Source organism: Paenibacillus ferrarius (assembly GCF_002027705.1).
Taxonomy (GTDB): domain Bacteria; phylum Bacillota; class Bacilli; order Paenibacillales; family NBRC-103111; genus Paenibacillus_E; species Paenibacillus_E ferrarius.
Genome location: NZ_MBTG01000018.1, coordinates 1 through 115,343, shown reverse-complemented (window position 1 = coordinate 115,343; position 115,343 = coordinate 1). Strand labels below are relative to the sequence as shown.

Annotated in this window: 72 protein-coding genes and 4 pseudogenes (1 of these 76 running past the window's edge); 60 read left to right on the top strand and 16 right to left on the bottom strand. The window is 45.4% G+C overall.

What is annotated here, in order from left to right; genetic code table 11:
• From BC351_RS20260 to BC351_RS41675, 4 genes are all read left to right on the top strand, one after another.
• Window positions 1–541, top strand: the end of a protein-coding gene (locus BC351_RS20260) for a TULIP family P47-like protein (protein WP_079414540.1). It extends 632 nt beyond the left edge of the window; 541 of the gene's 1,173 nt are visible here — the last part of the coding sequence; its start codon lies beyond the left edge, outside the window; its stop codon occupies window positions 539–541.
• A gap of 107 nt (window positions 542–648) precedes the next feature.
• Window positions 649–948, top strand: coding sequence for a hypothetical protein (locus BC351_RS20255; RefSeq protein ID WP_079414539.1), 300 nt, complete (start codon window positions 649–651; stop codon window positions 946–948).
• 166 nt (window positions 949–1,114) lie between these two features.
• On the top strand, window positions 1,115–1,657 hold the full coding sequence (locus BC351_RS20250) for a helix-turn-helix transcriptional regulator (RefSeq protein ID WP_144028472.1): 543 nt from the start codon (window positions 1,115–1,117) through the stop codon (window positions 1,655–1,657).
• A gap of 186 nt (window positions 1,658–1,843) precedes the next feature.
• Window positions 1,844–8,674 carry a leucine-rich repeat protein gene (locus BC351_RS41675; RefSeq protein ID WP_144028471.1) on the top strand — a complete coding sequence of 2,277 codons (6,831 nt, stop codon included), beginning with the start codon at window positions 1,844–1,846 and terminating at the stop codon, window positions 8,672–8,674.
• 190 nt (window positions 8,675–8,864) lie between these two features.
• Here the strand turns inward: BC351_RS41675 and BC351_RS44380 are convergent.
• Window positions 8,865–9,038, bottom strand: a pseudogene (locus tag BC351_RS44380) (class I SAM-dependent methyltransferase); the annotation flags it as partial.
• On the opposite strand from BC351_RS44380, the pseudogene BC351_RS20205 reads away from it, so the two are divergent.
• From BC351_RS20205 to BC351_RS20140, 14 genes and pseudogenes are all read left to right on the top strand, one after another.
• Window positions 9,030–9,281: pseudogene (locus BC351_RS20205) on the top strand (YdeI/OmpD-associated family protein); the annotation flags it as partial. The pseudogenes BC351_RS44380 and BC351_RS20205 sit on opposite strands and share 9 nt — an antisense overlap.
• Before the next feature lie 206 nt (window positions 9,282–9,487).
• Window positions 9,488–9,736: a hypothetical protein gene (locus tag BC351_RS43505; protein ID WP_079414537.1), complete on the top strand. Its 249-nt coding sequence runs from the start codon at window positions 9,488–9,490 to the stop codon at window positions 9,734–9,736.
• Window positions 9,737–10,503: 767 nt separating this feature from the next.
• A complete protein-coding gene (locus BC351_RS20190) occupies window positions 10,504–10,788 on the top strand; it encodes a hypothetical protein (RefSeq protein WP_079414536.1) in 285 nt (94 codons plus the stop codon).
• Window positions 10,789–11,209: 421 nt separating this feature from the next.
• The gene (locus tag BC351_RS20185; RefSeq protein WP_079414535.1) at window positions 11,210–12,085 is read left to right on the top strand and encodes a GyrI-like domain-containing protein; all 876 of its coding nucleotides are present in this window, start codon (window positions 11,210–11,212) and stop codon (window positions 12,083–12,085) included.
• A 33-nt stretch (window positions 12,086–12,118) separates the two neighbouring features.
• Window positions 12,119–13,009, top strand: coding sequence for an alpha/beta hydrolase family protein (locus tag BC351_RS20180; protein ID WP_079414534.1), 891 nt, complete (start codon window positions 12,119–12,121; stop codon window positions 13,007–13,009).
• A gap of 160 nt (window positions 13,010–13,169) precedes the next feature.
• Entirely contained in the window at window positions 13,170–13,373 is a 204-nt protein-coding gene (locus BC351_RS41665; RefSeq protein ID WP_144028470.1) for an ATP-binding protein, read from the top strand.
• A 359-nt stretch (window positions 13,374–13,732) separates the two neighbouring features.
• Window positions 13,733–17,200: a right-handed parallel beta-helix repeat-containing protein gene (locus BC351_RS20175; RefSeq protein ID WP_079414533.1), complete on the top strand. Its 3,468-nt coding sequence runs from the start codon at window positions 13,733–13,735 to the stop codon at window positions 17,198–17,200.
• Between the two features lie 37 nt (window positions 17,201–17,237).
• Window positions 17,238–20,576, top strand: a complete 3,339-nt coding sequence (locus BC351_RS20170) for an endo-1,4-beta-xylanase (protein ID WP_079414532.1) — start codon at window positions 17,238–17,240, stop codon at window positions 20,574–20,576.
• Between the two features lie 160 nt (window positions 20,577–20,736).
• Window positions 20,737–20,835: pseudogene (locus tag BC351_RS42320) on the top strand (carbohydrate ABC transporter permease); the annotation flags it as partial.
• A gap of 258 nt (window positions 20,836–21,093) precedes the next feature.
• Window positions 21,094–22,188, top strand: a complete 1,095-nt coding sequence (locus BC351_RS20160; RefSeq protein ID WP_079414530.1) for a response regulator transcription factor — start codon at window positions 21,094–21,096, stop codon at window positions 22,186–22,188.
• Window positions 22,185–23,969, top strand: a complete 1,785-nt coding sequence (locus BC351_RS20155; protein WP_079414529.1) for a sensor histidine kinase — start codon at window positions 22,185–22,187, stop codon at window positions 23,967–23,969. The genes BC351_RS20160 and BC351_RS20155 overlap by 4 nt, the downstream gene beginning before the upstream one ends.
• A gap of 99 nt (window positions 23,970–24,068) precedes the next feature.
• Window positions 24,069–25,037 (top strand): ABC transporter permease, encoded by a 969-nt coding sequence (locus BC351_RS20150; protein WP_079414528.1) that lies wholly within the window; start codon window positions 24,069–24,071, stop codon window positions 25,035–25,037.
• 27 nt (window positions 25,038–25,064) lie between these two features.
• A complete protein-coding gene (locus BC351_RS20145) occupies window positions 25,065–25,940 on the top strand; it encodes a carbohydrate ABC transporter permease (protein WP_079414527.1) in 876 nt (291 codons plus the stop codon).
• 26 nt (window positions 25,941–25,966) lie between these two features.
• The gene (locus tag BC351_RS20140; protein WP_079414526.1) at window positions 25,967–27,589 is read left to right on the top strand and encodes an extracellular solute-binding protein; all 1,623 of its coding nucleotides are present in this window, start codon (window positions 25,967–25,969) and stop codon (window positions 27,587–27,589) included.
• A gap of 114 nt (window positions 27,590–27,703) precedes the next feature.
• Here the strand turns inward: BC351_RS20140 and BC351_RS20135 are convergent, their stop codons facing one another.
• Window positions 27,704–28,480 (bottom strand): helix-turn-helix domain-containing protein, encoded by a 777-nt coding sequence (locus BC351_RS20135; protein WP_144028469.1) that lies wholly within the window; start codon window positions 28,478–28,480, stop codon window positions 27,704–27,706.
• Window positions 28,481–28,737: 257 nt separating this feature from the next.
• On the opposite strand from BC351_RS20135, the gene BC351_RS20130 reads away from it, so the two are divergent.
• The gene (locus tag BC351_RS20130; protein ID WP_079414524.1) at window positions 28,738–29,289 is read left to right on the top strand and encodes an amidohydrolase family protein; all 552 of its coding nucleotides are present in this window, start codon (window positions 28,738–28,740) and stop codon (window positions 29,287–29,289) included.
• Between the two features lie 185 nt (window positions 29,290–29,474).
• Here the strand turns inward: BC351_RS20130 and BC351_RS44375 are convergent.
• A pseudogene (locus BC351_RS44375) lies at window positions 29,475–29,605 on the bottom strand (glycosyl hydrolase family 95 catalytic domain-containing protein); the annotation flags it as partial.
• A 1,272-nt stretch (window positions 29,606–30,877) separates the two neighbouring features.
• Here BC351_RS44375 and BC351_RS20120 point away from each other — a divergent pair.
• The 6 genes from BC351_RS20120 (at window position 30,878) to BC351_RS20095 (ending at window position 44,677) form a co-directional block, all read left to right on the top strand.
• Window positions 30,878–35,890, top strand: a complete 5,013-nt coding sequence (locus tag BC351_RS20120) for an NHL domain-containing protein (RefSeq protein ID WP_144028468.1) — start codon at window positions 30,878–30,880, stop codon at window positions 35,888–35,890.
• 746 nt (window positions 35,891–36,636) lie between these two features.
• Entirely contained in the window at window positions 36,637–40,134 is a 3,498-nt protein-coding gene (locus BC351_RS20115) for an Ig-like domain-containing protein (RefSeq protein ID WP_079414521.1), read from the top strand.
• A gap of 1,124 nt (window positions 40,135–41,258) precedes the next feature.
• Window positions 41,259–42,350 carry an NAD(P)/FAD-dependent oxidoreductase gene (locus tag BC351_RS20110; protein ID WP_208629802.1) on the top strand — a complete coding sequence of 364 codons (1,092 nt, stop codon included), beginning with the start codon at window positions 41,259–41,261 and terminating at the stop codon, window positions 42,348–42,350.
• Between the two features lie 568 nt (window positions 42,351–42,918).
• The gene (locus tag BC351_RS20105; RefSeq protein ID WP_079414520.1) at window positions 42,919–43,413 is read left to right on the top strand and encodes a hypothetical protein; all 495 of its coding nucleotides are present in this window, start codon (window positions 42,919–42,921) and stop codon (window positions 43,411–43,413) included.
• Between the two features lie 320 nt (window positions 43,414–43,733).
• Window positions 43,734–44,186: a MarR family winged helix-turn-helix transcriptional regulator gene (locus tag BC351_RS20100; RefSeq protein ID WP_079414519.1), complete on the top strand. Its 453-nt coding sequence runs from the start codon at window positions 43,734–43,736 to the stop codon at window positions 44,184–44,186.
• Between the two features lie 20 nt (window positions 44,187–44,206).
• Window positions 44,207–44,677, top strand: coding sequence for a GNAT family N-acetyltransferase (locus tag BC351_RS20095; protein ID WP_079414518.1), 471 nt, complete (start codon window positions 44,207–44,209; stop codon window positions 44,675–44,677).
• Between the two features lie 912 nt (window positions 44,678–45,589).
• Here BC351_RS20095 and BC351_RS20090 read toward each other — a convergent pair.
• On the bottom strand, window positions 45,590–46,429 hold the full coding sequence (locus BC351_RS20090; RefSeq protein WP_079414517.1) for a YitT family protein: 840 nt from the start codon (window positions 46,427–46,429) through the stop codon (window positions 45,590–45,592).
• Between the two features lie 159 nt (window positions 46,430–46,588).
• On the opposite strand from BC351_RS20090, the gene BC351_RS20085 reads away from it, so the two are divergent.
• Window positions 46,589–46,984: a copper chaperone Copz family protein gene (locus BC351_RS20085; RefSeq protein WP_079414516.1), complete on the top strand. Its 396-nt coding sequence runs from the start codon at window positions 46,589–46,591 to the stop codon at window positions 46,982–46,984.
• Window positions 46,985–47,201: 217 nt separating this feature from the next.
• On the opposite strand, the gene BC351_RS20080 is transcribed toward BC351_RS20085, so the two are convergent.
• The 8 genes from BC351_RS20080 to nikC form a co-directional block, all read right to left on the bottom strand.
• The gene (locus tag BC351_RS20080) at window positions 47,202–48,089 is read right to left on the bottom strand and encodes a DMT family transporter (protein WP_079414515.1); all 888 of its coding nucleotides are present in this window, start codon (window positions 48,087–48,089) and stop codon (window positions 47,202–47,204) included.
• A gap of 15 nt (window positions 48,090–48,104) precedes the next feature.
• Window positions 48,105–49,418: a sodium:solute symporter family transporter gene (locus tag BC351_RS20075; protein WP_079414514.1), complete on the bottom strand. Its 1,314-nt coding sequence runs from the start codon at window positions 49,416–49,418 to the stop codon at window positions 48,105–48,107.
• 3 nt (window positions 49,419–49,421) lie between these two features.
• Window positions 49,422–50,120 (bottom strand): response regulator transcription factor, encoded by a 699-nt coding sequence (locus tag BC351_RS20070; RefSeq protein WP_079414513.1) that lies wholly within the window; start codon window positions 50,118–50,120, stop codon window positions 49,422–49,424.
• Between the two features lie 11 nt (window positions 50,121–50,131).
• Window positions 50,132–50,887 carry a sensor histidine kinase gene (locus BC351_RS20065; protein ID WP_079414512.1) on the bottom strand — a complete coding sequence of 252 codons (756 nt, stop codon included), beginning with the start codon at window positions 50,885–50,887 and terminating at the stop codon, window positions 50,132–50,134.
• Between the two features lie 78 nt (window positions 50,888–50,965).
• A complete protein-coding gene (locus tag BC351_RS20060) occupies window positions 50,966–51,973 on the bottom strand; it encodes an ABC transporter ATP-binding protein (RefSeq protein ID WP_244209103.1) in 1,008 nt (335 codons plus the stop codon).
• Complete coding sequence (locus BC351_RS20055; RefSeq protein WP_079414511.1) at window positions 51,970–53,001, bottom strand: ABC transporter ATP-binding protein; 1,032 nt, start codon at window positions 52,999–53,001, stop codon at window positions 51,970–51,972. Before BC351_RS20055 ends, BC351_RS20060 begins: the two co-directional genes overlap by 4 nt.
• 14 nt (window positions 53,002–53,015) lie before the next feature.
• Entirely contained in the window at window positions 53,016–53,936 is a 921-nt protein-coding gene (locus BC351_RS20050) for an ABC transporter permease (RefSeq protein WP_079414510.1), read from the bottom strand.
• A gap of 53 nt (window positions 53,937–53,989) precedes the next feature.
• The gene (gene nikC / locus BC351_RS20045) at window positions 53,990–54,889 is read right to left on the bottom strand and encodes a nickel transporter permease (RefSeq protein WP_079414509.1); all 900 of its coding nucleotides are present in this window, start codon (window positions 54,887–54,889) and stop codon (window positions 53,990–53,992) included.
• A 192-nt stretch (window positions 54,890–55,081) separates the two neighbouring features.
• On the opposite strand from nikC, the gene BC351_RS20040 reads away from it, so the two are divergent.
• From BC351_RS20040 to BC351_RS19945, 20 genes are all read left to right on the top strand, one after another.
• Window positions 55,082–56,308 (top strand): amidohydrolase, encoded by a 1,227-nt coding sequence (locus BC351_RS20040; RefSeq protein ID WP_079414508.1) that lies wholly within the window; start codon window positions 55,082–55,084, stop codon window positions 56,306–56,308.
• The gene (locus tag BC351_RS20035) at window positions 56,305–57,789 is read left to right on the top strand and encodes an amidohydrolase family protein (protein ID WP_079414507.1); all 1,485 of its coding nucleotides are present in this window, start codon (window positions 56,305–56,307) and stop codon (window positions 57,787–57,789) included. The genes BC351_RS20040 and BC351_RS20035 overlap by 4 nt, the downstream gene beginning before the upstream one ends.
• A gap of 39 nt (window positions 57,790–57,828) precedes the next feature.
• Window positions 57,829–59,055, top strand: coding sequence for an amidohydrolase family protein (locus BC351_RS20030; protein WP_208629795.1), 1,227 nt, complete (start codon window positions 57,829–57,831; stop codon window positions 59,053–59,055).
• Window positions 59,056–59,271: 216 nt separating this feature from the next.
• On the top strand, window positions 59,272–60,828 hold the full coding sequence (locus BC351_RS20025) for a glutathione ABC transporter substrate-binding protein (protein WP_144028467.1): 1,557 nt from the start codon (window positions 59,272–59,274) through the stop codon (window positions 60,826–60,828).
• 140 nt (window positions 60,829–60,968) lie between these two features.
• The gene (locus BC351_RS20020) at window positions 60,969–62,537 is read left to right on the top strand and encodes a glutathione ABC transporter substrate-binding protein (protein ID WP_079414506.1); all 1,569 of its coding nucleotides are present in this window, start codon (window positions 60,969–60,971) and stop codon (window positions 62,535–62,537) included.
• Window positions 62,538–62,712: 175 nt separating this feature from the next.
• Window positions 62,713–65,787 carry a hybrid sensor histidine kinase/response regulator gene (locus BC351_RS20015; RefSeq protein WP_079414505.1) on the top strand — a complete coding sequence of 1,025 codons (3,075 nt, stop codon included), beginning with the start codon at window positions 62,713–62,715 and terminating at the stop codon, window positions 65,785–65,787.
• An 8-nt stretch (window positions 65,788–65,795) separates the two neighbouring features.
• Entirely contained in the window at window positions 65,796–66,962 is a 1,167-nt protein-coding gene (locus BC351_RS20010) for a response regulator (protein ID WP_079414504.1), read from the top strand.
• A 138-nt stretch (window positions 66,963–67,100) separates the two neighbouring features.
• Window positions 67,101–68,048, top strand: coding sequence for an ABC transporter permease (locus BC351_RS20005; RefSeq protein ID WP_079414503.1), 948 nt, complete (start codon window positions 67,101–67,103; stop codon window positions 68,046–68,048).
• 12 nt (window positions 68,049–68,060) lie between these two features.
• Window positions 68,061–68,930: a carbohydrate ABC transporter permease gene (locus tag BC351_RS20000; RefSeq protein WP_079414502.1), complete on the top strand. Its 870-nt coding sequence runs from the start codon at window positions 68,061–68,063 to the stop codon at window positions 68,928–68,930.
• A 76-nt stretch (window positions 68,931–69,006) separates the two neighbouring features.
• On the top strand, window positions 69,007–70,593 hold the full coding sequence (locus BC351_RS19995) for an extracellular solute-binding protein (protein ID WP_079414501.1): 1,587 nt from the start codon (window positions 69,007–69,009) through the stop codon (window positions 70,591–70,593).
• A gap of 89 nt (window positions 70,594–70,682) precedes the next feature.
• Complete coding sequence (locus BC351_RS19990; RefSeq protein ID WP_079414500.1) at window positions 70,683–72,422, top strand: sensor histidine kinase; 1,740 nt, start codon at window positions 70,683–70,685, stop codon at window positions 72,420–72,422.
• Window positions 72,419–74,044 carry a response regulator transcription factor gene (locus BC351_RS19985; protein ID WP_244209102.1) on the top strand — a complete coding sequence of 542 codons (1,626 nt, stop codon included), beginning with the start codon at window positions 72,419–72,421 and terminating at the stop codon, window positions 74,042–74,044. Before BC351_RS19990 ends, BC351_RS19985 begins: the two co-directional genes overlap by 4 nt.
• Before the next feature lie 100 nt (window positions 74,045–74,144).
• Complete coding sequence (locus tag BC351_RS19980) at window positions 74,145–76,382, top strand: FAD-dependent oxidoreductase (protein WP_079414498.1); 2,238 nt, start codon at window positions 74,145–74,147, stop codon at window positions 76,380–76,382.
• On the top strand, window positions 76,379–77,590 hold the full coding sequence (locus BC351_RS19975) for an SGNH/GDSL hydrolase family protein (protein WP_079414497.1): 1,212 nt from the start codon (window positions 76,379–76,381) through the stop codon (window positions 77,588–77,590). Before BC351_RS19980 ends, BC351_RS19975 begins: the two co-directional genes overlap by 4 nt.
• 271 nt (window positions 77,591–77,861) lie before the next feature.
• Window positions 77,862–82,949, top strand: coding sequence for a golvesin C-terminal-like domain-containing protein (locus BC351_RS19970; protein WP_079414496.1), 5,088 nt, complete (start codon window positions 77,862–77,864; stop codon window positions 82,947–82,949).
• A gap of 233 nt (window positions 82,950–83,182) precedes the next feature.
• Window positions 83,183–83,590, top strand: coding sequence for a VanZ family protein (locus BC351_RS19965; RefSeq protein ID WP_079414495.1), 408 nt, complete (start codon window positions 83,183–83,185; stop codon window positions 83,588–83,590).
• Between the two features lie 81 nt (window positions 83,591–83,671).
• A complete protein-coding gene (locus BC351_RS19960; RefSeq protein ID WP_079414570.1) occupies window positions 83,672–84,256 on the top strand; it encodes a dienelactone hydrolase family protein in 585 nt (194 codons plus the stop codon).
• A 257-nt stretch (window positions 84,257–84,513) separates the two neighbouring features.
• Complete coding sequence (locus tag BC351_RS19955; protein ID WP_079414494.1) at window positions 84,514–85,113, top strand: hypothetical protein; 600 nt, start codon at window positions 84,514–84,516, stop codon at window positions 85,111–85,113.
• 152 nt (window positions 85,114–85,265) lie between these two features.
• Window positions 85,266–85,748, top strand: a complete 483-nt coding sequence (locus BC351_RS19950) for a MarR family transcriptional regulator (RefSeq protein WP_079414493.1) — start codon at window positions 85,266–85,268, stop codon at window positions 85,746–85,748.
• Window positions 85,749–85,808: 60 nt separating this feature from the next.
• Window positions 85,809–86,840 (top strand): nitroreductase family protein, encoded by a 1,032-nt coding sequence (locus BC351_RS19945; protein ID WP_079414492.1) that lies wholly within the window; start codon window positions 85,809–85,811, stop codon window positions 86,838–86,840.
• Window positions 86,841–87,021: 181 nt separating this feature from the next.
• Here BC351_RS19945 and BC351_RS19940 read toward each other — a convergent pair whose 3' ends face one another.
• Window positions 87,022–87,396, bottom strand: coding sequence for a DUF6843 domain-containing protein (locus BC351_RS19940; RefSeq protein WP_079414491.1), 375 nt, complete (start codon window positions 87,394–87,396; stop codon window positions 87,022–87,024).
• A 495-nt stretch (window positions 87,397–87,891) separates the two neighbouring features.
• Here BC351_RS19940 and BC351_RS19935 point away from each other — a divergent pair, with 495 nt between their 5' ends.
• The gene (locus BC351_RS19935; protein ID WP_158082159.1) at window positions 87,892–93,372 is read left to right on the top strand and encodes a glycosyl hydrolase family 28-related protein; all 5,481 of its coding nucleotides are present in this window, start codon (window positions 87,892–87,894) and stop codon (window positions 93,370–93,372) included.
• A 46-nt stretch (window positions 93,373–93,418) separates the two neighbouring features.
• Here BC351_RS19935 and BC351_RS19930 read toward each other — a convergent pair whose 3' ends face one another.
• Window positions 93,419–96,169 carry an alpha-mannosidase gene (locus BC351_RS19930; protein WP_079414489.1) on the bottom strand — a complete coding sequence of 917 codons (2,751 nt, stop codon included), beginning with the start codon at window positions 96,167–96,169 and terminating at the stop codon, window positions 93,419–93,421.
• A 231-nt stretch (window positions 96,170–96,400) separates the two neighbouring features.
• Here BC351_RS19930 and BC351_RS19925 point away from each other — a divergent pair, with 231 nt between their 5' ends.
• From BC351_RS19925 to BC351_RS19890, 8 genes are all read left to right on the top strand, one after another.
• On the top strand, window positions 96,401–97,567 hold the full coding sequence (locus tag BC351_RS19925; protein ID WP_079414488.1) for a Gfo/Idh/MocA family protein: 1,167 nt from the start codon (window positions 96,401–96,403) through the stop codon (window positions 97,565–97,567).
• A 5-nt stretch (window positions 97,568–97,572) separates the two neighbouring features.
• Window positions 97,573–98,337, top strand: a complete 765-nt coding sequence (locus BC351_RS19920; protein ID WP_079414487.1) for a sugar phosphate isomerase/epimerase family protein — start codon at window positions 97,573–97,575, stop codon at window positions 98,335–98,337.
• Window positions 98,338–98,512: 175 nt separating this feature from the next.
• Complete coding sequence (locus BC351_RS19915; protein ID WP_079414486.1) at window positions 98,513–100,147, top strand: response regulator; 1,635 nt, start codon at window positions 98,513–98,515, stop codon at window positions 100,145–100,147.
• Complete coding sequence (locus BC351_RS19910; protein ID WP_079414485.1) at window positions 100,140–101,936, top strand: sensor histidine kinase; 1,797 nt, start codon at window positions 100,140–100,142, stop codon at window positions 101,934–101,936. Before BC351_RS19915 ends, BC351_RS19910 begins: the two co-directional genes overlap by 8 nt.
• A 269-nt stretch (window positions 101,937–102,205) precedes the next feature.
• Complete coding sequence (locus BC351_RS19905; protein WP_158082158.1) at window positions 102,206–103,168, top strand: ABC transporter permease; 963 nt, start codon at window positions 102,206–102,208, stop codon at window positions 103,166–103,168.
• A gap of 27 nt (window positions 103,169–103,195) precedes the next feature.
• On the top strand, window positions 103,196–104,083 hold the full coding sequence (locus BC351_RS19900; RefSeq protein WP_079414483.1) for a carbohydrate ABC transporter permease: 888 nt from the start codon (window positions 103,196–103,198) through the stop codon (window positions 104,081–104,083).
• A gap of 57 nt (window positions 104,084–104,140) precedes the next feature.
• Complete coding sequence (locus BC351_RS19895) at window positions 104,141–105,766, top strand: type 2 periplasmic-binding domain-containing protein (RefSeq protein WP_079414482.1); 1,626 nt, start codon at window positions 104,141–104,143, stop codon at window positions 105,764–105,766.
• A 197-nt stretch (window positions 105,767–105,963) separates the two neighbouring features.
• Complete coding sequence (locus tag BC351_RS19890) at window positions 105,964–107,502, top strand: DUF3502 domain-containing protein (RefSeq protein ID WP_079414481.1); 1,539 nt, start codon at window positions 105,964–105,966, stop codon at window positions 107,500–107,502.
• 85 nt (window positions 107,503–107,587) lie between these two features.
• Here BC351_RS19890 and BC351_RS19885 read toward each other — a convergent pair whose 3' ends face one another.
• Window positions 107,588–108,862: a family 43 glycosylhydrolase gene (locus BC351_RS19885; protein WP_079414480.1), complete on the bottom strand. Its 1,275-nt coding sequence runs from the start codon at window positions 108,860–108,862 to the stop codon at window positions 107,588–107,590.
• A 270-nt stretch (window positions 108,863–109,132) separates the two neighbouring features.
• On the opposite strand from BC351_RS19885, the gene BC351_RS19880 reads away from it, so the two are divergent.
• Both BC351_RS19880 and BC351_RS19870 read left to right on the top strand, forming a co-directional pair.
• The gene (locus tag BC351_RS19880) at window positions 109,133–109,681 is read left to right on the top strand and encodes a nucleoside/nucleotide kinase family protein (protein ID WP_079414479.1); all 549 of its coding nucleotides are present in this window, start codon (window positions 109,133–109,135) and stop codon (window positions 109,679–109,681) included.
• A gap of 602 nt (window positions 109,682–110,283) precedes the next feature.
• Entirely contained in the window at window positions 110,284–110,580 is a 297-nt protein-coding gene (locus tag BC351_RS19870; protein WP_079414477.1) for a hypothetical protein, read from the top strand.
• A 585-nt stretch (window positions 110,581–111,165) separates the two neighbouring features.
• On the opposite strand, the gene BC351_RS19860 is transcribed toward BC351_RS19870, so the two are convergent.
• The gene (locus tag BC351_RS19860; RefSeq protein WP_079414476.1) at window positions 111,166–111,981 is read right to left on the bottom strand and encodes a helix-turn-helix transcriptional regulator; all 816 of its coding nucleotides are present in this window, start codon (window positions 111,979–111,981) and stop codon (window positions 111,166–111,168) included.
• A 129-nt stretch (window positions 111,982–112,110) separates the two neighbouring features.
• Between BC351_RS19860 and BC351_RS19855 the strand changes: the two genes are divergently transcribed.
• From BC351_RS19855 to BC351_RS19845, 3 genes are all read left to right on the top strand, one after another.
• Complete coding sequence (locus BC351_RS19855) at window positions 112,111–112,938, top strand: phytanoyl-CoA dioxygenase family protein (RefSeq protein WP_158082157.1); 828 nt, start codon at window positions 112,111–112,113, stop codon at window positions 112,936–112,938.
• Window positions 112,939–113,561: 623 nt separating this feature from the next.
• Window positions 113,562–113,912 (top strand): transglutaminase-like domain-containing protein, encoded by a 351-nt coding sequence (locus BC351_RS44125; protein WP_341866008.1) that lies wholly within the window; start codon window positions 113,562–113,564, stop codon window positions 113,910–113,912.
• Window positions 113,913–114,731: 819 nt separating this feature from the next.
• The gene (locus tag BC351_RS19845; RefSeq protein ID WP_079414474.1) at window positions 114,732–115,256 is read left to right on the top strand and encodes a GNAT family N-acetyltransferase; all 525 of its coding nucleotides are present in this window, start codon (window positions 114,732–114,734) and stop codon (window positions 115,254–115,256) included.
• The last annotated feature ends 87 nt before the right edge of the window (window positions 115,257–115,343 follow it).

Genomic DNA, 115,343 nt, shown 5'->3' with positions numbered 1-115,343 from the left:
CAAGCCAACCTCTACAACCTGTGTTTATAAGGAAGGAGAGGATGACAGCACCAGTTATTTAGGTTTATTGTGCATGACCGAAAATAAATCTTCCGATGGCCTGAATCACAGAATACCCTTAACCGAAATTCCGGAAAACAAAAAATCTTTACTCATGCTTGGAGAGCATCAAATATTGGAGAAGGCATATTTACCTAAATTAGCAAACAGGTTTGGCATTCATTCAATAAATGATACTTCATTCAATCCGAAGGTGGCATTACTTGACTCGAAAATAGTAGCAAATGAAGTACAGACACTTGTAAGAATCAATGTTAATATACGGGAAAATATTGATGTTGATATAGATATAACTACTTATGAAGCTCTCTCTTTTGACACTGATCCTACTAAACAACAGATAAGTTTCATAGAAAGCAGGGATCCTGAAATCTCTTACGGCATCAATGCTGCCGCCGGGACTAGTATTGCAGATCAAGATGTTGATCACATTACAGCTATTGTGGACACAGTCATCCAAAAGTATATGGAGGAAGGATAATCAAGAAGCAGAATAAAAATAAATCCATAGTAATGGAGCTGTCACAAAAGTAACATTTTGGTTTTGCTTTCTACAGTCGGGCCAGATTGAGGAAGTTATTGCGGGGCATGAAGCAATGGTCCGGATACTATGGACAGAACACTTCGGTCTGCTTGCTCGTCTCGGCCGAGTTGCATAAGTTTGAAGGGAATTCGGTCGCTGCCGCCAAAGGGTACGAAGATGCGATCCGTGAAGCGCAAAGCCTAGAAGACAGGTTGATGGAGGCGATCGCTTGCGAAGGAGCTTCCATATTCTATCGGGAAGCGGGAAGCCGGAACGGAGCGGACGTGTTGATGGCGGATGCGTGCGTTGCTTATTCGGCGTGGGGGCTTCGCGAAAGGCACAAAGGTTGCGAGAGGATTACCTAGGTCTACGGTTCTCCGCCGCCCAATCGCAATCGCAAGAAGACGGAATGGTGGCTGAAGGATTAGCTGGATTTGCGAAGGAGCGCGATAGGGTACCGACAATCGCGACGATAATGTGCTCATTAAACAAATTTTGGAAGGGTCGAGTACGGGGAGTGGCGAAGATGCCATGCATCGCTTCCTGGAATCGGCGATTCGTTATTCGGGTGCGGAGAAGGGATACGTGTTAACCAGTCACGAAGAGGGCTTTACGATAGAGGAGCAAGCGGGCGATCATAAGGATGTTCGGAATGAGGCTTCATTCGTAGAGACCATCGTACGTTATGTCGCCCGGACTGGGGAACCGGTTGTGTTGGGAAATGCTTCGCGTAGCCTATTTACGACGGATGCCTATGCTCATCGCAGTCTCCCGCTATCCATCCTCTGTATGCCGATTCTTTTTCCGGGACAGATGAGAGATTCACACGATATCGTTAGTCCTCCCATATTGTCTGTCCAAGATTCGCTGCTGCTTGTCGAAACGCTGACGACCCGCGAAATGGAGATGCTGTACGCATTTGCTGATGGCTTGTCTAACAAGGAAATCGCTTATCGGTTTGGGCTAACGGAAGGTACGGTCAAGAGTTACGTATTCAACTTATACGGCAAGCTTGGGGCAAAAAGACGAGCACAGGCGATTGCGCGTGCAAGGGGCATTGGATTACTAGAGTAGGCATTCGGAAGAAATAGAACATAAGCCAACAATTGGAGCGGGTAGATGCTCTATTATTGGCTTATTTTTCTGCGTGGAACTAACTTTCGTTAGTACCGTTGTGTTACGCCTCGGATTTATACTTAATCTTCAGATGTACTATTTTGTAATTGTGCGGTTGAAATTAATGAGGAGGTTGAAGGGAATATGTTACGAAGGCGGTTGTTGGAAACTAAGAAGTTTATGATTTCTTTACTTGTAATATCTTTGGTTTCGCTTGGTACATGGTCAGTAGGTAGTGTTCGGGAAGCGCAAGCTCTATCATTCGAAGGTTTTGATTATTCTCTAGATGGATCATCATTTGCACATATTGTGAATTATTCCGGATTCAATAAAGAGATTACGATTCCTGCTGAAATAGATGGGCATGTTGTCATCGGAATAGGTCTTCAAGCATTTTATCAAGAATATTTAACAAGTGTGACGATTCCAGAAAGTGTAACAAGTATAGGTGAGTATGCATTTGCTGGTAACCTATTAACGAGTGTGACGATCCCGAACAGTGTAAAGACTATAGGAGCATTTGCATTTTTTGAAAACAGACTTACGAGTGTCACGATTCCAGAGGGTGTAACGAGCATAGAGAAAAGCGCATTTCAGTACAACCAGTTAACGAGTGTGACGATTCCAGAGGGCGTGACGAGCATAGAGGAAAGAGCATTTCAGTACAACAAATTAGCGAGTGCAACGATTCCGAACAGTGTAACGAGTATAGGCGATCGTGCATTTGAGTATAACCCATTAACGAGCGTGACGATTCCGAACAATGTAACGAGTATAGGCTATGAAGCATTTTCGAATTGCAAATTAGCGAGTGTGACGATCCCGAACAGTGTAACGAGTATAGGGGCAAATGCGTTTAGTCATAACGAATTAGCGAGTGTGACGATTCCGGAGCGTGTTAAGAGCATAGAGGATAATGTATTTTCGTATAATCAATTAACGAGTGTGACAATTCCGAACGCTGTGACGAGTATAGGCGAAAATGCATTTAGTCATAACCAATTAACGAGTGTGACAATTCCGAACGGCGTGACGAGTATAGGAAAATATGCATTTCAATATAACCTATTAAAGAGTGTGACAATTCCGGTTGGTGTAACAAGTATAGGAGAATATGCATTTCAGAATAACCAATTGACGAGTGCGACGATTCCGGTTGGTGTAACGAGTATAGGAGAATATGCATTTCAATATAACCAACTAAAGAGTGTGACAATTCCGGTTGGTGTAACAAGTATAGGAGAATATGCATTTCAGTATAACCAATTGACGAGTGCGACGATTCCGGTTGGTGTAACGAGCATAGGCAATCATGCCTTTTCTTTTAACCGATTAACGAGTGTGACGATTCCGAATAGCGTGACGAATATAGGGAAATTTTCATTTCATCATAACCAATTAACGAATGTGTCGATTCCGAAGAATGTAACGAGCATAGGAGAATATACATTTAGTACGAACCTATTAACAAGTATTATTGTTGAAGGGGATTCAACCACAATAGGAGATACAGCGTTCGGTGGTAATCCAAACAGTACGATAATAGCGTTTGATCCTTCCCCCGCGAAGGACAATGCGAATAATTTTGGGTATCCATACCTCAATATTTTGTCTGCGGGAGTCAGCTATTCTCCTAACGGTGAATCCGTGGGTAAGCAATCGATGTCAACAAAGGTAACGGTAGCTATTCCTGATTCCATACCATCAGCCCATACGTATTACCAATGGTCATCAACGGAAACGGTACCAGAAGGGCCGAACGCAGGATGGGTAGCGTTCACGAGCGAGGATTCCATTACTACGCCTCCTGCTGCAGGTACGTGGTATCTGTATGTTCGAGTAGACGATCAGAATGAGAATCATATAGTCGGTTATTCCCATTCCAAAGCGTTTAAAGTTACTGGTGCCTTGCTGCTGAGCGCACCGACGAATGTAATTGCGACCGCAGGTAATGGAACGGCGACGATTAGCTTCAATGCCCCGGAGAGTGATGGCGGTAGCGCGATCACGGGCTATACGGTTACGTCCAATCCGGGGGGATTCACAGGAACCTCTGCAACTGCGAGTCCGATCACAGTCACGGGACTGACGAATGGAACGGCGTATACGTTCACGGTAGTCGCGAAGAATGGTGTAGGCGATTCGGCGGCATCAGCAGCATCGGCTAGCGTCACACCCAATACGAAGGTAGTGCCAGGCGCGCCGACGAATGTAAAAGCGATCGCAGGTAAAGAAGCAGCAACGGTTAGCTTCAATGCCCCAGTGAGCGATGGCGGTAGCGCGATCACGGGCTATACGGTTACGTCCAAACCGGGAGGTTTCACAGGAACCTCTACAACGGCGAGTCCGATCATAGTCAGAGGACTGGAGTTTGGAACGGCATATACGTTCACGGTAGTTGCGACGAATGCTGTAGGCGATTCGGCGGCATCAGTAGCATCGGCTAGCGTGACAGCCAATTCGAAGACATGGCCAAGCGCGCCGTGGGATGTAAGAGCGACCGCAGGTAAAGGAACGGCGACGGTTAGCTTCGAAGTCCCAGAAGATGATGGCGGGAGTGCGATCACGGGCTATACGGTTACGTCTAATCCGGGGGGATTCACAGGGACCTCTGTAACTGCGGGTCCGATCACAGTCACGGGACTGACGAATGGAACGACGTATACGTTCACGGTAGTCGCGAAGAATGCGATAGGAACCTCGGCGGCATCGGTCCCATCAGAACGTGTGATCCCTAGCGCAAATGAGGATTATACGTATGTATTAAATGCGATGCTAATGGCGACGATTACAGGTTATCGCGGAGTAGATAAAGTGGTTAATATCCCTGCTGAATTAGATGGGCATGCTGTAGTCGCATTAGGCCGGCAAGTATTTATGGGTAAAGATGTATCGAAGGTCACGATTCCGGTGGGTATAACGAGTATAGGAGAATTTGCATTTTATAACTCCCAATTAACGAGTGTGACAATTCCGGTGGGTGTAACGAGTATAGAGCAATTTTCATTTTATGGCACCCAATTAACGAATGTAACGATTCCGGGAAGTGTAACGAGTATAGGAAAACTTGCATTTGCTAACTCCCATTTAACGAGTGTGACGCTTTCGGAGGGTGTTACTAGTATAGGAGAGAGTGCATTTTCTGATAACCAATTAACAAGCGTCACGATCCCGAACAGTGTAACGAGTATAGGCAATAGTGCATTCATTACTAATAAATTAACAAGCGTCACAATCCCGAACAGCGTAACGAGTATAGGACAATCTGTTTTTAAATATAATCGATTAACGAGTGTGACGCTTTCGGAGGGTGTAACGAGTATAGGCAAGGAAGCATTTTCTAATAACCAATTAACGAGTGTCACGTTCCCAAGCAGTGTAAAGAGTATAGGTCTTAGTGCATTTGAGTACAACCGTTTTACAAGCGTGAGAATTCCAAAAACTGTAGAGAGCGTAGGTATTTATGCTTTTGAAAATAATAGCCTATTAACAAGTGTTATTGTTGAAGGAGATTTAACTGCAATAGGGGCTCTAGCATTCGGAATGAATTCAGACAGAAAAGGTACGATAATAGGGTTTAATCCTTCTACCGCGAAGGATTATGCTAATAATACTCGGTATCTTTTCGTTAATATTTTGTCTGCGGGAGTCAGCTTTTCTCCAAACGGTGAATCCGTGGGAAAACAATCTGTGTCAACAAAGGTAACGGTAGACATTCCTGATTCCGCACAATCCGCCAAAACGTATTACCAATGGTCACCAACGGAAACGGTACTAGCGTGGCCGAACGCGGGATGGGTAGCGTTCACGAGCGAAGATTCCATTACTACACCTTCTACTGGAGGTACGTGGTATTTGCACGTTCTTGTTGACGACCAGAATGCAAGTCATGTAGCAGGATATTCTTATTCAAAAGCGTTTAAAGTGATTGCAGTGCCGAGCGCTCCAACGAATGTAACGGCGAACGCAGGGAACGGAGTAGCAACAGTTAGCTTCGACGCCCCAGCGAGTAATGGAGGAAATGCGATCACAGGCTATACGGTCACGTCCAGTCCGGGAGGATTCACAGGAACCTCTGCATCCGTGAGTCCGATCACAGTGACGGGACTGACGAATGGAACAGCGTATACGTTCACGGTAGTCGCGAAGAATGGTGCAGGCGATTCCGCGTCATCGGAGGCGTCATCGAGCGTTACACCGACTGCGCCGATTGTTGTCGTGCCAGATGCTCCAACGAATGTAACAGCGATTTCAGGTGATGGAGAAGCGACAGTTAGCTTTGACGCCCCAGCGAGTGATGGAGGAAGTGCGATCACGCAATATACGGTCACGTCCAGTCCGGGAGGATTTACAGGAACCTCTGAAACCGCGGGTTCGATCACAATCACGGGACTGACGAATGGAACGGCGTATACGTTCACGGTAGTCGCGAGGAATATTATAGGCGACTCCGCTGCATCGGCGAGTGAGACGCCCGTTGTGCCGAGCGGTGCGCCAAGCGCCCCAAGGAATGTAAGGGTGAGTGCAGGGAATGGAGAAGCGACAGTCAGCTTTGACGCCCCAGTCAGTGATGGCGGTAGTGAGATCTTCTACTATAAAGTCGCATCCGATCCGGGAAGATTCATAGGAACTTCTATGACCGCGAGTCCGATCACAGTGACAGGACTGACGAATGGAACTTCATATACATTCGTAGTATACGTGGAGAATTATGCGGGCTTTTCGGCAATATCGGAGGCGTCAGCGAGTGTTACACCGACTGCACCGATTGTTGTGCCGATTGCACCAGGCACGCCAATGAATGTAACAGCTACTGCAGGTAACGGAACGGCAACGGTTAGCTTCGACGCCCCGGCGAATGATGGCGGGAGTGCGATTACGCTTTACACGGTTACGTCCAGTCCAGGGGGATTCACGAAAACTTCTGTAATCGCAAGTCCCGTTACGTTTACGGGACTGACGAATGGAACGGCGTATACGTTCAAGGTAGTCGCGAAGAACGGTGTAGGCGATTCGGCGGCATCGGTGGCGTCAGCGAGTGTTACACCGACTGCGGCGATTGTTGTGCCGAGTGCACCAGGCATGCCAACGAATGTAACGGCGACCGCAGGTAACGGAACGGCAACGGTTAGCTTCGACGCCCCAGCGAGTGATGGCGGGAATGCGATTACGCTTTACACGGTTACGTCCAATCCGGGAGGATTCACGGGAACTTCTGCAACCGCGAGTCCGATCACGGTCAGGGGACTGACGAATGGAACGGCGTATACGTTCACAGTAGTTGCGACGAATGGTGTAGGCGACTCCGCGGCATCATTGGCATCAGTGAGTGTGACGCCGATTAGTGTGCCAGGTGTGCCAGGAGCGCCAACGAATGTAACAGCGACCGCAGGGAATGGAGCAGCGACCGTCAGCTTTGACGCACCGGTCAGTGATGGCGGTAGTGCGATCATGCTGTATACAGCCAAGTCAAGTCCGGGAGGATTTACAGGAACCTCAGCAACTGCGAGTCCGATTACAGTCACGGGACTGACGTATGGCACGGCATATACGTTCATGGTAATTGCGACAAATGTAGTAGGCGACTCCGCGGCATCGGTAGCATCGGCGAGTGTGACACCCGTTGCGCCGATCGGTGTCGGTGTGCCGAGCGCTCCGAGGAATGTAACGGCGAGCGCAGGTAATGGCAAGGCAACGGTTAGCTTCGACGCACCGTTGAACGATGGCGGTAGTGCAATCACGGGGTATACGGTCACGTCCAATCCGGGAGGATTCACAGGAACCTCAGCAACCGCGAGTTCGATCACAGTCACGGGACTGACGAACGGCACGGAATATACGTTCACGGTAGTTGCGAAGAATGGGGTCGGATCAAGCGCAGCGTCCGCTCCGTCCAAGGCTGTTATGCCAAGAGGCAGTGGAGGTAGCGGCGGGTCGGGCGGTTCTGGTGGAAGCGGTGGAAATGGCGGAAGCTCCAACATTGACCCGATTCGCTCAACAAACGGGATTCTTACGCTTCCGTTAGGAAAACTTGGCGAGATGAGCTTGGATGGCAAGATCCTCATTACTGTTCCAGCTAATGCTTCAGACAAAGAATTGAAGATAACGATAGAAGAATTAAGTGAGATTCCTGGCCTGCTGGCGAATCATGAGGTGCTGGCAAGCTCTATATTCGAGATTCTAAAGAATTACTCGGGCAATTTTAGTAAACCGGTGACATTGACTTTTACCTTTGACCCGACCAAGGTAAAGGATAATCAAACAATAGCCTTGTTCTATTATGATGAAGGAAAGAAGGCTTGGGTAGAAGTTCCTGGAGGCAAGATCGACGGGAACCAGATCCGCGTAGAGGTTAACCATTTTACGAAGTTCGCGGTGCTTGTAGTGGATAAAAAGTCGGGCTTGCCCGTCGTAGCGACTGAGTCCACGGAAGTTAACTTTAGCGACATCGCCGGTCATTGGGCGGAAGAGACAATCAAACAAGCGGTGCGGCAGGGAATCGTTAATGGCTACACGGATGGCAACTTTAAACCGGACGCAACGATTACGCGTGCAGAATTCGTTACGATGCTAATGAATGCATGGAAGCCTTCAAATGGAAACACAACGTTAAGCTTCACCGATACGAATGAGATTCCTACTTGGGCGAAGAAAGCGATCACTCAAGCTGTAGAATCCGGCATCTTGTCAGGCTACACAGATGGTAGCTTCCGCCCGGACGGGAACATTGCGCGGATGGAAATGGCGATGATGATTGCTAAGGCGTATGGCGCGAAGATCCCAACGGATGTCGCGACTGGCTTCTCCGATGAAAGCGAGATTCCAGAGTGGGCCAAGGGAGCGGTGTTCATGATTAAACAGATAGGCATCGTCAAAGGACGCGACGGTAACCAGTTCGCACCTAAAGAAACGGTAACACGTGCCGAAGCTGTGACGGTGATCATGAACCTGCTTCATGTGAAGAAAATCGAATAGGATTCGAGATATGGAGACCTCTAGGCATAGGGGTCTTCTTTATTTTGGCTTTTTAGATGATACGGTGATGGTTAACCGCTCTGCAAGCTCTAACGTTCGGCATGGGTGAAGATCAAGGAAGTGATTGAGTTGTCAGACGTTTTTATTTCTAGGAAGTATCCAAGACACAGCACTCAACACATGTGGAGTGTTGCTCACTGTTGGACAGGAAAATCCAATGAGGTTCAAATGTAATCACTTTTCCTATATCAACAACACAATCAATCATCTTCTTCAGTATAACCATTGGGTTCGGTACATGAAGTAAAAAGGCATGGCATATTGCAATATCGTACTTTCTTTCCAAAGCAATCTCCTGAATGTTGAGGAAGCTTTGTGCTTTGGATGGATCGATGGAGTCAAAAAGAAAATTTCTGAAACGGAGCTGGCTCAGAGGTTGTCACCTAGATGTAAGAAAAGCTCATGGACTGAATTAAATAAAGAACGTGTCCGCCACCTCGAAAAGTTGGGGTTAATGAGAGACGAAGGAAGAAGGGTTCTTCCTATTATGGATCACAATTCTCTTAGGATAGATGAAGATATTGAACTAAGGCTAAAGGAGGAAAAGAATGCATCGCTTGCGGTTTTGATTTCAAGGTTTTCTATGGACAAGTTGGACATGGTTTTATTCAAGTACACCATTTGGTGCCTTTGCATTCTATTAGAAAAACATATAAATTACACCCTATTAAAGACTTGAGACCCGTATGTGCTAATTGTCATGCTATCATTCACAAGCATAAGCCGGAGCTTAGTATTGAAGAGTTAAGTAACATGGGAAAACCGAAAAAGGTAGATATCGATAAAATGCACGCTTATCGAGATTCAATTCGCGATGGAATGAATAATCCAGTCATTCAATACGTGGCAATCCGTTATCCAGGAAAAACTGTCAATTACACGGCTGGATTAACTGCAGTTAGGGCATATCCAAATGAAGACGAGAAATTAGGGATGACTTTAATTGAAGTATTGAAAATGGAGATTAATCGTTGTATAAGTTCTGCAATTTCGCAGGGCTGATGAAGAAATATAAACTGTTATATGGCAATTTTAACTTATGACTAAGACATTCTTAGGAGGATTGGCTAATGGAGTTTTTCTCAAAAATATGGAATTTAGTAGATACAAAGAATTTTCAATTCAAGGATAATCGAGGTAATTTTTTTAAAGAATATGGGGATGTAGATGAAGAAACGTAGCTATTAGCTCGATTGATTGCCATATTTATTCCTATTTTGATAATGTTGCAGGCAATTGATGATAGAGATGAAAAGTTGGTTGATGAAGCAAAAGCGAACATAAAACGTGCTCTCGCTGATTAAGAAATGTCATTACGCTAACGGATACGTTTGTTGATAGGGATCTCTTTATAAATAGTTTGTTAGAAGTACTTCAAATCTTATTTGTAAATCGGGATTTCTACTCTAAAACACCACTTCAAAACTTAATTTGTAAATCGATTTTATATGAAAAACCAGCAAACCCTTATGTTTGCTGGTTTCTTGCACTTCAAAACTTATTTGTCACCCAACATGACGGCTGTTGGGTGACAAATAAGTTTTGAAGTAGACAAATAAGTTTTGAAGTAGACAATAAAGTTTTGAAGTAGACAATAAAGTTTTGAAGTAGACAATAAAGTTTTGAAGTGACAAATAAAGTTATGAAGTATAGAAAATAATATTTTTGCGAGATTTGATAGTACCAAGATATACAGGACATATGTCCTTAGTTAACAGCTGCGTTCACTCCATAGGGTGAACGCATATTTTATTTTAGGGGGAAGAAAGATGACTAGAGGTAGTGCCATTCACAAAACGCAGATGAATAGACTAAAGGACGGTAGAGGCCAAGGATATGGGAAGGATTATAAGCCTTTCATTCAAGCTAGTGATAATAAAGCTCCTTCAGAAGGATACCTTATTAGGGAATTAGGATGGAAGTCAGGTAGAATACATGTTAAAGCTATGGAAGAATTGATTAAAGAGGTTCAAGGAAATATTCTCAAGATAAAAGCAAATATCACCAGAAATAAAAAGTATCATGATTATTGTTTCCGAATAATAAAGTTGTAGACTGAACACGAGCGGTGGTCGGCTGGAGCAGCCTGCCGCTCACGCTCCTGTTTCTTCCGGATGAGGCTCGGGTTTGCGATCGGCGCGCCGGCAGCGGCCGGCTGGTGTAGAAAGAAAATAAAGTAATAGACTGGAAGATAAAGTTGTAGACTAAGAAAATAAAGATGTAGACCAGGAAAATAAAGTCTTAGACTAACGATGCATCATTAACCGAGGGACGGGCAGATTTGTTTAAAACCAGCGAGACTGAGCAATTTCCAGAGATCGCTCTTTTGGCGAACCGAAGAGTGTGGCTGATCAGGAAACTATCTGCTGTTGGAAAGTAATGTTAGCTGTTGAGTAAAGTAAAATTCCGCAAAAAATATCAAAACAGAGCGTTCCATCTGTCGTAAAGTGAGTATATCGATATGGAGGCATTACAGTGAATTATAAGGATTTGGTAATCAAGGCCATTACCTATATTGAGGATCATCTGACCGATGAGAGATTAAGCACCAAGGTTATGGAGGCTGCGGGCTATTCGCAGTACCATTTTCACCGGATCTTCCTATCGGTTACGAGAAACTCCGTCTCGGAGTACATACGCAAGCGGAGATTGACACAAGCAGCATACGATTTATTTTATTCCAACCAAAGGATCATAGATATTGCCATCCTGTACCGGTTCGAGTCTCAGGAATCCTTCGCCCGAGCCTTTGGGAAAATGTTCTCCATCTCGCCTGGACAATTTCGAAAGCAAAGGGACATGAAGGACACGCTGTTCCGGGCAATGGAGAAGCTTCCTTTGGATGAAGTGGGGCTACAGCATTTGAGTAAGAGCGTCTCCCTCGTGCCAGCTATTGTCTGCCTGAATAAGATGCATCTGGTCGGCATGTCGATACCGGGTGTCAATTCGGACGAAGTCGGAAAACTATGGCGGAGCTTTAGGCAGCGTTTGTTTGAAATTGAGCGAAAGCCGGATACGGAAGACATATTTTATGCGGTCATTGAACTTACAGGTAGGCAATGGGAAGTCACGTATATCGCTTGTGTCGAGGTGGCTAGCGAGGAGAGTGTAGTTCCCTTGGGAATGGTCGCTAAGCTGCTCCCAGTTGTAACTTATGCGGTTTTTACTCATAAGGGGACATTATCGAGACTCAACGATACGTTCCAGTACATTTATGAAATCTGGTTACCCCAGTCAGGCAGCATTCGTACGAATTGGCCGGAGTTTGTGCGTTACGACCATCGATATCTAGGACCGATGAACGAGGATTCGGTATTAGACATATATATTCCCGTTGGCTCGCCATATTAGGAGCATGTAGCTCAAGGAGAGGAAGAAATCAAGATGAACAAAATAGAAGACATTGTTGAAGGATATGCAGGTTGCTGTGAGGTACAAATTACCGACAACGCATTGAAGGTGACCGTTCCCATGATCGTGATGTATCCGACAGATGCACCGGAACAGACTGATAAGTTAGGGCCGTACTCGTTGGAGGTGGCCAGAGACGCAGCGCCGCTAGAGGGAAAATTTAGACTAGTCCTCATTTCACACGGTACAGGCGGTTCACCGCTTGTGTACCGGTCGCTCGCTCGGCATTTAGCGCGCAGCGGCTTTATCGTTGGCCTTCTCGAACATCCATTTAATAACCGCAATGATAATAGTTTGGAAGGTACTGTCCAAAACCTCACCTATCGCCCCCGGCACCTTCGCATGGCAGCCGACTGGTTTTTTGAAGATGAGAGGTTTAAGGGGCTTCTACAGCCGGGAGGCCATTCGGTCATCGGGCATTCCATGGGGGGCTACACCGCGCTTGCAGCAGCTGGCGGTATCCCGACCTCCTTCCCTAATGAGAGCCCGGATGGGAAGCCGCAGCAGATCGATGTTCCTCATGATTCACGCATCCGGTCCCTGATTTTGCTAGCCCCGGCGTCCGTTTGGTTCCGTAATGAGGGAGCATTAAACAACGTTCGGCTCCCCATTCTCATGTTGGATGCCGAGCGAGACCCTTACGCACTTCCTTTTCACGCGCAGATCATCATGAATAGTGTTGCTGAACCTCAAATGATTCGCTATCGTACGGTGGAGAATGCCGGACATTATTCCTTCCTGACTCCTTTCCCAGCTGAGATGATTTCACCAGCCTTTCCCCCCTCGCAAGACCCGCCCGGCTTTGATCGCGTGCAATTTCAAGAAACGCTGAAGGCTGAAGTAGTAGAGTTTCTGTTGACTTAACATTAGGAACAATCACTTTCCGTCGAAATCAAATGTTAACTGAGTATTCGATTAACTAATCGTTACGCTAACTGGGGAATGTTAGTTCAATATCAGGCTGAAATAGCAGTGGCAGTCTAAGACTTTATTTTCACGTCTTAGTCCGCCGCTGCTTACTTTATTGGAACAGTCTAAAACTTATTTTGCGAAGGCTGCCAAATTAATAATTGCGATCATTACTATAAACTTAATCAATTGCATAAACATCGTGATCCGCGCCTGGAGGGAGGGCGGCGGCGATCTGCTGCTTCAGGTGGCCGATAACGGGGCCGGTATGGATTCGGATCGGCTTGCCTCGGTGCTCGAGCGGTACAGTGACGGTTAGAGAGCGCCCCGGGTCAAGGCTGTCGAGTTATGGCGAGGCTCAAGTCGGGACGATTCAAAGAACAATAATCGGATATGCGTTAGGTCAGGCTCTCTTGCCGGCAACAGGCGAATGTATCGCCACGGTTGCTGGAAGACGAGTCTTTTTTCTTGGCAGTCAGCGCAGCAAAACACCGTGCGATTCTCAGTAAAATCGGATATTTGTCTGGTTGTAACGACTTCATGCCGCAGGTAGTATGGAAGAAACACTTGGAAAGGGGGCGGACGACCGGTCGGCAAAGGAAAGAAGGCGGTTATGTAAGGGTTACGGCTTGAGAGAATCGTTTACTTTTAATGGAGCTAAAGGAGGTTTGAAAATTGATGGCAACACCTATCTTCAGGTGGCTGCGATCCCAAACGCTGAAGCTGGCGGTGAGCGCGGTCGTGCTCCTGTCGGCCGCGTCGCTATGGGAGAATCTCGAAAATCCCAGTGTGGTTTCCGCAGCGGGCAACGTTTATTACGTGGATGCAACGGCAGGTCTGGATAAGAGAGACGGAAAAAGCCCGGAAACGGCCTGGCAATCTATCGGTAAAGTGAGCGGCGCTGCTTTGCAGCCCGGCGACAAAGTATTGTTTAAACGCGGTGAAATATGGCGGGGGGGATTGTTTGCCCCAGGGGCATCAGGTACTGCGGACAACCCGATCGTGTTCGGTAGTTACGGACCGACGAACTTGCCACTTCCCCGCATCAGCGGAGGCAGGCTTGCGACCGATTGGCAGGGGCCTGGTGCTAACGGCGAATATTATTGGCGAGCAGTCTCTTTCGGCCAGAATGGGCAGATCGTTGTACTTGAGGACGGGCGAAGGTTGACTGGCAATAACACCGAGGCGAAACTTCCTGCGCCGCAAAAAGGTTCGCTTGCGTCTGGCGAATGGGCATGGGATTCGGTGACAACAAGCGTTTATTATAAGCCTACGTCCGGCTTGCCTTCGGGCCACGAGCTGGAAATTGTAACGAATGACCGTTTCGCCTTCTCTTCCAATCAAAAGAGCTACGTGGAACTCGAAGACCTGGATTTGTACGGAGGTTATTCGTATTCGGCTCTAATCTATGGCGATAGCCATCATGTTACGATTCGCAACAGCCGCATGCACGGCTCGGATCGTCATGGCGTCCGGATTACGGTGGCTGATGATAACAAGCTGATCGGCAACGAAATATACGATGCGAACTTCTATGGCGTTTACATAGAAAACGGTGCGGATCGAAACTTGGTCAGCGGCAATACGGTGCAGGATATCGGAGTACTGAGGACGGACGACGGCGATTCGGTAGGTATTTATGTCGGAGGGGCATCGACTGTGACGCGCCCGTTGAGCAACGTTGTAACGCATAACACAGTTCGAAAGGTCGGGAAAGACACGTATAGCGGAAAAAACGGCAATGTGTCACGCGGTAGTTTATCAAGTATAGGGATCCAGATCGAGTCGGCGTCCAATACGCAAATTACCAATAATCGTATTTATGACATTGCAAGAACCGGGATCTCTGCACTCACCAGCTATGCCGATTCGCTGAACCTGGCGATTAACGGCAATTTGCTTTATCAGATTGGAAGCGCTACCGTAATTGACCAGTACAGTTCGGGAATTATGCTGATGAATCTAAAAGGGAAGCTGAACGGGACAAGTGTACTAAACAACACGATTGCGGACTCCGACTTCCATAGCAATTCGGGGCGCGAAGCGGCGCTCAAGCTGCGGGTCGTCGGCCCAAGCGGCGGCAATAGCGGTCAGTTGAACGGGCTGAGCGTGCGGAATAACCTGATTTCAGGCAATTCGGCTAATTACACGCTAGTGGTTGATGTGGACAACGAAGCTCAGGTATCGAATCTGATCCTCGATAACAACTTGTACGATCCGGCCTCCGGAGGCGTGTTTTGGAACCAAGGCGGAGTGAGCGCGAGCTTTGCGGCAGATAAAATCATCGGCTTAACCCAAGCATACTACTCGGCAGCTAAGCAAAAAGATCAGCACTCGGTTGCCGCCAGCCCGCTGTTTGTTGATGCGGCTGCGACGAATTACCGGCTGGGGCAACCATCACCTGCCGTGGATGCAGGCGCTGACGTCGGGTTGACGGTTGACATGGACGGAAATGCGATTCCTCGAGGCATGCGTCCAGACATTGGTGCTTACGAAAGCGATTGGTCCCGCGAGCCTGCTGCGCCGGCCATTTACGGCGTGTCGAACGGCGCTGTCTATTCCACTGTCGTTACGGCAACATACTCTGCCGGGAGCGCGACGCTTAGTAAGAATGGGGGAACCATGTTGCCTTACTTGTCGGGCAGCGAAATAAGGGAAGAAGGCACGTATCTGCTGCGCGCTGAGGCGGCGAGCGGATTGGCGACAGAGGTAACCTTCTCCATCGTATTCGGCCCGATTGTCGTTAAAGGCGTGGCGGAAGGGCATGCCTACAATTACACCGTGAAGCCGGTATTTCCGGAAGGGACTGGCACGCTCAGCAAAAATGGCGGTCCGTCGGAGCCGTTCGTATCGGGCGCTTCGGTGACGCAGGAGGGAGCATACGTACTGAAGGTATCGGTATCCGATAATCGGTCAAGGAGCGTCGCTTTTACCATTGACCGAACTCCTCCGGTTATTGAAGGCGTTGTCAGCGGCGCTGTCTATGATCAGCCGGTCATGCCGCAATTCAACGAAGGTACCGCTATTCTTTACCGAATCGAAAGCGACAATGGCGGCGATCGGATGCGGTCGCGCTACATGCCGCAATCGGTCTATTATTCAGAGGATGATCCATCCGGGCTTGTGGAGCGAATTTCTATATCCAAGGTGATGGTGCCGCTATCTGCCATTGACCGGGAGATCGTGGTGCAGGCTTCCTTCTTGTCTGGAACGGTCGTATCGGAGCCTGGCCGCTACAAGCTGACCGTAACGGACGCGGTATATAACCAGAGCGTTGTGCGCTTTGCGATCGCTGCTTCGGCAGTAACGCTGCAGTCGGATGCTGTTGTCGCTGCCGGTGAGAACATCGAGCTGACGATTGGTGTCCACGGGGTATCGGAGCTGGCGGGACTGGACGTCAAGCTTGACTACGATCCGAACGTACTGGTGTATGTGGATGCCGCAGGCCTAAGAAACGGCGTAGTCGTCGCGATGGCAGACAAAGGGAACGACGATGGTCATTTGCACTTGCTGCTAGCTGTTCTGGGCGATGCAGGAATGCTCGAAGGCGACACGGCGATAGTCAAAGTAACCTTCCACGTATCCGAACAAGCGCCCGCAGGCTCGACGAATGTCAGCGTATCGGCGGCGACAGGCGCCGATATGCAGGGCCGCGAATATGTCTTGGCGCTCGCGTCCCGTACGATTTCAGTAGGGAACACGGTTGACAAGGATGCGTTGAACGAGTTGATTGCTACGGCGGCAAGTGTGCTCGCCTCGGCGACGGAAGGAACGGAAGTGGGCCGATATTGGCCGGGATCTCTGAATCAGCAACACGCACTGCTGGCTGCCGCCATTGCAGATGCCGAAGCAGTATCAGGCAGTCTGACGGCAACTGCCGGGCAGGTTCAAGCAGCAACGACTGCGCTGAACGAAGCGATCGCAGCCTTTACGAGCTGGAAAATTACCGCGACCGTCGGCGATCTGAACGGCGATGGACGCATCTCGATTGGCGACCTGGCGCTGATTGCTCATCATTACGCGAAAACTTCGGCCAACACTTCCAGTACAGAGTGGTCGCTGATTCGCGATTATGATCTGAACCGGGATGGCAAGATTGATTTGTTCGAGCTGGCGTTTGTTGCTGGTCGTATCATAAGAGGGTAACTGTTAACTGAAGAAGGGAACCTACGGAGGTAGAAAAATGAGCCTATACGGAAGGAAAAAAGCCAGACGGGGATTATTGTTGCTGCTGGTGCTATCGTTGCTGTTAACGCTGGCGGTACCGGTGTCGGTGGGGGCAGCAGCCATTGAGGCGCCTGACGCGAATGCGTACTTTACCGAGTCGGAGACGCTGTTTCAAGATTATGCCCCTGGCATCTTGCGCCCCGATCAGGGGACGATACAGTTAACGATGCGGATCGATAAAGATTTTGAGCAGTTCGGCAACGATTGGGATTATGTGTTCAAGGTATCGCCGACCAAAGAGATCGGGAATACGCTCATGGGTATCTATGTTCCTGCCCGGCCGGAACGCGGTCTCGCATTCATATTGCGAGACGGGGTCAACACGCAGAAAGCTCTGGACACTACATTTACTTACACACCTGGGCAGCGTATCAATGTCGCCATAACTTGGGGGACGGAGCTACGGTTATATGTCAATGGTGTGCTGAAACAATCGGCACCGATGGCGGGACCGATCCGCAGCGATCTGCTGCCATATCGATTCGAGGTTGACAAGTCGGAGCCGTTCCATACCGAGGCGCTGAAAATATCGACCAGAGCATTGTCGGCGGCGGAGCTCACAGTGAGTCCTGGGATTGTATTCACGGGCGATGCTGATACGAGCTTACTAGCAGTCAACGGCTTGAAGGAAATCGAGCACAGGCGTACGAATTGGCATCGGACAATAGGTTACCACAGCTTGACGCCTGTAGGCAGACCGGAAAAATCGGTATTTACAGAAGGCGCACCTGTAATAACTCCGTTCGTCGCTCTTAACATGTCTGATTCATCTAAGAGTTACCAGGTGAAGATCAAAGCAAATAATGCGGACGGGGAGCCTGTCATGGAGAAAGAGATTACGGTTCTTTCGCAGAGTGACAGGAGATATCATATCCATGAGATTGCGTTGCCTGAGCTAGCGGGACGCGGCTACTACAATCTGCAGACGACGGTTTCTTACGAGGGTCAGCTCCTGACTACCTGGGATACCGGGATCGCCGTTTTGCCGGCAAACGATGCATCCAGCCCGGACGGCCAGCTTGCCGACTATTATGGCACGTATCTGTTGGACGATTTTGACCCGGCGATATTGAAGGGCATGAACGTGAAGACGACACGCAGTCCTTTCCGCTGGCGGATCGTTGAGCCAGTGAAAGGAGCGTTCGACTGGGAGAAGACGGATGCTTACGTCGCCAAAGCAAGGGAAGCTGGCATGGACATACTCGGAACACTTGGATATTTGCCACAATGGGCAGGTATTCCATCTCCGCCGGAGATTCAAGCCAAGAGTGATCTGGCCAAGCGGCCGGAGCGCTGGCTGCCTCGTGATCTGCAAGAGTGGGCGAACTATGTCTACCAGACGGTTTCCCGTTACAAAGACGATGTGAAGGTTTGGGAGATTTACAACGAGGTCAACTTCCATCCGCCGGCCGATCCTTCCGCCTTCCCGGGCTCGACGGAGCTGTACGCCCAAATGTTGAGAATCGCATATCAGGAAGCGAAACGAGCCGACCCGGACGCGCTGATTTCAACTAGCGGATTCTCCGACAGCGATGCTGCCGACAGTCAGATGCCGTTGCAACTGCTGGAAGATCAGTATGCTGAGGGCTACTTTGATGTATTTAATCTTCATGCTTACGGCGGGACGGCCAAGACGGATATATGGATCGACAAGCTCAAGGAGAAACGCCCGGGTGTTCCTTACTGGATGTCCGAGCATATGTGGTATACCTTGTTTAACAAAAAAGCGCGCGAATTCAAGACGATTGAGTGGTTTGCGATGTTTTTGGAGAGAGGGTATGACCGCTTCATCAATATGGGCTTGATGGACGTGTTTTTCAGTCGGTTTACGATGACGCCGAATGCTGATTTTCAGGTAGTCGCGGCTTTTCAGAACCAAATTCGCAAGGCGGATCGGTATCTTGGGAAATATACATTTGCCGCAAGCGATAACTTTACTATCCGTCACTACTTCCGCAGAGCGGACGGCACATACCTGAGTATGCTCGGATCAGCGATCGGCGAATATGCGATTGAAGCATCAGGCGGCATTATGCAGGTGACTGACATCTATGGTCAAACGGTTCCGGTTACGACGGAGAACGGCAAAACGGTCTTCCGTGTCAAGAGCACAGCTTACATCATCAGCAGCCAGCCACTCGAATTAACGAAGACCACGTTGCTTGGCGAGGTTCCGCTCCACACGAATGAAAGCTTCGAAGAGGTGCTGGGCGATCCAGCGATGGGGTTGCAGGGCGTCATTCCGACGGGCTGGATATTCAGGGATAAGCTAAATCCGAACGATACGCAGGCGAAAATTATTCTCAGCCAAACGGCGCGTACCGGCAATTACAGCATGGAGCTTACATCCGGTGGGGGAGGACGAGTCTACGTATTTGAGGATACGGAGCTGCACAAGCCGGGCAAATACAGACTTACCGCGTATTTCAAACGGCTTGCCGGGGATTCAAGTTTGAAGGCCTATACCTTCTTCTATGATCGTTCGCCGAGTGTGAACAATACGAAGGATGGTTATTTGGCCGATATCTCGGACACGGAATTTGTACCGTTGATCTTCGATTTTGAAGTGCCCGTAACGCCTACGGTGAAACAGTCGATCGGCTTCGGCATTTATTCGGGTGCCGGCAAGGTGCTGCTCGACGACATCTCCTTGACATACGTAGGGGAGATCGGTTCGGTGGTGGTGCCGAATCAGATTGTTGATGCTAAAAAAGAGTATCTCGACCTGACCACGGCGATGAACCAGACCTACACGGATGAGACGGCTGGGGATGGGCAAGGCGGCTGGGCGGATCTCGGCACAGACAATTTGGGTGCGACGGATTTCAAAACTGGGAAACGTGCGGTGGGAGGCGTCCCGTTCGATATCAAGGATCGCAGCGCTCCGGTTTCCGTCGCAACACTGGGTGGTGTCATCCGTCCGAATATTCCTGCTCGGATTAAAGGGATCCCCGTCGGCAAAGCTCTGGCGAAAGTCGGTTTTTTGTATACGGCAATGTATGTCGATGCCGCCAAGGGAGCGAAACTAGGAGAGTTCATCCTGCATTATGACGACGGCACGACGGCCACGCACGAGCTGCTCAACAAGGTGAACATCAACGATTGGTATGTGCCTGGAATTGATCCTGCCGTACCGATTGGAGAGAAGGTGATTACGCACGCGACGGGGGAACGGGCATTATTCGTCTCGGTATTTGATAATCCCCAACCGAACAAGATCATTCAATCTATCGACATTGTCAGCAATAAAAACAGCATCTTGTTCATCCTTGCGGCTACGGGCGAAAAGCCGTAACGATCGTACGATAAGGGGGTAGTTCCAAAATCGTTCGCATGGAATGGGAACGTCCCAATTTACACATGAAAGGACCCCAAATTCCACTGCAAAGTGGAATTTGGGGTCCTTTTTCTTGAAGGCCGACATAGTGCATATCGCCTCCAAGACGTTCCGGGCCGCGGCTATTATCGTCTCAACGCTACCGATTCTGCTAGTGTACCCGTTTCTGCAAAAATACTTTGTGATGGGTATGACGCTGGGCGTTGTCAAGCAATAGACATGAACGGGAGAAACAGGGCGTGTGCGCGCGTTCTGATATCCATAGATGCAAAACCCAGATAAGTTAAAAATGGGAGGATTCCATCGGTCTAAGGCCGCAATTCAAACGATGTTGGGACTCGGTGTTATTACCAGCGATCAGGGGAATAAGATTCACCACTCACCACCACATTACTTTACATTCTGATTGAGCAAATCTATCGCAGTAAGATACAATTAAGAGAACGCTCTCAAATTGCCAAGGAGGTCCCTGCCCATGTATACAATGATGCTTGTCGACGACGATTATATTTCGAGGGAAGGCCTGCGAGATCTCATCGACTGGGATAGTCTGGGTATCGAGATTACGGGGGAAGCGGAAGACGGGGCGGAAGCTCTGCTCGTTGCCCGCGATCTGCGGCCAAATATCGTGATTACGGATGTTGTGATGCCGGTAATGGACGGCATCCAATTTGTAGACAAGTTGAAACATGAGCAGCCTGCGGTAATGGTGATTATGATCAGCGCTCATCAAGATATTCAGTATGTGAAAGCATCGATTAAATTGGATGCAATTGATTATATATTAAAGCCTTTCAATCGGGAGGAATTAAAGCAGGTTGTAGGCAAAGTTGTCGCTAAGCTAGATAAGGAGAGAGCTGAGAAACGATTAAAAGACGACGTTAGCCAATATTATTCAGGCAGTATTTCATCGACAGGATTGCCGGTGATCGTGGATTCTGTGGAGAAGATCATAGGATTGTGCAGCACGGGACAGACAGAAGCGCTAACAGCTGAGGTCCAGCAACTTTTTATTACGATTCGACAATTGAAAATGGAAAGTATGCTGTTTTTGACGACCATTTGCAGCGAGCTTCTAATTAAAGCGATTCGAAGCGCAGCCACGCATATAGAGTCTGCAATTGCCCAGGAGGTTAAAGAGTCCTTGCACCAATTCAGATCCATGCAGAGCCCTCAGCAAATCGAGATGTTTGTGCTCGAAAAGTTGGTTTATTTGGAGAAAGCTTCGAATGAGTTGCGAAACAGCAAGTCCCGAAGGATTATTCGGGATGTTGAGAGCATTATTCATAAAGTCTACTATCAGAATCTGACGATCGGGCAGCTGGCGGCGGAAGTATTCATGTCTCCTGGACATCTTCAGACGTTATTCAAAAAGGAAACGGGACACACGATTAACGATTATATCACGCATGTAAGATTAAAGAAGGCGCAGGTGCTGCTCAAGGACGCCTCAATCAAAATATATGAAGTAGCGAATCAGGTCGGGTACCAAGATACGCACTATTTCACCAAAATATTCAAAAAAGTAGTAGGCGTCAACCCTATGGAATATCGGGAGAAAATGCTATGAGAAAACTGATAAACAAGCTCAGTGGCGTTTACTATAGCATCAACTTGCGGACCAAGCTGGTTATTTCCTATTTAATTTTAATCATTATTCCGGTTATGGTATTGGTCTATTTCTCCTATATTACGATTCATAAGTCGGTGGTTGAACAGACAGGCAAGGCTTATTTGGAAACCTTGAAGCAGGCGGAGAAAAACATCGCCTTCGGTATTGAAACCGCCTATAACATTGCCGATCTGACGCAAAGCAATTATGATATTCAACTCATTCTAAGAACGGTATCTGAGCGAGCTTTGACTTCGGGGGAAGTGATTGATTTTTTTAATCTGCTGAACAAAAACGTAAGCAATTACGTGGGCAAGAGCAACGTGCTCAAGGTCAGCTATTTTATGAAAGGGAATCCAGCCTTCGTCTCGGCTAGCCCTAATTTCTTGGGCATCGACCAGCTTCAACTTGAAGCTGGTTTACAACCCCTTTTGGACGGCACAATCAAAGAAAAGTGGTTCTATGCCAGCGAAGTGGAACATCTAAGCATCGTGCAAGGGGATGAGGTCCTCTTTATCAAAGAAATCAAGGATATTAACCGATTTCAGCACGTGCTGGGCTATGTGATGGTCGAGCTGGATGCCAAATCTATCTGGAATATTCTGAATGATATCCGGCTGCCTGATGGCGCGGAAACACTTGTCATGAGCCCTAGCAAGCGAATTGGAATGGCGCAATTAATGGCAGGAGGCAGCGGTACAAGCGACCTCTTCTTGGAGTCTTTGCCGGATGAGGAAGATGAAGAGGGAATAATCAGCTTCGGACCTGCGGAGAGAACCAATTATGCAGTTTACAGCAAGACGAAAGGTCTGGACTGGCAAATTGCGCTGCTCATGACAGAAAAGCATCTTGGCATGAACAGCAGGTGGATTCAGAACTTCATGCTCGCTTTGGCGGGGGTAGTCTCGGTTATCGCGATCATCACTGCTTTCATCATATCGGGAAGTATCACCAAACGGTTGAAAAAGCTGATAAAGCTCATCAAACATGCGGAAAAAGGGAATTTTGAGACGGAAGACAATATTCGTGGAAATGATGAATATGCGCGGTTGCAGCGCTCTTTTAATAAGATGAGCACGCGAATTAAAGCTCTGATTGAAGAGGTGTATCAGGCACAAATCAGTAAACAAGAGTCCGAAATGAAACTGTTGTATGCCCAAATAAACCCGCACTTTGTCTACAACACCTTAGATATTATTCAATGGAGCGCTTTACGAATAGAAGCGAAGGAAATCGCGGAATTGACCGAATCACTTGCCAAGTTTTTGCGGTTGAGTTTGAACGAAGGCAAGGAGCATATCAGCGTTGCAGAAGAGGTTATGGAGGTCAGCAAGTATATGCAGATCATCAATTACCGTTATCGGGGAACCATTCAGTTCATGACGGACGTCGAAGAAGGTCTGGATGAGATGATTATGATCAAAATGATTCTGCAACCGCTAGTTGAAAACGCAGTTATTCATGGTATCAGGCCGAAGAAAGGGAAGGCCGGAACCATTGTCGTCCGTGCTTATCGGGAAGAAGCTTATCTATATCTAGAAGTAATCGATGATGGCGTTGGGATGACAGCAGAGAGACTTCAGCAGTTGTTTGAAACGGAGACCAGAGGGTACGGCGTGAAGAACGTGCATCAGCGTATACAAGTTTATTATGGTGAGGAATGCGGCTTGCAGTTTTACAGCGGACCAGGCCTCGGCTGCCGTGCCGTTGCGAAGCTCAAGACTTCGGGGAGCGTATAGTCCGTATTTTTGTCAGAGATATCTTACTTCTGTCCTGTTGTGGCTGATAGGCCTATTTACGTAAAATAAAGATATACAACAAGGAGCTGAGGTGATGAAATGGCAAAGATTACACCCTCCCATGCGATACAATCTCTAGATGCTGGTGTGATCCCCAAAACAAAAAATCGCCTGAAGGCAAGAATCGTGCATAATCTAGATTTATATCTGATTATTTTGATTCCCTTACTGGTGCTTTTGATTTACAGTTATGTCCCGATGCTGGGGATCGTCATCGCATTTAAGAACTATCGGGTATTCGACGGCATACTGGATAGTAAGTGGGTAGGACTGACGCATTTTCGAACATTGCTGAGCGATCCTAAATTTTTTAGTGTGTTGAGCAATACGCTGCTGATTAATCTGTTCAAATTTATTTTTCAGTTTCCACTGCCCATTATCTTGGCGCTGCTCTTGAATGAAGTCAGGACGGGCTTTGTGAAGCGCATGACACAAACGCTTACCTATCTTCCGCATTTTCTCTCATGGGTGGTTATTGCAGGGATTTTTGTGGATATCCTGTCTCCCAGCACAGGCATTATCAATGTCATGCTGAAGGTGTTCGGCCTATCGCCGATTTCGTTCCTTGGCGACGATAGTTACTTCAGAAGTGTGCTCGTCGCATCAACGGCTTGGAAAGAAACCGGTTGGAGCGCCATCATTTACTTGGCAGCTTTAACGTCCATCGATCCCGATCTGTATGCCGCTTCCAGCGTTGATGGTGCAGGTAAGCTCAGACAAACGTGGCATATTACGCTCCCAGGCATATCCAGCACGATCGTCTTCATTATTATTCTAAGAGTGTCTACCTTATTGGGCAGCGATACAGAACAGGTGCTACTGCTGTACAATCCCCTTGTATACAGTGTTGGGGATGTTATCGGAACCTATGTATACCGCGAAGGGATTCAGAACGGTAGTTACAGCTATACAACCGCAGTCGGTTTGTTTGTATCCGTTATTGGATTTACCTTGATGGTTACGGCCAATAAGATTAGTCGCAAGTATTCGAACCGAGGGATATGGTAAATAAGCAGCAGAGAGGAGCAAATAGCTTTGTTCGACAAGAGGATGAAGACAGGGGAAAAGGTATTTACGGTTGTTAATTACACATTGTTGATAACAGTAGGTCTCATTTGCGTCCTACCGTTTATCACACTGTTAGCGAAATCGGTTAGTGAGGAAGCTTATGTCGTCAGCGGTCAGGTTAGCTTATGGCCAATGGGCTTTCAGTTAAAAGCTTACCAAGTGTTATTATCAGGCATCGATTTTCGTACTGCGTTTATGAACAGCTTGTTCGTCGCCGTTCTGGGTACAGCCATTCAAGTGTTTTTTACAGCTTGTGTGGGGTATGCCATTGCGAAAAGAGATTTGGTAGGTCGCAAGGCCATCAATATTCTTTATGTGTTCACGATGCTGTTCAACGGGGGAATGATCCCCACGTATATGGTCATAAAAAATACCGGATTAATTAATCATCTGTGGGTGCTTGTCATTCCTGGGATGGTGAGCGCTTTCAATCTCATCCTGGTGCGCAATTACTTCGAGTCTCTGCCTTACAGCTTAGAGGAATCTGCGAGAATCGATGGAGCCGGAAATCTCACCATTCTGTTCCGCATCATGCTTCCGATCTCCAAGCCTTTGCTTGCGACAATTGCTATTTTCAGTGCGGTAGGTATATGGAACAACTACATGGATCCTTTACTGTATTTAACGAAAAAAGAGGTTCAGGTTTTACCTTTATTTTTGCAAAACGTCGTGGCTGCAGCCAATAAGAATGGATTGGAAAATCCAGAACAATTGGCCAATATCGCCTCTGAGACATTCAGAGCCGCAGCCATCTTTGTTTCTTCGATTCCGATTCTAATTGTCTATCCATTTCTACAAAGGTATTTTGTCACAGGCTTGACGCTAGGTGCTGTTAAGCAGTAGCTATATAGTATGAAGGGGGAATTAATATGCGGAAGAGATTAAACAAATGGTGGATGACTACATTACTAGTTGCACTTTCAGCCACGGTGTCCCTTGCTGGCTGCAGTAATGAAGCGACCAAAACGACTCAAGAAGGCAAGGCAACGAATGAGGCTGTTGCGACTCAGGGACCAAAGTTGAATAAGGCGGCTAAAATTAGGATCGCCGTTCCTGATAATTCAGGAGTTAAGGGCTATGAGCAGGGAGCAAGCGCAAACGATAATCAATTTCTGAATATGATCAAAGAGAAGACAGGTTACAGTAACATAGAATGGAATGTCATTCCGGCTGCTAATCAATTGGATACATACAATTTGATGTTTGCTTCTGGTGATGTGTATGATCTGATTTATACGAATGATTTGAATATTTTCAAACGTTTCAGCGCTCAAGGAGCTCTCTTGCCAGTGGACGATGCGATCAAGCAATTCGGAACTGAGGTCGGTAAATTAGTTACCGAGAATGCTTGGACGGCTGTAACGCTGGAAGGGAAAAAATATGCCATCCCGGTTCCTCCGTTTCAGAAATTCGATAACGTCGATCTAGGCGCAGGATTTCTAGCTAGACAAGACTGGATGGATAAGCTGGGATTGAAGGCTCCCAAAAATCTCGACGAGCTATATACCTTCTTAAAGACCATGAAGGACAAAGATCCGAGCGGCAAGGGAACGATTCCATTCGTAGCTGCAGGCGGCAATAACGGTAATCCGCTTGACGGACTGGATGTCATTACCGCAGCTTTCGGGTTATCCGGCATAACTAACCTCGCTGTACCTTTCATCGTAAAGGATGGCAAGCTGGTGGACGCACAGGATGTGTATCTGAAGGACCTACTGACCTACCTGAATAAGCTATATAAAGAAGGCTTGATTGACAACGAGTATTTATTCAATAAATCCCAGCAAGTGACTGAAAAGATGTCATCGGGAAAAGCGGCTTCGGTGTACGCCGGCTACTGGGAACCTTCTAGTTACCTAGCTGGTTTAACTAAAACGGATGCCAATGCGAAGCTGAGTTTCCTGCCAACGGTAGAAGGGAAAGATGGACAGAAAGGTTATTCAATGCCGGCTCCTGTGTCCAACTTCTATATCATTCCCAAAAATTCGAAAAACGCGAACGAAGCTGTGGACTTACTGAACACCTATTTAAAAGATAAGGGTCTGCAGAAATTTGTGAATTTCGGTAAGGAAGGTGTTCATTATGATATGGTAAATGGCGCGCTGACTCCGAAGAAGCCTGCTTATGATCAGATCATCTATAAACTATATTATAGAATGTGGAATACACCGGACATTTGGCTTCCTAACGCATTACTTGGCGGATATGAGACAGCTATGAAGAGTTTTGCTCAAGCGGGTGCGCAGCTTACTGCATTCAATATCAACCAGTACAGACCGCAGACGGAAGTCGAACTCGCCAAGGGCAGAGCGCTGATCGACCTGAGAAATGAGTATATTGCCAAAATTATCAACGGTGCATTACCGATTACTGCATTGGATGAATACATCAAGAAAGCGGACGCTGCCGGCAGACAGGACGTTATCAAAGCATCTCAGGATTGGTTTACTAAAGAAGGTAAGGCAATTTATGATAAATTGAACAAGAAATAGCATACAGGATCAAATGTGAATGTTCCTGACTTATTTCTCTTCCGCCAACGGATCGGTGCAAGTTCGAAAAACAGAGAGGAGCAGTTTCTTATTGGGAATCTGCTCTTTGCCTGTTCACACACGGAATGTCCTTCGATATGCTGAAGGGCTTATTTGCATATGCTGCGAGAAGACTCGGCTGAAGTAAAAGGCATTCTGAAAGACGCATTGCTCTGCAATAGCATCAAGTGTGTCGGGAGTTTCAGCTAGCAACAAACGTGCTCGGGACAGTCGAATCTTGGTTGCATACCGGACAGGTGACATGCCATACACAGCTTGAAAACGCCGGGTAAGCTGAGATGAACTAAGACCGAGTGTGAGTGCCACCCCCTTTAGAGATAATTCATGCTCGAGAGCCTGCGTCTCGATGTAAGCAGCAGCTTGATTCATCAATGGATCTATCGTTCCAGATCGCTTTTGTTGCGCTGTGAGCTGCTCCCGATATGCCATGAAAAGCAGGTCCTCGAATAGATGCTGAACGTCCTCCCTCAGTTGATCGCTCAGATCCTCCTCCTGCTGTTCTTGCAAATAACGAAACGTGGAGCTGAGTCTCCCAACATCCTTAATGCGTACTTTATCGGGTAGCGTCCAGCGGCCGGACAATGTGAATTCAGCGAAATGAAAGGAGATCGGTTCCAGAGCCAGACGCCTCAACGTATGGCCTGGCGGACAAAAAACAAGCTCCCCGAATTCGGCAATCCGGTTTTCTTGTGCATTGTCATCTAAAACGAAGGAGAATCGGCCAGATTCCGCAGCAAGCATACTCCAGCCTTCATAGGTGTCTTCTGTTAGGGAAAACTGCTCTCTTTGTTTACCATAATAGTAACGCATAACCTGGATTTTCCTAGTCACGAATTCACGCTCCTGTTGAATGCAAAAAAGTATATGAAATAGTATAACCTAGTGCATGGATAACGGGAATATTAGGCTACTATTATTATTACTATACGGATATACTGTTGGGGTGAATATGAGAATCGATGCGCATCAGCATTATTGGCAAACAGCGCGTGGAGACTACGGTTGGCTGACTCTGCGCCCACACTGGAAGAAACTGAATTCATGCTGTCACTATATGAAAAATATGACAGCATTGCCGGGGTGGTCGGCTGGCTGGATCTGAGTTCGCTGGAGTTGGAGAGCAATATGCCAAATTTAGAAAGCACAAAGGTTTTTTCGGTTTTCGACCGATGCTGCAGGATTTACCTGATCAATGGATCCTTCAGACTCAGGTCATGAAAAATTTGGAGTTGGTAGTCAGGGATGAATTTACGATTGACTTACAGCTTAGGCCACGTCATCTACCCTATATGTTGGAGGTATTGCGCGTATTTCCGACCCTCAGGGCGGTGATCGACCATGCGGCCAAGCCTTTTATCGCTGAGAAAGCCTTAGACCCTTGGAAGAGACAAATGACAGAAATGGCTGCCTACCCTAACGTTATGTGCAAGCTGTCCGGTCTTGTCACGGAAGCAAACCAACAAATTTGGGGCTGGGAGGACTTGGTCCCTTATGTGCACCATGTCACCCAAGTGTTTGGTACAGATCGGATCATGTTCGGGAGTGATTGGCCTGTTTGTTTAACGACTTGTAGTTACAGAGAGGTTTATGACGCTTTGTTGAAGGCTCTTCCCCCCCTACTTGACGCAGCGCGATCATGACGCCATCTTTGGTGGCAATGCTAAGCGATTTTATAGAGCTCGTTGACTTCTTGTTAGTGTATTCAATAAATTCAGTAGTAAAACAGTAGTCGATATTAGTTATCGGTTACTGTTTTTATGTACGCCCAGCATGGGCGTCATCTCTAGGGTGAAATTCCCGAACGGGGATTGGCGAACGCCTACCGTGCAGGTAGCAAACGGATGGCGCCGGTATGCGATTGCATCAGCATTTCGGCTCGCCAGCCGTAAATCCAAATTTCCCGTCGATCTGGAACGGAGGAGGGGCGTCGAATAAATTCGGATAGACGCCGCCAGATTCGTACGCCCATCGTAACCGCCACGATGCCGAAGCCGGTCTATCCGAACAGCCTAGCATCCCCGCACACCTACAAGCAGGGAATGCAGGTCTGTTACTTGAATATATCTCGTGAAATATTGGCTCTACAAATCGAAAGAAGGTTCATCTTCAGTCGGACCAGCTCCTACTATTCGTTGGGTGCCGCTTATAGTTGCTGATCGACAAAAATGGGAGTTGTTTCGCATAAGGATGGGCACAGGAAGTGTCATCTATATTCACGACATCACCTTCTTGCAGCTGCGTTTGCTCATCTTGCTGAAGGCGTTCGATTCGCTTTTCCCAAACGTTTTCCACGCAAATGAAGTGATAAAAAACGGCTCTTGGTATACTGAGCAAGCTTCCATGGCTTAAAGATGCGTTTTAATAACGAGTCCTTTAGAGCCATATCTGCCATTTGGACAGCGGAAGAGCCCAAAGAAACCACACCAAAGGAGTGGTTTTATCTTTATATGATAATATGTATTAAAGTCAAAATGAACTTTGTGCTTAATTACATTATGGTGAATCTTACACTAAATTACCAGCTCAGGTCATTAAGTATAGCAGAACGCTTGTTCAATGTGATTGCAGTCAATACTTTGTAAGAAGTACTTCAAAACTTATTTGTAATTCAGGGTTTTCACTCCAAAACACCACTTCAAAGCTTAATTTGTAAATCGATTTTATAAGAAAAGCCAGAAAACCATTGCGTTTGCTGGCTTCTTGCACTTCAAAACCAATTTGTCTCCCAACAACACGTGTTGGGGGACAAATAAGTTTTGAATAGTACCAAGATAACTAGGACATGTAACCTTATCCAGCAGCTGCGTTCACTCCTTTGGGTGAACGCATATTTTATTTTAGGGAGAAAAATGAAAAATTTGCAGATAGAAGACATTCTGCCTGCTTTTTATATTTTTCGACAGAATTCGGCGAAGTTTGTGAGAATTTTGAGAGAACGGTTTGATAGAATGTGTTGCGATGTTCAAATTAGGTTCAGGTTCTATGCGAATATTGTGAATCAAGGGGCGTAATAGTCGCTGTCACAATGTAATGACACTAACGAAGGGAGAGCTTTAGAGGCAGTGTAGCGATTGATTGAATGAAAACAAATGATTCCTTGGCGTGGGTTTGCTCGTAAATAGCAGTCAGATTCAGGGTTGCCAGTTTTACCGAAGAAACGATTCGACCGCCTATCTCCCTATATTCTACACTAAAAGACAAGCGGAAGATGGGTAAAATTTAAATGAGGTGATTATTATTAATAACACACAAAAGAGAAGCATTAGTTTCTGTCTAGTTATTACACTGTTTTTTAGCTTGTTCGCAGGTTTTAATTTTAGCAAAGCTTATGCTGCAGATGAAGCACCCAAGTACTACGCCAGAGTAGTTGCTGGGGGACATGGAGGTGCTATTCCGCCTTATATGGGTGATGGAGGCCCCGCTACATCCGCTGTCCTTGGAAACCCTACCGGAATTGCCTTTGACCGATCTGGAAATATGTATATTGCAGACTCTACCAATTTTAAGGTACGTAAGGTGGATTCATCCGGTACTATTTCATCAGTAAGTTCTGGTCTTGAGCTTCCTCAAGGCATCGCTACGGACTCAGCAGAAAATCTATATATTTCAGACACGTTCAAAAATGCCATACGCAAGCTGGATAAAAAAACTGGTGATTATTCAACGGTAAACACTACAAAGAATGGAAAGAATGTTCTTGATACTCCTCGCGGAATCACCATTGACTCGAATGATAATATGTATATTGCAGATGCTCAACATAATGTCGTACAAAAAGTGGATAAATCAGGGAATATTTCAGTAGCTGCTGGAAATGGCACAAAAGGATATAGCGGAGACGGAGCTTCTGCTACATCTGCCATGCTGAATGAGCCTTATGGAGTTGCCACTGACTTAGCCGGAAATCTGTATATCGCCGATTATGGCAATCATGCCATACGCAAGGTAGATACAAACGGCAAGATTACAACAATTGTCGGAGATGGCACTGCAGGCTTTAAGGGTGATGGAGGAGCAGCGACATCTGCTCAGCTTAATAAACCTCAGGGGATTGCTAGTGACGCTGCCGGGAATCTATATATTTCAGACGCTGGTAATGGAAGAGTACGAAAAGTAGATACATCCGGCAATATGTCGACAATGATGTCCGGGCTGAATTCCCCTTACGGAATTACAGTTGGACCTAACGGTAATATATTTGTTTGCGATTGGAGAAATAATGTCGTGTATGAGCTTTATATACCTACTTTTCTTACAGGTACAACACTCGGCTCCGACAGCCCGCAAACAGGAACAGCATTAAACGCTTCAATTGAACCATCTAATGCGACGGTTAGTTATCAGTGGTACACGAACACAGTTTCAAGTGCTACTTACGGTACGGCTATTCCGGGCGCCACATCGGCTAGCTACGACCCAACTGCGAGTGATGTCGGCAAATATTTATATGTAGTCGCAACAGCAACAGGTCTTTATGCTGGAAGTGCAAGTGCAGTTACTGCAAACGCAGTAACCGTTGGCAGTAACACTGCGCCGAACTACTACATCAGAAACTTTGCCGGGCAAGGGTCTCAGGGCTATAGTGGAGATGGCGGACCGGCGGCATCCGCCTTTCTTAATCAACCGAAGGGAGTTGCCGTCGACTCGTCAGGAAACCTATATATTGCGGATTCAATAAATTTTGTCATACGCAAAGTAGATACATCTGACACAATTTCAACTCTGCCAGTTAATTTTACTTACAAAAATTATCCTCATGCAATTGCCGTTGACCCGCAGGATAATTTGTATTTTATACCGACCAATTCCAATGAGATATATATGGGAAATTGGTTACCTGTGAATACCGGCAATCTTCTTAATAAGCCTAAAGGGCTCACCTTTGACTTGAAAGGAAATATGTATATTGCGGATACCGGCAACAATGTCATACGCAAGGTGGATGAATCCGGGAAAATGACGACAATTGCCGGAAATGGTACACCAGGCTATGAGGGAGACGGAGGAGCGGCGATACAGGCTAAGCTTAATCAACCTAGCGCAATTGCCTGTGATCCAAAAGGAAATGTATATATCGCAGACACGAACAACTATGTCATACGTAAAATAGATACATCTGGGAATATTACGACAATTGCCGGAAACGGTACAAAAGGCTATAGCGGCGACGGAACACTAGCGACACAGGCTAAGCTTTATGGCCCTACTGCTCTTATCTTTGATGCCGCAGGAAATTTATATATTGCCGACAATAAATTGCGCATGGTGGATCCAACGGGCAAGATTCATACAATTGCCGGGAATGGTTCAGGATATGGGCCGGAAGCGACCAAGTCTTCGGCAAATTTCAACAACCTTGCCATTGATATGAAAGGTAATATATATGCAAGCAGCTTATCCTACAGCACGGTATATACACTTTATATACCTACTTTTTTCACCGATGCAAAACTCGACTCCGACAGCCCGCAATCTGGAACACCGATAACTGCGTCTGCGTTGCCGACTGACGTTACGGCGACATATCAATGGTACACGAATACTGTTTCAAGCACGACTTACGGTACGGCTATTCCGGGGGCCACATCGGCTTCCTACATTCCGAGTTCAGCCGATGTTGGCAAATATTTGTATGCTGTCGCTACAGGCACTGGAAGATATAGCGGAACTGCGAGTATCGCTGCTCCCAATGCAGTAACTGCTGGCCCGAATGCAAAACCGCCTACTTACTACATCAAAACAGTAGTCGGAGATCATACCATGAAGTACGGCGGTGACGGAGGACCAGCTACATCTGCCCAAATATCGAATCCCGGCAACGTTGCATTTGACTCTAAAGGGAATATGTACATCGCAGATACCGGAAACGGCGCAATACGCAAAGTGGACAAATCCGGAAATATTTCGACAGTGACAGGAGGACCGGGCGGTTCCCGTTACGGGGGGGACGGAATGGATGCGAGTGCGGGCAGATTTTTTAGCCCTATGGAAGTTGCCTTTGACCCATCTGGAAATCTGTATATTGCAGATATGTTAAATCATGTCATACGTGAGGTGGATGCAACAACAAATCTTCTCGATACAGTCGCAGGAACTGGAAGATACTTCCAAGGCGAAAAAGTTGGTTATCAAGGTTATAGCGGTGACTATGGTCCGGCTACATCCGCTATGCTTAATTATCCTTTTGGAGTTGTATTTGACACTAAAGGAAACATGTACATTGCAGATGGCGGCAACCATGCCATACGTAAGGTGGATACATCGGGCATTATTACAACAGTTGCAGGAAATAGTAGAGGATTCGGCTATAGCGGCGACGGCGGCGCTGCTACAGATGCTCGACTTTATAACCCTGAAGGGGTTGCGCTTGACTCGGCAGGGAATTTGTATATTGCAGACTATAGTAACAACAGAATACGCATGGTGAATGAAAAGACAGGTATTATTACAACCGTTGCAGGAAATGGTTTGAAAGGCTATAGTGGCGACGGGGGTAGCGCTGCATTGGCCCAGCTTACTAATCCTTCTTCCATTGCATTTGACTCGGCAGACAATATGTATATTGTAGATCAAGGAAACCATGCCATCCGCATGGTGAATAAAACAACAGGTGTTATTACAACAGTTGCAGGAACTGGTAAAGCAGGTTATAGCGGCGACGGAGATGTTGCTACATCCGCCAAGCTTAGTCAACCTACCCGAATTTCTGTTGGACCTGATGGTGGTATTTATATAGGTGATACGGGAAATCACGTAATACGTGCACTTTATTCGACTAAAGACAACACTGGCGGAGGCAACACTGGCGGAGGCAACACTGGCGGAGGCAACACTGGTGGAGGCAACACTGGCGGAGGCAACACTGGCGGAGGCAACACTGGTGGAGGCAACACTGGCGGAGGCAACACTGGTGGAGGCAACACTGGCGGAGGCAACACTGGTGGAGGCAACACTGGTGGAGACAACACTGGCGGGGACAACACTGGCGGAGGCAGCACTGGCGGCACTACTCCAACAACAATCAACGGTACCCTATCAGGAAAAGTTACTCCAAGCAAAACAAGCGATGGTAGAACAAATACTTCTTTCTCAGTTGACTCAGCTAGTTTGACAGCTCAATTAAATAGCAGTGCTGACGGTTCAACATTCACGATTCCGTTCACACAAACATCAGACATAATGAGTGTACAACTTGTCGGACAGGATTTTAAAAATATGGAGGGCAGATCAGCAGCTCTTGTTATCCAAACACCAGTTGCGTCATATACCCTACCTGCTTCACAAATCAACATCAGTGCAATTTCAAATGCTCTTGGCAAAAATGTAACTCTTTCAGACATCCAAATAAATGTTTCAATTTCTAATGCTTCAAGCGAGCAAGCGCAGCTTGTTTCAAATGCAGCTGCTAAAAACAATATGGCTGTCTTGACAGCACCGATAAACTTTGATATCTCTAGCACATATAATAGTCAAACAGTAGATATTAGCAAGTTTAGTTCCTTTGTTGAGCGTACGATTGCGCTTCCTGATGGTGTTGACCCTAGCAAGGTTAGCACAGGTGTTGCCATCGATCCAAATGGTGCAGTACGCCATGTTCCAACGACTGTAGCAACAATAGATGGCAAACACTTTGCAAAAATTAAAAGCTTAACAAACAGCACATATGCTGTTGTATCACACCCTGTTGCATTTAGCGACGTTGCAAACAACTGGGCAAAATCTTCAATCAATAATATGGGTTCTAAAATGGTTGTAGGAGGAGTTGGAAATAACTCGTACGACCCTAGCAAAGATATGACTCGTGCAGAATTTGCGGCTATTATCGTCAATGCACTTGGACTAAGACCATCTGCCAACACTTCTTCATTTGCTGATATTACAACAAATGATTGGTTTGCAGGTTATGTACAAGCGGCTTATGAGTATGGCATTGTACAAGGTGTTGAACAAAACAAATACAACCCTAACGGAAATATTACACGGCAAGACGCAATGGTGATGATTGCAAGAGTGATGAACATTACAAAACTAAACGGAGATAGTACCGTTTCCTCCCTTGCGAAATTCGTTGACGCAAATGATATAGCAAACTATGCACAATCTGCTGTAGCCACTTGCGTAAATGCTGGTATTGTTAACGGAAAAACAAATTCAACAGTAGCACCAAATCAAAATATCACAAGAGCAGAGATTGCTGTTATTGTTGAAAGATTATTGAAAAAATCTAATTTGATAGATTAATCAATATAGAGATTGAGTTTTAGAAAACCGCCGGTTGAGAAATAGAACTCTCAATCGGCGGTGTTGCTATATTTTAAATTTATCCTTAGTTGAGCTCCTATTGGATAAATTCCAGTAGCAGGCGTCATCCGAAAGCCTGACTGGGAAGAACAAGGAGATAATATCATTCAAGGGATTGGGCAAAATGGCTGATCTCGTTGACGCGGCACAAGGTTGAAGTTAATAGGCACAAGGACTTAAAGCGGAGAGTCATTATCTCTGCTTTTTTGCTTTTTTTCGACAGTCTTTCGCGGTTTTGTGAGAATTTTGTGAGAGTCGTTTGATAGAATGTCGGTTAAGATGGGGGCGTGAACATAGCGTGATAGCGGTATTATTGGAACTTCAGGCAAATCCGGTTTTTATTGTCCTTACAAGATGATTCAATGACAGTAGCTGCAACATTCGTGTAGGCGAGCTTTTGTTTCAAACGGGTAGGAGTCTAATTTCATGCCTTAAAAGGAAGGGTTTGGCGATGTTCAAATTCGGTTCAGATTCGATGTGCATGATGTCGAATTAGGGAACACATTTATCGAAATATCGCAGTTTTAAGATAAGGGGAATGAGCAGCCGAGGGGGACACTCGCCAGCCATTGCAATGGTGAATTGTGAATTTACCAAGCCACTGCTCGGGATTCATCCTTATTGGCATAATGGGCTATTCAAAAATTCGAAGCTGTACATTAATCTCCGGGGGGACATAATACTTTATGCTTAAAATGAAATCAGTCTCTATATTTTTGCTTTCAATTTTCCTCGTCTTTTCTACCTTTGCTTGGAGTTCGTCCAAGAATATCGCGTATGCAAGTTCATCTTGGAAATTAGTAGGGAATGCCGGCTTTTCAAAAAAAAATATTTACACTGCTTCGCTTGCGATTGCTCCTGATGGAACGCCGTACGTAGCGTATCCGGAGTCCTATACAGATAAAGTTACTGTTATGAAGTTTAACAAGACGTTATCAAGCTGGGAGTTGGCAGGGAATGCAGGTTTGACTGGCAAGACTATGCACATTTCGCTGGCGATTGCACCGGATGGAACGCCGTATGTTGCCTATCAAGATAACCAAAACGGCGGAAAAGCAATGGTGATGAAGCTTAATGGGGAGCAATGGGAGCCAGTAGGAGCTGCAGGAGGCATCTCTACAGGCGTGGCTAGTGATCTTTCGCTTGCAATTGCTCTTGATGGAACGCCATACGTAGCGTATCTGGATGGAAGCGGTAATTATTACGTAGTAACAGTTAAGAAGTTCGATGGTTCAAATTGGAAGGTATTTGAAAAAACAGGATTCAACGAAGGTGAGTATTCTTTTATATCACTGGCGATTGCTCCTGATGGAACTCCTTACGTAGCCTATCATGATTTAGGTAAAGATGAGTTAGAATCAGTGATGAAGTTCAATGGGATAAGCTGGGAGTACGTGGGATTTACAGGTTTTACAGGTACGTCTGCTAGCCTCACATCGGTTAAGATTGCACGGGATGGAACACCGTACTTCGCTTTTCGGGATGGTGGGGCTGGCAAAGCAATTGTTATGAAGTTTACATCCGCTTGGGAAGTCGTAGGGAATGCCGATTTCTCAGCCAGTCAAGTAGCTTCCCTTTCGCTTGCACTTGCACCGGGTGGAACACCCTACGTATCGTACATTGATATGGAGAACGGCCAAAAAGCAACGGTAATGAAGTTTAATGGGGCAAATTGGGAGACGGTAGGAACCGAAGGCTTCTCGGAAGCTTCAGCTGATCCTCTTTCGCTTGCGATTGACGCGAACGGAATACCGTATGTAGCGTATTCGGATGAAGCGAAAGAATATAAAGCCACGGTTATGGCGTTTCTTCCTCCAACTGCTACAGCGGTAACGAATGTGACGCTGGATAAGGAAACAATGACTCTAACAGCTGGAGGAGCAACAGGAAGTCTCACGGCAACGGTGTATCCGAGTAACGCGACCAATCAGAAAGTCACATGGAGCAGCAGTAATGAAAGCGTGGCAACCGTTGATGCAACGGGCGTGGTGACGCCAAAGGCGGCAGGAACGGCGACGATAACCGTTACAACGGAAGACGGCGGCAAGACGGCAACGAGTGAGGTGACCGTACAAGCAGAAGTCATAGCCGTAACAAGCGTAGTGCTGGATCCTTCAACGTTGAGCTTGGCGGCGGGAGGAAGCGCGGCAACCGTCACGGCAACGGTGTATCCGAGTAACGCGACCAATAAGAAAATCACATGGAGCAGCAGTAATGAAAGCGTGGCAACCGTTGATGCAACGGGCGTGGTGACGCCAAAGGCGGCAGGAACGGCGACGATAACCGTTACAACGGAAGACGGCGGCAAGACGGCAACGAGTGAGGTGACCGTACAAGCAGAAGTCATAGCCGTAACAAGCGTAGTGCTGGACCCTTCAACGTTGAGCTTGGCGGCGGGAGGAAGTGCGGCAACCGTTACGGCAACGGTGTATCCGAGTAACGCGACCAATAAGAAAGTCACATGGAGCAGCAGTAATGAAAGCGTGGCAACCGTTGATGCAACGGGCGTGGTGACGCCAAAGGCGGCAGGAACGGCGACGATAACCGTTACAACGGAAGACGGCGGCAAGACGGCAACGAGTGAGGTGACCGTACAAGCAGAAGTCATAGCCGTAACAAGCGTAGTGCTGGACCCTTCAACGTTGAGCTTGGCGGCGGGAGGAAGTGCGGCAACCGTTACGGCAACGGTGTATCCGAGTAACGCGACCAATAAGAAAGTCACATGGAGCAGCAGTAATGAAAGCGTGGCAACCGTTGATGCAACGGGCGTGGTGACGCCAAAGGCGGCAGGAACGGCGACGATAACCGTTATAACGGAAGACGGCGGCAAGACAGCAACAAGCCTGGTAACCGTGAAATCAGCCTCTCCTAGCGAAATCGGAGAAGACCGCGGAGGTGGTGGGGGAAGCAGTACACCTGCTGCTGCTGCTGCCAACGTGGTTGAAATTTATGTGAACGGGAAAGTTGAACATGCAGGCATCGCCACCACTACCATAGTCAATGACCGATCCATTACAACGGTAGCGATTGATGCGAAGAAGCTGGACGATAGGCTGGCAGCGGAAGGTCAGCATGCGGTGATTACCATTCCGGTGAAGACGAGCTCTGCCGTTCTGATCGGAGAATTGACCGGACAGATGGTCAAGAGCATGGAGCAAAAGCAGGCACTGGTCGTCATCCAAACAGAGCAAGCATCGTATACGCTGCCTGCACAACAGATTAACATTGACGCCATATCGGGGCAATTAGGCAAGAGCATGAACCTGCAAGATATTAAAATAAGGATTGAGATTTCCAAATCTACAGCAGAAACTACGCAACTCTTAGAAAACTCGGCAGCACAAGGACAATTTACGATCATTGCTCCAACGTACAATTTCACAGTTACTGGCGTATACGGGGATAAGACGATTGAAGTTTCCAAGTTCAACGCTTATGTAGAACGAACCATAGCCATTCCTGCTGGGGTAGACCCGAATCGAATCACAACAGGCGTTGTCGTAGATAAGGACGGAACCGTTCGTCATGTACCAACGGTAGTTAGCAAGATTGACGGTACCTACTATGCCAAAATGAATAGTTTGACGAACAGCACGTATTCCGTGATCTGGCACCCTCTGGCATTCACTGATGTAGAGAACCACTGGGCGAAAAATGCTGTAAACGATATGGGCTCCCGCATGGTTATTAATGGTACGGGCAATGGCCTGTTTGCTCCCGATCAAGCGATTACGCGTGCGGAGTTTGCGGCGATTATGGTAAGAGGATTAGGCATTAAGAAGGGGGATGGCACCGCACGTTTTAAAGACGTAAAGTCATCAGATTGGTACAGCAGTGTGGTGCAAACTGCCTACGCGTATAATCTGATCAGCGGATTCGAAGATGGCACATTCCGTCCGAATGACAGCATTACCCGGGAACAGGCCATGGCGATCATCGCAAGAGCGATGAGGCTAACCGGACTTAAAGACAAATTTCCGTCTGCAGATACAGAGAAGCTGCTGATGTCATTCGCAGATGCGAAGCTGGTATCGGATTGGGCGAAAAGCGGGATTGCGGATTGCTTGCAGGCAGGAGTTGTGTCAGGCAGAAACAGCGGCCGGTTGGCGCCGAATGATAACATCTCTCGGGCAGAGGTTGCAACTATTATTCAAAGGTTTCTACAAAAATCCAAGTTAATTTAGTGATTGGAAAAGCAAGGATTGACGCTAAAAATAGTTTTTTTCTATTTTTTAGGTGCATCTTTAGCCATTTGTTTGCCACCCGGAGCAGGCGATATAATATCAGGACAAGAGGTAAGGTGGGTCATTTCTTCGAGAAAAGCTCCGGCAAGCCAAATGTGCAAATGAAAGTTTGAAAAGAAAGGGATCGGTAGTACACCAGTCTTTCCATTTTGGAAAAAAGATGTGGTTTGGTTTTAATTAATTTGTCAGAAGTACTTCAAAACTAATTTGTATTTCAGCTTTTTGGATCGTTAGAATCACTTCAAAACTTTGTTTGTCATTAAATTTTCACAAAGAAACCAGCAAATCCTTGAATTTGCTGGTTTCTTGCACTTCAAAACCTAATTGTCTCCCAACAACACGACCGTTGGGATTATCTTTAATAATCCGCTGATAGACAATAAAGTTGCAAGGATCGAGTTGTTCAACGTCCAAGTAATGCAATGCTTCAATCGACCCTACCCCATTGCCTAGTGAATTACTATTTCACATTCCAATGAACTTAACCTGCGAAAGCCCCGTATGAATGTAAGGGCATAGACCCGTCGAGCCATGGGATGGTGAACACCAAGGAGAAAGTGGAGTATGTGTGCAGGATAAAAACGAATGGAGAAAGGTTCCAAAGCGTTTCTTCTGTTCCCGCATAGTGAGATAAACCATTAAAACCGAGGGACGGGCAGATTAGCGTGGTGCCATCTTGCTGGGTTTGGCTACGGTTGAGAAATTGGATAGTAATGATTAGTTATAATCATTATTTCCTGCCGATAGATTAGAGCAATATGTTACAGTATTTAAATAGTGAACTCAGTTCATGTTAAATGATAGCATATGGGAACGTGAGTGGAAGTCAACATTAACCTGAGTGAAGACCGTCGGGTCATGGTGCTGGAAAGTGGGAAGTGATTTCTCCCGACTCCACTGACTGAGAGTCCCACTCAAAATTAACATCTTTTTATTCAAGCTCTTGCGATGCGGCGCGTCATGCGTCGGAGGCAGCTCCCCGTCACTCGGTCTTATATAATCTAAAATATCACGACCTCTGCGGAAGGTAGTTAGTAAGCACTGGTTGTCAAGAGGAGGCGTGCATGATCAGGAAACAAAAAATTGTAGTGATAGGTGCAGGTATTGTTGGTGCATCAATGGCATATAACTTATCAAAACGGAATCAGGATGTTACTGTAATCGAGTGTAATTCAACAGCAGCATGTGAAGTAACTGGAAAATCTTTCGCTTGGATTAATTCGTCAGGTCGAGTTTCAAAAAAATTTCGACATCTATACGATGCAACATTAGCAGAATATCATTCATTAGAAAAAGATCTGCCTGATTTAAAGGTAAATTGGAACGGAGCACTGACATGGGGAGTACCTGCAAATGTGGAGAAGTCTCATATACAAAAACTGAATCGGAAACAAATCATAGAATTAGAACCTAATTTAAAGGAATATCCAGAAGAGGCTAGCTTTGCTTATGGAGAAGGCGCAGTAGATCCGGCATTAACAACAAAGCTTTTGTTAAAAAAAGCAGAAGAAAATGGGGCCAATATACTGTTCGATACAAAAGTTACGCAAATAAAAAAAGAGAGTTCTAATGTTGTTGGTGTTTACACCTCAATTGGTTTTATAGAATCAGATATTATTGTATTAGCTACTGGTGCAAATTTACCCGAGCTCTGTAAACCATTAGGCTTCGATGTTCCTGTTGCTCCGTCGCCTTCAATCATAATTCGCATGAAATCAAAAGAAAAGTTAATTCATACTTTAATTTCTAATTCAAAATTTGAAGCAAGGCAACTAACAAATGATATTATACTAGCTGCGGAAGATTATATAGATGAGTCTGAAGAAAACGGGCCAGAAGCAATCGGAAAAAGAGCTTTTGAAACCCTTCGCCACCATTTAAATGGAGGTGAGAATTTGGAGTTGGAAAGTATCAAGGTAGGATGGAGACCTATGCCAGAAGACGGTTATCCTATTGTTGGATTTCATGAACAGATAGGAGGTCTATATCTTTCAGTTATGCATTCAGCCATTACGCTAGCTCCTATTGTTAGCCGCTTGGCTGCGAATGAGATTATAGACGACGTGAAGATGAATGAATTGGAATGTTGCCGATTATCTAGATTCATCGTCGAAGACATGACTTCTGTACCCCTGAAAAGCGACCTTGATGAATGAACTCTATTATTGTTTTTTATGGATTTGACAGCACATGCGGAAGCGGGTGCCAAGTTGTGTCGTAGAAAGAACGTTTCATATTTTGAAAACATCGCCTGAAAAACAAAAAAGGGCGGTGTCTTTTTTCTTTGAATTTAGTCGGGAATATAATGTTTGTAAGAAGTACTTCAAAACTTATTTGTAATTCAAGTTTTTTGCCCGAAAACACCACTTCAAAACTCTATTTGTAAATCAATTTTTAAAGAAAAGCCAGCAAACTCTTATGTTTGCTGGTTTCTTGCACTTCAAAACTTAATTGTCACCCAACAAAGACACCCACAAAAAGAAGAAGAAATAACAAAACTAATCCCGGAAAACGGAATTCACCTAAACTTTTACAATAATTTTGAAATATTCGACAAAAAACGACAATGAGTCTTATAGAAATCTAAAGCCAGGAACATCATATGAATTACCTGCTCCTTGGGCTGAATGGCTCCAAGAGTATGGTAAAATAGTAAATAAATAATATTACTGATAGTGAATAAGAAGCAAGATAATAAAACTATAAATTGAGGAGAAGATCATCTTGCAGAAATCAGATATGCCTAAGTATGCTGAAACAATAATAGTACTTGTAAAATACAATACAACGTATAGATGGTATATAACAGATAAGGAATTATGGTTTTTAGATTTACGAAAGCGTATTGCTGCTTATATTAATAGAGGATTTCAAATTCAAAACTCTGAGGACTTCTCAGAAAGATTTGATATTGATATTCTAAATGAGAATACTGCAGGGGATTTTCTCAATAAAATCATTGACTTGGAAGCTCTTACGAAAGAATTGACAAGGATGCTGGAGCAAAAAATGTATAGTCATATTTCTGATATGGTTCCATCATTATATGTAGATTTTGATAAAAAGAAGTTAATATCTTATTATCCTGAGCCAGCATCATATGAAGACTGTATACCATTCGGTTGGATCGGGAAATACGAGAATTTTTTGGATAGTATCCCTGTACATTTAAAGTTTTGGATAAAGCAAGATGTGAATTTATTTCTACAAGGGGAGTAACGATGAACAGAACAGAAAGTATTACAATACTAAGAGACACCTTCGGCCCTACTTATATCACATTACAAAATATGTGCAATGCCACCTTGCGACTAACCATCGTAGGGTGGTTTTCTTTTATGTCCGCCGCGGGAACCAAGGTTGGCAGACAACTATAAACAGGTTATTCAAACCAAAAGCATAGTAGCGAACGGTTTGAATTAAGACTATCAACTTGATTTTTTGTTGAATTTTCAACTATATTGTTGAAAATTCAACAAAAAATGTTTATACTTATCTTTGCTAACCGTAAATTATTGTCTTAGGAAAATGGGGGTACTATGCAACAAATACTTAGGAAAATTGGTCAAATCTCAAGATGTTTTGAAACAATAAGTAATATTGAATTTAAAGAGTTGGATTTGGGGAAAGGTCAATATTTATATTTAGTAAGAATAAACGAAAATCCTGGCATCATTCAAGGAGAGTTAGCTGAATTACTTAACATAGATCGTACTTCTGTTGCCAAGTCGATAAAAAAATTAGAGACAGATGGATGGATTGTAAAAAGAGAAAGCCCTATAAATAAAAAAGAACGCCAACTTTTCCCTACTGATAAAGGGAAAGAGATATATTCATTTTTAAAAAGAGAAAATGATTATTCAAGTGAAGTAGCACTGAGAGGTTTTGATGAAGAAGAAAAAATAATCTTATTATCAATGCTTGAAAGAATGAAAAAAAATATTGAGCCGGATTGGCAAGTAGTAAAACGTGGAATTAAGCGCGACTATTAAATCATACAGGGGGATTTTTGATGACTGAATTATTAATTGTTCCATACAAAAGTGATTACAAGCAAGATTTAATACGACTCTCTTACGAGTGGCTTGAAAAATACGTTAATGTTGAACCTGAAGATGAGAGAATAATAAATAATCCAGAAGAAGCTGTATTAAATGATGGAGGCTTTATTTTCTTTGCCCAATACAATAATGAAATAGTAGGAACAGTATCATTAATTAAATTAGAAAAAGAAAATACATTCGAATTGGCAAAGCTTGCAGTAACAGAAAAATATCAAGGGTTGAAAATAGGAAGAAGATTAATGGAAAAATGTATAGAGACATCTAGGCTTGAAGATGCTCAAAAAATAATACTCTTTACAAATCAGAAACTAATTGCTGCAATAGAATTGTATAAGAAATTCGGGTTTTCGTTTGTTCCAATAGGGAATAACAAATATCTAGAAGCTGATTTGAAAATGGAGTTAGAGTTAAAAAATTAAGAAACAAAAACCATTGCAAAAAATAGATGAACCCTCTCGTGAACAAGCGAGTTGCAGTCGCTAGGCGTGCAATGGCGAGTTTGGTAATGTTAAACTCAAGACGAGGCGCATGGGAAATGTCCTAGAGGTATTAATAACACTGCAGATTATAGATACGGACTTAATAGATATCTTCTTGAGTTTGATGTGAAATTGCTTTCTGATGACATCGATAGAAACATAACAGAAGACCAAAGACATGATTGGAAAAATTTAATAGCAGAAATAATAAAAAAGAATGACGAGGTTGCTCCTTTCTCTGGGCTACCGGTAACAATTTAAGTTGGTGAAAACCAGCGCACTCACACGGTCAGATGGGGAACATTCTTTATTAGTCCAGATAAGTAAGAGATACTTGCTGGTGATTTGAATCTTGGTGAGCATCAACCTCCTTTAGTTTAAACATGACTGTATTAAATATATGTTAATAAGAGTGCCTACGCCAAGTTCAAGCCTGAAATAGGGCTTAACATTGTGCCACAACGGAACAGAGATAGTCATCACCATATGCTGCGTACGTGAGTGCACACTTTGTATACAGATTTCTTAAAACCGAAAACTTACAATCTAGAGAATAAACCAAGTAAATAAGTCAATGATAATTATCTCTCGTGTCCTATGTGGTCTTCTGTCAGTAGAATGAGCCTTCTACGTATTTGTTAGAAGTATTTCAAAACTAAGTTGTAATTCATGCAATTTACCTCGAAATCCATCGAGCTTCTTAGGCCAGTAAACTTTCTTAAATGAAGATTAGATCTCTCGAGAATCGTTAGTTCAATGATAACAGCGGCAGACTAAGACCGTTTGGGAAAAGAAAGAGAAAGCAAATCCTTTTTGTGAAAAAATGTGTTTTGTTCAAACTGGTTATACTTTTTAGGAATTTTGAATGTCGACAAAACCTTTACCGAACACATCCTGCACATTTTGAACCGTCATGAAAGCTTCGTGATCCGCGGATTTTACGATGTTCTTCAGCAGGGCAACCTCCTGTTTCTTGACTATAATATAGAGAATATTCATGGAAGTCTTCGTATAATAACCATGACCGCTTAAGACCGTAACACCTCGATCCATAAGAGTGTTTACTTGTTGAGCTATTTGGTCTTGTTTTTTGGAAATAATCGTTATAGATTTCGTTGGGTTCAATCCCTCTATCACGAACTCCATCACTTTGGTAGCTACGAAAAGCATAATAATGGTGAACATCAGTCTTTCGGGGCCAATGATAAAGTAAGAGGACATTGCTACAAGAACATCGCACAACAACAACGCAAAACTGATATTCCAGTCCCAGAACTTGTTCATCAACTTCGCTATAATAACAGTGCCAGCAGTCGTACCTCCTACCCTAACTATAAGTCCGATGCCAAATCCAATCATAGCCCCTCCGAAAATGGAACTCACAATTAAATCGTTTGAAGCAATATGCCAACCCTGGGTCAGATGAAGAAACAACGAATGGAGAGAAACGGCAACGATTGTATATAATACTGTCTTTCTTGTTAACAAACGGCATCCAATTGCCAACAGTAACAGATTAATAATCAAACTTGTCCAACCTGGAGACCATTCCATCAAATAATATAAAATGATAGTAATGCCAACCACACCCCCCTCGCCCAACTCGTGAGGGATGACAAACACATTAATGCCCAACGCAAAAGCTAGTGCACCAACTGTTATCATTAACAAATCTATGAATGTTCTTTTCACTTCTATAGCCTTCTTTCTCGCTATGGTACTAAGCCATGACGCAAGCCTATCGTGTCATTTCATGCTATTGTTACATTTAAACACGGCCTTCATAACTTCTCAAGGAGTTATACTACCATGCTACCATGCTAACAATTTAACAGATTAAAGACAGACTTCATTGAAGGTAGGTTTAGACGTAGTGAGGGAGCTTGCCGCGGGGTGGCTCTGGAATGCCCTTCCTGCGGTAAAAAAGGCAAGAATGTGCAACTTATAACGCTCAAGTCCCTGCTTAAAGCGTCGGCATTAGAAACCATTGCACCTGAGAACTCTTACCTATTCTGTTCAAACTCTGCTTGCTCTATTGTTTACTTCAGCATGGATGTACCAGTGTGTTACTGTTTTGATTGGACGAGAGAGCGCCTTCTTCAAACGTCAGGCACTGACCAACAACCTGCGAACCAAATCAAAGCACACGTTCAGGCGGGACGCTGCGGATGCGAAGTAAACAACCCGCAAGGGGCATGCTGCTTAAGGAATGTGAACTCATTTGTGCGGGGTCTCAAAGAGGTATAATCACGTTCTTTCTAATGATCGAAATATGAACAAGCCATTTCAGCATTGTCTATGAGGAATTTCTTGATAAGCGTGGCTTTATCATATGATAAGGAAAGGGCAGGCCGATGATAATTCGCCTGCCCTTACTGCTGTTGAATGGCTAAATAAGATATTTGGTTTAGTGTCGGGTAACCACGAACTTTTTTAAATCCTTGCACCAGAACCTTTAATCTGCTCACTGGGGAAGCACCCTCTGTGACTTTCCTTTGGAAAGAGTTAAGGATGCCAGGGTAACGCCGCCAACGATGAATAAGGAACCAATCATTTGCTGCGAGGTAACGAGCTGGCCGAGTATTACATAGCCAACTATCATCGCGACAAACGGTTCCAGGTTCGAGAACATCGCTGCCTTCGCCGCGCCAACCTTTTGCAGTTGGCTGTTCCAAATGAGGGTAACTATTCCGTGCATTAGAATAGCGGTAATAATTAGCAAAGCCCATGCCCAAGCTTCATGACTGATGTTCCAGCCTGTCCCACCCGCCAGTACGACCGGCACCATCGTGCCGAACCCGACCAAGGTCGAATACAGCGTGGTAATAATGGGGGTCAGCCTGCGAGCCAGCAGACGCACTAATACAATGGAGATGGCAAATGTAATCATCGTGATAAAGATCCAGAGGTGGCCTATATGAAATGCCAGCTTCCCGCCATTATTAACGACGAGAAATACACCCGAGATTGCCACAAGCGAGCCAGCTAGCATCGTTACCGTTAAAGCTTCTTTTAAAAATAAGGCTGCTAAAAGGGCTGTCGTAATAGGAGTTAGCGCTAGAATAAGCGCTGAGGTGGTCGGGTCGGCCGTTTGCAAGCCTTGATAAAAGGACCACTGGTTTATAAAAACGCCAATCAGGCCGAGTAAGATAAGCAGCTTCCACTCTTGTTTGCCAACGGGAACGAAGCGGTGTCGAATCCGTGTATAACCCAGTAGAAACAAGGAGATGAACAATAAGCGAGCCATGGCTAGAAACAAGGGGGAGAACTGTTTGGCAAGCATGTTGCCAAAGACAAAGTTGCTCCCCCAAACGGTAACGCAAAAAATTAATAATAAGTAAGAACGAAGCATAGAAGTGGATTCCTCTCAATGATTTCCCAGTTGTTTCTTAATAAACTTACTGCCCCAATGCACAATGACGAGTAGGCTTGACACCATCATACTAACCCAGACGGCGTCTAAGTTCCCTAACTTGTATCGGCTTGTATATCCCGCGACTAGTCCTATCAGTGCGCAGAGAGGAATGAAATTGTCCACTTTTCCTTTGCTAAAAACGATGAACAACAGAGGGACAATGAGTGCCGCGTAAATAATGCCAAAGAAAAAGAGCAGCTCCAGAAGTGTAGGTGTGAAAAAAAAGGTAAGTACAATCGACAGAACGCCGATTGCAATCGCAAGCATGTATCCCATACGCATCTTCTGTCGTTCATTGGCGTCAGGCTTCAAGAGGGGATACACGTTGCCCGCGATGAGACTGATCATGGAATGCAGCCCAGCGCCGAAGGCTGAGGTTACGGCACCGAATGAACAGAGGACGAACAACACCAGTAAGAAAATGGTGTCAATCTTGCGGATAAGATCAAATAAGAGTGAATAAATGTTATTAAAACTGCCTGTAAATATAACGACCATAATTAACGAAGAAAAAGCTAGCGGAACGGTTGCCCAGATGAGCCCGGATAGCAGGAAGGTGGGCACGATTTTTTTGCCTTCGAGCATGTATAGACGTTGCCACGTTGCTTGGTCGACGAAAACTTGCCCGAAGCCAATGAATAGGCCTGTACACATAAAAAACAATCCTTCGTGATTGTTTAGCACGAGTAAATAAGGATGATAGAGGCGAATTCCTTGATAAACGTTTTCAACCCCTTTTGCAATGAAAAAATAAAGGGGGATGAGGATGGCTGCGGCAAACATACATATGACTTGAACGAAGGCCAAACGCTGAATCAGGACAATTCCGCCAAAGCCGACATAGACGACGCAAAACAGGAAGAAACAAAGCATTCCAATTGAAATTGGGATGCCGAACAAAATATTGACAAGCACGCCTGCGGCCATTCCCTGCGTAAATAAGCCCTCGATACTGGTGATAAGCAGGATAGCAATCATCATCCAATAACCGACCCGGTGAAGCTTAAATTGAAAAAAATCCCCAATGGTCAAGCCGTCGCCGAACTCTTTACGCACCCTTTTCCCAAGCCAGCCAAAAGCCATCAGCGCGATGGCTCCCATCAACGCATAGCCAATTCCGCCAAAGATGCCATATTTGACCAGCGCTTCGGGGGAGGCGAAGATGGTAATGCCTGTTACCCATCTGGCTAAGATTGATATTACTCCCAGACCTATGCCAATCTTGGCTGCTCCCTGCGCATATTCACGAAATGATTGGTAAAGCAAGGTTTATTTCTCCTTCTCGCGATATTCTTTAGGTGTTTGGCTTGTGCTTTTGCGAAAAATGGTGCAAAAGTAATGCTGGCTGTTAAAGCCGCTTTTCTCTGATACGGTAGAAATACTCCAATCGGGATGAGACAGGAGATACTTTTTGGAAATCTGAATGCGGTACTGCATCAAGTATTCGGAGAATGACACACCAACTTCGTCATGAAAGCGGCGGCTTAAATAGGTTGGATTAATGTGCACCTCAGCGGCAAGGTCGGCAAGCGCGAGCTTTTCTGCATATTTTTCATGAATGATGGTCAGCGCGTCATGAATAACATGGGAGTACTTGGATTGCGGCATCTTATTGCGGTATTTGCTCAGAATATCATTCAGCTCGCTTTGGATGACCGGCTTCGTCATGTAATCGACCACACCAAGACGGATGGACTGTTTGGCATAATGGAAGTTTTGGTAGGCGGTGACGATTATGATCTCAATATCTTGATTATGTTGACGCAGCTCTTCGCCAAGTTCCAGTCCTGACTTGCCTGGCAAATTGATATCAAGAAAGGCAAGATGAATCTTTACCTTTTGGCTAATGGCGGTAGCTTGGCAGCTATCGGATGCTTTGTACAAGGTCCAAAAAGGAAAAAGCGGGTGTATCAGATATTCAAGCTGTTCCAGCTCAAGAGGCTCGTCATCCACGAGTAATACATTCATTAGGTCACCTCTTATAAGTTAGGTTCTATGATGAAAGGCCATTTGATTTGCACCTTCGTACCTGTCTCCGGGATTGATTGAATCTGTAAGCTAGCCCGATCGGCAAAGTAAAGATGCAGACGGCGTCTAATGTTGTCCAAGCCATGTCCGCTCTTCGCTTCCATGGCAGATTCCTCTTGCTCCATCGTGCCATTATCGAAGACAAGAAGAATTGCCGTCTCCTGTTCAAGGGAAAAACGGATATCAAGATTCACGGCTCCAACTTTCCGTTCCAACCCGTGCTTAAACGCATTCTCAACAATGGTCTGCAAAACAAAAGGCGGGATATAGGCTTCCTGGAGTTCTTCATCGCACGTTAGAGTAACTGTAAGGCGAGTACCGAAACGCAGCTTTTGAATCTCGATGTAGTACTCCGTGTAACGAATTTCCTCACGAAGAGGAATAACGGGTTCGGTGGTTTTGTACTTAAACTTAAGGAATTGGGAGAAGACCTCAAGGGCTCTGACCAATTCTTCCGTACGTTCCAAGCGCGCCAAGGTTAGAATCACGTTCAACGAATTGAATAAAAAATGGGGCTGGATTTGCTGATTTAATTGGTTGTAAAGCGATTGCTGCAGCTCTTTTTCCAACTCTATCTTCTTCGTTTTGTTTTCCAGGAGATCAATGCGTTTCTCAAAGACAAACAAAAATAATAAAGTAATAGCCCCAATAATTGGAGCTAAAATAAACAGCAAAATGAGTAAGGTAAAACCCTCAAAGCTAAGCATGAGATCCCTTCTGCATACGGTTTTAATAGTTGTTTTCTCTACCAGTTTAAATTATTCGTCATGATAAAGCGAATGAAGTCAATAATTACCTGAAGCAACCAAGTGGCAAGCTGCTTGATGTCCTTCACCGGTAAAGCGCAGCTCAGGCTCCTTTGATCTGCACGTTTCAACGACAAACGGGCAGCGCGTATGAAAGCGGCATCCCTGAGGCGGATTGATGGGAGAGGGAACATCGCCGGTCAACAGGATGCGCTCTTTCTTTTCCTTCTGATTGGGTACAGGAATGGCGGAAAGGAGAGCTTTGGTATAAGGGTGCTGCGGGTTATCGAAAAGCGATTTTTTGTCCGCAATTTCTACGATTTTACCTAGATACATGACCATCACCCGATCGGAGATGTGGCGTACCACGCCCAGATCATGGGAGATAAATAAATAAGTCAGCTTATATTGATGCTGGAGCTTCTTCAGCAGGTTCAGCACTTGTGCTTGGATGGACACATCCAGTGCAGAAACGGCTTCATCGCAGATGATAAGCTTCGGCTCCACAGCTAATGCGCGTGCGATGCCGATACGTTGGCGCTGACCGCCGCTGAATTCATGCGGGTATCGGTCGATATGGTCGGACCGTAACCCGACATTGTCAAGCAGTTCCTGAATACGTTCTGTCCGCTTTTCCTTCGGAATGACATCTTGAATGGTGAGCGCTTCGCCGAGAATTTGGCGGACGGTTTGCCTAGGATTCAGCGAGGCAAAAGGATCCTGGAAGATGACCTGCATGTCCTTGCGCAGCTTTCTGAGCTCACGCTTATTCAGGCCAAGGACATCCTTATCCTGAAAGTGGATATCTCCTCCAGTCGGTTCATCCAGGCGCAATAAAGCTCGTCCTGTAGTTGATTTGCCGCAGCCTGATTCACCTACAATGCTAAGCGTTTCTCCCTCATGAATGTTAAAGCTGATATCGTCCACAGCTTTTACATGGTTCACGGTTCGCCCTAAGATGCCGCCTTTGATCGGAAAGTATTGTTTCAAATGGTTGATTTCAACTAAAACCTTCTTATCCTTGCCACGCTCCATAGGTATTGTCATTGGATTGAGCCCCCCGCTTTCATATGCGCATCAAGCTGTACGTTCCACTCTGGTGTATACATCCAGCAGCGAACCTGAGTGCCATTTCCGACGTCGGTTAGCTCCGGTACAGTTGTATGACAAAGTTCTCTCGCTTGCGGACAACGAGGAGCAAAACGGCATCCCGCAGGCATGTTGTATGGACTTGGAACACTTCCTTGGATCGCTTGCAGTTCTTCTTGGTCTTGGTCCGCACGAGGAAGAGAGTTAAGTAATCCTACTGTGTAGGGATGTTTCGGATTGGCGAATAACTCGCCAGCCGCGGTATATTCCACGATCTTGCCGGCATACATCACGGCTACGCGATCGCACGTTTCAGAAACGACCCCCAGATCGTGGGTGATCATAATGATACTCATGCCCATTTGCTTCTGCAGCAGCTTCATCAGATCCAGGATTTGCGCTTGAATCGTTACATCCAGAGCGGTTGTCGGCTCGTCAGCAATAAGAATCTCCGGGCTGCAAGCCATCGCCATGGCGATCATCACCCGCTGCCGCATGCCGCCGCTAAGTTCATAAGGCTCTTGTTTGGCGCGCTTCTCCGGGGAGGGAATACCGACCAGACGCAGCATGTCGACTGCTTTCTCCCAGGCTTCCTTTCTCCCGAGCTTTTGGTGATGGCGAAAAACTTCTGCGATTTGTTCCCCAACCGAGTACACGGGATTTAAAGAAGTCATGGGTTCTTGGAAAATCATTGAGATTTCGTTGCCGCGGATGGCACCCATTTCTTTATCCGTTTTTTTCAATAAGTCTTGTCCTTTGAAAAGGATTTCTCCGTTAACGATTCGCCCGGGGGGACTGGCGATCAGCCTGAGGATGGAAAGCGATGTAATACTTTTACCGCAGCCCGATTCGCCTACAAGTCCGAGCGTTTCCCCTTTATGGAGCGTAAAATCAATGCCGTCAACAGCTCTGCTTACGCCTTCATCGGTAAAGAAGTGTGTCTGAAGATTGCTTACTTCCAAAACCTTCTCTTGTTGTTTAAGCATCTAGTTCCCTCCTTTTAATCCAGCTCGATACGTTTGTTGAAGTTGCGATACAGGACGTCGACCGCAAGGTTAACCATGACGAAAATGATGGAGGCGATCAGTACGCCACCCTGTACCATAGGCAAGTCACGCATGCGAATGGCATCTACAATTAGCCGTCCAAGTCCGTTAATGGCAAAGACAGATTCTACTAAGACCGTACCGCCGAGCAATACGCCGAACTGTAGTCCCACCACGGTAATGACAGGAATCAGTGCATTCTTGAGGGCATGTTTATAAATGATAACGCGTAATTTCAAGCCTTTCGCTTTGGCTGTTCGAATATAATCTTGGCGAATGACATCCAGCATCGTGGAGCGCGTCATCCTGGCGACAATGGCAGCACCTGAAGCTCCTAATGTGATGGCCGGGAGCACAACATGTTTCCATGTTCCCCAGCCCGCGACAGGAAAGAGGTGCATTTTCACAGAGAAAAAGTAAATGAGCGAGAGCCCGAGACAGAAGCTGGGCAAGGATACACCGAGCAGAGCGATAATCATGATCGTGATATCAGATGCCGTATATTGCTTCGTAGCGGATATGATTCCGGCAAGCATCCCGAGAACAATGGTGATGAATATACTGGCCACAGCAAGCTCAATTGTGATCGGTAAGCGAATCATGATTTCGTTAAAAACAGGCAGATTGGAGCGAAGCGAGATCCCAAAATCTCCTCGAACCACGTCGATGACGTACTGGAAATATTGCATAAACAATGGCTGATCTAAGCCCAGTTGATGACGAATGCGTTCAACCGTTTCAGCGGAAGCACCTTCACCTGCGAGCAGAACGGCCGGATCGCCAGGCACAAGCTGCATAATCAAGAATACGACTAGAATGACGCCTAACAGTACCGGGATCATCTGGAGCAGCCGGCGAATGATGTATACGAACATGGATATCCCCCTTAGAGTTTTCTTTTAAGAAAACTGTCTTCGAAAGCACGAGCTTAGTGTTTCATTCTTGGATCCAATGCGTCTCTGAGCCCGTCCCCAAATACGTTAAATCCAATAACTAATGTAGAGATGGCAAGTCCCGGAAATAAGGCCAGATAAGGTACTGTGAATAAAAAGTCGCGTCCGTTGCTCAGCATAGCACCCCATTCAGGCAAAGGCGGTTGAGCGCCAAGTCCCAAGAAGGACAATCCTGCGGCAGAGAGGATAGCTGTTGCGAGCCTTAGAGTGGCTTGAACGATAATCGGGGACAGGATGTTCGGGAAAATGTGCACGAATATGATCCGCAGATCGCTGGCTCCCAAAGAGCGGATCGCGTCGATGTATTCCAACTTTTTCACCGATAAGGTCGAACCGCGGACGATCCGGGCGAACATCGGGATGGAAAATACGCCAATGGCAATCATCACGTTGATTAAACTGGGACCTAAGGCGCTTACGATGGCGAGTGCGAGCAATATGCCCGGAAAAGCAAGCAAAACGTCAATCACACGCATAATGATCGTATCCACCCATTTCCCATAATAGCCGGCAAACAACCCGAGAACGATTCCGAAGAAAGCTCCGATAAACACGGCCACAAATCCTACAGAGAGAGAAAGGCGTGTCCCGATGATCAACCGGCTTAACACGTCGCGACCCTTATCGTCCGTCCCCATCCAATGTTCAGCTGAGGGAGGCTTGAGCTTGTTCGCTAATTCAATATGATAGGGATCGTAGGGCGCCAGAAGCGGAGCAAAGATGGCGACAAGGAAGTAGAAAAGAATAACGTACCCGCCCAGCATCGCTAATTTATTTCTTCGCAGCTTTAAATAAAATGTTCTCCACTTGCCTGGACGAGCCGAGAGAACCTGTTTTGGTAGCGCTTGCTTTTGTTCAGCATAATCAACATTCATCTAGCAAACCTCCTTTGTTAAATTAAAGTTATCAGAAATAAGGACGAAGTAAATAAGCTTTGGACAACTCGTAAAGATACCTTAAATAGAAGTAAAGATTGTGAAAATAAAACACAGAATATTCTTTATAATTGAGGGAGTACAAGCAAAACACACCGAATTTTTGGAAAAGGAAGGAAGGGTGAGTAATTCGTGAGTTCATCTTATTGGTTAACCAATGTTCGTCTGGAGAACGGCTATTTGTATGATAATGGCGTGATCTCCGGGACAGAGACTGTAACCTGCCATCTGCGTATAGAGGGCGGTTTCATCAGTGAAATCGTTTCTGCTGATAAACCGCTAGAAACGGATCTTCCGAAGCAAGACGGAAAGAACCTGCTATTGCTGCCATCATTTATTGAGAAACATGTTCATTTGGATAAAACGTTGATTGGAGAAACGTGGCGCGCAGTCATTCCCGCAGCCAATATCGTGGAACGCTGCGAATTGGAGAAACGGATACTCCCTACACTGCCGATTTCGACCAAGGAGAGAGCAGAAAACTTGCTGGCTGCGCTATTAAGTGCAGGTTCGACGGAAGTGCGGACACATGTGGATATTTATCCGGACACAGGGCTGCATAACTTGGAAGCTGTGCAGATGGCGTTGGACCAGTATGAGGGGAAACTCTCTTATGAAATTGTAGCTTTCCCACAGCATGGATTGCTGCGATCCAAGTCCAAGGAGCTGGTTAGAGCAGCCCTTCGCGAAGGCGCTACGCTGATCGGCGGTGTCGATCCCGCAACGGTAGACGGAGATATCGAAGCATCTTTGCAACAAATGATGGAGCTGGCCGTTGAGGCTAATGCGGGCGTCGATTTACATCTGCATGATCCGGATTATTTGGGTACTTTTACAATGAGGCGCTTGGCAGCGCTTACGATGGAAGCGGGCTTGCAAGGAAGAGTGGCGATCAGCCACGCGTTCGCTCTAGGCGAAGTGCCAGCCGGTGAGGCGGCGGAGTTGTCCGCCATTTTAGCCGAGGCAGGCATTACGATCATTACAAGCGCGCCCCACAGCAGAACGCTGCCGCCGGTTCCGCTTTTGCATGAGAAAGGCGTGGCTGTCGCTGCGGGCTGCGATAATATCTTCGATACTTGGCAGCCTTTCGGCAACGGGGACATCCTGGAACGAGCAGGCCGTTTAGCGGAACGCTTCCGCTGGATTGACGAGTATTCCTTGTCACAATCGCTTGGTTTCATTACGGGAGGCAAGACAACGCTGGATCGAGATGGCAACCGCTCATGGCCAAAGGTTGGAGATGAAGCTAGCGTGGTGCTTGTAGATGCGAGCTCATCTGCGGAGGCTGTCGCGAGAAGAGCGGAACGCAAGGCTGTCTTCTATCGAGGGACATTGGTGGCAGGAGGACTTCAGCTATGATCGATTTATTGCTTGTTCATGGCGTCGTGATTACCATGGATCAAGAACGGCGCATCCTTGAGAACGGAGCTGTCGCGATCCACGAGGGGAGAATTCTGGAGGTTGCTGACACTGAGCAATTGCTAGAGAAATATGAGGCGAAGAAAACGATAGATTGCAGCCATCACTGTATATTGCCCGGTCTGATTGATGTCCATGGTCATGGCGGTCACTCCATGTTCAAGACGATCGCCATGGACAACATCAGTTTCTGGATGCCGATCATGACGCATACGTACAAGCACTTCGTAACGGATGAGTTTTGGTATTACGAAGGTAAGCTGAATGCGCTGGAACGCTTAAAAGCAGGGATCACGACAGGCGCCTGTGTGCTTGGGTCCATGCCTCGTTCCGATGATCCTATCTTTGCGCTAAATCATGCCAAAGCGTACTCCGAAGTTGGCATACGCGAAATTGTCTGCACGGGTCCTTGCAACCCGCCTTGGCCGCATTCGTTCAGCCGCTGGGTGGATGGGAAGCGGGTAACCAGAGAAGTGACTTACGAAGAGGTGCTGAAGGGTGCCGAGTCGGTGATTGAAGCGCTCCATCATGCGCACGACGATCATATTCGTGCTTTTATCACGCCATTTGTTATCGTAACTTCCGTAAATCCTTCAGCCCCGACTCCGCCGGACCAATTGTACGGCTTAACTGAACATGATCGTTATCAAGCGAAAAAGATTCGCGAGATCGCCCGGAAATACAAGACGCGGATTCACTCGGATGCTTTCGGAGGCATGATTCACCTGGCGATTCAAGATAAAGAAAACGCTTTGTTGGGGCCCGATGTGCATTTGCAGCATTGCCGTGGCATCTCGTTTGACGAAGCGCGAATTCTGGCTGAAACAGGCACCAATGTTAGCTCTGCCCCAGGGTTCGGACAAGTCAATGCGCGGACGCCAATAACGGAACTGATGGAGATGGGCGCAACTGTGGCGATTTCCACGGATGGTACCTCTCCGGCAGCCAGTTTTGATATGTTCCAAGCGATGCGCAAGACGCAGATGATCCATCAGGCGGCACTCAAGGATTACTACTATTTGCCGGCCGGCAAGCTGCTGGAGATGGTCACGATTGATGCGGCGCGCTGTGTAGGTTGGGATGATGAACTAGGCTCGTTGGAGGCAGGCAAGAAAGCGGATGTGATAACGGTCAACATGCGCCAGCCGCATTTGACACCTGAATATATGTATGTGCACCGGCTGGTGCATCAAGCGGTAGCGAGCGATGTAGACAACGTTATTGTGAATGGGAAAATCGTGATGGAAGACCGCAAAGTGCTCACAGTTGACGAGTTCACGGCGCTTGATGAAGCGAATGAAGAAGCGAAGCGGACGATTGAGCGCGCAGGGCTGCAGAAGTATATGGAACCGACCAAATATTTCTGGGGTCACGCTAGGGCTTATGTGGATGAGAAACGTTTTGATCCTGAGTTGCTGTAAGAGATTGCAAATTTGACAGGGAGAAAGGATGTAACCAACATGAGTATGAATTCGACTTATTGGCTAACTAACGTCTGTTTGGAGAGCGGCTATTGCTATGAAAATGGAAGAATCACAGGAACGGAAACGGAGATCTGCCATCTCCTCATTGAGGATGGGAAGATTACACAAATCGTAGCAGCAGACACGACTTTAGACAGCGATCTGCCTCAGCAAGATGCTAAGAGCCTGCTTCTGCTTCCAGCGTTCCGCGATATGCATATTCACATCGATAAAACGTATTATGGAGGGCCATGGAAAGCTTGCTCACCGCCGGTGAATATTTTTACTCGCTTAAAGGAAGAAGAGACGCTGCTTACGCAGCTGCTGCCGACAGCCAGGGAGCGGGCGGAAGCGATGCTTGGGCTGTTGCAGAAGAACGGCACGACCTATGTCCGAAGCCATTGCAACATTGATCCCTATATCGGCTTGAAAAACCTTGAAGCCACTCTGCAAGCTTTCGAAACATATTCAGGCAAGTTGTCTGGCGAAATCGTAGCCTTCCCGCAGCACGGGCTGCTGCGCAGCAACGTTGTGGAGATGGCGCGTGAGGCGCTCCGAATGGGAGCGACATCCATGGGTGGCGTAGATCCGGCCTCGGTTGATCAGAACATCGAGAAATCGCTCAATACGATTATGGAGCTGGCTGTAGAGGCTGACGCAGACGTTGACGTCCACATTCACGACCCTGGTCATTTAGGCATATTCACCTTCAAAAGGCTTGCCGCACTAACCGAGGAAGCGGGTTGGCAGGGGCGCGTAACCGTCAGCCACGCACTAGGTCTTGCTGACGTTCCGGTCGAGCTGCAAAGCGAAGTGGCCGAGTTGTTTGCTCAGCTCGGTATCGCGATCACCTCCACCGTGCCGATTAACCGAGCGACGATACCGATTCCGCTTCTGAAGCAAAAAGGCGTTTCCGTATCGCTGGGCGACGATAGCATCACAGATCACTGGTCCCCATTCGGCCAAGGTGACAGCTTGGAAAGAGTCGGCCGTCTGGCGGAGCGATTCCGCTGGAGTGACGAGCGCTCGCTTGCAGAGGCTCTCGGCTTCATTACAGGCGGCAAGCTTCCGCTTTCCGCGGAAGGCGTCCGCGTCTGGCCGGCCGTTGGCGATGAAGCAAGCGCGGTGCTTGTTCATGCGGGTTGTTCGGCGGAAGCGGTAGCGCGAAGAGCCAAGCGTCAAGCGGTGCTGTATCGCGGAAATATCGTCTCCGGTTCGTTGTAGTGAGGTAGGCATAGTTTTCTCCCATTCGGGAGGGGGCTATGCCTTTTTTTATGTTTGAGGGAGAACCCTAAAAGGAAGACGAAGTCGTTTATCCGCATTTGTTCAATGAAAGTAGTAAAGATTATATAAAATCAAGTAAAGATTGTGAAAATAAAAAATCTGAAAATTATTTATTATCTAAATATGAAGATAATTCATTCAAAAAGGGGACCTTGTATGAACCGAAAAATTGTTAGCGCTTTCTTAATTTTAACTTTAGCACTGGCTGGTTGTACTTCCGCTAAAGAAGTGAGTGACGGCAACAAAGAAACAACCCCGACAGCACAGAAGAACACCGGCACGCTAGTCGTTGCGCGATTGAGCGATGCGAACAACCTTGATCCGCATTTCAGCACACAGATCAACTCCATGGCCGTGATTCAGCATAAGATTTATGAAGGTCTCGTTCAACTGGATAAGAACAGTGAGTACAAGCCTTTACTTGCCACCGAATGGAAACAATTAAATGACCTTACATGGGAATTTAAACTCCGCAAAGGCGCGGCGTTCCATGACGGAACGCCATTCAATGCAGAAGCGGTTCGCAAAACAATTGCCCGCGTATTGGATAAGAAGGAACCTACGCCGAAAGCGAATCTTTTTTCGATGATCAAAGAAGTCAAAGTGGTGGATGAATATACGGTTCAGTTCCTTCTTGAGTACCCGTTTGCACCGCTTCTCTCTATTTTGGCAAGTGCGGAAGGCAGTATACTGAGTCCTAAGGCCATCGAACAGTATGGAAAAGAATTAACGAAACACCCTACAGGCACAGGGCCGTTCCGATTCGAATCGTGGACCCCCGGTCAAGAAATTGTCCTGGTGAAAAATGAAAGCTATTGGGGAGATCAACCAAAGTTTAATAAAGTCATTTTTAAAACAGTTCCTGAGGATACGACTCGCGTTGCCATGATTGAAACCGGAGAAGCCCAAGTTGCCGAGCAGCTGCCGGTTACCGAAATCGAACGCGTCAAATCTTCCGCAACGATGAGTCTTGGCCGATTCGATGCCTTTGCCGTGGATCATATTGGCTTCAATACGAGTAAAAAGCCGTTTGACGATGCCCGTGTACGTCAGGCCGTTGCTTATGCCATAGATAAAGAAGCGATCATTAAAGGTGTATATAACAACGTCGGCAAAGTAGCGAATTCGAGCCTTGGGCCCAAAGTGATCGGTTACAGTCCAAATATAAAAGGGTTTGCCTATGATTTGAACAAAGCGAAGCAATTGCTCGCAGAAGCCGGTTATCCGAACGGATTAAAGGCTACCGTATATTTGAACGATAATAAAGCCCGTATTAATGTGGCGGAAGTTCTTCAATCGCAGTTAAAAGGGATTGGAATCGATCTCCAAGTGAAAGTCATGGAGTTTGGGGCGTACATCGATGCAGCTTCCAAAGCGCAGACGGAAATGTTCATTAGTGGTTGGGGGAATGCGACAGGCGACGCGGATTACAATCAGTACAACCTGTTCCACAGCAGTTCTCATGGTGTTCCCGGAAATCACTCTTTTTATGCCAACAAAGAAGTAGATCAGCTAATCGAAAGTGGACGTAAAGAAGCGGACCCCGAAAAACGCAAACAAATCTATGAAAAAGCGCAGGCTATCGAAATCAATGATGTAGCGTTGCTGCCTTATCGCAGCTCGGAGAATTTGGCTGCCATCGCCAAAAATGTGCAAGGTGTATGGATTAGCCCTTCAGGGTACATTGAAATTAATGATGTGACCATGAAATAATGGATGGTTAGCATAACGAAAGTAGTAAAGATATTGTAAATAAACGTAAAGAATGTGCAAGGCACTTTGGCTAATATTCTCTATAATGCTTATAAGAAATAAACAGCCTTATCAACATGATCGAAACAGGAGGGTTTACTATGAAAAGAAATCTTATTCTTGGCGGTTTTCTCGCAATGTCTCTTGTCGGTATGACAGTGTTAGCCGGATGCTCCTCTTCACCAAATTCGACAGCCGATAACGGGAAAGCTTCGGAATCTTCGAAAGCAGGCGGTACATTGACCATCGCAAGGAAGGCAGATGCGAATAACCTGGATCCCCAGTTTATAACCAACATTCCTTCAGCCAATTATATCTTTGGCAAGGTTTATGAAGGTCTGCTCATGACGGATAAGAACATGGAGTACAAGCCTGCTCTAGCGACAGAGTGGAAACAGGTAGATGACTTAACTTGGGAGTTCAAGCTGCGCAAAGGCGTGACTTTCCACGATGGAACGCCGTTCACGGCCGAAGCCGTCAAGAAGACCATGGAGCGTGCTCTGGATCCAAAAGTAAATTCGCCAAGAGCAAGCAATTTCTCCATGGTAAAAGAAGTGAAGGCTGTTGATGACTATACGGTACAATTCATTCTGTCCTATCCGTATGCCCCTATTCTGTCCATTCTTGCCAGCAATGAAGGCAGTATCCTTAGCCCGAAAGCTATTGCGGAACAGGCTGACAAGCTGTCGAAAAATCCAATTGGAACTGGTCCATTCAAATTCCAGTCCTGGACGCCAGGGCAAGAGATGATTCTTGTCAAAAATGATAGCTACTGGGGAGAGATTCCGAAAGTAGATAAAGTTGTTTACAAAGTAGTACCAGAGGATACTACGCGGGTTGCCATGGTGGAATCGGGAGAAGTTCAGATTAGCGATCAGCTGCCAGTAACGGAATTAGACCGCGTGAAGAATTCAACGTCCATGACACTGGCTCGCACCGAAGGGCTTGGGGTAGAATACATTGGGTTTAATGTGAAGAAAAAACCGTTTGATGATGTGCGCGTTCGTCAGGCATTCTCTTATGCCATTGAAAAGGACTCCATTATCAAAGGTGTCTATAACGGCGTGGGCAGCAAAGCCATATCGGCTCTTTCCCCTAAGATGATAGGCTTTAATCCTAAATTGGGCGAGTATGATTACAACATCAATAAGGCGAAGGAACTGCTTGCCGAGGCTGGCTTTCCAAATGGATTCAAAACATCCATTGTGACAGATGACAGAAAAGAACGCATCAATCTGGCGGAAGTCATTCAATCTCAGTTGAAAGGGATTGGCATCGACCTCGAAATTAAAGTGATGGAGTACGGCGCGTATCTGGATGTAACTGGAAAAGGCGAGCACAGCATGTTTATCGGCGGTTGGGGGAACGCGACCGGCGATGCGGATTATAATCAGTATAATGTGTTTCACAGCTCCTCCCACGGAAGCAAAGGCAATCTTGCTTTCTATACCAATCCGGAAGTGGATAAGCTAATTGAAGAAGGCCGTCGTGAAAAAGATGTGGAAAAACGTAAAGCGATTTACGCTAAAGCGCAAGAAATCGAGATGAAAGATAGTCCGCTGATTCCGATCCGCACGATTGATCACGTTGCAGCAACAGCTAAAAATGTAAAAGGATTTGCGCTAAATCCGGTAGGATATCTGATGCTAAACGATGTTACCGTAAAGTAAAAGCATTTTTATCAATAAAATTGTCGTTATCTTGGCTTTAAAGCTGAAGATGCGGCAATTTTTTGCTTTTTTGAAATATCGTTTGGCAGCGGGAGCAGCTTGATTTTCAAAGGAATTTGTTAGTTTTTGTCGAATACTCTTCTATCATAACATTTGACAAAAAAAGGCGAAGCGGATGCGTAAAAAAGTCAAGGTCACTATCACGATTATTTGTATCATTTTCGGTTTCGTTGGGTTTTCCATTAAATTTTGGGCTTCCCCGATCTATCCGGAGGCAGTAAAAGGCGAATTGGATTTAACCCAATGGAACTTTGCTAATAACGGGTCTACCCGCCTGGACGGGGAATGGGAATATTATCGGAATCAGTTGCTCACTCCGGACGATTTCGACCCGCAAGGACATAACGGCAAACTGCCGGAGATGACAGGGTTCGTTCGCGTGCCAGACAGTTGGGAGAAGTATGCGGCCGGGGGCTTGAACGGGTCTTCGCATGGATTTGCGACATTCCGGCTGCATGTTAATTTGCAGGGCACCTCTGGGCAGATCTACGGAATCAGGCAGATAAACATTAAAACAGCTCACAAACTGTTCGTAAACGGCAGGGAGATCGGTTCCGGCGGCATTCCAGGGACGAATATACAGGAGACGCTTTCTGTCAATACGCCTTACGTTCGTTTTCTGCAGATTGACGGAAACCATGCTGACATCATCATTCAAGTTGCTAATTTTCAATACTTTCAGGGAGGAATCACCCATCCTATTTATTTAGGGTATCAGGAAGACATACTGTCCATGCGGGAGTTTGCGGTGGTGGAAGATTTATTAGCCACAGCCTGCTTTTTGTTAATCGGCGCTTATTTCATTATTCTTTTCTTAATGAGAGGACGAGAACGTTCCTGGCTCTATTTTGGTTTGTGCTGTTTAGCGGTCTGCGTATATTTGGCGACTCACGGCGAGAAAGTTGCGGCGATGTTTGCGCCGGGGATTCCTTTTGAACTGTTTTTGAAAATACAAACCTTCTCCGGTGCAGCTTCCGAATTATTTCTCCTGCTGTACGCGATGGAATCTTTTCCGGGTTTATTTAAGAAAGTCGTCATGAAAGGGTTCGGATTGACTCTTGCAGTGAGATTGCTGCTTATTCTGCTTACACCCGCACCGGTCTTCAGTAAACTGGGCAGCGTTGGATTGGTACTGGCATTTTTCGAGATCCTGTACGTCGCCTATGTGATGTCTGCCGGCATGATGCGACGGAGGGAAGGTTCGTCGTTGATGCTGATCGGCGCATTGTCGCTTCTGATCATTGAAGTCGCTTCCGCATTGGACATTTTGGGAATTGTATCCGTCTTGTCTATTCAGACAGCCGCGTGGATATGTTTTGCCGTTGCTCAAGGGTTGTTTTTGTCAAAACGGTTTGTGAATACGTTCAAGACAGTGGAGACTCTTTCAGAACGACTGCGATTTATGGACCGAGTGAAGGACGAATTTCTTGCCAATACATCCCATGAAATGAAAACGCCGCTTCACGCCATCATTAATATTGCTGGATCGTTGCTTGAAGGCGCGGCAGGTCCAATGTCGCCGGATCAGAAGATGAATGTAGCCATGATCAAAGATACCGGCAAGAGGATGGCCAACCTGTTAGGCGATCTGCTTGATTTCTCCAAATTGAAGAACGGAGAGCTTGTTTTGAAGCGGAAAACAGTGGCGTTACAACCGATTGCTCGCCTTATATTCGAGATGTTCCGCTATATGGCCGGGGACAAGCCGGTGAAATTCGTTGATCTTCTGAACGATCGTCTCTATGTTTATGTGGATGAAGACAGGCTTGTGCAAATTTTGAACAATCTGGTCGGTAATGCGCTTAAGTTTACGGATTCAGGTCAGATTGTCGTATCAGCGCGGGAGAACGATGGCTGGCTGGCGGTTTCCGTTTCGGATACCGGTATCGGCATTCCGCAAGACAAGCTGGAAGTCATCTTCGAGTCGTTCGAGCAGGCTGGGAAGGCGGTCGCGATGGAGTACGGCGGAATGGGGCTCGGTCTCAGCGTCACCAAGCGATTGGTGGAATTGCACGGAGGAAGCATTTGGGTGGAATCGGAACAGGGTAAAGGGGCAGTGTTTACCTTTACAGTGCCATCCGCTAATCGAGAAGTCGAGAAACGGAACGATCCGGGAATGAATTTGACGAACCCTTTGCAGGAGTTGGCTGCACCCCAAATGATTTCTTCGAATAAGGTTCGATTGGAAGGGGAAGGCATCTATACGATCCTGATTGCCGATGACGATGCTGCCAATCGGCAGGTGCTGCTCAATCTACTGTCCGTAGAGAAATATACGGTCATTGCCGTTTCCAGCGGGATGGATGCGATGCGCGAGATTGAGATGAACCGGCGTATCGATTTGGCGATTATCGATTTGATGATGCCCGGAATGTCAGGCTACGAAGTGTGCCGGAATATTCGCAGACGATACTCGTTGTCGGAACTCCCGGTATTGCTGTTAACTGCCAGAAATCGTCCGGAGGACATTGTGACAGCTTTTGACTCGGGTGTGAACGACTTTCTCGGCAAACCGATCGAGGCTGGCGAATTAAAGGCTCGCATCCGGACACTGCTCGAATTGAAAAAATCGGTTAACGATTTAATCCATATCGAGATGGCTTTTTTGCAGGCACAAATTAAGCCCCACTTCCTGTTTAACACGCTCAATACCGTGATTTCGGTAAGTCATACAGACGTAAGCAAAGCTCAGGATTTACTTGTCGAATTGAGCTTGTACTTGAGAAGCAGCTTCGATTTCCAAAACCGAGAACAACTCGTCTCGATCCACAAGGAGCTGGAACTCATAGAGTCTTATCTGTTCATCGAAAAGGCCCGCTTTGGTGAGCAACTGCAAGTGATCTATGACGTCGATGAGGACATTCGCTGCCGTATTCCTCCACTCATTATTCAGCCGATCGTGGAAAATGCCATTCGGCACGGAGTGATGAAGCGGCCAGAAGGAGGAGTCGTGCGAATATCCGTGAAAGCGGACCAAGACTGTCTTGTTGTTGTCGTTTCGGATAATGGACCGGGAATTTCCGATGAAACGAAAGCGTCTTTGTCCAAAGAAAGAACCGGTACGAGAGGAGTAGGACTCGCCAATATCGAAGGGCGCTTAAGGACACTATACGGAACTGGTCTTAAAATCGACAGCGAGTCCGGACAAGGTACGAAAGTTATGATTCGCATTCCGAATTCGATTGGGTGAGGTGACTTATGCTGCGTGCAATATTAATCGACGATGAGCAACCAGCGCTGGATTTGCTTGAAAAGTTGTTGATAACGATCGGACACATCGAGATTATCGGGACGTTTACGAAACCGGACGAAGCGGTAAACAGGTTATTGCAGGAGCGCGTGGATGTTGTGTTTTTGGATATTGAAATGCCTGGCTTGAACGGTATCGAAGCGGCCGAACACATCACTAAGATTAACCCCGGAATCGATGTGGTTTTTGTGACGGCATATAATCATTATGCAGTCGAAGCCTTTGACCTGAATGCCATCGATTATGTGCTGAAACCGACCAAAGTAGAACGATTAAGCAAAACAATCGCGCGCATCATGTCCAAACAAAGCGCCGGTAAGCAAGAAAAATTTAACAATGCGAGGCAAACAAGCAAGTCCAAGTTTATCTGTTTTGGCCGCTTTGAATGGATACCCGATGCGAACGCGGAACCAGCATCTCCAGTAAAATGGAGAACGTCCAAGGAACGCGAACTGATGGCGTATCTCGTTCATCATCGGAATACGTTTGTCACGAAAGAGAAAATTCTGGAGGATATTTGGCCTAATGCAAATTTGGAGCAAGTTACTGCATTTCTGCATACCTGTATCTACAGCATCAGGAAAAAGATAGCGAGTGCTGGCGACAAATTCAAGCTGGAGTTTCATAACAACTGCTATCGTTTGGAGATGCGCGGGGGAGAGTGTGATGCTGCCGAATTTAAGCGGGTCACTAGCGGTGAAATGGTAATAACTTCGGATTCTATCGGCGAATTCGAGAAGATAGCGAACCTTTATAATGGCAATTATATGGAAGAAGATGGTTTTGTTTGGACTCAGGAAGCGCAGGAAACCTACAAAAGCGATTATATTGAGTTAATGAGACGAATGTCGGATTACTATTTATCTGCAAAAGAGTTCCATGCAGCGGGACATTGTCTGCGCAGCGCTCTTCGTCAAAACCCGTACCTTGACGATGTCAACGAAAGGCTGCTGCTGGTGTACGCGAAGTTGGGTGACCGGTTGTCTATGGTGCGGCATTATGAACGATTTACGAAGCTACTGAAAGAAGAACTGGGAACCACTCCATTAAGATCCACGGTTCGATTATTTTCCGAGATGTACAGCGGCAATGCCGACGATGAGTCGAAGGCGTAATGCCGCTTTTTTTTGTGCAGTAACGATGATTCCAAGGCCCCACTTACTTAATATCTTATAAGAAATTCTTGAAATTACAGAAATTTATCCGATAGGGGGATGCTATTATACAAATAGAAATAAAGACGAGGTGATGATATGCAAGCGAAATTGGCAGAGGAGGCCATTCCCTTCCCCCATAAGCGGAATTCATGGATAAGAACGATACAAAAGCATAAAGTGATGTATGCTCTTTTATTCCCGGCATTAGTTTACTTTGCTGTATTCAAATACATTCCTATGGCGGGAATCATTATTGCTTTTAAAAATTATAATCTGGCTTTGGGGCTATGGGATAGCCCGTGGGTGGGATTGAAAAATTTCAAAGATTTTATTAACGGCGTTTATTTCTGGGACATCATGAAAAATACGATTCTCATATCGCTGTATAAGTTGTTGTTCGGTTTCTCTGCTCCCATCGTACTAGCTTTGCTGCTCAATGAAGTGTATACCCAATGGTTTAAGAAAATCGTACAAACAATCACGTATTTGCCCCATTTTCTGTCATGGGTCATTGTTTATGGACTGATGGTGGCATTATTAGCGCCCGGAGATGGCCTTTTTAATATGATTTTAAAGGAAAATGGTGTTGAGCCGATCTCCTTTCTAACGGAACCTGCCTGGGGCAGACTGCTGATCATCTTATCTGAAATATGGAAGGATATTGGATGGGGAGCGATATTGTACCTTGCCGCATTAGCGGGAATCGATCCAAGCTTATATGAAGCGGCTCGAATTGATGGCGCTTCCAAATGGAGACAGCTATGGCATGTCACATTACCCGGCATTCGAGGGGTCATTATTCTAATGCTGATTCTTAAATTAAGCCATATTCTGGACGCTGGCTTTGACCAAATATTCATGTTTGCCAACAGTTTTAACCAGGAGAAGATCGATATTATCGACACATGGGTCTACCGTGAAGGGTTGGAGCGTCTTAAGATTGGCTTGGCTACTGCTGTAGGATTGTTTAAAGCTGTCATCGGATTTATTTTGGTTTTGGCTGCAAACAAGCTCGCCAAAAAATTCGATGGTCAAATTTGGTGAGGTGGTTTTCGTATGATTAATCTGACAATCGGGGAAAAAGTATGGCAAGCAGCCGTTTATATGATTCTTATTGTGCTGTCCCTACTTTGTTTGCTTCCCTTTCTATATGTGGTTGCTGTTTCCGTGACGCCAGAATCGGAAGTGTTAAGAAGAGGAATTGTTATTATTCCAGAAACCTTTACTTTTACAGCCTATAAAGAAGTATTCATTTCTCATGGTATAGGGCAGGCGTATAAAATTACGTTGTTTCGAACGGTTGTAGGCACTGCGCTTAATGTGCTTTTTACAATCATAGCGGCTTATCCGTTATCCAAAAAATATTTGCCAGGACGCAGCACATTTTTAATCTTCATTGTGTTTACCATGATGTTTGGCGGAGGGCTGATTCCGACTTATTTGTTAATCCGCTCGATGGGATTGCTGAACAGCCCGTGGGTATTGATTATTCCGAATCTCATTAGTGCTTTTAATCTAGTGATCATTAAAGGCTTCTTCGAGCAATTGCCTGCTGAAATCGAGGAATCGGCGAGGGTTGACGGCGCAAGTGAACTTCAGTCGCTATGGCGGATCATTTTACCTCTGTCCTTGCCCGTTCTTGCCACCGTTTCCTTATTTTATGCCGTGGGGCATTGGAACAGTTATTTCGATGCGATTGTCTACTTGAATGATTCGAACCTAATGCCGCTTCAAGTCGTCCTGCGCAACATTCTGCTTAACGTCGCAACACAAAGCGCTGATTCGATTGCCAATTCCGGGACGGTCAGCAAGTTCGCTGTGCAAATGGCGGCTGTCGTTGTGACGACGGTTCCGATTTTGATCGTTTATCCTTTTATGCAGAAGCATTTTACGAAGGGGGTGCTCATGGGATCGATTAAAGGTTAAGGTTAAAGGCAATTCCTACCTAGGTTGTTACGGGGACACCATGATAATATATATACAAGCAAAAGGAGAGGTCAATATGCAACGTACAAAGCTTTCGTTTACTGTTCTGGCTGCTATCGTAGCGCTGGGAACGATATTGTCAGGATGCGGGAACCAAGAAGCGGGGAAGCCGACAGCTTCAAGCAGCCCTCAATCCGAGGGAAACAAGTTTGCGAATAAAATGAAAATTTCGATGTTTAACCAAGGTACTTTCAACGCTGCCGCTCCAATACCTCCGCGTGATGAAGATATTCAACGTCAAATGTTGGAAAAGGCGATGAATATCGACTTGGATATGATGATTCCTCAAGCTGGGCAGGCAACAACCAAACTGAATACGCTCATTGCAGGCGGGGATATTCCAGATTTAATCTTCTTGAAGAGTCGGTCCGATCTCGCGCAATATTATGACCAAGGCGTTCTTGCGGATTTGACTCCGTACCTGGATCAATTTCCCGAATTGCAGAAGCGTTTCGGCAAAGACTCCTGGGAGGCGATGTCCTATCAAGGGAAAACCATTGGCGTTCCAGGTTATGATAATGTAAACGGCATCAGTCGAAGCTACTTCATCCGCAACGATTGGCTGAAAAAGCTGAATATGAAAGTGCCGACAACTCCTGACGAGCTGTTCGAAGTGATGAAAGCCTTTACGGAGAAAGACCCAGACGGAAACGGCAAAAACGATACGTACGGATTCATTGGCGGTATGAATAAAGAAGGCAATTTGCAAACCTACGGCTTCGATAGCTTAATGTGGATGTTTGGCGTCAATCCTCCCTCAGCCATTGAAGTGAAAGACAATAAACCGGTGTTCCTGTTTATCGATCCCAAAATGAAGGAAGCGCTCGCTTACATCAATAAAATGATGGCAGCCAAAGTTGTAGACCCCGACTGGGTGACGATGAATACGCCCGATTTGTTGGACCAAAAGTTATTTAAAGGTAAAGTTGGCTTCATGATCAGGGATGCCCGCAGACTAGAACCGGATTATCAGCAGAAAATGAAAGAAATCGGCGGAGAAGTACCGGAATGGATCGTCATTCCTCCAATGAAAGGCCCTTACGGCGATCAAATCGTGGAGAGAAAATCGTTCCAAGGCAATTCATGGGCTATTTCCAAGAAAGCGGATAAGGACAAAATCATTCGGATCTTGTCTATGCTGGAATATCTCTTTACGGACAAGGAAGCCTATCCGAATTTCGCATACGGGATCAAAGGGATTCATTGGGATATCGTGGATGGCAAGGTCAAAAACAAAACCTCTGAGTTATCGAAGGAAATGAAAGAAAAGTATCTATGGGTTGATCATTATAGAATGCCGCGCCGTGGCGATGATGCCGAGTACTTCAGCTTCCAGAATCCGAAGACGGCAGAAGCTTTCACGAACAATCAGCAATATGTGGGGCTTACTTTGCCCGGAAATTTATTAACTGCAGACCCAAGCGATACCTTGGCAGCTGACCGCACACGTTTCATTAATGAAAGCCTAGTCAAATTCATGACAGGCAAAGACCCTCTGACCAACTGGGATAATTTCCTCAAAACCTTGGATACCAAGTTTGAGATGCAGAAATATAAGGATACAGCAACCAAGCAATTTAAAGAAGCAGGCCTAATCAAGTAAATAAACAAAGAGAGAGGCGATAAATAGCCCCTCTCTTTGTTGTCCTATGCTATTCTTAGTTTAATACAGATTTAAAAGGAAGATGACCGATGCGAAGAAGAATCAGCTTGCCTTTAAAACTATTTTTTATCGTGTTTGCATTTGTATTAAGCTGCATCATCTTGATAAGCCAACTGTCCTATCGCTATGTCCAAAAGGAAATAAGGACCAATGATATTTATTACACAAAACAAATATTGGACAAAGTTGACCAGTATTTAACGGTTAATTTTTCCTCTTTCCAGACGATCTTGTTCTCGGTCGAAACATCGGTGAAAGCAAACATTACCAATACGGAAGTGATTAAAAATCAATTAAGAGAGCTGTATGAGCTCAATAGTAATTATGTCAGTAACATTTACTTGATCAATAGCGATTTATCCATTCTAGGCGGAAGTACGCTGACGCGAATTTTCGATGAACCCTTATCTGACAGAAAAACGTTGTTTGATGCGGCTAACAAGAACAAACGGACTACCTTTGTCAGTGATCCTTATAAATCCAAGTATTCCGGCTGGACCGTTACGATGGTTCGATACCTGAACGGCTCTCCGTTTCCTATGGCCATAGCGATCGATTTGGATCTTAATGCCATTGAAGAAACCTTGTTCAAGATTAATAAAGAAGAACAAATGAATCTGGCCCTGATTACCCTATCTGGCAAAATTATTGCCGGATTTTCAGAAAATAGAGGCCCCCTGAATATTCAAGATCATACGTTTTCAATCGGGGATATGTCGGCGGAACAAATTCTTGATACTACGGGAACAAGCCTTCAACTGCATACCAAGGATGGCATGCCGGTCTCCATTTTGAAGAAATCGACAGAGAAATTCAATTGGTCCATCATCTCGATCAACGATGAATCTCGCTTGGAAGCCGCGTTGTCCAGATTGGAAACTTATTATATGGGGCTTCTGGTTGCCGGTTTTCTATTAAGTCTGTTCATTTCCTTTTTTATTGCCAAATATATAAGGAATCCGCTCTACACGCTCAAAACAAAAATGAAACGGGTGGAGCAAGGCCATTTGACAACGACAGTGACGATGAATCGAAATGATGAATTCGGCGACCTTTCCCGAGCTTTCGACCGTATGCTGCAACAAATTGTGGAACTGATTCGGCGAGCAGAGCTTCATAATGAACTTGAGCGGAAGCTGGAGATCCAAGTACTGCAATCGCAAATAAATCCTCATTTTTTGTATAACACGCTTGGATCTATTAGCAATGTTATACGCCTGGGACAAATAGAGAAAGTAGATGTGGTGATCGGGTCTCTCATTTCAATATTGGAATACGGGATAGCCGACGCTTCGGAGAAGGTTTCACTGCGTCAGGAATTGCAAAATGTAGCGGACTATATCGCGATCCAGAACATCCGTTATAACAGGCACTTCCACTTGATTGAGAATATCGAAGATGGATTAATGGATTTCCCCGTATTTCGAATGCTGCTGCAGCCCATCGTGGAGAATAGCATCTTCCATGGCTATAACGGAGGGGGAATCGAAGGTTCGATTACTATTCATGCCTACGAGCAGGGCGGCATCGTGACGATCGAAGTCGTTGATCAAGGCGAAGGAATTCCAGCGGATCGAATAAAGCATATTCTAGATTCAGAACCGAGTGATCTAGAGCTAAAAAGGAAAAGAATTGGGTTAAACAATATTCATGGTCGAATAAGACTTCACTACGGCGAACAGTTCGGGCTGCAAATCATTAGCATACCGAATGAAATAACCCGTGTCCGCGCAATATTCCCAACAGGTATGTTCAAAGGAGATGCATGATGGTGAGAGACTACACCTGCTTCATCGTTGATGATGAAGATCTAATTATTCAAAGATTGGAGCTGTTTTTTAGCGAGCTCTCCCATAAGGAAGGGCGATTCCATTTGGTGGGCAAAGCGAATAATGGGCAGAAGGGGATCGAGGAGATCTTGCGGCTTAAGCCGGATATCGTAATCACCGATATTGTTATGCCGCGAATGGATGGAATTACCATGATTGAGCAGCTGAAGCCGGAGCTGCCACATACCCAATACATTCTATTGACTGCCTATTCGTCTTTTGAGTACGCTCAGCGAGCTATTCATGCCAACGTATTGGAGTACATTGTTAAGGTTCCGCTCAGGGAAGCGGATTTGGAGCGAGCTTTGGATAAGGCAGCCGGAATTTGGGATGAGGTTAAGAAAAAAGAAGAGGAATTTCAATCTTTAAACGTATCCGTTCTTGAAAATAAATATAGAGTCCGTAAACAATTTTTTAACGAGCTGATCAGAGGCGAAATCCCTTCTCATCGGGCATCCGATTTCGCCAATCGAATGCAGTTCCATTTCTTTCAAGCGAATTATTGCTGCTTTATTGTTGAAATGAATCTGTATGAAAGTTTTCGCCATGAGTATTCAGCGGTTGACCAAAACATCTTGAAATACGCGATTACGAATGTAATCGAAGAAACGGTGATGAATTGCGGCAGGGGGGTAGCTGCGGATCTCTCCGATAATCGGTTTATTGGCTTTCTTTCCTGGGAAAATAATCGTAGTAGGATGGATACAGAATATGCTTGCCAGACACTCGGGAGTCAGATCGTCTCTCATTTGCATCAATATTTGAATCAAAGGGTATCCGTCGCTTTTGGCGGTCCGCACCGAGGCTGGGAATCCATTAAACAAGCTTACACGGAAGCTAATAATGTGAGTGACGATTTCTATTATCATGCAGAGAAAGCAGTGAAAACGCCCGCTCATCGGTTTCATTACCATAATGACAAAAAGGAGGACTTTCAGCAGAAGCTGGCTGATTTACTAGCCTGGCTGCAAAGAAAGGTTTCCAAGGACGAGCTGGAGAAAGAATTTGCTGCTTTAAATCAATTTGTTATGGATCACAAAATCCATAAGTCCATCATGGCACCAATGCTTCGAAACTTGTATAGAGACATTGCTGCGAAATTTAAAGCGGGGAACACGTTGACCACAGAGGCCGCAGAGTTTCCCCTCGAATTCATGGCATTTCAGGAGCAGTTGGCCTATATTGGCGATTTCACCTACGAATATGTACACGCTGGCCAACTTTTGCATCGGGCAGAAATCATGAGTGCCATGCGATTTATAGAGAAAAACTTGAAACAGCGTTTAACGTTGGAGGCTATTGCCGAGGAAGTGAATTTAGCTCCATCGTATTTTAGCAGTCTTTTCAAAAAAACAATGAACGAAGGCGTTATCAGCTACATCAACCGTAAAAAAATTCAATTGGCTCTTGAGCTGTTAAACGTTCAGGATTATTCTTTATTGGAATTGTGCGAGGAAGTCGGAATTGTAAATGAAGGGTATTTTTGCAAATTATTTAAAGAATATACGGGTGATACACCTAAGCAATATCGGATAAAAATGACACGGTATGAATCCAAATAAGGTTGCAAAAAAATGTATGAATTTTTCGCGAAATCATGTAAAAAAATGGGGTTCAAAAGGATTACCATGATAGATGTATCTAATCATGGAGGTTATCACAATGGAGCTTATTAAAGCGGATGTAACCGTCGTAGGCGGAGGTATTGCTGGGCTATGCGCCGCCATTGCTGCCGCACGCCAAGGGCTGCAAGTTTCACTTATTAATGATCGACCGGTTCTGGGGGGGAATGCCAGCAGCGAGGTCAGGGTTCATATCAACGGGTCGGCCTATCTTGGGAACAGTCCATCCTATTATGCGCGTGAAGGCGGGTTGGTGGAAGAACTCAAACTGAGGATTTTCCACTATAATCCGCTATATAACAAGAAGCTTATGCTTTCGCTTTCGGATACGGTCCTGTTGGACATGGTCTATGATGAGCCTAACATTTCTCTATTCCTGAATACCTGCGTGCATGAAACGGGAATGGAGAACGGAAGAATTAAATGGGTAGAAGGACTTCAATTGGCTTCCGAAAGGAAATTCCGTTTTGAAAGCCGAACCTACATCGATTGCTCCGGAGACGGGGTTGTCGGATATCAGGCAGGCGCGCTCTTCCGATGGGGGAGAGAAGCGAGGCATGAATACAAGGAAGACTTGGCTCCCGAAGTGGCGGATCATTACACCATGGGGGACACGATCCTGTTTCAAGCCCGTGACGTCGAATATTCTGTTCCGTACAAGCGGCCTGGCTTTGCGTATGATATTACGAAATTGGACTTTTTTGATAGTATCAGAAAAGGCTTGAACCATCGGGCTTTTCCTAGAAAAATCAACGGACTCGGCGGATTGTGGTGGCTGGAATACGGTGGACATATGGATGTTATCGCAAACAATGAAGACATCGCATTAGAGCTGCGGAAATTGGTTTACGGGATATGGGATTATATCAAAAATAGCGGCGAATTTGACGATGTGGACAATCTCATCTTGGATTATGTCTGCCCGATTCCGGGGAAAAGGGAGTCGAGGCGATTTATAGGGGATCACATGTTGTCTCAGAACGATCTTACCACAAAGCCGCATTTCGAAGATGCGGTATCCGTCGGGGGATGGTATATGGATTTGCATGCTGCTAAAGGCATCTATGATGAGGGACCAGCTACAGCTTGGAATTTCGTGCCTGGCTTGTACAATATTCCGTTCCGCAGTTTATTTTCCCAGAATATTCCCAATCTCATGTTCGCTGGCCGCAATATAAGTGCTACCCATGTTGCTTTCGGTTCTACAAGAGTAATGGCTACCTGCGGTTGTATGGGGCAGGCGGTTGGAACGGCAGCTTCGTTATGCATGAAATATGAGATAGACCCCGCAGCCATAGTCGAATCTCATATGGGGGAGCTGCAGGCGCTGCTGCTTCGAGACGGACAAACGATTGTAGGACTTCAAGAGGAATTGGATCCTTATTTCGCGGAAGGATTACAGATTCGCGCTTCATCTCAGCGCAGCTATGCCAATCCTCATCCAACCGAAGCGCTTCCTTTGGAGAAAGGGTTATGTTTGGTCTTGCCGATTCAAACTTCAGTGGCGGAAAGCGTACAGATCAAAATCAAAAATATTTCCGAGCATTCGGAAACGCTGCATGTGAAGCTGTTTGGCGGGGAACGGAAGGAAAATTATATTCCTTCTTGCGAGTTGAAAGACTACCGATTGGCTATTGCAGCTGGTCATGATGACTGGATTACGCTGGACATGGGCTGCGAGAAGCCGGCGGACGATAAAATCTACATCGTGTTAGAAGGTACGGCTAGGTTAGCCGTGTATGTCAACGAAGAGAAGATTACAGGCGCGGTTAGCTTCCATTATAAGCCGGAAGCGCCGTCCAGGCTGAAGAAATTCAATCAGAGCATTTGCTTTAAGGACTTGCTGCCACCTCAGAATATGTATAATCCCGAGAATGTCGTCAACGGCTACTCCAGGCCCTATGGTCTGCCGAATGGCTGGATTTCCGAACGTACGGAAGGACGGGAATGGTTGGAACTCTCTTTTGCAAGCCCCAAAAGTCTGGACGAAATCCATCTGGTTTTCAATTCGCAGTTGGATTTGGAGCATTTCGATGATCCGATCGAGTCCCTTATCCAAGATTATGATGTGATCTTGACCTTCGAAGACGGAACGGAGAGGGAAATCGTAATCCGTGGCAATTATCTCACGTTGAATAAACATAAGGTGGATGCGCAAGGTGTAACCCGAATCCGCTTCGATTTCTGCGCGACTTTCGGTTCGCCTTATCATGAAGTGTTTGCTGTAAAATTGTTTGCTCCTACAACGATAAGTGAGGGTCAGGTGAAGTCGCAATGAAAGAATTATTCCCTCGAAGAGGGCTGCCTAATGTCATTCAGAAGCTGGAAAATTGGGAAACCGTAACAGTCGTCTATTTTGGCGGCAGCAATACGCGTTCTGAAGGATACAGAGTCATGACGGCGGATTGGCTTCGTGAGCAATATCCCCAGGCGGATATCCGCTGTGTGAATGCAGGCATTGACGGAACTGGATCGGATTTGGGCTGCGCCCGTTTGGAGAGGGATGTGCTGCGTCATCAGCCTGATCTAGTGTTTGTTGAATTTGTCGGCAACGATGGCGGAGTGCCTGAGTCCAAGGCGCGGATCGAAGGGATCGTCCGTCAAATCCGCAAGATGAGCCGGTTTACCGATATCCTCTTCGTGTATACGCTGAAGGAGCGGGATGTGGCCTTATTTCAATCCGGGGAATACCAGAAGGGCGCGCTTATGCAAGAGGAAGTGGCCGATTATTACGGAATTCCTTCGATTCATCTGGGTGTAGCGGTCAGCCATTTGGTGTCCGAAGGAAAACTCATTTTTACCTCAGGGGCAGACAAGTCCATTCCCGGAGCGATTGTTTTTACGCATGATTCGATCCATCCGACAATTCCCGAAGGACACCAGATTTATACAGATACGATCACTCGGTCGTTTGAGAAAATGAGAGAACTTCTAGGTCACTTGGGAAGAGTCGAGCATAACTTGCCTCAGGCCACTTTGGTCCCGGCGAATCCTTGGGAGTACGCGACGATGCTGCCGCTGGATGGTCATGCCCATTTATCGGCAGGATGGTCCTACGTAACTCCCGATGATTCAGCTTTGGCCCGCAAGTACGATTGGTTATTCTCTGGCCTATGGCGAGCGGTCGATCCGGGGGAGGCTATCACGGTGCAGTTCGAAGGCACACACATTGGACTGTTCGATATCGGGGGGCCGGATTCCGGCAGATTGAAGGTGACGGTGGACGGTGGAGATCCCTTCCTTGTGGATCGATTCACACTGTATAACGATCATAATCGGAATCAGTATGTTTTCTTGCCGGAGCTCCCGAATGGGAAACATACAGTTCGCTTCGAAATCGATACCGAGAAGACAGACAAAGCGGCCGTGTTTGAGGCATGCGGTAATGAACGAAGCATTGAGCATGTTCGGCAGCATCCGGATTGGTACGATCAAACAGTGATTCAGCTTGGCAAGCTGTTGTTGGTGCAGCCGCCATTAGTGTAGTTTAAAGTCGTTTGGTTCCTAATGTACAACTTGCAACGTATCTGACTGCTGCTCAGCAGATGAATACGTTGCAGGTCTATTTGTTATTAAAATCTTATAAGAAATTCTAGAAATCAAAGAAATTTCACAGTTAGGCGGCATGCTATGATATCAAAGACGAAGGGGGGATTAACCAGTAGGATGCGGATAATTGCTTCTTTGCGATCATGTGGATAAAGGGGGGTGCGAATTTTTGAAAGCGTTACCAAAATAAGGAAAGGAAATGAGCCGTATGATAAAAAGGAAGCTGTTTTGTTTAATCGTTGTCATCATGACGATAATAGTTCCATTAAGCCTATTCGGAATTAGGACGGCTAGTGCGGAAACTGTGCCATTCAAGACCATTATCATCGATGACGGAAGCCTCACGATCGATGGGGTTGTGACCCCTGACGCGGATAATGCGGATAACGGATACTCGGCTCCGAACTGGACCACAAGTACAGGAGTGAAGGGGTATAATAATTCCAGTTCCCAATATACGAGCACAGCAGGCAGAGCCATCACGTGGAATCCGCGCTTGGAAGCTGGAACGGCGAGAATATCGTTCTACAAGCTTAATTGGGAGGACAAAGCGGATAGTAATGTGAAAATCGAAATCGTTCATAATGGAACGACGGAAGTACTATTTATGGATCTGAGGCCTTCATTCGGGGCGCCTGCGGGATGGGTTGATTTGGGCGAGTATTATTTCTCTGGGTCTGGCGAGGAATTCGTTAAATTGACTCGGTCTGCCAGCAGCAGCAGTACGGTTCTAACACGTGCTGACGCGGTCAAGTTCGAAGGGAATATTCAGCAGAAAGAGCCTCATAAAACGATCATTATTGATGATGGAAGCCTCACGATTAATGGTGTCGTCACTACAGATGTGGATAACAAGAATAACGGATACTCGGCTCCTTACTGGAGCACTAGTACAGGAGTGAAGGGGTATAATAATTCCAGTACCAGCTATACAGATGCGGTTGGAAGAAGCATCACATGGAATCCGCGCTTGGAAGCAGGAACGGCGAGAATATCATTCTACAAGCTTAATTGGGCGGATAAAGCAGATAGTAATGTAAAAATCGAAATTGTGCACAATGGGATTACGGATGTCATGTTTATGGATCTCAGGCCCTCGTCGGGCCCAGCTGCCGGATGGGTAGATTTGGGAGCGTATTATTTCAGCGGAAATGATACCGAATTTGTCAGGCTGACTCGAACGCAGCCGACGACAGGCACGATCATTACGCGGGCAGATAGCGTCAAGTTCGAAGGGAATATTCGGCAGCAGGCTCCACCGCTTCCTCCGCTGCGCAGCCGCACATTGGCGAACCTTAGTTATACGGACAAAGGCAGCATCGAGAACGCAAACTATAAGGCGACTTTCTATGAAGCTGCTTGGGATGGAGGCAAATCCATCGTTCGTGATCTGTTCTACAAGGACACGGTTACGGGGAACTGGGTGGCAATCAATAATGTGGCGGAGAGACTTGAAGAACAATGGGTCTTGTTGGATGGGAATGCGGGAAGCCGCACCAATTACTACGATACGATGAACAAACGCTGGATTACATTCGACGGGATCAATTTCCCTGATAGCCACACGGCGGTATTAACCGATTCTTCGCATGGAAGCGATTACGATTTACAAGTGAACTGGTCCCTGTCTGGGGACAAACCAGATGTGTCCTTCGCCTTTACACCTCGCAGGGATGGCAATTATGTGATCGGCTATCAGTCTTTCACGACGGAGCAAATCTCTGGCATCAATGAAGTGCTCAATGGTTTCAGATCGCATGCCAAAATGGTAGGTTCAGTGGAATCAACAAGCTTAAGAGAGCTGAGCGCTCCGATGAGTCTGGTTGAAAAGAATGATGGTGCGGGGAAAGCTTTGACCTATGGTGTTTTTGTACCGTCGGACGAACTTCCGGTTGAATTTGAGCCGACAGGAGGCGTTGCGAAACAACGGCTGGGCATGAGTCTTGTCAACAACGAAGGAAGCGTCCAGCCGATCCTGTATGCTCCTCAACTAGGAACTTATTCGCAAATGACTGCGGAAAGCACGTATCAATTTCATATGGGGCTAATCGCTCAAAGCAGCAGTCTGTATAAGGCCTACGGGGATATTCTTCGCAGTGAATACGGTTATTCGGCCTACCGGGAGAATGTCGCTGAACAGTCGCTTACGGATGCGATGTTCAATATGATCGATCTGCTCAAGATTGAGCCTCAGGGTGACGACTCTGTCAATTATGTACCGTCGCCCAGCGGGTGGTGGAACCGAGCCAAGGGCTTCATTGACATCGAGAACGAGGACAGCGTTCGAACAACATCCAATGCGGTTCTTTTGGGAGCTTACTATTTGACCGGAGACGACCAACTTTACGATACGAGGGCGCTGCCGTCCATCCAGTACGGTGTATCGCGAAATGGGATCGGGTGGTCACCGACACAGAAGCCCGTATATGGCGTGCCGTCGTTATGGAAAATGGCAACTTTGCCGTTCGATGTTTCAAGCGTAGCCGCTGTCAATCAGATGATGGGCACATCGCCTGGAATTGGGGCGCTGGGACAGCAAGAGTACCTTGTGCGCAATCCGGATCAGAAAGATCGCGGACCTGTCATTCAGCCCCTGATGATGTATCGTATGACCGGGGATGCGCAGTATTTACAGGCTGCCAAGGATGCAGCCGACAGTTATATCATTCAAAATATCGATACTCCTGAAACTGTAAATGTAAGTAAAAATGAGTTTATTTATTATTACGGCAAACTGTGGATGGAGATCTTGGAGCTCTACGAGGAAACGAAGGACCCCAAATACTTGAATGCCGCTTACAAGGAAGCCAAACAGTATGCTACCATGTTCGTTGCTCGTCCGGTTCCCGGAGGCACCGTTACGATTCCGCAGCCGGAGACGTATAATTACGCGGAGTCATTCCATTGGCCGGCAAGCGGTAAATACAATTATCCTAGGAGCAAGCTGCCAGAAGATGTAGCTGGGGGCGTACAAGCGGACAGTTGGCTTGTTTCACCCAACGGGTTGACGTTCGAAGCGGGAAGTACAACCAGCTATTATCGGATGAATGCGCAGGAAGCTCCATTCATGCTGAGATTGTCGCTCTATACAGGCGACAAACTGCTGCAGGATATCGCTCATAATGCGGTTATCGGACGTTATTCCAGTTATCCGGGTTATTACTATAAGGGCTTCGCCGTTAGTCAGCTGGAACCGAATTTTGCTTTGGAAGGTCCCAGCGGGGCCACATCCATCTATTATCACCACATGCCAGCGCAGCTCGGGCAAACGATGGATTATCTAATCAGCGAACAATCGCTGAAATCCAATGGAAACATCACATTCCCTTCTGTATTCGAAACTAATTTTCTATGGTTCAAATATCATCTCTATGGGAATAAGCCAGGTCAATTCTACGGCAATTCGAACGTTTGGCTCTGGATGCCCAAAGGGATTATCCAGACCAATAATCCTCAATTGAACTGGATAACGGGTGAAAGTGGAAAAAAGTTCTACATTGGATTAAGCAACGAATCGACTGCTGAAGTACAGACTCCAATTAAATTGAATGCACAGCTCATTGGGTTCGACCCAGCACATAATTATAACGTAACCATCATCCGGGATAATGGCACACCAGTGCAGGCGGTAATGAGTGGCGGAATCATTCAGGCCACAGTTTCAAGCAAGGGAATGACAGCAATCATTGTGGATGGTCTTAACATTGATGTGCCGCTGCATCAGGTTAGAACGGCTGATACATCGAATGCAAGCTATTTTTTCGATGTTCACAGTCCAATAGATGCTGTTAAAGGCATGCTAATCGTCAAGCCCGACGAAACGTCCTACGATGCTTACGTAGAGGCCAAAACGACGAAGCCAGCGACGATCCATTATTCATTGGACGGCGGGACCACATACACAACCGTTCCAGATACGATCTATCCGATGGAATGGTCGATACGGGTAAACGATTTATCCCAAACCTTCACTTATTATGTGGAATCGGACGGGAAACAGACCCGCAAGCGAACGCTATATCTGCCTGATCATGTAACGGCGACGCCGGTCCAACCGGATTGGCAGGTAGGGTCCTCCATTATTGTGGATAATACGGAGGCGGAGACAGAAGGTGTCTGGATACGGGACACAACGGCTAATGACTATTACTACGATAACTATGTGTATGCCAAATCAACTTCAGGTACAGCGACGAGCAAGATTGTCTGGCGGCCCGAACTGCCGGAAAGTGTCACTTATAGCGTGTATTACAAGCTTCCGCAGATAACCGCCACGAGTGAAAATTGGGCAACCAATGCCGCTTTTACCGTTTATTACAGCGGTGGTTCACAGACGGTTACCGTTGACGAGTCAATGGCTAATGGGGCGTGGGTGTTCCTGGGAGCTTACCCTTTTGCAGCAGGCGATAGTGGATACGTTGAATTGACCAACAAGGCCAATAAGTCACGGGTAGTTGCCGATGCGATGATGTGGGTGGATCCGAATCGGATGCCGCTGCTGGAATCGGTGGCCATCCTGTCGAATCAGGACGAACTGCAGATGACTCGAGCCGCTCAACTGAGTGTAACCGGTTATTTGGATAACGGTCTGATCGGTGATCTGGCACATGCGAATGTGCAGTATTTTGTTGATAGAACCGATCTGGCTGCAGTGGACAGCAGCGGTTTGTTGACCCTTCAAAGCCTTGATGGAGCCACAGATCATATCACGGTGTGGGCCACTGTAACGTTGGATGGAGTGACCTTAACAACACCGTCTTTGGCTATACCGATCAAGGACCTGACAGTTATTGTCGACAGCACGAATACGACTGGGTTATACACTACGGAAGGGTCTTGGAGCCAAAGCAATTTAGCCGGCTACAAAATCGGTGTTAAGTCCCGTTACTCTACCGTTCAAGGATCATCAGCGACGTGGAAGGCTCAATTTCCTGAGGGAAGATATACGGTCTCCATCTACAAACTCGTCCACACAACGGCAAACGATAATCATGTCAAAGTGGAAGTGAAGCATCAGTCGGTTACCGAGACCACATATATCGATGCGACAGTCGGCTCGTCGGGTTGGGTTAATCTGGGAACATTCGACTTTACAGGAGACGGCAGCGAGTATGTTCGTTTAACCAGGGAGACTCCGACCACCGTAGATCCGCCAACCCTTCCTGCCGATATGATCTATACGAGGGCTGATGCAGTCAAGTTCGAACGGCATTCCGTCAGTCCGGCATCTTCACAAACACCAAATGCCCAATCAACAATTACACAAATACCGGGAAGGGTTCCTGGCATTTATTGAAATCGCGGCGTGTTTATGAATGGAAGTGGTAAAATAACCCTAAGAGCTGAGTGGATGAGAACGATCCATTCGGCTCTTTTTATTTCTTGGAATCAGCACACGACCTCATGGAAGTAAAGAAGGTAAACTAATCACATTTCTCGAAGAAGAGTGTATAGCCGTGAACTTCATCTATAGACGGAACGTCAGAGAATAAGCAGGGATGAAATGAAAAATGGACTTTACATAGGTCAATCAATCTTATTCCTTTTTATAGTATAAAAGAGTATATATTTGGCGGTTCTGCGACTCTAAAAAAATTCGCTTTTAGCAATGTGGTTGGTAATATAGTTATTTTCATTCCTCTTGGTACTTATTTATCACTATTCAAAAAGGACAAAAGAGTAATAATCAATCTGTTGTTTATATTCTTTGTGAGTTTATTTGTTGAAATCATTCAGGGGCTTTTAGGCATCGGGACATCAGACATTGATGACATAATTTTAAATTGTTTGGGTGGATGGATTGGTATTTTAGGGTATAAGTTTTTAGCGTTTGCAATGCGAGATGAGAAAAAAGTATGTACCGTAATCACATTACTATCTGCTGCAGGATTACCTGTTATATTATATTTATTATTCATGGTGAGATTGAGACTCTGAATTGGGCTAGCGGTGAACTCTAATCTATGATGAGTAAGAGGCGCAATTTTCATAATGCTGCACATGGGAGGAAAAGAGAAAATGGCAGAGGTTCTTTTATTTCACCACGCACTCGGACTGACAAAGGGCATTTTTACCTTCGCCGACGAGCTTAGAGGGGAGGGGCACATTGTACACGTTCCTGACCTTTTCGACGGTCACTTGTTTACCACTATCGAGGACGGCATAGCCTATGTCAAGGAGATTGGGTTCGAAGAGATAATGGAGCGCGGTACACGTGTGGCTAGTGAGCTTCAGCGTGAGCTTGTCTATGCGGGGTTTTCGCTCGGTGTAGTAGTAGCGGCACAGAAGCTCGCCCAGACCCGTGAAGGCGCCCGTGGCGCGTTGTTCTTTCACTCCTGCGTTCCGACCTCGATGTTCGGATCTCCCTGGCCAGCGGATCTGCCGGTGCAGATTCACGGGATGGACGCAGATCCCTATTTCGTTGACGAGGGCGACATTGAGGCCGCACGTGAGCTCGTGGCGTCGGCCAATCATGCCGATCTCTATCTGTACCCAGGCGATCAACACTACTTCGCAGACAGCAGTTTGCCGTCGTATGACGCTGACGCGACGGCGTTGCTGTTGCAACGTGTGCTTGAATTCCTCCGGCATTTGGATGACTGAGTGTTTGCTTAGGCTTTCAACAACTTGTAAAAGGTAACCAGCCCAGGTGGATTGGTTGCCTTTTCTTAAGTAACGGGCAGTTTTGCTTGGGGAATGTTTTCCGATTTATGGTGAAATAAATTAGTATAGTTTTAGCTAATATCACTCGAGGTGACAACAAATGCTCGATGTAATAAGGAAAAAGGCTGATGAATGTATTAATGAAATAGATGGAAGTAAACAGGCGAAAACATAACTTTATAGTGGGAGTGTGAAATATGAAAAAAGTATTATTGGTTTGTATTATGATAATGTTGATGCTAGCATCGGCTTGTGGAAATGTTGAAATGACATCAAATCCAAATACTTCTAGTAAGCCTAAACCTGAAACGGATGAGTCTATTATCCAAAAATACACATCCGAATATTGTACTGTAGAACGTATAAATTTGGATAGTGAAACTGAAAAATATTTCTATGGAACTTGGAAAGTTGAGAAGCTTTTAGGATTTGCAAACTCATACAATGATGCTTCTGAATATCCAACAGGGCAAAAATTTATTGGAGATGAAATTATAATCAAAAAAGACTTTTTTTCATCAAAAGGACTAAAAAACTATAAGAAATATCAATATGAACTAAAAAATCCATTATATGAGATTACAGCGGCATGCGATAACTCCCTCTCTTTTTATAGATTATATAAAATAGATATCCCAGACTTAAATATAAGTGATGTAGTAAAAGCAATAGATATAAGTGACCCTTCTACAAAACAAAGCATACCTGTAAGTGTAAGTTTTTTTCTTGTTAATAACAACAGGCTTATCTTGTTATCAGAGGCAACTATTTTTGAGCTTAAAAAAATTACTGATTAAATGAATTAAGGTTATGTAATAAGTTCTGTGATAATAGATTAGAAAATATCCAGGAAGGTAAGGATATTTGTGCTGGAATGCGGCACTTGCTGAAACCTGCAAACTGTGATATTTTAGTTTCAATGTAAACAATATGGAGTGTGAACCGGAACATGGATTATCCTGAAAGTATCAAGGCGCTAATTTATAATCAATTGCTTCATTTTTTCCATTTGCAAGAACAGCGGCTAGAGCTGGAACTTAAAGAAATCAAAGAGTTTGTGCAGCTTCATGAGCTGAAAGGCGTCCTAGGAAGTTTATCGACCATCCATGTCCTGGATTGCATCGGCAATCACGAACCGATTAATCATTCCGCGATTGTGGATAAATTAAATTTGTCGAAGGCGAGTATTACAAAGATCAACAAGAAGCTGCTTGCACTTGACCTCATTAATCGGACCCAGCTCAACGATAACCGCAAAGAGGTGTATTTTCGGCTAACGTCCCTAGGGAAGAAGTTGTTCGAAATGCATCGGACTTTGCATGAAGCGGAGGAGATGAGCTTTTTCCGGTTTTTGGACAGTTACTCCGATAGTGAGCATCAGACGATTTTGAAGTTTTTTCAAGGTATGAACCGGTATGTTGGCGAGAGATAAGCTAAATTTTTTTTGTTATTTTTGTTTACCAGTAAACTATATTAGCAAGGAGGGATTAGGTTGAATTTTTCCCGAACGATTAGAGAACGTAGAACCATCCGGAGATTCAACGCAACACCGGTAGCGCCGGAACTGCTCGTATACTTGTTGAACGGAGCGGCAAGCCTGTACGAGGCCGAGGGTACGCCGCGCTGGCGTTGTATTTACGCCGGCACGGCGGAGTCGCGTCAAAGGCTGGTTGAGAGTATGATAGCTAAGATGAAGGAAAGCAAATTCGGTAAGCTCATTCCTGCCAAAATGATCGAATTTCTCATAAAACGAATAACGGATATTCCCGCTCACCTGATCTTCATTGCAGAATCCGCCGCCAATCGGCGGCAGAGTGACGAAAATTACGCAGCAGTTTGTAGTGTCATGCAAAATTTTCAACTACTGGGCTGGGAGCGCGGGTTGGGCATGCTGTGGGACACGGACCCAATGCTTCAAAGCGAGTCGTTTCTTGCGGAAATCGGTTTGCGGGAAGGTGAAAGGCTAGCAGGGATTTTACATGTGGGATATTTCGATAAAGCGCCGAGATCTCGGAGAAGAACGCCGGCGAAGCAGAAATGGACCACAATCGGTGGAGGCGGAGAGCCAGATAGGCCGCAGTTGGATAACGTCCGAATTCCCGCGCAAGCCATTCTCGAATTGCTGAATGACGCCGTCTGGGCGCCGAACGATGGACTAAGGGAACCTTGGCGCTTTATCTATGTAACGGGCGGCGAAGCGGCCGGCAAGCTCCGAGTTTCGTATGGGGATGCGTCGCCGGCATCTCTCCTGATTGTGGCGAAGGAAGAAGCGGATCCCCACAAGCAAGAGGAGGATTACGCGGCGGTATGCTGTTTGATCCAAAACTTTCAATTGTTGGCCAAATCCAAGTCTTGGCATGTGCGGCGCACGGTTCCGGAATGGGTTTATGACCGGGAATGGTGCAAGCCGTTTGGGATTCGGCCGCAGGAGCGGATCGTAGCGGTGTTGGAGCTCGGAGGAGATGCTCAATCCTCGGAATCCGCTCCGGCTGCTCCCCTATTGCTGAATATCTCACATCTATGACAATACTGCTAGGAGCAGTCATCCATAGGCATAAGGTTTCTAGAGGTTAAGTTCGATCAGTCTATACCACTCTAGGTTGAGATTAAAGTAACGGGCAGGCTAACGGAATGATGGTTCTCAAATTATTAATTATCATCCAATGTTCCTAGCAACATTATTGTTGTTTCACAAAAATTTCGTATTATTCTTTTGTACCAATAAAGAATGTTGCAACTGTTTGATTATCTTCACCTCCACCATGCGAAGACACCCCAGAAAAATGTTCATGGCTTACTTTCTTACGCTGACCCTGATTGTCAACATAGTATACCTCAACAGGTCCACTTTCCATGGTATTTGAGGTTTTCAACTTACCTGACTTAGGTATGTGATAAATAAATGTATTTCTTTCTTTAGTAAGTGGTGGGTAATCTAATTGGTCAAAAGTAACTTCTACTTCTCCAACAAAGTTTTCTGGTAAGAGGTAAATATGAAGTGGATTTTTATTTGTTGTAGTTATTAGGAAGATTAAGCCTAGTACCATGATTGTTAAAGCTATAAATAAATACTTCTTCAAATGAAACTCCTCTTTTCAATGGGATAGTACATTAGTATTGACGCACAAATATACAAAAAGTTACCAATTTCATACGTTGTAAATTGGTGGGAAACTGGGAACTAAGGAAGGGATGGAGACAATGCATTCCAATAATATTAATGAAGTGTATCACACGCCAAGCTTTGAACTAAAAAAATCCTCCAACCGCTCCTCTTCTTCTCGCTGTTGCTGTTGGATAACGCAGCTTTCTGCTTACTAATAGCAGAGGCTTTTTTTTATTCCAGATTCTCTTCTATCTCCTGTTTTGATAGGGATTCATAGCCTCCTACCCGATTGGCCAATTTTAGCCTCGATTGTTTAATATTCACTTATGTTAGCGTTTTCAATAATCGTCTAGAATGTTAGTTACATAGCTAAATAGCCATGAAAACCAATGAGCGGAGGTTATGAAGAAAGATCATTATGCGTTTGTACATTTACTGGCTTATTAAGATCAAATAGGAGGAAATGCAAATGACAAGCAGGCATAACCGCTTTACGTTTAACCTTGTGAGATCCTTTGTTGCAAAAGTGCTAGTTTTTCTTCTGATTGCGGTGTCGATGCAACTATACCCGGTCAAAGCTTCAGCAGCTGCGGACGGAGTCAGCGTAACATTAGGTGGAAATCCGGTAGAAAACGGGATCCATGCATGGGCAGGAGACAATCCAAATGGTCTGCAGACGGGAACGGTAGCTGGAGCTACCTATTGGCAGACGAACAAAACTACGGGGACGAACTATTTTTACATCAATGTGGATGATGCTTATTTGAAAGATAATTCGGATCAAGACGTGCAAGTTACTGTGAAATATTGGGATGAGGGCAATGGAAAGATGGTCTTGCAATACGATTCCACAACGGCTCCCTTTAAAGACGCGCCTTTGTTCACGTACACCGATACGAAACAATGGAAAACACAAACCTTTACATTGACAGACGCCAAATTCGCTAATCGTACGAATGACGCTGATTTTCGCATAGGCATCGAAGGCGCAGGAGCCCCCGCGAGCACCAATGTGGATCTTAAAGTTGCTTCCGTTTCTGTTATGAAGCAACCTAAAGTTGCGGTAACGGACACTGTAAGCATTACGCTTGGTGCAACGACGTTGAATAACGGCATTACGGCAAAAGCTGGCGATTATGCGCAAGGACTGCAAACGGGTGTGTTACAAGGGAAAGGCTATTGGCAAACGAATAAAGGCGCGCCTAGCCCTGGAACTTTATATCTCTACATGAATGTCGACGACAGCTTCCTTTACAATAATCAAGACCAAGATGTTTATGTAACTGTCGAATACTTTGACCAAGGCAATGGCAGTATTGCGCTCCAATATGATGCAGACTCCGCCGCTTTCAAAAGTGCGCCTCTCTTTACGTATACGAATACGAACAAGTGGAGGACAACGACGTTTAAGCTGTCGGACGCCAAATTTGCCAACCGCGCCAATGGTGCTGATTTTCGGATTGGCATCGCGGGTGCAGGCGCGCCGGCGAATAATACAGATCTGTATGTAGCCTCTGTGAAGGTTACGAAGAGCAAGCGCATTCTCGTACAGAGCGATGCCAAGGTCATACAAACGCAATATCCGACGGATGGCGTCGTTATTGCTAATTATAACGTGACCGATTTCGGTGCCAAGGCCGATGACGATACGGATGATACGAGAGCATTTACGAACGCTTTGGAAGCTGCCCGAAACGATGGAGGCGGTGTCGTATTCGCACCGTCCGGTCATTACAAGATCACAGGGAATTTGCTCATTCCAACGGGAGTTACGCTTAGAGGAGATTGGGCGAATCCTGAGCAATCCGCGGGAATTAAGGGGACGGTGCTGGACGCCTATGCGGGGAAAGGGGATGAGACGGAGGCCAGCTTTGTGAAGCTGGAGCAGTCAAGCGGCATTACGAACTTGTCCATCTGGTACCCGGAACAAGCGGGCAATGCGGTTACGCCTTATCCATGGACGATTGAACAGCTAACGGGCGATAATGCAACCGTTCAAAATGTGACCCTGGTAAACTCCTACAACGGGATCAAAATCGGTCCGGTGTGGAATGAGCTGCATTATATTAAGAATGTGTATGGGACTGCCCTGCATACAGGTGTTTTCCTCGATTACACAACGGATATCGGACGTCTGGAAGGGGTGCATTTTTCCCCGAAATATTGGTCACAATCCGCCCTTGCGGGATCGCCGGCCGAAGCTGCTTTATTTGCGTATATGACATCGAATGCAGAAGGCATCGTCATGGGGAGATCAGATTGGGAATACATATCTGACATTCACCTATCTGGCTACAAAGTCGGGATGAGAATCACAACGAGAACAGGTTCGCTGGAAACAGCGAATGCGCAGCTGTACAACATTCAAATCGAAGATTGTAATGTCGCTTTCAAAATTGAAGGCGTGAATGATTACGGCCTGCTAATTTCCAACAGCAGCTTTAGGGCGAACGTTGGCGAAACACCAATTGCGATCTACGCGACGCAAGGGTTTCATTCGATCGTACAGTTTAATTCCGTCACTGTCGGGGGTAATCCGAAAAATGCGGTCGTCAACGAGGGGACAGGCGTCCTATCTTTTGAAAATAGCACCATAGAGAATTGGAATCGTCCAGAGGGCGGGTATGCAATTGTTGCAGATAGCGGTTCGCTCATACTGGGACAGGTGCAATTTGCCAAACCGGATCATCACGTGTTGCTGAATCGGGATGTTACGAAAGTGAGTGCCATCAACTCCGGCTATCAAGGGAATCTCGCTATCACCAACCATAGCGACGCTGCGGATATCAACAGTCAGCATGGAGACAACTATGAACTGAAGACGATGCCCACCAGTATTGCTTTGGATCGTACAGAGCGCCCAAAACCAGCTTCTGTGAATATGATCGATGTAACGAAAGCGCCCTATTTGGCAGATCGCAAGGGAATAACAGATGCTACCGCGGCTGTTAAACAAGCGCTTGCCAACGCTGCGGCACTAGGGGGCACGGTCTATCTGCCTGCAGGCATTTATCGGATCAACGAGCCTATCACGATTCCAAGCGGCGTAGAGCTTCGCGGATCATGGGATGTGCCTCATCATACCATTGGCGGCGGCAGTGTTATTTTTACAAACTACGGTGAAAATGCTCCGAATGCGGCGCCTTTCATTTCTCTTGAGCAGAATGCCGGCGTCAATGGACTTTCGGTGTATTACGATCGGCAGGTTTACAACCAAATCAAGCCGTATGCTTGGACGATCCAAGGTAAGGGCCACAACGTTTATGTACTGAATACAACGCTTGTCAATGCTTATCAAGGGATTGATTTCGGAACGTATGATACGAGCGGGCATTACATTGACTATGTTGCGGGATCCCCACTGAAAGAAGGCATTTATATTGGCGGTGGATCGAATGGCGGAATGATGAGGAACGTGCAGTTTAATCCACATTACTATGCAAGAAGCACGTATCCGAATGGTGTGCCCAGCGGCGGGCAAGATGCCGTTTGGAGTTATCAAAAAGAAAATCTCGATGCGTTTCATATTGGTCATGCAAGCAATGAAACAATTTTCAACACCTTTGTTTTCGGCTCGAAATATGGGATTCATTTTGTTGCGGAGAATGGCCAAGGGCCAGAGGCTACGATTGTCGGGCACGGTACAGACGGAAGTAAGAAAGGGGTGTATATGGAAGGCGCCGGGAATGGTGGATTGACGTTTATCAATACCGAACTGGTGTCGATCAGCACATCGGACAAAGTGTATATTACGCTGGATGAAGGGTTTAATTCCGAAGCGACTTTCTTCAACACTTCGATGTGGGGCAGTACAACACGATCCGCAGATATCAAGGCTGGCAAGCTCCATTTGCAGCAAGCGAATTTTACGGTTGTCGGTGAACGTGGAATCAATGCTTTGGGCGGGGAAGTCACGTTATACGATTCTTACTTTCAACAATCGGGCACTACGCATATTTACGCTGCGCCTGACATTGTCCAAATTGTCGAAGCTGCTAATATATTCAAAGGTGATTTGCAACTGGAAAATTATGCGCCCGGTAAAGTATCGGGAACGGACATTAAGCCCATTTCACTTCAGGTGTCCAGAACCAGCTATGATCCCTTGCATCCCGAGCAGTTGGCTTCGATACTGACATTAACGAATCTAGCGATCCCTCAAGACATTCAAGGGAAAATCGAAGTCGACCAACCTTCGGATTATGCAAGCCATTTTGTTCCGCTTCGTTTTAATGGGGTGGCTCCTGGCGGGAGTATATCAATTAAAGTACCATTGATCGTTAGCGACACGGTTACCTTCAAAGTTACTTTAGCTACCGGACAGATTTATTTCATCAGGGGTCAAGTTGGAGTATCCATCGCAGTCCATGAAGGTAATGGAAATGAAGGCGAAGTCCCGGCAATTCATCTCAATAGAGCGGATCAATATCATAGTACTGGCGGGAAATGGAACGGTCCTGACGATCTTAGTGCAGAGGCCAAAATGAATTGGACGGATGAAACATTAAATCTCTTCGTCCAGGTGCATGATGATATCCATTACCAAACGTGGTCAAACGGCGATATTTGGCAAGGGGACAGCATTCAAGTCGGGCTCGATTTGTCTAGGAAGAACGGGGCATCCAGTCAGAATGTCAATGAACTCGGGTTTGCGCTTAACAACGACGGGACTGTCAAGCAGTGGAGATGGAAAGCTCCGAATGGTGCAAACACGGGAGCCTTTAATGCACAGGCGATAATCACACGGGAGAATGGCATCACAACATACAAGTTGAAAATTCCATTGGCACAATTGCATGATCCATCGTATCCGTTCCAAGTGGGAGATCCAATTGGGTTAGCGCTGCTCATTAATGAAAATGACGGTAATGGAAGAAGTGCATTCATGGAGTATAACCAAGGAATCGGTACGAGCAAGAACACCGTCTTGTATGGTGATTTATATTTATTACAAGGGGAATATTCTCTCATTGTAGAAAAGGCCGCTGAGCAGGCAGTTGAGGATGCAAACGAGCATCCAGATGCCGCTCACCTTGACGCCGCATTATCCTTCATCAGTTATCTGCCCGATGGGGATGTCAAAAACAGGCTAATGAGCCTGCTCTCGCAGCGGCCGGCAGATCCAACTTTCACTGCGGATATTACAGTTCCGACCGACACGAATGTCACAGTAACGATTCATTATTCGGATGACACGACGTTGAAAGAATACAAGCTGGGCGCAGACGGTACGTGGATCACGTATACCGAGCCAGTTGTTTTTTCAGAAAATGCAACGGTCTATGCCAGAGGCGCTAATGGACGCGGTGGCGTTTCGAATGTAACCAGTTATCAGGTTAGCAATATAGATAAAGTTATTCATGCAAACAAAGCAAAGCCAGGGACAATCGTTCTTTCGGATGATAATGGCTTTGACACGGGCCTTCAAGGTGGCAGTTACAAGGTCACGATGAACATGTGGTATGGTGAAAATGGCAGAACCTATAAACTCTATGAGAATGGCGTATTAATCGACACAAAAATTCTTACAGACAACTCACCCAATGCACAAACAGCAGTAACCGCCATTAGCGGAAAGAAGAACGGGACCTATCGTTACTATGCAGAGTTAACGAATACATTCGGTACGACGACTAGCGCGACTCATGTTGTTAACGTAACGAAGGCTGCACCTGACAAACCGGTTTTATCCAATGATAACTGGGATCAAGACGGAAACTTCAAGGTCAGCATGAACATGTGGTGGGGGACAAATGGTACAACCTATCGCTTGTATGAGAATGGTGTGCTCATTTACACGCAGGAATTGACGGATCAGACACCATCCGCGCAATCGGCAGTGACAGTCGCTGCCAATAAAGCGATTGGCACATATGCGTATCGCGCAGAGCTGGTCAATAATGCGGGTGCCACATCAAGCGATACAATGGTTGTAAAAGTAACCAAATAAGTTCAAAACAGCCGAACAAGAATGGCTCTTGTTCGGCTGTTAATATTTAGTGATTCAGCGGAGTGTCCCAGCCTACAGTGAAAATCTTGTGACCAGGGACGATCGTTTTTCCTGTTCCGTTCTCCCCAAGGATATTCCCAGATTTGACTTCCAGCACATTACTCTCATACAGACTAGATATCAAGGGAGTGTTTATTTCCAATTCAACCGGCGTGTCAATAAGATTGTACCAACGAGCAACCCAGTTGCCGTGTGACTCTTCCACTTTCAGATTGGAGAAAGCAAGGCTTGATCCAGTCCACGCAAGGAAGTTATGCGTCTGCGGCAATGTCCCTTGTTGAAGCTTGGTTTGGCATGCGGTTAGCGGCACTTGGAACCCATACGCTTCTCTATAGGCGTGGAATCGCTCCTGTTCACCACCATATGGAATGATCATCCATTCTATCTCGCTTGGACCTAAGCACTGAGCATCCGGAGTTGGGAATACGCCCCAGTCCCCGAGTTCGCCAATTGCACGCAGGAGCGTTACGGCAACGGTATTCCGGCCATCCCGAAGAATCTCGTACTCGTTTAAGCCTTTATTTGCGATTGTAAGTCCTCTGGTACGGTCATGAACATCAACAAATGCTTGTTGGTGCTGGCAGTTGCTAGGGTTTTGCCACTCAATCGACGGTTGCGTGCTGCGCTCTGCAAGTTCAAAGACAGAATCGGCAAAATGAACATTCGATTGGGCATCCGATGGAAATAACACACGCAACCGGTGGTTCTTCGCAAGGTTATGGAAAGAAGCCTGCATGCGAATAGCGGTCGCTGAACGCTCAAGGCTAACTCTCGTAACAATCGTAAGCGGAATAAGCGCAGTGGAACGACGGGATTGTCGATGGAGAAACGACACCATCGTATCGATTTCTTTCTGCAGCTGCTCGTCAGCACCGACAGGAATTTGCAGCGTCTGGATGATTTCGATTGTAGCGCGATAAGCGTTATCTTCAATAACTTTGATTTGCGCGGGTAAGCCTTTTGTCGTGATTGGCGTATCGCCATTAGGCTGCTTGAAAATATACTCATTGCCGATATCGCCAACATCTTCATAATGGCCCATGTCCGTGTATGTTTGTCCACTCCGTTTATCCATTATCGTAAGACTTCCATCGAACCCGATGGATACTCGAAGGCTGCCGTTTTCCAGCGTCGCTGGACCTTTAACCATCGATTGAAGGGGCTGTGTGTTTGTATCTGATAATACCTGCTGAGGAATCCATGCGAATGCCGAATAACCCATCGACGGTATGTTAGCAGCTTCAAATGTAAGTCGGATGACACGCGCCATGTAAGGCTGTCTGAACTTATCATCGGGGAGGTCATACCCGAATCGGGGGCCCAGATCTTCGATCGTGTACGCGACATCGGAACCGTTCGGATCAACAAGGCGCCCACCGATCTCCGTTCCCTCCTCGACGAGACGGGCAGCATCAGCAGGAGACTTGCTCGTCTTGAAATATTGGCGGGAGAGCTCCAAATCGATAGTGACGATACCTGATCCCTCATAACCGCTTGTATTGTAAACAACAAATGGAACAGCATTGTCACTAATCGATCGGAATTTAGAGGTGTCAACTTGACGGCTTATATAATCAGTACTCTCTTTGGCAATGTAGTCAGCGACCTGCATACTTTTGTCAAACCGGGTTTTCATCTCGTGGTAGACCTCGTCTACACTGCAGCCGCATATACTGTCATGCGGATGGTTTTGCATTAACAGCTTCCAAGCATAGGTGAACATAGCGTGAGGATATGGTTTTCCCAACGCTTGCGCCAATGCAGCTAGCGGTTCGGCTATCTTCTCCAGCAGGATCTGGTTTCGCTGGTTCATCTGTTTGATATACACGCGTGCAGAAGCTGTGTTCACAAGGGTATACCAGCCGTCTGTACGTTGTCCGCGTAGTTCGCCTTTAATGGAGCTTAGCGAATCAGGGAGTTCATGTTGTACGGCCTTAACATAGTCATCTAAATTCGAATGTATGAATTCGTACTCGGGGTACAGCTCTCGAGCTGCCTTGAGCGCTTCAGTCAGATCAGACTGGGGCGGCTGATGATCGCAGCCATTCATTAATAATAGGTGCCGAGTAGAGGCGTACTTCAGCGCATTCGGAATGGCTTTCTCCCAGAACAGCTGAGCGTTCTCCTTATCTACGGGAATCTCCATGCCATTGTTATACCAATTGGCAAACAAGATTCCAAGAACCTGGGAACCGTCTGGCGACTCCCATTGCAGCTCTGAGAACGGCGACTCTAATTCCGATGCCTCGGCAACTTGATTGTTAAAGCCCGTTGCTTTCACGCCTCTTCCGAATATGGCGTTCGTGATGCCTGCTTGATGGAGTATTTGTGCAGCTTGACCCATATTGCCAAACGAGTCGGGGAAATATCCGATCTTGGATACGTCGCCGAATGCCTTCGCATCGCGGTGGCCAATTTGCAGATTTCGCAGGTTAGCTTCCCCGCTAGTCAGAAACTCATCCTGCAGAACGTACCAAGGACCTGTGGATAGCTTGCCTTGCTGGCAAAGCTCTATGAGCTTTTCTCGTTTCTCAGGGTAAATTTGCAGATAATCATCCAGAATAATCGTTTGGCCATCCAAATAGAAGCTATGATAATCGGGGTCTTGCTCCATGATTTCGAGAATGCTGTCCATTGTTTTGATCAATCGCATATGATGGGCTTCAAATGGCATGTACCACTCTCTGTCCCAATGCGTATGCGGAATAATATGGATCGTCGTTTTTGCAGTCGCCATCGTTGTACCTCTTTCATTTTGTAATTTTCTACAAAAGTATAGTCGATTGCGGAAAAAATGATAATGAGATAAAACAAAACTTTAAGGGGAGATATTATCGTTCTAATTCAGCTAATCCTGAAAGGTAATGTTTATAATCGTCTCATTGTTTCGGTCATACGAAGCCACTAAGATTAATGGTAAGCGGAATAATTACTTTAAAATAAATCATTAAATCTAGGAGATGACCGTATGATTGAGACACGTATCGGCATAGTAGGACTTGGAAATATGGGGACCGCTCATGCAAAATACTTAATCCAAAATGAGGTTAAAGGAGCCAAGCTAACTGCAGTCGCAGACCCTAGAGAAGAGCGGTTGCAATGGGCGAGGGATGAATGGGGAGAGCAAATCAAAACCTTTGGCGATTCAAAGTCCTTATATCGTTCTGGGGAAGTAGACGCAGTCATCATATGTACGCCGCACTATGATCATCCTGCTGAGGCGATGGATGCATTTGACCAAAACTTGCATGTGTTGATTGAGAAACCGGCAGGTGTCTATACGCGTCAGGTTCGGGAGATGAATGAAAGAGCTGCTGGATGCGATAAAGTATTCGGTATTATGTATAACCAACGTACTAATCCCGTATTTATGAAATTGAAGGATTTGATCGATTCAGGCGAGCTTGGAGAAATCCGCCGAACGAATTGGATTATTACCGATTGGTATCGAACGCAGCATTATTACAACTCAGCAGGTTGGAGAGCAACTTGGGCGGGAGAAGGCGGGGGGGTCTTGATTAACCAGGATCCGCATCAGTTGGATTTGTGGCAGTGGACAACTGGACTTATGCCAGTCAGAGTAAGAGCTTTTTGTCAATTCGGCAAGCATCGCGACATTGAAGTTGAGAACGATGTCACGGCTTATGTGGAATATGCGAACGGCGCCACAGGCGTATTCGTTACCTCCACTTGCGAAGCTCCGGGTACCAATCGTTTTGAGGTAACGGGTGACCGAGGAAAAGTAGTGATTGAAGGGAATCGGCTAACTTTCTGGCGGCTTCGCGTGTCGGAGACTGAATTCAATCGCAACTTCAACGGCGGATTCGGCAGCCCGGAATGTTGGGAGATTGAAGTCCCCATCCATTCAGGCGGTGCCGGGCATGAAGCTATTACCAAGGATTGGATACGTGCCATTAGGGAAGGAACGCAGTTGATCGCCCCAGGTGAAGAAGGCATAAAGGGACTTACATTATCCAATGCTATGCTGCTGTCTACTTGGACAGATAACTGGGTAGAGCTGCCAATCGATGAAGACTTATTTTACAATGAGCTCCAAAAACGGATCGAACAATCGGCCTCGAACAAACAGGTAAATGAACACATCCTTCTGGATCTATCTAATTCGCGGGGGTAATCGAAATGAATAAAATGAATATAGCAGCCCAGTTATACACGGTAAGGGATTATACCAAGAAGGAAATTGACCTTAGAGAGACATTGCGAAAAATTAAGGACATCGGATATGAAGCTGTACAAATTTCGGCCATAGGCCCGATTGCGCCAGAGGTCGTGAAAGTCCTTGCTGATGAGGCCCAGCTGCGTATTTGTGCAAGTCACACTTCCTTTCAACGAATGAAAGAGGATCTTGATCAGGTGATCAAGGAGCATCAATTATGGAATTGCCGTTATGTAGGTCTAGGGGCAATACCAGAACAATACAATTCCTCCCGAGAAGGGTACGAAGCATTTGTGCTAGACTCGGCAGACATTGTGTCGCGTTTGCATCAGGCTGGCCTACAATTCATTTATCACAACCATCGCTTCGAATTCGATAAATTTGGCGGTTCGCGCACAGGGATGGATGTGTTGTTCGAGTCTACAAAACCGGAAGAGTTCGGATTTGAATTGGATCTGTTCTGGGTGCAGGCCGGAGGTGCGGATCCGGCCGATTGGATACAGAAGACTGCGGGAAGGATGGCTGTCGTCCATTTAAAGGATATGGCGATTATTAAGGATCACGCTGTTACTGCAGAGATCGGGGAAGGCAATATGAATTACGGCAAGTTGATTCAAGCCTGCCGGGATACCGGTGTTGAATGGTATGTAGTCGAACAGGATGAATGCCGACGCGACCCATTTGAGAGCTTGGCTATTAGCTATCGCAACTTGCAAGCCTATTTATAATTCCGTTGACATTATAACAACCTTGAGGAAAATGCCAATTCCTCAGGGTTGTTTGTGTTGTTTACAAATGCCCTAGTAGAAACTAATATTGGCTTATTGCTAAGCCTTTGCACACTCATATAAGATAGAGGGATATCAGGCTATACAATTTGAAATGCCGGAGGGAATGAAGGGCATGTATCGTGTACTTATTGTAGATGACGAGAAAGAAATCCGCGAAGGTTTGCGGTTAAAGTTCCCTTGGGCTGATTTTGGTGTAGATCATGTTGATACAGCAGAAGATGGCGATATCGCTCTGCGTAAAGTCATGGAGCAGAGGCCGGATCTGATTTTGTCGGATATTAAAATGAATCGAATGTCAGGTCTTGCGTTTATTGGGCAAGTGAACGAGAAATATGGAAATTCGTGCAAAACCGTAGTTGTAAGCGGTTACGATGACTTTGATCTTGTCCGACAAGCCGTTCAGCTTGGGGCCATGGATTACATCTTAAAGCCGATTCATATAGAAGAATTAAATAAAGTTGTGATAAAGGCACTTAATCAAGTTCAGAATGAGCGTAACGACGAACACAATCGACAGCTGCTTGAGAATCAATTGCAGTTGGCCATTCCTAAATTACAAGAGGAGATTATGAGGGAAGTTACGGGAAAACCTTACAATCCCAATTGGCAAACCCAGATGGGGCATCGGTTGAAGAGTGTGGAATTAGACTGGATTCTGCAGGAGCCGTTAGCGCTGATGGTTATCGAAGTGGATGATTTAAAGTCAATCGAATTGGGTCGTGCCTACAGAAATGAGAAAGAGCTCATTTTATTTAGTATAGGCAATGTCGTTGATCAAACCTGTGAAGAAGAATATCAATATCCGTATACGTTGTTCATGGACGAGAAATGCAGGTGGGTTATCGTCTATAACTGCGCGAATAGAGACCTGGAGTCGGTTAAGGAAACGGCGAAAACATGCATTGAAAGAATTAATCGGTATGTCAAAGTGAATGTGAGTATTGGCCTTCATTCCAATATAGGAACGGTGGAATCGTTATTTCATATGCTTCAGAAGACGGGTGACATCCTTGAGCAAAAGGCTGTTTACGGTGGCAATCGCATCCTGATTGATGAAGAAATCGGTGTGGATGCTGAGTTCTCGGAAATGCCGCTCAGCGATACGGATCTCATTTTTGATGTCATTCAATACGCCAGCGAGTCTGAAATTTCCCTAGCCTTGAATGGTTTCAATGAGATGGTCCGTTCTTGGCCGGCCGCTCATATTAAGGATATTCAACAGTGCTTGTTCGAGTGGCTGCTGGAACTGTTCAAAAAAGCGGCACATATAGGATTAAAGGATTTGGAATGGGAACGAAATCCAATTGCCATATGGGAGCGTCTGGAAAAGTACGATACGTTAGAATCACTGCGTAACCAAGTCGAAGTCTTCCTATTGGAGCTGTCCCGCAGCTTGAAACAGCTCAGCAAACCGCAAAACCAAATTATTACGGAAGCGATGAAATATATGAACCGTCATTATGCGGACAACTTGACACTGCAAGGTGTGGCTTCCGAAGTTCATGTAACGCCAGTTTGGCTAAGCAAATTGTTCAAAAAGGAAATCCATCAAACCTTTTTGGAATTTCTAACCTCGCTGCGCATAGAAAAGGCTAAGGAAATGCTAGGTGATGTACGATACAAGATTTATCAAGTTTCGCAAGAAGTCGGGTATCGCGATCCCGTTCACTTTTCCAAGCTGTTTCGTAAAAGTGTCGGACATACCCCTAAGGAATATCGCAAAATAAGGGGCATACAGGATGAATAATAGCATCACACAAAGGGTGATCTCTTTCCGCAATAAAATGATCCTTATTTTTATTTTCATGACGATTATCCCGTTTGTGCTCTTTGCTTATTACGCTCATTTGAAATCAGTCGAAGGGATCTCGCATGCAAACTCCGCATTTGCTATGGATTATACAATTCAGTCGAAAGAAAACTTCGATGGGTATTTAGCGCACCTTAATAATCAGATTAATGATGTAATCGGAAATTCGAAGCTGCAACAATTGTTGGCTGAGGAGCCAAAGACGTCTGCGGACGAAATTGCATTTTCTTCTGAGATGCTTAATCTTGTTTATCAGAATATGCCGTACATTGATGCCTTTCAAGTTCGTGTTGTTCCTATGGTCCCCTCCAAGTACCCGAATTATATGAGTTCTCGCATTCTTAACTTTTCAGGCGATATTGAAAACGAAGCGTGGTTCAAACAGTCTATTCGTTCCGTAACACCTACTTGGCATTTATTCCGGATAGGGGAGAGCCAGCATGCCAAGCCGCTTCTCTCCAAGGTCAAAAGGTTCTCAGGCCTATATGATCAAACACCGCGAGGTATTGTCGTCACCGATCTATCTGATGATCAGCTCAATCGTTACCTGTCTCCTTCTCATCGTATTCAACACCAGCATAATTATCTGATCGATGAGAATGGCATTGTCCTCTACGATTCAGCAGACAACCAATCCACCGGTTCTCCGATTGCTTCGACCGCCTTTCAAAACCTAATCCGCGAGAGCTCTGAAGGCGCTGGAATCTTGGAACTCGATGGGGTATCCAAGCTGGCAACTTATGTGCGTTTAAATGAGGAACCGTGGTTTCTGGTCAGTACGATTCCACTCGATGAACTGACGGGTCCTATTCGAGAAATCAATCGGGTGTTTTTTATGTTTCTTGTCGTTTATCTCATATGCTGCATTGGTGTTGTTTTTTATTTGACAGTGTATTTCACCAATCCGTTGCTTCGGCTTGTTCGATCTATGCGTCGATTGGAATTCGGGGAGTTTCAGCACGTGCTGCCTAATTCAAGAAGGAAAGATGAAATTGGTTGGTTGTATCGTGGCTTCAATAATATGGCTCAAAGAATACAAGAACTAATCGAGCAATCTTTCCGAGCGGAGCGAGCTAAGAAGGAATTGGAATTTCAAGTGCTAAGCCATCAAATCAACCCTCATTTCTTATACAATACCCTGGAATCCATTCGATGGAAGGCTGCTTCTCATCATATGGATGAGATTAGTGAGATGGTTTCATCCCTCGGTAACCTGCTCCGGCTTAGCTTGAACCAAGGAAAAGAGATTACGACGATGGCGAGGGAGATTGAACACGTCAAGGCTTATGTGAATATCGAACAGGCACGGTTAGGTGCGCCAGTTCGAATTCTTTATTCCGTCGAGGAAGGAATAGGAGATTTCCCATTTCTTCGTCTTCTCCTGCAGCCGCTTGTCGAAAATGCGATCCATCATGGCATCCGGAGCAATTTCGATAAAGGAAAAATCATCCTTTCTGCACGAAGGGATGGAGGCGACATTGTGATTGAATTGATGGATAATGGCGAAGGCATTCGCGAGAATGTACTTGCGAGTTTGAATTCGCCTGATGAACATCTGGAGATAACGAAAAGGCGAGGTGTGGGACTTCGCAATGTGAATGAAAGATTGAAGCTTTATTTTGGTGAGAGCTATAAGTTGATTATTGAAAATTCCAATGGTACGAAAATTATTCTAAGGCACCCGATCATGGAGAAGGATGAGCAAGAGGGGAAGCTGGTGCCGTGAATATTAGTGTCAAAGCATCTTCTTCTGAGACAGTCCAGGCAGATTCACTGCTTGGACTGTTTTTGTTCGTAGATAAGAAAGTATAAGTTGTATACTTTTGCTTCGCATCTACCTTGACAAACGCGCTCGTCCTAAAAGGACGACGAAGTCGTTTATCCTTGTGGCAATAAGCCAATACAGCACCACAAAGTTTAAATCTAACTCATGTTACTTGCTTAGGGGAAGTACTATTATTTAAGTATAACAACGAACTAAGAGAGGACATGACAATGAGTGTAAGCGCGGTCAATGGAAAAACCGGATTAAACGTCAAGCATCCAAGCAAGCGAAGGGGCATACTTTCAACGTTAAAAAAGCAAAAGTTCCTATTCTTGTTGCTATTGCCTGGGTTCATGTATTTTCTGATTTTTAAATATGGTCCGATGTATGGCATTATTCTTGCTTTTAAAGACTACAACCCGCTAGAGGGGATATTAGAAAGTCCTTGGGTAGGTTTGAAGTATTTCCGCCAGATGTTTGAAATGAAATACTTTTGGACCGTTACGGGGAACACTTTGAAAATTAGCCTATTGAAGATTCTCGTAGGTTTTCCTGCACCGATCATTTTCGCTTTATTGTTGAATGAGCTCGTTTCTAACAAATTTAGGCGAATTGTTCAAACGATTTCAAATCTCCCACACTTTCTTTCCTGGATTATTGTAGCTGGTTTGGTTTTCCAAGTTGTATCACCCAGCTATGGTGTGTACGGATTCGTGTGCGATTTATTCGGCTGGAAGCCTCAAGTATTGTTGGGTGACAGCAAATCCTTTCTGCAAATATTACTGGTTTCTAATGTATGGAAGGAAATCGGGTATAGCAGCATCATCTATTTAGCGGCAATTGCCGGGATCAACACAGAAATGTACGAATCTTCTGTCATCGATGGCGCAGGACGGTTTAAACAATGCCTCTATATCACAATTCCTAGTATTTTGCCTACCATATGCATGCTCTTTGTTCTCGGGCTCGGAGGAATTCTGGATGGCGGATTCGATCAAATCTTTAATCTTTATAATGCCATGGTCATGCCTACAGCTGATATCATTGATACCTTTGTGTATCGAATCGGCTTGGTTGAAATGCAATATAGCTTTTCAACTGCAGTTGGCATAGCAAAAAGCGTGATTGCTCTCGTACTTGTATTGGTTGCAAACTGGATCGTTGGTAAGCTTTCAAACTATACGGTCTTCTAGCTTTAAAGAAATAAAGGAGACATCTACATGAAAAAAAGCATAGGAGCAAGGGTATTTGACATATGTAATGTCGCATTAATGGTATTTATATGCTTGTCTGTTGTTTTCCCGTTTGTGCAGCAAGTCGTTATTTCCATTAGTCCGCCAAATGAATCAAGCAAAATCGGTCTTCACCTGTTTACCAAGAACGCCAACGTAGATTCCTATAAGCAGATATTTGCTGCGGGATCTATGTTGCAAGCCTACTACTGGACAATTCTGCGTACAGTTCTGGGAACTACGCTCACTGTTGTTGTTTCCGCAATGCTCGCCTATCCGCTCTCAAAGAGATATCTGTTTGGAAGAAAAATCTGGATGGGTTTGATTGTTTTCACGATGTTTTTCGGGGGCGGATTAATTCCAACCTACTTGCTTATCAAAGATCTCCATATGCTAAATACGATATGGGCATTGGTATTGCCCGGGCTTTGCAGCGCCTACACGATCGTAATCATAAGAAATTTCTTTACATCTTTACCTGTTGAAGTTGAAGAGAGCGCTCACATCGATGGCGCCAACGATATCACCGTATTCTTCAGAATCGTGCTGCCGCTTTCTGCGCCAATTATAGCTACCGTCACGTTGTGGTCTTTGGTAGGGCAATGGAATGCTTGGTTCGACGCTATGATTTATATCTCCAATGGCAAAATAAAAGTATTACAGATCCTCCTTAGAGATGTGCTTAATAATGCGAATGATGCTTCGATGGCGAGTCTTTGGGGAATAGACAATGTAGATATGTCTGGACAAAGATACACAGCAGAATCGGTTAAGGCGGCAATCCTGCTAGTGACGACCCTTCCGATCCTCATGGTGTACCCTTTCCTGCAAAAGTATTTTGTCAAAGGGATTATGATTGGTGCTGTTAAAGGCTAATTGCAGCTTCAACGTTTTTACAACATAAATTTACATCTCGTAAAGGGGAAAACAAAGATGAAAAAAGGTAAATGGCTTTCAGCTTCACTTACTGTGCTTACGGCAAGCGCGATTGTTGTCACGGGTTGTTCGTCGTCCAATAATGTTAAGAGTTCAAGCGAGCCCAGCCAGACCAATCAGGCCAATCAGACCAGCCAGCCCAAAAAAGATTACTCAATCGAAGTATTTACGACACGGATTCAACCTGATCCCAATTCTGAAGTGATGAAAAAAGTTAATGAAAAGCTGGGTCTCCATTTAAAAATAACCGCCGTTCCTGATGATGATTATGATACCAAGCTGAACCTTTTCCTTGCATCTGGCGAGATGCCAGATATGTATGGCGGCAATCTATCCAGCACGGATGCTCTATTCAACTCTGCTGCAGATTTGACAGAAGATGAAATCAAGACATATGCCCCTAATGTCTATGCGTCATTTGTCAGCAGGGCAGGCGCTCAAAAAGACCAAATTCTCCAAGCCTTCTCTAAGAATGGCAAACTCAAAGGGTTTAGTAATGGTAATCTAGGCAATTCTTTGCCCTATGGCGTTGTCATCCGTTCGGATATTTTGGCTGAGCTTGGCGTCAGTATGCCAAAAACAATCGCAGATTGGGATGTTGTATTGAAAAAGTATAAGGAAAAATATCCGAACAATTACCCGATCACTGTCCAAAATGGAGGAGACTCCCAGGCGATGTATTACTTCCTGGCTGCTTATGGGGTAAGACGCGACGCATGGATCTATAAGGACAAGACGCTTCAATTCGCTCCGTTTATGCCAGGCATGAGAGATGCGCTTATTCAGTTAAGCAAATGGTATAAAGCCGGTTATATTAACCCTGAATATTATACCTTGTATAAAAATTCATCCGCACCGGGGAATGAATTTACCAAAGGAAATGCGCTCTTTTATCAATACTACAATACGACTCTTCAAATCAATCCGCCTTATAATGAAGGAAGTATTGGCGCTAACTTGCTGGCTAATAACCCGAAAGCCAAGATTGAATGGGTGCCATTCCCAACCTTGGGTGACGGAAGCAAGGGGATTGTTGCCAATGCTCCAATGTTTAGCAATATCACCTTCTTTAGCAAGAAATTAGAAAAAGATAGAGATAAGCTGCATGCTGCGCTGACGGCATGGGATAAAATTTATAGTGATCCAGAGTTGTTCACGCTCGTAAAGTATGGACTGAAGGATGTTCATTATACGATGGTTGATGGCGCTATTGTTACCAAACAAGAGTTCTCAACGAATGATGCGAAAGCTAAGGAAGGTTTCGGATGGCCATTCAACAGCCAGTTTGATCCGACGGATGCAGTGAATAAAGCCGTTCTTCCGCCTTATGTTCAAGAAAATAGACAGAAGCTGCTCTTTGATGATAACGGATTATACAGTAAGAAAAATGTTGATTATCTGGCTTCAACGGATAAACCGGCTGTAGGCGGCCAGATTACGTCCGAATCCGGCGAAAATCTTGGCATTAGGAACCAAACGTACTTGACCCAATGGAACACCATGTTTACATCCGTAATTGTTGGCGGGAAAAAAATCGAAGATTTCGATAGCTTTATTACGGATTGGAAAAAACAAATAGGCGATGATTTGGTTAAGAATGCCAACAGATTGTACAACAAGTAGGTCAAAGAAAGGGCTGCAGAGCGATCGCTTTGTGGTCCTTTTTCAGTAGATAAGAAAGTATTAGTTGTATACTTTTGCTTCGCATCTACCTTGACAAACGCGCTCGTCCTGAAAGGACGACGAAGTCGCTTATCCTTGTGTTAGGTCAGCATTGCAACTGCTATAATAGGAATAGCTGATAAAGGGAGAGGTAGGCAATGAAGAACATACAGGTTAAAGTATCGCTTATACTCAGCTCTGTTCTAATGTCCGGAATGCTGCTAGCCGCTTGCACGAACAATGGGACAATAAGCAGCATCAACACCTCGGAAACTCTCCAAAGCGCGGCTGGCAGCAAGGAACAAGAGGTTAGTTTAAAGTTCTATTTCGCTGGAGATAGGAAAGCGGCGACAGATGAAGTTTGGTCCGCAGTCAGCAACCATGTTAAATCAAAAGGACTTAATGTCAAATTCGATATCAATTTTATCCCGCTGGGTGACTTTAAAGAGAAAATGCTGGTGATGGCCGCAGCTGGCGACACATGGGACATGAACTTTGACGGCAGCTGGCTGTCCTACAATCTGATGGCTGCCAAGGATGCTTACATGGGACTGAATGAACTGCTTCCGAAGTACGCTCCGAATCTCTACAAGAAATATCAGGATCAGGGAACGTTGGCAGCCGCAACTGTACAAGGGCAAATTGTTGGATTGCCTTGGACGATGCGGATGAACCAGCGTCAATTTGCACTATGGCGATCCGATATGACCGAGATAGCGAACATTAATCCAGCGCCGAATTCGATCAAAACGATAGAGGATGTTGATCATCTCTTATATCAAATTAAACAAGCGTACCCGAATGAAAAAATAGTGCGCGTTGGATCGCGTGTCATCTACCAGCTTCGCGATGAATGGGTCGATCTTGGATTCCATAAGCTTGGCTTCTATCTGAACGATCCCAAGGTAACCATAAAGCCAGTCGAACAGCAACCGTTCTATAAAGAAGCAGCTGCCATGACCAAGAAGTGGTATGACGATGGGATTATTAATCGGGACGCGATGATTGATAAGGAAGACGGCGCTATCCAGTGGCGTAACGGCAAGTCGTTAATTGGGTGGAGCTCCCACGAATGGGTCAAAGCCAACCAAGGATTTGCCGATCCTTCGTACAAGATTCAGAGTTCCCTGCTTTACCCTGATAAAAAGTATGTGAACCGTACCGCTTTAGCGAATGTGGTTGCGATTAACAAAAACTCCAGAAATCCGGATCGTGTTCTTCGATTCTTGGATATGCTGGAAACGGATCAAACCTTATACGACCTTGTCCAATACGGGATTGAAGGTAAAACCTATGAGATTAAAAATGAAGGTGCGGAGTATCCGGAAGGAATGAAAAATACAACAAGCAATTACATGGAATGGGGCGGTCAATGGGCGCTCTGGAAACCACAATTTATGAGGCCGGATCCGTCTTACGACAAAGATTTCTGGACGAAAGAAGCTGAATTTGCCAGCCAGCCGAACAACATCAATTCGCCGCTAGACGGATTGTTCATTATCGAGGATAAAATCAAAAACCTGCTCGCTAAACGTGACCAAGCGGTCACAGAGTTTGACAGGCCGATTGAATACGGTAATATCAAAAGCTTGGATGCTGTTGATAGCTATATTGAGAAACAAAAAGCGAATGGACTCGATGAAATTATTGAGGAAGTGCAAAAGCAAGTGGATGTTTTTCTTGCCGCAAAAAAATAAAAGAAGCAGTTCCTGTTTCGAAGAAAACGAATCAAAGCCTCCAATCCAACGTTAATCAACGTGGGAATGGAGGCTTTGGCATTTCCTAGTCTAGGAATGGGATGACGGTAATACTTTTAAGACGAATATCGCCATTGCTGGTTGTAAATCTAATGCTGTTGTCATTGCCTGGCTTTAACTGAACCGTAATACTGGCGCGGCCGGTAAAGTCCGACGGACTGCCTGTCGACAGAGCGTTAAGCAAGGAGAGATCTTCCCTGTTAACGGTCAGATGCAATTTGGCCAGATGTTCTGTAGTCGCATATCGTATGTAAATCGCCGCCCTGCCGCCTTGAGCTCCGTCGACTAGATCGTACTGACAATAGGAGTCACCTACGGTACTATTTTCCGCGGAGTAAGTTTTGCCGTTAGGATTAGGCGCTGGTGTGGACGTTGGGGCTATTGGCTGTGGCTGGATGCCCCCCTTGGTCTGAATAACGGTTTGAATCGTTCCGTCTTCGTTGAAAAACAGTTGATCCATACACACGCTTCTTAGGTTGCCTTGACCCGAAATAGCTTGGTTATGATAGAACATATACCATTGCCCCTTGAATTCCGCCACGGAGCCGTGGGAAGTCGAACACCCCGTCGGCTCAAGGAAGATGCCGCGATACGCCCACGGACCAAGAGGGTTCGAGCTGGTAGCGTATCTCATGCGGTTAAGGTTATCCAGATTGTCGGAATATGTTAAATAGTAGAGACCGTTTCTCTTGAACACCCAAGCGGCTTCATGGAAATCCTCCAGCCCTTCCATATCGTGCATCTCCGTCTTGAGGGAAATCATATCGTCGTTCAGCTCGCCGCCTGCACACCTGCCTCCGCCGCCGTAATACATATAAGCTCGCCCGTCGTCATCCACCAATACACACGGATCGATCATCGCGAACCCGCCAAGCCCTTCGATGTAACCCTGGTCGGTAAAGCCGCTTGCGGGATTTCGACTTGTTGCGACGCCCATTTTCCATGAATCGTTCCAATTAGAACCGCTTGGATGCGGGTAATAAAAATAATAGGTCCCATTTTTAAAAGCACAGTCAGGCGCCCACATAAATCCGCCTTCCGATCTGCCCCATGACACGTCGTCTGATCGGAGAATTTCTCCTTCATCTAGCCAGTTCACCATATCCTCCGATGAGAATACATGATATCTGTCCATCAGATCGCAGCCTCTTGCCGGGTCCATATCATGAGAAGCATAGATGTAAACTTTACCGTCCTCCCAGACGTGGGCAGATGGATCAGCGGTGAATATCGTCGTAATAATGGGATTCTGTGATGTTTCCTTCAGGAAATCTGCGGGAATGCCTGCATTTCTAATCATTATGATCCTCCGGTAGTTTTTGAATTATGATTTGCTTTCCTCAGCATAACTCGAATAATACGGTGGACACCATGGGGCGTTATTAAACTTTATAGGCGGATTAAATACATAATGTTGGAAGTAGACAATAATTGAGTAGGGGAGGCAACGGGGAGATGTAGTCCCATGGCGATTAAGCTAACTGGAAGTTTAACCCATGAATTCCACGCTTGTCGTCATAATTTTGGTATAATTTAGAAATGGAATTAGGATACCTTAAGGAGGTCCATTATGAACGCAAAACCTAATGTAATTTCAATTGCCGCAGTATCAGGAGGTGGGAAGACCACCATTACCAATCAGCTGCTAGGTAAGTTGAATAATTCAAAAGCATTGTATTTTGATGAATATGATTTTAAGGATTGCCCTGACGACATTTGTGATTGGGTTAGTAGAGGAGCAGATTATAACGAATGGAATCTAGCCCCTTTAATTAAAGACATCCAAGTGCATCTTAATAATAAATCTCTTAAATATATCTTGCTGGATTATCCTTTTGCATATTTGAATAATGCTATTAGTGGATACATTGATTTAACAGTTTTTATTGATACCCCTTTGGATATTGCGATGGCGAGAAGGATTTTGCGAGATTATAGTGAGAATTCTATGAATGATGTGAAAAGTGACTTAAACAACTATCTATTCCGTGGAAGAGATGCTTACTTAGAAATGCAAAGAAACGTAAAACCGAATTCAGATTTTGTGATTGAGGGATTATTACCTGTTCCTTTAATTGTTGATCATTTCCTTAAAGAGTTAAGTCACAGAAGTTTGTAACTATAGGGCGTTGCGCTAACGAGGAACTTTGATGTAACGGCAGGTTAGCGTGGTGATAATGGGTATCATGAGAAACTTATTGCGTTTTAAAATATTCCAAGTGTTGAAGCGAGGCAAGCAACTCTAAAAGTAAAGGGGGTACTACAGGTTTGATATGGCAAGATTTATTTTTGAATCGTAAGGTTACAAGACAGGAATTATTGCTAGGGCTAAAAAATGTATTTAACGTAGAAGAATTCCAAATATTCTTTACGGACAGTACCTGGAACCAAACAATCCCAGGATACGTTAAGGTACTTTGCCTAACATATATATGTAAGGCGGAATTCTCTTTACGAATAACCATATACTTAAGGGACCATCAGTTAATACCTAAGAATGATGTTCTAATAGTTGGGAAACTATGTGAGCTATTGAAGTGTCATTGTTTAATTAGTGATGTAGGTGATAATCCTTATTCCATGATTCAGATCAAAAATAGTGAATCATCAGAACGAGTTTTTATTCAATTAGATAAATATGAAGAATGTATTGATTATGAACTGCTATAGTGTATTAGTAATAACAAGTTAACCGCAATGAATAATAGAGGAGTTTAATTTATGTTTTTATTTGAACAGAAATTAGAGAGATATATAGAAGCTTCAAAAGACCTATTGGCAGTTGAAGGAATTGATGAAGTATTGCATTATTTTCGTCATGATGAGTATGAAATGGCTTTTGAAGGTTTGTTAATTGAGCTTACGAATATCAGAAAGTATCCATCAAATTTTGATTATTCAGAATGGAAGGAACTTGGGGAACATTATAGACTTGATAAAGAGGTCGTATTTGATAATTCTATTTGGGAAAAGTTTATTTATTGGGGTAAATCATATTCTGGTAATTCATTAAACTAACGATGACGTAGATTCAAGTAATCGATGAGACGAAGAACAAGGACCTTCTGAAACTGGCTCGGCACGTCGCGGTCGCAGAACGAGTCTGGCTGTCCCGTTGCAGGGCAAGGGCAGCGCGCAATATTCGTTGTGGGAGAAGAGGAAGACCTGATTGCGATCCGGACGATGTTCGAAGAAAACATCAAGCAATATCATGTCTATATCGAAGGGCTCGAGGAATCCAAGTTGGACGAGATGATCGACTATGCTAACCAGAGCGGGGTTCCGTTCCGAACGTCCGTCCGGGACATCCTGTTGCAGGTCCTTTTACATGGGCAATATCACCGGGGACAGATCAACCGGGCACTACGGATCGAATCGGCAGAGCCTGTCCAAGTCGATTACATCACGTTCGCGAGGCTCTAACAGGGTCTAATAACTACCATCGGAATGGGACTGGCATTGAACTAATGGGCAGTTTAGTTTGAATGTGAAATGCTGAACTGTATCCTAAATAAGGAAATTTTTTTTAGATGAACCTTATGCGGTGCATGGGGTTGAATATGTGTGTATGTGCGTTGGTGTCCTATCGAATGCCTTACTTCTTCAAAGGTTCGAACGTGCTCCAGAAGGTGAGATACCATAATATCGCTTAAATAACTTACTAAAGGTGTAAATGTCGGCGTATCCAAGTGCTGTAGATACATCAGTAACGGTCATAGTTGTCTCTTTCAGTAAATGCTTTGCTCTCTCCATCCGTAGCATGGTAATCGTCTCCTTCAAAGATAAGCCCGAGAATCTCTTTAGAATTAAGCTTAGATAGCGGGGAGTAAGACCCGTGCTCGCTGCCAATGTCTGATAATCGGTTGGCTCCGACAATCTCATACGGATTTCATTGTGAACTCTCCGCACGATATGCTCATAATAGTAACTCCTTGTAGTCTCATCTTGCTGGGCTAATTCCTTTCCCCACCTGGTCATAATCAATTTAAGCAATAGATTTAACTCTTCATCCTCCGGTTGATTTTGCCAAGCAACCAAATCAACCAATTGTTGAAGAAGAGGCTCCAACCAGTACGGATCCTTCACGGATACGAATCGTTGATCAGGAAGAGGCAGCTCCGTTTCTAAATGATCCACTACTTTGTATGTTTTGAAGTGACCAAAGATAACTGTAAGGGGATCTTTCGGGTCATGAATAGCTCGAATATTATCGCTAGGACGAAAGATGAAGAATGTTCCAGGCAGAACCTCATGCTGTCTCCCGTTTAACCATAACATCCCTTGCCCAGATTTGTTATACCATAAATCATAGTCGGTTAACGGTGCTGGTTGCCAGGACCAGTTCGGTTCGCATTTCACTTTTCCAATGCTTCCACTTTGAACAAAATAATAGTTGTCCAAAAAAGATTCTTTTCTCATTACAGCCACCTTCAATCTCCATATGCATTTAAGTACAAATATTTAATCAGTGCTCCCATCCATATATTTTACTTAAATTGATATGATTCATTCAAGGACATAAATTCAAAACTGATGGAGGGCTTGTATATGTTGATGATGGAATTAAGTGCGGAAGAGATCAATAAGGTGATGTATCAATATGATAAATTGCATGTAAGTCTAAATGGGGTAAATGAGATTTCGGATGCAATAGTTCGTAATTACAAACAACTAGGTTTTATTTCATCTAATCATATTCTGAATGACGATGAAGTGAGAAACAGTATTGATTCAATTATGCAATTAACCATGGATGCTAAAGGCGCAAGGTTACAATTTTCCAAGACGGAGAGCGAGTTACAAACCATAGAGGAACGAGAATTGGCATTGCGTAAAGTTTATGAATTTGTAGCCGTAGATGAACAACTTCGCAGCATTGCCTATCATCCGAGTATCATCGGAACGATTTCTAGAATTTTTGGAGAAGATCCAAAGCTGGTACAGGATATGGCACTTCTCAAACCACCTCATGGTGGCGGTGAGAAGCCATGGCATCAAGATATGGCTTATGGTCCACTTACCTATTCAAAGGCAGTTATTGGAGTATGGATTGCACTGGATGAAGCAACGGTCGATAATGGTTGTATGCATGTTATTCCACAATCGCATCAGGAAGGTGCTACACCACACTATGCGGTCAGGGATTGGCAATTATGTGATTCCCAAGTGCCTGTGGAAAAGGATATTTTGGTGCCGTTAAAGCCAGGAGGCGCATTGTTCTTCCACGGTTTGCTTTATCACGGAACGCCATCTAACTTCTCTTCGATGCGCCGCAGAGCCTTGCAGTTTCATTATGCTCCAGCATCAGCTGAGCGTTTAGGTCCAAAGGAGTACAAGCGTATGTTCACAAATGATCTCACGGGGGCAGAATGCTAGAGGGAAAAATACGACTTTCCGTTACAGACATTAGTGCCAAAGCTACTATTTAAATACAGATGTTTGTTTATTAAACTAACGGGAGACTATAGTTTAATATCACAGGGGCTGCCGCGTTGCAGCCCTTTTCCCAACGGGCAGAATAGTTTAGTAAAAGAGGACAATTGAAGATAAAAGCGAATATCTATTGGGATAATGACTATAGGATATAAAGTAGGGTGATTGGGTTGGACCTAATATTCATATCAATTGTTATACTGTTGATCATCATGGTGTTTATGCTGTTGAGCATTAATATATTTATGTCACGTCAACTAAAGCAAAATAAAGCACTTGAAGATGCTATTTATAGACTAATTGAAATCACAAAAATAAACCAAAGAAAATGACTATATCATTAACCTAACGAGAAACTAAAGTTCATGCTCAAGACAACGGCAGCCGGTATTCGATCGGCTGCCGTTGTCCGTTGATGTAACGGGCAGTATTGCTGAGTGAAAATCATTGAATATATTATCATTTCTGTGCATAATTATTCCAATCTACTAAATGGGAATTGCTTGTGCACATCAGATTAGATTTAGTTGTGTTGCACGCAAATAATCGTGTAGGAGTTGATTGCAATGAATCTTGTTTGTGAATCGCAATTTATTAACGATTACTTGATCGTGACAGAAGAGATTGATTATGATCATTACTTGATTGCTGAATTGACTTCCAAAATGGAAGCCTCGTCACAAGATCAAGTGGATTTTATTAAAAAATCTTATGAATATGTCCGTGACGAAATTGATCATTCTTGGGATATCCAGAGTTCTAGAATAACTTGTTCCGCGTCGGAAACATTGATTCATGGGGAAGGCATCTGCTACGCAAAAGCTAACCTATTATGTGCAATATTACGAAGAGCAGGCATTCCCTCTGGCTTCTGTTATCAGCGTCTTACGATAGGGGACACACCAGAGACAGGCTAATGTATCCATGCATTAAACGGCGTTTATGTTCAGAATTTGGAAAAGTGGATCCGCTTGGACCAAAGAGGCAATAAACCTGGAATTCACGCAGAGTTCTCATTGTATGAAGAAAAACTTGCTTTTCCTATCCGAGAAGATTATGACGAGGCTGATTATTTGACCATATACAAGTCCCCGAACGCTAAGACCATTGGAGCGTTAAAAAGCAATACTGACTGCATAAATATGTATCTCCATGGTCTACCTGATCATTTGTGATCATTAAGTTAACGAGGAACGATAGTATAAGCATTTCCAAATGACGGTCTTGTAAAGAAAATAAGACCATAAAAGGGTGAACGTTAAGGGAGTGGATCAGGTGGTGGATTCAAAGCCTTTAGGGTATTTTGTTTTCACAGTATTGGGAATGTATTTTTCATACAAAGGCTTAATGGGATTGTTAACTGGGAAGATAGTACTTGCCTCAAGATCAGGGGGGACGTTTCCCCCCATTTTCTCCCCAGATTCTATATCTATATCATTATTTTTTTTAATCTTTGGATTAGTTTTTACCTTTTCAGGCGTTCGCGGGATAATTAAATTAATTAATAATAGAAGAAAATAACCATAAAAAACAAAGCAAGGCGACCTGTAGCTTCACTGGCGAGAAAGATTATGAATCTTTGAGCTAACGGGAGACGATAGTTCAACCATAGCAGGGAGCAGACCACCATGGTGCTGCTCTCTACTCCATTAAAGTAACGGGCAGTTTAGTTCCAATATGTGTTAATGTAGAAACGGTTGAATTGTAAGTTAAATTCCTGTGAAGGAGAATGTAGAGTGGAAGAAAAACGGGAAATACAACAAATAACAGATAATAACAAAGAACAATTTGTAAACTTATTTAATTATTATCTCTATGAGCTTTCAGTTTACTCACAGGAGGATATCGGACCAGAAGGCACATTCGATATGGAAGATATCTCGCCATATTACAGGGATGTACGGTTGTATCCTTACTTTATTAAGCTTAATGAAAAAATCGTCGGGTTTATCCTCGTTACTTCCCCTCCTTATGTTGCAGAAGATGTGGACTATTCGGTGCAGGAGTTATTTGTATTGCCCAAATATAGAGGCACGAATATTGCCAAAGATGCTGTCATGCAAATTTTTAAAATTTTTTCGGGTCGGTACGATGTGGGTATGTTCAAATCGAATGTAAGAGCGGTCAAATTCTGGACAAAGATGCTGTCATCACTTGATATTCCTGTCGTTGTGGAAGAAGGCTTTATTGAGATTAAAGGAAATGTAATACAGACGATAGGTATGAAATTTACGGTATCCGATATGAAGTTACGGTTATAAATAAGAATTGGGAGCAAATCGCATGCAAAACAATTGCAAACTAATTTTGGTGGAAGGGTTGTGTGGGACGGGCAAATCGACGTTAGC

Excerpts from the sequence above, each read along its gene's own strand:
- BC351_RS20115 (WP_079414521.1), top strand. The coding sequence starts at position 36,637 with ATGCTTAAAATGAAATCAGTCTCTATATTTTTGCTTTCAATTTTCCTC.
- BC351_RS19935 (WP_158082159.1), top strand. The coding sequence starts at position 87,892 with ATGACAAGCAGGCATAACCGCTTTACGTTTAACCTTGTGAGATCCTTT.
- BC351_RS19900 (WP_079414483.1), top strand. The coding sequence starts at position 103,196 with ATGAAAAAAAGCATAGGAGCAAGGGTATTTGACATATGTAATGTCGCA.
- BC351_RS20175 (WP_079414533.1), top strand. The coding sequence starts at position 13,733 with ATGGCAACACCTATCTTCAGGTGGCTGCGATCCCAAACGCTGAAGCTG.
- BC351_RS20155 (WP_079414529.1), top strand. The coding sequence starts at position 22,185 with ATGAGAAAACTGATAAACAAGCTCAGTGGCGTTTACTATAGCATCAAC.
- BC351_RS19995 (WP_079414501.1), top strand. The coding sequence starts at position 69,007 with ATGCAACGTACAAAGCTTTCGTTTACTGTTCTGGCTGCTATCGTAGCG.
- BC351_RS20250 (WP_144028472.1), top strand. The coding sequence starts at position 1,115 with ATGCATCGCTTCCTGGAATCGGCGATTCGTTATTCGGGTGCGGAGAAG.
- BC351_RS19960 (WP_079414570.1), top strand. The coding sequence starts at position 83,672 with ATGGCAGAGGTTCTTTTATTTCACCACGCACTCGGACTGACAAAGGGC.
- BC351_RS19970 (WP_079414496.1), top strand. The coding sequence starts at position 77,862 with ATGATAAAAAGGAAGCTGTTTTGTTTAATCGTTGTCATCATGACGATA.
- BC351_RS20140 (WP_079414526.1), top strand. The coding sequence starts at position 25,967 with ATGCGGAAGAGATTAAACAAATGGTGGATGACTACATTACTAGTTGCA.
- BC351_RS19880 (WP_079414479.1), top strand. The coding sequence starts at position 109,133 with ATGAACGCAAAACCTAATGTAATTTCAATTGCCGCAGTATCAGGAGGT.
- BC351_RS19975 (WP_079414497.1), top strand. The coding sequence starts at position 76,379 with ATGAAAGAATTATTCCCTCGAAGAGGGCTGCCTAATGTCATTCAGAAG.
- nikC (WP_079414509.1), bottom strand. The coding sequence starts at position 54,889 with ATGAATGTTGATTATGCTGAACAAAAGCAAGCGCTACCAAAACAGGTT.
- BC351_RS20000 (WP_079414502.1), top strand. The coding sequence starts at position 68,061 with ATGATTAATCTGACAATCGGGGAAAAAGTATGGCAAGCAGCCGTTTAT.
- BC351_RS19930 (WP_079414489.1), bottom strand. The coding sequence starts at position 96,169 with ATGGCGACTGCAAAAACGACGATCCATATTATTCCGCATACGCATTGG.
- BC351_RS20060 (WP_244209103.1), bottom strand. The coding sequence starts at position 51,973 with ATGACAATACCTATGGAGCGTGGCAAGGATAAGAAGGTTTTAGTTGAA.
- BC351_RS20160 (WP_079414530.1), top strand. The coding sequence starts at position 21,094 with ATGTATACAATGATGCTTGTCGACGACGATTATATTTCGAGGGAAGGC.
- BC351_RS20180 (WP_079414534.1), top strand. The coding sequence starts at position 12,119 with ATGAACAAAATAGAAGACATTGTTGAAGGATATGCAGGTTGCTGTGAG.
- BC351_RS19920 (WP_079414487.1), top strand. The coding sequence starts at position 97,573 with ATGAATAAAATGAATATAGCAGCCCAGTTATACACGGTAAGGGATTAT.
- BC351_RS20190 (WP_079414536.1), top strand. The coding sequence starts at position 10,504 with ATGACTAGAGGTAGTGCCATTCACAAAACGCAGATGAATAGACTAAAG.
- BC351_RS20005 (WP_079414503.1), top strand. The coding sequence starts at position 67,101 with ATGCAAGCGAAATTGGCAGAGGAGGCCATTCCCTTCCCCCATAAGCGG.
- BC351_RS19980 (WP_079414498.1), top strand. The coding sequence starts at position 74,145 with ATGGAGCTTATTAAAGCGGATGTAACCGTCGTAGGCGGAGGTATTGCT.
- BC351_RS20030 (WP_208629795.1), top strand. The coding sequence starts at position 57,829 with ATGAGTATGAATTCGACTTATTGGCTAACTAACGTCTGTTTGGAGAGC.
- BC351_RS20015 (WP_079414505.1), top strand. The coding sequence starts at position 62,713 with ATGCGTAAAAAAGTCAAGGTCACTATCACGATTATTTGTATCATTTTC.
- BC351_RS20070 (WP_079414513.1), bottom strand. The coding sequence starts at position 50,120 with ATGAATGTATTACTCGTGGATGACGAGCCTCTTGAGCTGGAACAGCTT.
- BC351_RS20100 (WP_079414519.1), top strand. The coding sequence starts at position 43,734 with ATGCAACAAATACTTAGGAAAATTGGTCAAATCTCAAGATGTTTTGAA.
- BC351_RS20095 (WP_079414518.1), top strand. The coding sequence starts at position 44,207 with ATGACTGAATTATTAATTGTTCCATACAAAAGTGATTACAAGCAAGAT.
- BC351_RS19905 (WP_158082158.1), top strand. The coding sequence starts at position 102,206 with ATGAGTGTAAGCGCGGTCAATGGAAAAACCGGATTAAACGTCAAGCAT.
- BC351_RS19955 (WP_079414494.1), top strand. The coding sequence starts at position 84,514 with ATGAAAAAAGTATTATTGGTTTGTATTATGATAATGTTGATGCTAGCA.
- BC351_RS20020 (WP_079414506.1), top strand. The coding sequence starts at position 60,969 with ATGAAAAGAAATCTTATTCTTGGCGGTTTTCTCGCAATGTCTCTTGTC.
- BC351_RS19925 (WP_079414488.1), top strand. The coding sequence starts at position 96,401 with ATGATTGAGACACGTATCGGCATAGTAGGACTTGGAAATATGGGGACC.
- BC351_RS20255 (WP_079414539.1), top strand. The coding sequence starts at position 649 with ATGAAGCAATGGTCCGGATACTATGGACAGAACACTTCGGTCTGCTTG.
- BC351_RS19915 (WP_079414486.1), top strand. The coding sequence starts at position 98,513 with ATGTATCGTGTACTTATTGTAGATGACGAGAAAGAAATCCGCGAAGGT.
- BC351_RS20065 (WP_079414512.1), bottom strand. The coding sequence starts at position 50,887 with ATGCTTAGCTTTGAGGGTTTTACCTTACTCATTTTGCTGTTTATTTTA.
- BC351_RS44125 (WP_341866008.1), top strand. The coding sequence starts at position 113,562 with ATGAATCTTGTTTGTGAATCGCAATTTATTAACGATTACTTGATCGTG.
- BC351_RS19895 (WP_079414482.1), top strand. The coding sequence starts at position 104,141 with ATGAAAAAAGGTAAATGGCTTTCAGCTTCACTTACTGTGCTTACGGCA.
- BC351_RS20110 (WP_208629802.1), top strand. The coding sequence starts at position 41,259 with ATGATCAGGAAACAAAAAATTGTAGTGATAGGTGCAGGTATTGTTGGT.
- BC351_RS19890 (WP_079414481.1), top strand. The coding sequence starts at position 105,964 with ATGAAGAACATACAGGTTAAAGTATCGCTTATACTCAGCTCTGTTCTA.
- BC351_RS19950 (WP_079414493.1), top strand. The coding sequence starts at position 85,266 with ATGGATTATCCTGAAAGTATCAAGGCGCTAATTTATAATCAATTGCTT.
- BC351_RS20025 (WP_144028467.1), top strand. The coding sequence starts at position 59,272 with ATGAACCGAAAAATTGTTAGCGCTTTCTTAATTTTAACTTTAGCACTG.
- BC351_RS20170 (WP_079414532.1), top strand. The coding sequence starts at position 17,238 with ATGAGCCTATACGGAAGGAAAAAAGCCAGACGGGGATTATTGTTGCTG.
- BC351_RS20050 (WP_079414510.1), bottom strand. The coding sequence starts at position 53,936 with ATGTTCGTATACATCATTCGCCGGCTGCTCCAGATGATCCCGGTACTG.
- BC351_RS41675 (WP_144028471.1), top strand. The coding sequence starts at position 1,844 with ATGTTACGAAGGCGGTTGTTGGAAACTAAGAAGTTTATGATTTCTTTA.
- BC351_RS19885 (WP_079414480.1), bottom strand. The coding sequence starts at position 108,862 with ATGATTAGAAATGCAGGCATTCCCGCAGATTTCCTGAAGGAAACATCA.
- BC351_RS19855 (WP_158082157.1), top strand. The coding sequence starts at position 112,111 with ATGTTGATGATGGAATTAAGTGCGGAAGAGATCAATAAGGTGATGTAT.
- BC351_RS43505 (WP_079414537.1), top strand. The coding sequence starts at position 9,488 with ATGGGAAAACCGAAAAAGGTAGATATCGATAAAATGCACGCTTATCGA.
- BC351_RS20010 (WP_079414504.1), top strand. The coding sequence starts at position 65,796 with ATGCTGCGTGCAATATTAATCGACGATGAGCAACCAGCGCTGGATTTG.
- BC351_RS20150 (WP_079414528.1), top strand. The coding sequence starts at position 24,069 with ATGGCAAAGATTACACCCTCCCATGCGATACAATCTCTAGATGCTGGT.
- BC351_RS20035 (WP_079414507.1), top strand. The coding sequence starts at position 56,305 with ATGATCGATTTATTGCTTGTTCATGGCGTCGTGATTACCATGGATCAA.
- BC351_RS20080 (WP_079414515.1), bottom strand. The coding sequence starts at position 48,089 with ATGCTTCGTTCTTACTTATTATTAATTTTTTGCGTTACCGTTTGGGGG.
- BC351_RS19870 (WP_079414477.1), top strand. The coding sequence starts at position 110,284 with ATGTTTTTATTTGAACAGAAATTAGAGAGATATATAGAAGCTTCAAAA.
- BC351_RS19985 (WP_244209102.1), top strand. The coding sequence starts at position 72,419 with ATGATGGTGAGAGACTACACCTGCTTCATCGTTGATGATGAAGATCTA.
- BC351_RS20055 (WP_079414511.1), bottom strand. The coding sequence starts at position 53,001 with ATGCTTAAACAACAAGAGAAGGTTTTGGAAGTAAGCAATCTTCAGACA.
- BC351_RS19990 (WP_079414500.1), top strand. The coding sequence starts at position 70,683 with ATGCGAAGAAGAATCAGCTTGCCTTTAAAACTATTTTTTATCGTGTTT.
- BC351_RS19860 (WP_079414476.1), bottom strand. The coding sequence starts at position 111,981 with ATGAGAAAAGAATCTTTTTTGGACAACTATTATTTTGTTCAAAGTGGA.
- BC351_RS19910 (WP_079414485.1), top strand. The coding sequence starts at position 100,140 with ATGAATAATAGCATCACACAAAGGGTGATCTCTTTCCGCAATAAAATG.